General features: G+C 66.9%; 95 protein-coding genes, 7 tRNA genes and 1 riboswitch (1 of these 103 running past the window's edge). Of the genes, 48 read left to right on the top strand and 54 right to left on the bottom strand.

The window, feature by feature from the left end:
- Nucleotides 1-1,759, top strand: partial view of a S8 family serine peptidase gene (locus tag QPK27_RS15650; protein WP_290419179.1) — the 3' portion only. 308 nt of this gene lie to the left of the window's left edge; the window shows 1,759 of its 2,067 coding nt (coding positions 309-2,067); the start codon falls outside the window, past its left edge; it ends in the stop codon at nt 1,757-1,759.
- A 346-nt stretch (nt 1,760-2,105) separates the two neighbouring features.
- Here the strand turns inward: QPK27_RS15650 and QPK27_RS15645 are convergent.
- The 12 genes from QPK27_RS15645 to apbC all read right to left on the bottom strand — a co-directional run bounded on the left by QPK27_RS15645 (nt 2,106) and on the right by apbC (nt 13,926).
- A tRNA-Glu gene (locus QPK27_RS15645) sits at nt 2,106-2,181 on the bottom strand.
- A 140-nt stretch (nt 2,182-2,321) separates the two neighbouring features.
- Nucleotides 2,322-2,397, bottom strand: a tRNA-Glu gene (locus QPK27_RS15640).
- 101 nt (nt 2,398-2,498) lie between these two features.
- A tRNA-Glu gene (locus QPK27_RS15635) sits at nt 2,499-2,574 on the bottom strand.
- Nucleotides 2,575-2,675: 101 nt separating this feature from the next.
- Nucleotides 2,676-2,751, bottom strand: a tRNA-Glu gene (locus QPK27_RS15630).
- Nucleotides 2,752-2,801: 50 nt separating this feature from the next.
- A tRNA-Ala gene (locus QPK27_RS15625) sits at nt 2,802-2,877 on the bottom strand.
- A gap of 97 nt (nt 2,878-2,974) precedes the next feature.
- A tRNA-Glu gene (locus QPK27_RS15620) sits at nt 2,975-3,050 on the bottom strand.
- Between the two features lie 59 nt (nt 3,051-3,109).
- Nucleotides 3,110-3,185, bottom strand: a tRNA-Ala gene (locus QPK27_RS15615).
- Nucleotides 3,186-3,299: 114 nt separating this feature from the next.
- The gene (gene gltX, locus QPK27_RS15610) at nt 3,300-4,691 is read right to left on the bottom strand and encodes a glutamate--tRNA ligase (protein ID WP_290419178.1); all 1,392 of its coding nucleotides are present in this window, start codon (nt 4,689-4,691) and stop codon (nt 3,300-3,302) included.
- A 79-nt stretch (nt 4,692-4,770) separates the two neighbouring features.
- Nucleotides 4,771-8,520, bottom strand: coding sequence for an AMP-binding protein (locus QPK27_RS15605; protein ID WP_290419177.1), 3,750 nt, complete (start codon nt 8,518-8,520; stop codon nt 4,771-4,773).
- Nucleotides 8,513-9,874 (bottom strand): aminotransferase class I/II-fold pyridoxal phosphate-dependent enzyme, encoded by a 1,362-nt coding sequence (locus QPK27_RS15600; RefSeq protein ID WP_290419176.1) that lies wholly within the window; start codon nt 9,872-9,874, stop codon nt 8,513-8,515. The genes QPK27_RS15605 and QPK27_RS15600 overlap by 8 nt, the downstream gene beginning before the upstream one ends.
- Before the next feature lie 86 nt (nt 9,875-9,960).
- On the bottom strand, nt 9,961-12,621 hold the full coding sequence (locus tag QPK27_RS15595; RefSeq protein WP_290419175.1) for a bifunctional diguanylate cyclase/phosphodiesterase: 2,661 nt from the start codon (nt 12,619-12,621) through the stop codon (nt 9,961-9,963).
- A 216-nt stretch (nt 12,622-12,837) separates the two neighbouring features.
- Nucleotides 12,838-13,926 (bottom strand): iron-sulfur cluster carrier protein ApbC, encoded by a 1,089-nt coding sequence (apbC, locus tag QPK27_RS15590; RefSeq protein ID WP_290419174.1) that lies wholly within the window; start codon nt 13,924-13,926, stop codon nt 12,838-12,840.
- A 148-nt stretch (nt 13,927-14,074) separates the two neighbouring features.
- Here apbC and metG point away from each other — a divergent pair, with 148 nt between their 5' ends.
- The 6 genes from metG to QPK27_RS15560 all read left to right on the top strand — a co-directional run bounded on the left by metG (nt 14,075) and on the right by QPK27_RS15560 (nt 20,632).
- Nucleotides 14,075-16,231 (top strand): methionine--tRNA ligase, encoded by a 2,157-nt coding sequence (gene metG, locus QPK27_RS15585; protein WP_290419173.1) that lies wholly within the window; start codon nt 14,075-14,077, stop codon nt 16,229-16,231.
- 156 nt (nt 16,232-16,387) lie between these two features.
- Complete coding sequence (locus QPK27_RS15580; protein WP_290419172.1) at nt 16,388-17,704, top strand: hypothetical protein; 1,317 nt, start codon at nt 16,388-16,390, stop codon at nt 17,702-17,704.
- 89 nt (nt 17,705-17,793) lie between these two features.
- Complete coding sequence (locus QPK27_RS15575) at nt 17,794-18,003, top strand: DUF3460 family protein (RefSeq protein WP_290419171.1); 210 nt, start codon at nt 17,794-17,796, stop codon at nt 18,001-18,003.
- Between the two features lie 16 nt (nt 18,004-18,019).
- A complete protein-coding gene (locus QPK27_RS15570; protein ID WP_290419170.1) occupies nt 18,020-18,868 on the top strand; it encodes a ScpA family protein in 849 nt (282 codons plus the stop codon).
- A 53-nt stretch (nt 18,869-18,921) separates the two neighbouring features.
- Nucleotides 18,922-19,761, top strand: a complete 840-nt coding sequence (panC, locus tag QPK27_RS15565) for a pantoate--beta-alanine ligase (RefSeq protein WP_290419169.1) — start codon at nt 18,922-18,924, stop codon at nt 19,759-19,761.
- 103 nt (nt 19,762-19,864) lie between these two features.
- On the top strand, nt 19,865-20,632 hold the full coding sequence (locus tag QPK27_RS15560) for a PilZ domain-containing protein (RefSeq protein WP_290419168.1): 768 nt from the start codon (nt 19,865-19,867) through the stop codon (nt 20,630-20,632).
- A gap of 35 nt (nt 20,633-20,667) precedes the next feature.
- Here QPK27_RS15560 and QPK27_RS15555 read toward each other — a convergent pair whose 3' ends face one another.
- The 15 genes from QPK27_RS15555 to flhD form a co-directional block, all read right to left on the bottom strand.
- The gene (locus QPK27_RS15555; protein ID WP_290419167.1) at nt 20,668-21,876 is read right to left on the bottom strand and encodes an EAL and HDOD domain-containing protein; all 1,209 of its coding nucleotides are present in this window, start codon (nt 21,874-21,876) and stop codon (nt 20,668-20,670) included.
- 34 nt (nt 21,877-21,910) lie between these two features.
- Entirely contained in the window at nt 21,911-22,540 is a 630-nt protein-coding gene (cheZ, locus tag QPK27_RS15550; protein ID WP_290419166.1) for a protein phosphatase CheZ, read from the bottom strand.
- A 1-nt stretch (nt 22,541) separates the two neighbouring features.
- Nucleotides 22,542-22,940 (bottom strand): chemotaxis response regulator CheY, encoded by a 399-nt coding sequence (gene cheY, locus QPK27_RS15545; protein WP_183558083.1) that lies wholly within the window; start codon nt 22,938-22,940, stop codon nt 22,542-22,544.
- Nucleotides 22,941-23,070: 130 nt separating this feature from the next.
- Nucleotides 23,071-24,135, bottom strand: a complete 1,065-nt coding sequence (locus tag QPK27_RS15540) for a chemotaxis response regulator protein-glutamate methylesterase (RefSeq protein WP_290419165.1) — start codon at nt 24,133-24,135, stop codon at nt 23,071-23,073.
- 23 nt (nt 24,136-24,158) lie between these two features.
- A complete protein-coding gene (gene cheD / locus QPK27_RS15535; protein WP_290419164.1) occupies nt 24,159-24,755 on the bottom strand; it encodes a chemoreceptor glutamine deamidase CheD in 597 nt (198 codons plus the stop codon).
- A 19-nt stretch (nt 24,756-24,774) separates the two neighbouring features.
- Complete coding sequence (locus QPK27_RS15530; RefSeq protein WP_290419163.1) at nt 24,775-25,626, bottom strand: CheR family methyltransferase; 852 nt, start codon at nt 25,624-25,626, stop codon at nt 24,775-24,777.
- A 92-nt stretch (nt 25,627-25,718) separates the two neighbouring features.
- Nucleotides 25,719-26,216 (bottom strand): chemotaxis protein CheW, encoded by a 498-nt coding sequence (locus QPK27_RS15525; protein ID WP_290419162.1) that lies wholly within the window; start codon nt 26,214-26,216, stop codon nt 25,719-25,721.
- A 26-nt stretch (nt 26,217-26,242) separates the two neighbouring features.
- Nucleotides 26,243-28,417 (bottom strand): chemotaxis protein CheA, encoded by a 2,175-nt coding sequence (gene cheA, locus QPK27_RS15520; RefSeq protein WP_290419161.1) that lies wholly within the window; start codon nt 28,415-28,417, stop codon nt 26,243-26,245.
- Between the two features lie 85 nt (nt 28,418-28,502).
- Nucleotides 28,503-28,868, bottom strand: a complete 366-nt coding sequence (locus QPK27_RS15515; protein ID WP_290419160.1) for a response regulator — start codon at nt 28,866-28,868, stop codon at nt 28,503-28,505.
- Nucleotides 28,869-28,942: 74 nt separating this feature from the next.
- Nucleotides 28,943-29,491 (bottom strand): chemotaxis protein, encoded by a 549-nt coding sequence (locus QPK27_RS15510; protein WP_290419159.1) that lies wholly within the window; start codon nt 29,489-29,491, stop codon nt 28,943-28,945.
- A 42-nt stretch (nt 29,492-29,533) separates the two neighbouring features.
- Nucleotides 29,534-30,466, bottom strand: coding sequence for a flagellar motor protein MotB (motB, locus tag QPK27_RS15505; RefSeq protein ID WP_290419158.1), 933 nt, complete (start codon nt 30,464-30,466; stop codon nt 29,534-29,536).
- Between the two features lie 44 nt (nt 30,467-30,510).
- A complete protein-coding gene (gene motA, locus QPK27_RS15500) occupies nt 30,511-31,365 on the bottom strand; it encodes a flagellar motor stator protein MotA (RefSeq protein WP_290419157.1) in 855 nt (284 codons plus the stop codon).
- Nucleotides 31,366-31,511: 146 nt separating this feature from the next.
- Nucleotides 31,512-32,288, bottom strand: a complete 777-nt coding sequence (locus QPK27_RS15495; RefSeq protein WP_290419156.1) for a class I SAM-dependent methyltransferase — start codon at nt 32,286-32,288, stop codon at nt 31,512-31,514.
- 1 nt (nt 32,289) lies between these two features.
- Nucleotides 32,290-32,856, bottom strand: coding sequence for a flagellar transcriptional regulator FlhC (flhC, locus tag QPK27_RS15490; protein ID WP_290419155.1), 567 nt, complete (start codon nt 32,854-32,856; stop codon nt 32,290-32,292).
- 75 nt (nt 32,857-32,931) lie between these two features.
- On the bottom strand, nt 32,932-33,249 hold the full coding sequence (flhD, locus tag QPK27_RS15485) for a flagellar transcriptional regulator FlhD (protein ID WP_290419225.1): 318 nt from the start codon (nt 33,247-33,249) through the stop codon (nt 32,932-32,934).
- Between the two features lie 589 nt (nt 33,250-33,838).
- Here flhD and kynU point away from each other — a divergent pair.
- The 7 genes from kynU to QPK27_RS15450 all read left to right on the top strand — a co-directional run bounded on the left by kynU (nt 33,839) and on the right by QPK27_RS15450 (nt 41,051).
- Nucleotides 33,839-35,140: a kynureninase gene (gene kynU / locus QPK27_RS15480; protein ID WP_290419154.1), complete on the top strand. Its 1,302-nt coding sequence runs from the start codon at nt 33,839-33,841 to the stop codon at nt 35,138-35,140.
- Nucleotides 35,141-35,151: 11 nt separating this feature from the next.
- Nucleotides 35,152-35,994 (top strand): tryptophan 2,3-dioxygenase, encoded by an 843-nt coding sequence (gene kynA, locus QPK27_RS15475; protein WP_290419153.1) that lies wholly within the window; start codon nt 35,152-35,154, stop codon nt 35,992-35,994.
- Nucleotides 35,995-36,061: 67 nt separating this feature from the next.
- The gene (locus QPK27_RS15470; protein ID WP_290419152.1) at nt 36,062-37,231 is read left to right on the top strand and encodes an acyltransferase; all 1,170 of its coding nucleotides are present in this window, start codon (nt 36,062-36,064) and stop codon (nt 37,229-37,231) included.
- On the top strand, nt 37,228-37,773 hold the full coding sequence (locus QPK27_RS15465) for an alpha/beta hydrolase (protein ID WP_290419151.1): 546 nt from the start codon (nt 37,228-37,230) through the stop codon (nt 37,771-37,773). Before QPK27_RS15470 ends, QPK27_RS15465 begins: the two co-directional genes overlap by 4 nt.
- A gap of 4 nt (nt 37,774-37,777) precedes the next feature.
- Entirely contained in the window at nt 37,778-38,317 is a 540-nt protein-coding gene (locus QPK27_RS15460; protein WP_290419150.1) for a GNAT family N-acetyltransferase, read from the top strand.
- Nucleotides 38,314-38,712, top strand: coding sequence for a GFA family protein (locus QPK27_RS15455; protein ID WP_290419149.1), 399 nt, complete (start codon nt 38,314-38,316; stop codon nt 38,710-38,712). Before QPK27_RS15460 ends, QPK27_RS15455 begins: the two co-directional genes overlap by 4 nt.
- A 167-nt stretch (nt 38,713-38,879) precedes the next feature.
- Nucleotides 38,880-41,051: a TonB-dependent siderophore receptor gene (locus tag QPK27_RS15450; RefSeq protein WP_290419148.1), complete on the top strand. Its 2,172-nt coding sequence runs from the start codon at nt 38,880-38,882 to the stop codon at nt 41,049-41,051.
- A gap of 64 nt (nt 41,052-41,115) precedes the next feature.
- Here QPK27_RS15450 and htpG read toward each other — a convergent pair whose 3' ends face one another.
- Nucleotides 41,116-43,035: a molecular chaperone HtpG gene (gene htpG, locus QPK27_RS15445; protein WP_290419147.1), complete on the bottom strand. Its 1,920-nt coding sequence runs from the start codon at nt 43,033-43,035 to the stop codon at nt 41,116-41,118.
- Nucleotides 43,036-43,267: 232 nt separating this feature from the next.
- Here htpG and QPK27_RS15440 point away from each other — a divergent pair, with 232 nt between their 5' ends.
- From QPK27_RS15440 to QPK27_RS15425, 4 genes are all read left to right on the top strand, one after another.
- Nucleotides 43,268-43,747, top strand: a complete 480-nt coding sequence (locus tag QPK27_RS15440) for a VOC family protein (protein ID WP_290419146.1) — start codon at nt 43,268-43,270, stop codon at nt 43,745-43,747.
- A gap of 130 nt (nt 43,748-43,877) precedes the next feature.
- The gene (locus tag QPK27_RS15435; RefSeq protein ID WP_290419145.1) at nt 43,878-44,339 is read left to right on the top strand and encodes a RidA family protein; all 462 of its coding nucleotides are present in this window, start codon (nt 43,878-43,880) and stop codon (nt 44,337-44,339) included.
- A gap of 142 nt (nt 44,340-44,481) precedes the next feature.
- Nucleotides 44,482-45,675 (top strand): PLP-dependent aminotransferase family protein, encoded by a 1,194-nt coding sequence (locus QPK27_RS15430; RefSeq protein ID WP_290419144.1) that lies wholly within the window; start codon nt 44,482-44,484, stop codon nt 45,673-45,675.
- Between the two features lie 191 nt (nt 45,676-45,866).
- The gene (locus QPK27_RS15425) at nt 45,867-47,225 is read left to right on the top strand and encodes a diguanylate cyclase domain-containing protein (protein ID WP_290419143.1); all 1,359 of its coding nucleotides are present in this window, start codon (nt 45,867-45,869) and stop codon (nt 47,223-47,225) included.
- Nucleotides 47,226-47,409: 184 nt separating this feature from the next.
- On the opposite strand, the gene QPK27_RS15420 is transcribed toward QPK27_RS15425, so the two are convergent.
- Entirely contained in the window at nt 47,410-49,071 is a 1,662-nt protein-coding gene (locus QPK27_RS15420) for a glycerol-3-phosphate dehydrogenase/oxidase (RefSeq protein ID WP_290419142.1), read from the bottom strand.
- Complete coding sequence (locus QPK27_RS15415) at nt 49,068-50,687, bottom strand: FAD-binding oxidoreductase (RefSeq protein WP_290419141.1); 1,620 nt, start codon at nt 50,685-50,687, stop codon at nt 49,068-49,070. The genes QPK27_RS15420 and QPK27_RS15415 overlap by 4 nt, the downstream gene beginning before the upstream one ends.
- Nucleotides 50,688-50,775: 88 nt before the next feature.
- On the opposite strand from QPK27_RS15415, the gene QPK27_RS15410 reads away from it, so the two are divergent.
- Both QPK27_RS15410 and QPK27_RS15405 read left to right on the top strand, forming a co-directional pair.
- Nucleotides 50,776-51,819 carry an AraC family transcriptional regulator gene (locus tag QPK27_RS15410; protein ID WP_290419140.1) on the top strand — a complete coding sequence of 348 codons (1,044 nt, stop codon included), beginning with the start codon at nt 50,776-50,778 and terminating at the stop codon, nt 51,817-51,819.
- 171 nt (nt 51,820-51,990) lie between these two features.
- A complete protein-coding gene (locus QPK27_RS15405; protein WP_290419139.1) occupies nt 51,991-53,502 on the top strand; it encodes a UbiA family prenyltransferase in 1,512 nt (503 codons plus the stop codon).
- On the opposite strand, the gene QPK27_RS15400 is transcribed toward QPK27_RS15405, so the two are convergent.
- Both QPK27_RS15400 and QPK27_RS15395 read right to left on the bottom strand, forming a co-directional pair.
- Nucleotides 53,499-54,428 carry a hypothetical protein gene (locus QPK27_RS15400; RefSeq protein ID WP_290419138.1) on the bottom strand — a complete coding sequence of 310 codons (930 nt, stop codon included), beginning with the start codon at nt 54,426-54,428 and terminating at the stop codon, nt 53,499-53,501. The two genes, QPK27_RS15405 and QPK27_RS15400, sit on opposite strands and share 4 nt — an antisense overlap.
- Nucleotides 54,429-54,572: 144 nt before the next feature.
- Nucleotides 54,573-55,343, bottom strand: a complete 771-nt coding sequence (locus QPK27_RS15395) for a YoaK family protein (RefSeq protein WP_290419224.1) — start codon at nt 55,341-55,343, stop codon at nt 54,573-54,575.
- Between the two features lie 136 nt (nt 55,344-55,479).
- On the opposite strand from QPK27_RS15395, the gene dapC reads away from it, so the two are divergent.
- The 7 genes from dapC (at nt 55,480) to QPK27_RS15360 (ending at nt 63,584) form a co-directional block, all read left to right on the top strand.
- Entirely contained in the window at nt 55,480-56,694 is a 1,215-nt protein-coding gene (dapC, locus tag QPK27_RS15390) for a succinyldiaminopimelate transaminase (RefSeq protein WP_290419137.1), read from the top strand.
- Nucleotides 56,695-56,733: 39 nt separating this feature from the next.
- Nucleotides 56,734-57,558 carry a 2,3,4,5-tetrahydropyridine-2,6-dicarboxylate N-succinyltransferase gene (dapD, locus tag QPK27_RS15385; RefSeq protein ID WP_290419136.1) on the top strand — a complete coding sequence of 275 codons (825 nt, stop codon included), beginning with the start codon at nt 56,734-56,736 and terminating at the stop codon, nt 57,556-57,558.
- A 176-nt stretch (nt 57,559-57,734) separates the two neighbouring features.
- Entirely contained in the window at nt 57,735-58,880 is a 1,146-nt protein-coding gene (locus QPK27_RS15380) for a PilT/PilU family type 4a pilus ATPase (RefSeq protein ID WP_290419135.1), read from the top strand.
- Nucleotides 58,881-58,937: 57 nt separating this feature from the next.
- A complete protein-coding gene (locus tag QPK27_RS15375) occupies nt 58,938-59,297 on the top strand; it encodes an ArsC family reductase (protein ID WP_290419134.1) in 360 nt (119 codons plus the stop codon).
- Nucleotides 59,294-60,430: a succinyl-diaminopimelate desuccinylase gene (dapE, locus tag QPK27_RS15370; protein ID WP_290419133.1), complete on the top strand. Its 1,137-nt coding sequence runs from the start codon at nt 59,294-59,296 to the stop codon at nt 60,428-60,430. The genes QPK27_RS15375 and dapE overlap by 4 nt, the downstream gene beginning before the upstream one ends.
- A 34-nt stretch (nt 60,431-60,464) precedes the next feature.
- A complete protein-coding gene (gene prmB / locus QPK27_RS15365) occupies nt 60,465-61,358 on the top strand; it encodes a 50S ribosomal protein L3 N(5)-glutamine methyltransferase (RefSeq protein WP_290419132.1) in 894 nt (297 codons plus the stop codon).
- A gap of 219 nt (nt 61,359-61,577) precedes the next feature.
- Entirely contained in the window at nt 61,578-63,584 is a 2,007-nt protein-coding gene (locus QPK27_RS15360; protein ID WP_290419131.1) for an ATP-binding cassette domain-containing protein, read from the top strand.
- Between the two features lie 64 nt (nt 63,585-63,648).
- Here QPK27_RS15360 and QPK27_RS15355 read toward each other — a convergent pair whose 3' ends face one another.
- From QPK27_RS15355 to QPK27_RS15345, 3 genes are all read right to left on the bottom strand, one after another.
- Entirely contained in the window at nt 63,649-64,104 is a 456-nt protein-coding gene (locus QPK27_RS15355; protein ID WP_290419130.1) for a chemotaxis protein CheW, read from the bottom strand.
- A gap of 133 nt (nt 64,105-64,237) precedes the next feature.
- A complete protein-coding gene (locus QPK27_RS15350) occupies nt 64,238-66,169 on the bottom strand; it encodes a flagellar assembly protein A (protein WP_290419129.1) in 1,932 nt (643 codons plus the stop codon).
- 214 nt (nt 66,170-66,383) lie between these two features.
- Nucleotides 66,384-66,776 (bottom strand): hypothetical protein, encoded by a 393-nt coding sequence (locus tag QPK27_RS15345; RefSeq protein WP_290419128.1) that lies wholly within the window; start codon nt 66,774-66,776, stop codon nt 66,384-66,386.
- A gap of 201 nt (nt 66,777-66,977) precedes the next feature.
- Between QPK27_RS15345 and ompR the strand changes: the two genes are divergently transcribed.
- Complete coding sequence (ompR, locus tag QPK27_RS15340) at nt 66,978-67,742, top strand: two-component system response regulator OmpR (RefSeq protein WP_290419127.1); 765 nt, start codon at nt 66,978-66,980, stop codon at nt 67,740-67,742.
- 92 nt (nt 67,743-67,834) lie between these two features.
- Complete coding sequence (locus QPK27_RS15335; protein ID WP_308633513.1) at nt 67,835-69,124, top strand: ATP-binding protein; 1,290 nt, start codon at nt 67,835-67,837, stop codon at nt 69,122-69,124.
- A gap of 182 nt (nt 69,125-69,306) precedes the next feature.
- Here the strand turns inward: QPK27_RS15335 and QPK27_RS15330 are convergent, their stop codons facing one another.
- The 3 genes from QPK27_RS15330 to QPK27_RS15320 form a co-directional block, all read right to left on the bottom strand.
- Entirely contained in the window at nt 69,307-70,275 is a 969-nt protein-coding gene (locus tag QPK27_RS15330; RefSeq protein ID WP_290419125.1) for a threo-3-hydroxy-L-aspartate ammonia-lyase, read from the bottom strand.
- 118 nt (nt 70,276-70,393) lie between these two features.
- Nucleotides 70,394-71,074 carry a polyphenol oxidase family protein gene (locus QPK27_RS15325; protein WP_290419124.1) on the bottom strand — a complete coding sequence of 227 codons (681 nt, stop codon included), beginning with the start codon at nt 71,072-71,074 and terminating at the stop codon, nt 70,394-70,396.
- A gap of 68 nt (nt 71,075-71,142) precedes the next feature.
- A complete protein-coding gene (locus tag QPK27_RS15320; RefSeq protein WP_290419123.1) occupies nt 71,143-72,138 on the bottom strand; it encodes a 2-hydroxyacid dehydrogenase in 996 nt (331 codons plus the stop codon).
- 203 nt (nt 72,139-72,341) lie between these two features.
- Here QPK27_RS15320 and QPK27_RS15315 point away from each other — a divergent pair, with 203 nt between their 5' ends.
- Nucleotides 72,342-72,731: a DUF4124 domain-containing protein gene (locus QPK27_RS15315; protein ID WP_290419122.1), complete on the top strand. Its 390-nt coding sequence runs from the start codon at nt 72,342-72,344 to the stop codon at nt 72,729-72,731.
- 25 nt (nt 72,732-72,756) lie between these two features.
- Here the strand turns inward: QPK27_RS15315 and QPK27_RS15310 are convergent, their stop codons facing one another.
- From QPK27_RS15310 to QPK27_RS15300, 3 genes are all read right to left on the bottom strand, one after another.
- Nucleotides 72,757-75,696 (bottom strand): EAL domain-containing protein, encoded by a 2,940-nt coding sequence (locus QPK27_RS15310; RefSeq protein ID WP_290419121.1) that lies wholly within the window; start codon nt 75,694-75,696, stop codon nt 72,757-72,759.
- Between the two features lie 110 nt (nt 75,697-75,806).
- Nucleotides 75,807-76,592, bottom strand: a complete 786-nt coding sequence (locus QPK27_RS15305; RefSeq protein ID WP_290419120.1) for a hypothetical protein — start codon at nt 76,590-76,592, stop codon at nt 75,807-75,809.
- 221 nt (nt 76,593-76,813) lie between these two features.
- Nucleotides 76,814-77,680, bottom strand: a complete 867-nt coding sequence (locus tag QPK27_RS15300; protein ID WP_290419119.1) for a PhzF family phenazine biosynthesis protein — start codon at nt 77,678-77,680, stop codon at nt 76,814-76,816.
- 159 nt (nt 77,681-77,839) lie between these two features.
- Here QPK27_RS15300 and QPK27_RS15295 point away from each other — a divergent pair, with 159 nt between their 5' ends.
- Nucleotides 77,840-78,490, top strand: a complete 651-nt coding sequence (locus QPK27_RS15295; protein ID WP_290419118.1) for a GNAT family N-acetyltransferase — start codon at nt 77,840-77,842, stop codon at nt 78,488-78,490.
- Here QPK27_RS15295 and QPK27_RS15290 read toward each other — a convergent pair.
- The 4 genes from QPK27_RS15290 to QPK27_RS15275 all read right to left on the bottom strand — a co-directional run bounded on the left by QPK27_RS15290 (nt 78,487) and on the right by QPK27_RS15275 (nt 86,292).
- On the bottom strand, nt 78,487-79,638 hold the full coding sequence (locus tag QPK27_RS15290; protein WP_290419223.1) for an MFS transporter: 1,152 nt from the start codon (nt 79,636-79,638) through the stop codon (nt 78,487-78,489). The genes QPK27_RS15295 and QPK27_RS15290 overlap by 4 nt on opposite strands.
- A 298-nt stretch (nt 79,639-79,936) precedes the next feature.
- Nucleotides 79,937-81,976 (bottom strand): glycoside hydrolase family 97 protein, encoded by a 2,040-nt coding sequence (locus tag QPK27_RS15285; RefSeq protein ID WP_290419117.1) that lies wholly within the window; start codon nt 81,974-81,976, stop codon nt 79,937-79,939.
- A gap of 41 nt (nt 81,977-82,017) precedes the next feature.
- Nucleotides 82,018-83,403, bottom strand: coding sequence for an alpha-amylase family glycosyl hydrolase (locus QPK27_RS15280; protein ID WP_290419116.1), 1,386 nt, complete (start codon nt 83,401-83,403; stop codon nt 82,018-82,020).
- A gap of 6 nt (nt 83,404-83,409) precedes the next feature.
- Nucleotides 83,410-86,292 (bottom strand): TonB-dependent receptor, encoded by a 2,883-nt coding sequence (locus tag QPK27_RS15275; RefSeq protein ID WP_290419115.1) that lies wholly within the window; start codon nt 86,290-86,292, stop codon nt 83,410-83,412.
- A 148-nt stretch (nt 86,293-86,440) separates the two neighbouring features.
- On the opposite strand from QPK27_RS15275, the gene QPK27_RS15270 reads away from it, so the two are divergent.
- On the top strand, nt 86,441-87,112 hold the full coding sequence (locus tag QPK27_RS15270) for a response regulator transcription factor (protein WP_290419114.1): 672 nt from the start codon (nt 86,441-86,443) through the stop codon (nt 87,110-87,112).
- 43 nt (nt 87,113-87,155) lie between these two features.
- Nucleotides 87,156-88,490 (top strand): ATP-binding protein, encoded by a 1,335-nt coding sequence (locus QPK27_RS15265; protein WP_290419113.1) that lies wholly within the window; start codon nt 87,156-87,158, stop codon nt 88,488-88,490.
- 17 nt (nt 88,491-88,507) lie between these two features.
- Here QPK27_RS15265 and QPK27_RS15260 read toward each other — a convergent pair whose 3' ends face one another.
- The gene (locus QPK27_RS15260; RefSeq protein ID WP_290419112.1) at nt 88,508-89,407 is read right to left on the bottom strand and encodes an alpha/beta fold hydrolase; all 900 of its coding nucleotides are present in this window, start codon (nt 89,405-89,407) and stop codon (nt 88,508-88,510) included.
- A 120-nt stretch (nt 89,408-89,527) separates the two neighbouring features.
- On the opposite strand from QPK27_RS15260, the gene QPK27_RS15255 reads away from it, so the two are divergent.
- A complete protein-coding gene (locus tag QPK27_RS15255; RefSeq protein WP_290419111.1) occupies nt 89,528-89,782 on the top strand; it encodes a hypothetical protein in 255 nt (84 codons plus the stop codon).
- A gap of 25 nt (nt 89,783-89,807) precedes the next feature.
- Here the strand turns inward: QPK27_RS15255 and QPK27_RS15250 are convergent, their stop codons facing one another.
- The 3 genes from QPK27_RS15250 to QPK27_RS15240 form a co-directional block, all read right to left on the bottom strand.
- A complete protein-coding gene (locus QPK27_RS15250; protein WP_290419110.1) occupies nt 89,808-90,305 on the bottom strand; it encodes a hypothetical protein in 498 nt (165 codons plus the stop codon).
- A 121-nt stretch (nt 90,306-90,426) separates the two neighbouring features.
- A complete protein-coding gene (locus QPK27_RS15245) occupies nt 90,427-90,906 on the bottom strand; it encodes an AtaL-like protein (protein WP_290419109.1) in 480 nt (159 codons plus the stop codon).
- A gap of 29 nt (nt 90,907-90,935) precedes the next feature.
- Nucleotides 90,936-91,814 carry an SDR family oxidoreductase gene (locus QPK27_RS15240; protein WP_290419108.1) on the bottom strand — a complete coding sequence of 293 codons (879 nt, stop codon included), beginning with the start codon at nt 91,812-91,814 and terminating at the stop codon, nt 90,936-90,938.
- Nucleotides 91,815-91,917: 103 nt separating this feature from the next.
- Here QPK27_RS15240 and QPK27_RS15235 point away from each other — a divergent pair, with 103 nt between their 5' ends.
- On the top strand, nt 91,918-92,808 hold the full coding sequence (locus tag QPK27_RS15235; RefSeq protein ID WP_290419107.1) for a LysR family transcriptional regulator: 891 nt from the start codon (nt 91,918-91,920) through the stop codon (nt 92,806-92,808).
- 173 nt (nt 92,809-92,981) lie between these two features.
- Nucleotides 92,982-95,489: a TonB-dependent siderophore receptor gene (locus QPK27_RS15230; protein ID WP_290419106.1), complete on the top strand. Its 2,508-nt coding sequence runs from the start codon at nt 92,982-92,984 to the stop codon at nt 95,487-95,489.
- Between the two features lie 194 nt (nt 95,490-95,683).
- Here the strand turns inward: QPK27_RS15230 and QPK27_RS15225 are convergent, their stop codons facing one another.
- Entirely contained in the window at nt 95,684-96,580 is an 897-nt protein-coding gene (locus QPK27_RS15225; RefSeq protein ID WP_290419105.1) for a LysR family transcriptional regulator, read from the bottom strand.
- A 129-nt stretch (nt 96,581-96,709) separates the two neighbouring features.
- Here QPK27_RS15225 and QPK27_RS15220 point away from each other — a divergent pair, with 129 nt between their 5' ends.
- On the top strand, nt 96,710-97,912 hold the full coding sequence (locus QPK27_RS15220; protein WP_290419104.1) for an MFS transporter: 1,203 nt from the start codon (nt 96,710-96,712) through the stop codon (nt 97,910-97,912).
- 29 nt (nt 97,913-97,941) lie between these two features.
- Nucleotides 97,942-98,742 (top strand): 2,5-didehydrogluconate reductase DkgB, encoded by an 801-nt coding sequence (gene dkgB / locus QPK27_RS15215; RefSeq protein ID WP_290419103.1) that lies wholly within the window; start codon nt 97,942-97,944, stop codon nt 98,740-98,742.
- A 7-nt stretch (nt 98,743-98,749) separates the two neighbouring features.
- Here the strand turns inward: dkgB and QPK27_RS15210 are convergent, their stop codons facing one another.
- Nucleotides 98,750-99,463, bottom strand: coding sequence for a glutathione S-transferase (locus QPK27_RS15210; protein WP_290419102.1), 714 nt, complete (start codon nt 99,461-99,463; stop codon nt 98,750-98,752).
- A 396-nt stretch (nt 99,464-99,859) separates the two neighbouring features.
- Between QPK27_RS15210 and QPK27_RS15205 the strand changes: the two genes are divergently transcribed.
- The 7 genes from QPK27_RS15205 (at nt 99,860) to QPK27_RS15175 (ending at nt 109,282) form a co-directional block, all read left to right on the top strand.
- Entirely contained in the window at nt 99,860-100,792 is a 933-nt protein-coding gene (locus QPK27_RS15205; protein ID WP_290419101.1) for a DUF535 family protein, read from the top strand.
- 94 nt (nt 100,793-100,886) lie between these two features.
- Nucleotides 100,887-100,985: riboswitch (TPP riboswitch) on the top strand.
- A gap of 80 nt (nt 100,986-101,065) precedes the next feature.
- Entirely contained in the window at nt 101,066-103,192 is a 2,127-nt protein-coding gene (locus tag QPK27_RS15200) for a TonB-dependent siderophore receptor (RefSeq protein WP_290419100.1), read from the top strand.
- A gap of 140 nt (nt 103,193-103,332) precedes the next feature.
- The gene (locus tag QPK27_RS15195) at nt 103,333-104,022 is read left to right on the top strand and encodes a hypothetical protein (RefSeq protein ID WP_290419099.1); all 690 of its coding nucleotides are present in this window, start codon (nt 103,333-103,335) and stop codon (nt 104,020-104,022) included.
- Nucleotides 104,023-104,149: 127 nt separating this feature from the next.
- On the top strand, nt 104,150-104,356 hold the full coding sequence (locus tag QPK27_RS15190) for a ParD-like family protein (RefSeq protein ID WP_290419098.1): 207 nt from the start codon (nt 104,150-104,152) through the stop codon (nt 104,354-104,356).
- A gap of 2 nt (nt 104,357-104,358) precedes the next feature.
- A complete protein-coding gene (gene map, locus QPK27_RS15185) occupies nt 104,359-105,126 on the top strand; it encodes a type I methionyl aminopeptidase (protein ID WP_290419097.1) in 768 nt (255 codons plus the stop codon).
- A 486-nt stretch (nt 105,127-105,612) separates the two neighbouring features.
- The gene (locus QPK27_RS15180) at nt 105,613-108,612 is read left to right on the top strand and encodes a M12 family metallo-peptidase (RefSeq protein ID WP_290419096.1); all 3,000 of its coding nucleotides are present in this window, start codon (nt 105,613-105,615) and stop codon (nt 108,610-108,612) included.
- 88 nt (nt 108,613-108,700) lie between these two features.
- Nucleotides 108,701-109,282, top strand: a complete 582-nt coding sequence (locus QPK27_RS15175) for a cohesin domain-containing protein (RefSeq protein WP_290419095.1) — start codon at nt 108,701-108,703, stop codon at nt 109,280-109,282.
- 61 nt (nt 109,283-109,343) lie between these two features.
- Here QPK27_RS15175 and QPK27_RS15170 read toward each other — a convergent pair whose 3' ends face one another.
- Nucleotides 109,344-110,315: an HDOD domain-containing protein gene (locus QPK27_RS15170; RefSeq protein ID WP_290419094.1), complete on the bottom strand. Its 972-nt coding sequence runs from the start codon at nt 110,313-110,315 to the stop codon at nt 109,344-109,346.
- Between the two features lie 274 nt (nt 110,316-110,589).
- Between QPK27_RS15170 and QPK27_RS15165 the strand changes: the two genes are divergently transcribed.
- Genes QPK27_RS15165 through QPK27_RS15160 form a run of 3 tightly spaced genes read left to right on the top strand, consistent with a single transcriptional unit; the run spans nt 110,590 to nt 114,048 of the window.
- Nucleotides 110,590-112,401 carry a TonB-dependent receptor domain-containing protein gene (locus QPK27_RS15165; protein ID WP_374047074.1) on the top strand — a complete coding sequence of 604 codons (1,812 nt, stop codon included), beginning with the start codon at nt 110,590-110,592 and terminating at the stop codon, nt 112,399-112,401.
- Nucleotides 112,350-112,886 carry a TonB-dependent receptor domain-containing protein gene (locus QPK27_RS25495; RefSeq protein WP_374047076.1) on the top strand — a complete coding sequence of 179 codons (537 nt, stop codon included), beginning with the start codon at nt 112,350-112,352 and terminating at the stop codon, nt 112,884-112,886. Before QPK27_RS15165 ends, QPK27_RS25495 begins: the two co-directional genes overlap by 52 nt.
- Before the next feature lie 16 nt (nt 112,887-112,902).
- The gene (locus QPK27_RS15160) at nt 112,903-114,048 is read left to right on the top strand and encodes a hemin-degrading factor (protein WP_290419093.1); all 1,146 of its coding nucleotides are present in this window, start codon (nt 112,903-112,905) and stop codon (nt 114,046-114,048) included.
- Here the strand turns inward: QPK27_RS15160 and QPK27_RS15155 are convergent, their stop codons facing one another.
- Nucleotides 114,049-114,564, bottom strand: a complete 516-nt coding sequence (locus QPK27_RS15155; RefSeq protein WP_290419092.1) for an ATP-binding protein — start codon at nt 114,562-114,564, stop codon at nt 114,049-114,051. It abuts the gene before it with no gap.
- Nucleotides 114,561-115,160, bottom strand: a complete 600-nt coding sequence (gene pnuC / locus QPK27_RS15150) for a nicotinamide riboside transporter PnuC (protein ID WP_290419091.1) — start codon at nt 115,158-115,160, stop codon at nt 114,561-114,563. The genes QPK27_RS15155 and pnuC overlap by 4 nt, the downstream gene beginning before the upstream one ends.
- Nucleotides 115,161-115,343 lie beyond the last annotated feature (183 nt).

Genomic DNA, 115,343 nt, shown 5'->3' with positions numbered 1-115,343 from the left:
CGGTCCGTCCGCCCTCGCCCCTGCGCTGGGACTGCAATCGGTCGAACAGGCATTGCAGGCGCTGCCCGACATCGACGTGGTCGAAACCATCGCCACCCGCGCCAGTGTGGCGCCGGCCGGTTTCGGCCCGCTCGGCATGGCCGGCTTCACACCGTCCGGCGGCGGCGTGTTTGGCGACAGCGGCGACGGCGTGGTGGTGGCGCGCATGACCGACCAGAAGGCCGGCGAACTGCTGCAGCGCGGCCAGGGGCAACTGCTGGTCGAGCGCGACCAGCACCTGCGGCTGCTCGACCCGATGCTGCGCCGCCCCGACCTGGTCAGCTCGCTGACGCCCTACCAGGGGCCGCAAGCCGAGCTGCTGTTGAACGTGGTCGGCCAGGATGACCAGCCGTTGGCCGAGGTCGAGGTGTCGCTGTTCGGCGGGGTGTTGCCGAGCAGCGCCGTCACCGGCGCGGACGGCGTGGCGCGGCTGCGCGTCTACGGACCGGACGCGAATTCGGTCAGCGGCCTGTACGTCAAGCCGCGTGCCGACTACTGGAGCTTCTACCAGCGCGATCCCGACCTGAGCCTGGACCAGCCGAACGTGGTGATGCTCAAGCCGCTGGCCGAGTGGCCGGCGCTGCGCAACATGCCGCAACAGAACACGGTGGGCTGGGGGGCGCGCGCCATGCGCCTGGACCAGGTGCCGCCGCAGTTCGGCGGCCAGGGCATCAAGGTGGCCGTGATCGACTCCGGCGCCGCCACCACGCACGGCAACCTGAACCGCATCCGGGCCGGCTTCGACGTCGTCAACAAGCACGTCGACCGCGGCACCTGGAACGCCGACACGCTCGGCCACGGTTCACACTGCACCGGCGTGATCGCGGCCACCGATCCGGTCTGGGGCATCCGCGGCTTCGCGCCGCAGGCCGAGGTCCACGTCTGCAAGCTGTTCCCTGGCGGCCAGGTGAGCCAGCTGATCGATGCGCTGGAATACTGCATCGAACAGCAGATCGACGTGGTCAACCTGAGCCTGGGCGGCGGCGCACCGTCCGAGGCGCTGGAGCGCCAGATCGTGCGCGCCAAGCAGGCCGGCGTGGCCTGCATCGCCGCCGCCGGCAACTCGAGCGGACCGGTGCAATATCCGGCGTCGTCGCAGCACGTGCTGGCGGTCGCGGCGATCGGCAAGATCGGCGAATTCCCGCCCGACAGCTATCACGCCGAAACCCTGGGCAAGGACATCGACGCCCAGGGCTACTTCACCGCCCGCTTCAGCTGCTTCGGTCCGCAGGTGGACGTGTGCGCCCCGGGCGTGGCAGTGGTGTCGTCGGTGCCGCCGAATAACTTCGCAGCCTGGGACGGCACCTCGATGGCGACGCCGCACGTCACCGGTCTGGCGGCGCTGGTGCTGGCGCACCGGCCCGAGTTCCAGTCGGTGCTGCGCATGCGCTCGCCCGAACGGGTCGAGGGCCTGTTCCAGATCCTGCGCATGAGCGCGCGCCCGGTGGCGACCGCCGATCCGAACTACGTCGGCTACGGCATGCCGGACGCACTGATTGCGCTCGGCCTGTCGACCGCGCAGATGAGCATGCCGTGGCACGGCCAGGCATCAAGCTTCGGCATGCCGGCGGCGATGTTCGCCGGCATGGATAGCGGCCAGCGTGGGGGCACGGGGATCGGCATGGCAAGCGCGGGAGCTGGACCAGGCGCAATGGGACTGACCTTGCAGAGCCTGCCGTTTGGCTTTGCTTTCGGCGGCATGCCACCGCCGGGTTGGTAATGCCAGCGTTGGACCATCAGAATTGACGTGACTGCGTTGTCGTGACTGCGTTGACGTGGCTGCGTTGACGCGACCGCATCGAAGCGGCTGCAGCGACGCGACTGCATTGAAGCGATCGCGTCAAGACGACCACGTTGAAGCAGCTGCGTTGAATCGGCTGCGTTGCCTTGAATAAGCTGCCTTGAATCAGCTGCGTCAACGCGGCCGCACGAAAGGCCGCCTGTCGCACTAACAATGCAAAGCGAGCGGCGATCACGTTCACCGCGAGCCAAAACGGCATATCGCCGCCGTCAACGCAAAAAAGAAAACCGGAGCCCCACTCGCGTGGCCGGCTCCGGTCTCTGTCTGGCGTCCCCACGGGGATTCGAACCCCGGTACTCACCGTGAAAGGGTGATGTCCTAGGCCTCTAGACGATGGGGACCTAAAACTGTACTACTGCAACTACTGCTGGCACGGCCACGGCGTCATGACGACACGGCGCCCAGGCGCAAATATACCAGCACAATAGAAAAACCGGAGCACCTCTCCGCGCATGCGCGTTGGTCTACTCCGGTTTTAAGCTGGCGTCCCCACGGGGATTCGAACCCCGGTACTCACCGTGAAAGGGTGATGTCCTAGGCCTCTAGACGATGGGGACCTAAAACTGACTGACTTAAACTACCGACTACTAGACTACCTTGTACTGCCTGCCGGTGCCGCCGCTGGCGCAGCACCCTGCTCATTTCTTGCCAAAATTCTTGGCGTCCCCACGGGGATTCGAACCCCGGTACTCACCGTGAAAGGGTGATGTCCTAGGCCTCTAGACGATGGGGACCTAAATCTGACTGACTTAAACTACCGACTACTAGACTACCTTGTTCTGCCTGCCGGTGCCGCCGCTGGCGCAGCACCCTGCTCATGTCTTGCCAAAATTCTTGGCGTCCCCACGGAGATTCGAACCCCGGTACTCACCGTGAAAGGGTGATGTCCTAGGCCTCTAGACGATAGGGACCCTAGTCACTTCCAATGTACTACCGATACTGCAATGCTGCTTTTCCAACGTGGTGGAGGTAAGCGGGATCGAACCGCTGACCTCTTGCATGCCATGCAAGCGCTCTCCCAGCTGAGCTATACCCCCTACGGGAAAACAACATTTTACTACATCGTTGCTGCTTCGACTAGTGCTGCGCTTTTCACTACAACGCTGCTTCGTCCGGTCATTCTTGCCAGTTGCCTGGCGTCCCCACGGGGATTCGAACCCCGGTACTCACCGTGAAAGGGTGATGTCCTAGGCCTCTAGACGATAGGGACCGGGAACAACCGCTACTACCTTACTGCTGCACTACTTACTGCCTTACTACCTTCAGAGTTGGTGGAGGTAAGCGGGATCGAACCGCTGACCTCTTGCATGCCATGCAAGCGCTCTCCCAGCTGAGCTATACCCCCGCAGCGCTGAAGTGCGAGCATTATAGCGGACGCCCTTGCATTTCGCAAACAACGATTTTCATCGTGATCTGCAGCTTGCGAGCGTCCGCCATCCTGCTATCTACAGGGCCGGGATTACAGGCCCTTCTGCACGCGCGCCAGCACCACGTCGCGGCCAAACAGCTCCAGCACCGCATCGATGGCCGGGGTCTGCAGCTGACCGGTCAGCAGCAGGCGCAGCGGCATCGCCAGCTGCGGCATCTTGAGGCTGTGCGCGGCCAGCACTTCCTTCATCATCGCGCTCAGCGCCGTTTTGTTCCACTCGACGCCGGCGCAACGCTCGGCGAAGGTCGCCAGCGCCGCGCGCACGGCGTCGGTCAGGTGCAGCGCCAGCAGTTCTGCTTCCGGCTGCGGCTCGCGGTAGAACAGCATCGCCGCGTCGGCCAGTTCGTTGATGGTATTGACGCGCTCCTTCATCAGGCCCAGCACGGTCGCCAGCGCCGGGGCGCCGTCGAAGCGCGCGCCGTCGCGTTCCAGCTTCGGCAGCGCCAGCTGCGCCAGGCGCTCGTTGTCGCTCTGCTTGATATAGTGGTTGTTCAGCCAGCCCAGCTTTTCCGGGTTGAACTGCGCTGCTGAGGCGGTCAGGTGTTCCAGGTTGAACCACTCGGTGAACTGCTGCATCGAGAAGATCTCGTCGTCGCCGTGGCTCCAGCCCAGGCGCGCCAGGTAGTTCAGCATCGCTTCCGGCAGGTAGCCCTGTTCCGGGTATTCCATCACGCTCACCGCGCCGTGGCGCTTGGACAGCTTCTGGCCGTCGGCGCCCAGGATCATCGGCAGGTGGCCGTACTGCGGCAGCTCGGCGCCGAGCGCCTGCAGGATGTTGATCTGGCGCGGGGTGTTGTTGACGTGGTCGTCGCCGCGCAGCACGTGGGTGATCTTCATGTCCCAGTCATCGACCGCGACGCAGAAGTTATAGGTCGGGGTGCCGTCCGGACGCGCGATCACCAGGTCGTCGAGTTCCTTGTTGCCGATCGTGATCGGCCCCTTGACCACGTCGTTCCAGGTCACTTCGCCGTCGCGCGGATTCTTGAAGCGCACCACCGGCTTGACGCCTTCCGGCACTGCCGGCAAGGTCTTGCCCGGCTCCGGACGCCAGGTGCCGTCGTAACGCGGCTTCTCGCCGTTTGCGCGCATGCGCTCGCGCATCGCTTCGACTTCTTCTGGCGAGCAATAGCACAGGTAAGCGGTGCCGGCTTCCAGCATGCCCTTGACCACTTCGCGGTAGCGGTCCATGCGCTGCATCTGGTAGAACGGGCCTTCGTCGTGCTCCAGGCCCAGCCATTTCATGCCGTCCAGGATCGCCTGCACGGCTTCCGGCGTCGAGCGCTCGAGGTCGGTGTCTTCGATGCGCAGGATGAAGGTGCCGCCGAAGTGGCGGGCATAGGCCCAGGAATACAGCGCGGTGCGCGCGCCGCCAAGGTGGAGGTAGCCGGTCGGGCTGGGAGCGAATCGGGTGCGGACGGTCATAGCGGAAAGCAAAGAGGTAAAACAGGTATTTTACCCCGTTGCCATCCACGCCAGCAGCGTCCGGGCGACGATATTCGCCTCACGCGATGGGCGCGGCCGGCGCCACCGCCCCGGCACGCCCGCCGTCACGTCCGCCGTCGCGTCCGGCGTCGCGCCTGGCGTCAATATAGGCGGCCAGCAGCGTCACCGTCTGGTACTCGTACAGCAGCTCGGAGCCGATCGCCAGTCCGGTCTGCCGCTCCAGCTCCAGCGCCACCGGCACCGCCGCCAGCGAATCGAGTCCGGCTTCGGTGAACGGCTCGTCGTCGCCGAGCGTCTCGACGCCGGCGTCCTGCAGTCCGGCCAGCAGGCAGCGCCGCACCAGCGCGCGCGTGTCGGCAGCGGACGCCGACGCTACCGGTGCCGGCACTGCAGTTCCATGCTGCGCTGCCGGCTCCATCTGCGGCGCCGCAAACGGCGCCTCGCCCGCCTCCTGCGGCCAGTCCGGCTCGAGCAGCGGATCGCGCTCGCGCCCCTCCCCGGCGGCATCCTGGTCGGGCGCGCCGATCGCCTCGGCATAGGCCGCAATGCGTCCGGCCAGCAGCTCGACCGGAGCGCGCGCCCCGTCCTGTCCCAGCTGCGCCAGCAGCGCGGACCAGCGCCGCCGCACCCAGCCGGCGGCGGCGCTGTCCGGTCCGCCTTCGGGAATCGCGGCCGCCAGCAGCGTCCAGGCGCACAGTTCGCCGGCCGCATACGCCGAGCAAGCGGCGCCGTGGCTGCGCAGCGCCGCGCGCGCCTGCTGCGCCAGCGCCGGCGCATCCAGCTCGCCCGCCACGAAGTCGAGGCAGCCGCCATCAAGCGCGCCGCTGCCGAGGTGCACGTAGAGCGCCTCGGTCGGCCCTTCCAGGATGCGCATCACGCGCGCGTCGCGCAGCAGCAGCGGCGCCAGGTTCGGCTCCAGGTAGCCGCGCCCGCCCAGCAGCTGCATCAGGGCGTCGGCCGACTCCCACAGCAGTTCCGACGCCACGCACTTGCAGGCCATGCAGGCTTCCTGCGGCAGGCCGGCGCCGCGCTCGTCGTGCGCCGCCAGCGCCTGCACCAGCGCTTCCAGCGCCGCAATGGCGCAGGTCAGGGCATCGAGCCGCGCCAGCGTCACCGGATGGTCGAGCAGGCGCCCGCCCGCCACCTCGCGCCGGCTGGCGTAGCGCAGCATCAGCTGGGCGCAGCGCTTCATGGCGCCCACGCACAGCGCGCCGATCCCCAGGCGGGCGAAGGCCATGGCGTCGCGCGCCACGTCCATGCCGGCGCCCGGCACGCCCAGCACGTGCACGTCGGGCACGAACACGGCGTCGAAGCGCAGCGCGTTCTGCACCATGGCGCGCATGCCCATGGTCAGCGCCTCGGCTTCCTGGTGCACGCCGGGCGCGTCGTCCGGCACCAGCAGCGCCACCGTGCCCAGCGCCATCCCGCCTTCATCGAGCGCGCGCGCCACCACCGTGATCCAGCCGGCCCAGTTGGCGAGACCGATCAGGTGCTTGTCGCCGGACAGGCGCCAGCCGCCGGGGCAGCGCACGGCGCGCGTGCGCATCGCCAGCGGATTGGCGCCGGCGGCCGGCTCGGTCAGCGCGAACGCCGCCAGCTGGCGCCCGCCGGCCAGCTGCGGCACCACGCCGGCGCGCAGGGTCGGGGCGCCGAAGCGCAGCAGCGGGCGCAGGCCGAGGCCGTTGTGCACGCCGACCGCGGTGGCCAGGGTCAGGTCGATCGCCGCCAGCTGCTCCATCAGGCGCAGCAGGTCGGTGGTGGCCAGCGCCTTGCCGCCCAGCGCCAGCGGCGCCTGCATGCCGAGAAAGCCATGGTTGCCGAGGTCGAGCAGCACGTGCGGCGGCATGGTGCGCCGTTCGTCCATCAGGCGCGAGTCGAGCCGGCGCGGCGCCCAGCGCCGCAGCCAGTCGCGCATCTCGGCCGCGGTGCGCCGGCTTTGCTCGGCCAGCGGCAGGTCGGCGCGGCGCCGGCGCGGATGCAGCTCGCGCGCAGCGTACACGATCTCGAGTTCGCCGCGCGCGGCCAGCAGCTTGCAACGGGCGCGCTGCACCTTGCCGCTGCTGGTGCGCGGGAAGGCGCCGGGCCGCACGAAGGCCAGCAGTTCGACCGTGGTGCCGAAGCGGCTCGCCACCGCGCCGCGGATGCGCTGCGCCAGCGCGTCGAGCTGGGCAACGCCGGCCCCATCGGCGCCGCCGTCCTTGTCATGGCTGCGGGCAATGCGCACCAGGCGCCGGTCGGCCTCGGCCACGATCGCCAGCCGTTCGTGGCCGCCGCCGCGCAGATCGTCGCCACGCCCGCCCTCCGTGCTTTCTTCCAGCCCGAACACGGCGCAGCGGTTCGTCTCCAGGAAACCGGCCACTTCTTCCACCACCGCCTCGACGTCCTGCGGATAGATATTGCGGCCGTTGACGATCACGATGTCCTTCAGGCGCCCGGTCACATACAGTTCGCCATCGCGCAGGAAGCCCAGGTCGCCGGTGCGCAGCCATGGGCCGCTGCCGTCGGCCAGGCGCGCCCCGAACGCCAGCGCACGCTCCGCGCCTTCGTCGTGCCCGCCGCGGTAGCCGCGCGCCACCGCCGCCCCCGCGATCCAGATCTCTCCCACCCGCCCCGGTCCGGCCGCGCGGCGGCTGTCAGGGTCGACCGCCAGCAAGGTCACGCCGGCCGCGGCCGGGCCGCAGCTGACCAGTTCGCGCGCATCCGGGTCGTCGCCCGTCGCATCGCGCACCTGCCCCGCCTCGAGCCGGGCCTGGCTGACGGCGACGACCTTCGGCGCGCGGCCGCGCGGGCCGCCTGCCGCCAGCAGCGTGTTCTCGGCCAGGCCATAGCACGGGAACAGCGCCTCGGCGCGCAAGCCGCAGCCGGCGAAGGCCTCGGCCAGGGCGCGCAGCGTGGCGGCGCGCACCGGCTCGGCGCCGTTGTAGGCCACCTGCAGGCGCGACAGGTCCAGGCCCGCCTTGTGGGCCGCAGTGACGCGGCGCGCGCACAGGTCCCAGGCGAAATCGGGGGCGCCGGCGCAGGTCGCGCCGTACGCCGCGATCGCCTGCAGCCAGCGCTGTGGCTGGCGCAGGAAGGTCGCCGGCGCCATCAGCACCGAGCGAAAACCGAGCGCCGCCGGCGCCACGATGCTGCCGACGAGGCCCATGTCGTGGAACGGCGGCAGCCAGCTGGCCATCACGCTGTCGCCATCGAAACCGAAGGCGGCGCCGATCATGTCGACGTTGGCGGCAAGATTGGCGTGGCTGACTTCGACCCCGCGCGGCGCGCTGGTCGAGCCGGAGGTGTACTGGATGAAGGCCAGGTCGTCCGGCCAGGGCAGCGGCATGGCCGTGTGCTCGGGGGCCGGCGGCAGCGTGTCGGTGCAGGCCAGCCGCGCACGCGCGCCTTCCAGCAGCGGCGCCAGCGCGGATGCGCCATCGCGCGTGCCCAGCACCAGCACCGGATCGGCGTCCTGCAGCAGCGCGCGCAGGTGCAGCGCCCCGCCATGGCGGCGCGGCAGCGGCGCCGGCACCGCGACCAGGCCGGCGCGCAGGCAGGCGAAGAAGGCGAGCACGAACTCCAGGCCGGGAGAAAACAGCAGCAAGGCACGCTCTCCCTGCAGCGCCTGTTGGGGCAAGAGCGCCGTCAGCGCCGCGGCCAGCGCCGCGCTGCGCTCGGCCAGCTCGCCACAGCGCAGCGTCTCTTCGCGCCCGTCCTCGCGCACGAAGGTGAAGGCGATGCGCTGCGGCGTGGCGCGCGCATGGCGCAGCATGCGCGCGACCACGCAGGCGTTGGCCCCGGCCGGCGCGGGCGCGAGCGCATCAAGCACGATAGCGCTCCGCCCCCGCCAGCGCGGGCGGACGGCCGGCGCCGGCCCGTTCGCAGGCGGCGGCGACCAGGCCGGCGGCGCGCCGCAGCTGAGCCGGCGAATGGTGCGCCATCAATTGCAGGCGCAGGCGCGCGGCGCCCAGCGGCACGCCGGGGAATTCGACCGGATTGACGAACACCGCGTCGCGCGCCAGCAGCATGCCGGCGATGCGCGCCGCGCTTTCCGAGCCGGTCCACACCGGCACGATCGGCGACGGCGCGCCCGGGCAGTGCAGTTTGGCGCCGGCCAGCAGCGCGCGCAGTTCGACCGCGTTGCGCAGCAGGTCGGCGCGCAGGCCGTCGCCTTCGGCGCTGGTCGCGATGCGCAGGCTTTCCAGCGCCACCGCCGCCTGCAGCGGCGAGAGGGCATTGGAAAACATGTGCGGCCCGGCGTACATCTGCAGCTGGCGCCGCGCCGGCCGCTCGGCGCAGGCGACGAAGCCGCCATTGGTGGCAAAGGTTTTCGAAAAGCTGCCCATCACGATATCGATCCGCCCCGTCATGTTCTGGCTTGCTATCGCGCCGCCGCCACCGGGACCGAGCGCGCCCAGGTCGTGCGCCACGTCCACCAGCAGCGTCGCGCCATACTCGCGGCACAGGTGCTGCAGCAGCGGCAGATCCGGGCTGTCGGCGTCCATGCTGAACAGGCCTTCGGTGACCACCAGGATCGCGTTCGCGCTGTCCTGGGCGCGGATGCGCGCCAGCAGCTCGCGCACGTGGTCGCAATCCAGGTGGCGGTGCACCAGCACGTTGCGCGTGGCCGCCATCGCCCCCTGGCGCAGCGAGGCATGGGCCAGGGCATCGATCACGACGTGGTCGGCGCCGTGCACCAGCCCGGTAATGGCGCCGAAGGCGGCGGCCCAGCCGGTCGGGAACAGCACCACCTGGCCCAGTCCCAGCAATTCGCCCAGGCTGGCCTCGAGCTGCTGCGACAGGCGCGTATTGCCCAGCAATACCGCCGAGCCCGCACTGTGCGGGCCGGCCTCGCGCAGCGCGCGCTGGGCCGCCTCGGCCACCGCCGGGTGCGCCGCCAGCGACAGGTAATCCTGCGACGCGAAATTGATGCCGCGCCGCGCCGGGCCGTCGCCGCCGGCCACCGTCGCCAGCGGCTCGGGCGGGCCTTCCAGCACCCGCGCGTACGGCCACACGCCATGGCGCGCACGCAAGGTGCACCAGGCGTCGAGGGCGGCGCCGCGGCGCAGCAGGTCGGGGCCGCGCGGCTGGGCGAACTGGGCGACGTTGCCGTCCAGCGCGCCCGATGCCGCCAGCGCCTGCGGGTCGCGCGCGGGGTCGAAGGGAATGAGTTCGTTGTGCACGGCGTCCTCCGGGGATGTTGCATGACGTTGCGCGCGGCAGTGCGCCGCGCGGGAATGCTGCGTTGGATCGGCGGATCGGGCCCGGCTTATGCCGGCAGCGCGTCCGCTTCCCTGGCCTGACGCCCGAGCAGCGCCGCCACCTGTTCCGGCGCCAGCGGGCGGTCGAACAGGTAGCCCTGGGCGGCGTCGCAGCCCATCGCGCACAGGTCGCCCAGTTGCTCGACGGTCTCGACCGACTCTGCGATCACGGCCAGGCCGAGCCGGTGCGCCATCGCCACCACGCTGTCGGCGATCGCATACGCCTTGCCGCGCCCGGCGCTAGCGCCCAGGCGGCGCACGAACATGCCGTCCATCTTGAGCACGTCCACCGGCAGTTCGCACAGGTAGTTCAGGCTCGAGTAGCCGGTGCCGAAATCGTCGATCGAGACCTGCACGCCGGCCTGGCGCAGCAGTTCGACCACGGCGCGGTTGGCGCCCAGGTCTTCGATCAACAGGCCTTCGGTGATCTCGAGTTCGAGGCAGGCGGCCGGCATCCCGGTCTCATCCAGGATCGCCAGCACGCGCGCCGCCAGGCCCGGCTCCTTCAGCTGGCGCGCCGACAGGTTGACCGCGGTCTTGATCTCGGGCAGGCCGGCCGCGCGCCAGGCCCGGTTCTGCAGGCAGGCGCTGCGCAGCACCCATTCGCCGATCGGCACGATCATGCCGCTTTCCTCGGCCAGGGCGATGAAGCGGCCCGGCTCGACCCGGCCGTAGTGCGGATGCTGCCAGCGCAGCAGCGCCTCGACCCCGAGCACGCGGCGCCCGCGCAACTCCACCTGCGGCTGGTATTCCAGGAACAGCTGGCCCAATGCCAGCGCGTCGCGCAAGCCTTCGCGCAACGCCTGGCGCTCGCCGTAGGGAAAGCCGGTGGCCAGGACGGCGCGCCCAGCGCCCTGGCCCTGAGCCGCGAGCTGGGTCGCGAACTGGGACGAATACACGCGCACGATGTTGGCGCCCCAGCCGCGCGCGGCGCGCATCGCGACCTCGGCGCGTTCGAGCAGGGTGTCGACGTCGCAGTCCGGGGCCGGGTACAGCGCCACGCCCACCGCCAGCGTCAACGTGCATTCGCGGCCGTCGACCAGCAGCGGCGTGCCGAAGCGGTCGAGGATCTTGGCGGCCACGGTCTGGGCGTCGGCCTCCAGCGCCAGGTCTTCCAGCAGCGCTACGAATTCGTCGCCGCCCCAGCGCGCCACGGTGTCGCAGTCGCGCAGGCAGCGCCGGATCGCCATCCCGGCCTGGGTCAGGAGCGCGTCGCCCTGCGCGTGGCCGAAGGTCTCGTTGATCTCTTTAAAACGGTTGATGTTCAGCAGCAGCAGCGCCAGCGGACGCCGGTTGCGGTTGGCGCGCTCCATCGCGTGGCGCAGGCGGTCGCGCAGCAGGCGCCGGTGCAGCAGGCCGGTGAGCTGGTCGCGCTGGACGTATTCCTGGGGGGCGAGCGCGCCGGCCGCGGCGCCGGTGGCGGTGCCGGGCGCCGGCGCCAGCGGTGTCGCCGGCAACACGGCCGCGGCGGCAACGGCGGCCGCTCCGCGGCGGTCGGCGCCATGGCACAGCACCCGGTTGCGGCCGGCCGACTTGGCCAGGTACAGCGCCTCGTCGGCGCGCACGATGGTCTGCGCCACCGGCTCGCCCAACCGGTATTCGGCCACCCCGACCGATACCGTGGCGCCGATGGTAACGGCGCCCTCGCCTTCGCCGACGGTGCAGCGCAGGCCCTCGACCACGGCGCGGATGCGCTCGGCCAGGGCCATGGCGTCGGTCGACGGCGTCTCGGGCAGCAGCAGCAGGAATTCCTCGCCGCCGTAGCGCCCGAAGGCATCGCAGGCCCGCACCTGGGCCCGCGCGGCGCCCGCGAAGGCGCGCAGCACGGCGTCGCCGGCGCCGTGGCCGTAGCTGTCGTTGATGCGCTTGAAGTGGTCCAGGTCGAACAGGCACAGGCAGAATTCGCTGCCGCTGCGGTCGGCCCTTTCCTTTTCCTTGTCCACCAGGTCGAGCACGAAGCGGCGGTTGTGGGCGCCGGTCAGCTCGTCGCGGATGGCCAGCTCGTTGATGGTGGCCAGCGCCTGGCCCAGGCGCGAAAATCCTTCGTTCTTGCTCAGTTCAAACAGCGCCACGAACACCAGCACCACCACGTACAGTCCCAGGTCGCACACCAGGTGCAGCAGCGGCATGTCGGTGGGCGGCACGGCCGGCATGCCGACGCCATGCGCTTCCAGCACATAGATCAGGGCGGCGCTGGCGCAGCTCATCGCCAGCCAGAAGCCGGCGCTGATCATGCCACCCAGGAACATGGCGACCACCGGCCCGGTGATCAGCCAGCTGGCGGTGGGCGCCACGATGCCGCCCAGGTGCCAGGTCAGCCAGGTGAAATTGAAGAACAGCGCGCACAGGAACACTTCGCGCGCGGCCGCCACGCTGCCGCTGGCGCGCAGCACGGCCGGCGCGCTCAGCATCACAAGCGAGCACAGCAGTATCTCGTAGGCCGCGGTATCCAGCCCCAGCAGCCAATAGGCGAGCGCATACATGGGGCCGGCGGTGCCGGCGATCACGGCGGCATTGACCACGTTTTCGGCGCGCGCCGTCTGCGCCGCGTCGTGGCGCTGCGCGGCCGGGATGAAGCGGTGCGCCGCGCCCAGATAGCGCCCGCTCCACCGGGTGCTACCCCGTTCCGTACCGCGCACTGTCGTGCGCACTGTCGTGTTCTCGTTCATCGGATTCCCATTCGCCGCACTCGCGTCTCGGACGCGCCAACAACAAGTGTAGGTAGGGAATTTCCTAACAACCTTATTTTCAAACAGATTGTTTGCAGGAAATGGCCGCCTTTTCGGTATCCGAAAAGCACGAGGCGCGCCCGCAACAAGCGTTGCGGAGCGCGCCTCGTAGACCATTGGCAGCCGCCGGCGCGACGGCCGGCGGTTTGATTTGGATCAGTCGTTCTTGACGACGATGGTCGGGAACTTGCTGCTCATGTCCTTCGCCTTCTCGGCGATCTTGATCGCCACTTTGCGCGCGATCGCCTTGTAGACGTCGGCCACCGGACCATCCGGATCGGCCACCACGGTCGGACGGCCGGCGTCGGCCTGCTCGCGGATCGACATGGTCAATGGCAGCGCGCCCAGGAAGTCGATGCCGAAGTCGGCGCACATCTTTTCGCCGCCGCCGTGGCCGAAGATCGCTTCGGTATGGCCGCAGTTGGAGCAGGTGTGGGTGCTCATGTTCTCGACCACGCCCAGGATCGGGATCCCGACCTTCTCGAACATCTTCAGGCCCTTGCGCGCGTCCAGCAGCGCGATGTCCTGCGGGGTGGTGACGATCACGGCGCCGGTGACCGGCACTTTCTGCGACAGGGTCAGCTGGATGTCGCCGGTGCCCGGCGGCATGTCGACGATCAGGTAATCCAGGTCGCGCCAGTTGGTCTGTTCCAGCAGCTGCTGCAGCGCGCCGCTGGCCATCGGGCCGCGCCACACCATCGGCTCGTCCGGATCGATCATGAAGCCGACCGACGACACCTGGATGCCGTGGTTTTCCAGCGGTTCCATCGACTTGCCGTCGAGCGTGGCCGGACGGCCGCTGACGCCCAGCATCATCGGCTGCGACGGACCGTAGATGTCGGCGTCCAGCATGCCGACGCTGGCGCCTTCGGCGGCCAAGGCCAGCGCCAGGTTGACCGCCGTGGTCGATTTGCCAACACCGCCCTTGCCGGAAGCGACGGCGATGATGTTCTTCACGTTCGGCATGACCTTCATGCCGCGCTGCACGGTGTGCGACACGATCTTGCTGTAGGCGCGGATTGCCACGCCCTCGACGCCCGGCAGTTCCAGCACGGCGGCGGCGGCCATGCCGCGCAGGTTCTCGACCTGGCTGGCGGCCGGGTAGCCGAGTTCCAGCTCGAACGTCACCTGGGCGCCCTCGATCTTGATGTTCTTGACCGACTTGGTGGTGACGAAATCTTTCTGGGTATTCGGGTCGATGACGCCGGACAGCGCGGTCTTGACGTCGTTCTCGGTGATGCTCATGTGATTCTCCGGTTGATATTGGGGCGAAGTGTAGCGCAAAACCGTCGCGCCTTCCGGCCGAGCCGGCAAAGTCGGTCAATACCCACTGAACGTACAAGGGCATCCACTGGTAAAATGCCTTCTTTTCATAAACCGAAGCGTTTCGACCATGACCCGCAAGCTGTTCGTCACCACCGCCCTGCCCTACGCCAATGCTGCCTTCCATATCGGCCACATGATGGAATACATCCAGGCCGACATCTGGGTCCGGTTCCAGCGAATGCAACGCGAGGGCAATGTGCAGAACGGCGCGCAGCGCGAAGTGCATTTCGTGTGCGCCGACGACACCCACGGCACCCCGATCATGATCGCGGCCGAGAAGGAAGGCATCACGCCGCAGGAATTCGTGGCCAAGATCGCCGCCGGCCGCCCGCAATACCTGGACGGCTTCCATATCGCCTTCGACAACTGGTATTCGACCGATTCGCCGGAAAACGTCGAACTGTCCCAGGGCATCTATCGCAAATTGCGCGACGCCGGCCTGATCGTCACCAAGACCGTCGACCGCTTCTACGACACCGCCAAGGGCATGTTCCTGGCCGACCGCAACATCAAGGGCGAGTGCCCGGTGTGCCACGCCAAGGACCAGTACGGCGACAATTGCGAGGTATGCGGCGCAGCCTACCAGCCGACCGAACTGATCAACCCGTTCTCGGTGTTCACCGGCTCGACCCCGATCCTGAAACCTTCGGAACAGTATTTCTTCAAGCTGTCCGACCCGCGCTGCTTCGAATTCCTCAAGGAATGGCTGAACACGCCCGGCCGCCTGCAGCCGGAAATGGTCAACAAGGTCTCGGAATGGCTGGGCGAGTCCGGCGAAAAGCTGGCCGACTGGGACATCTCGCGCGACGCGCCCTATTTCGGCATCCCGATTCCGGATGCGCCAGGTAAATTCTTCTATGTGTGGCTGGATGCGCCGGTCGGCTACCTGGCCAGCCTGAAGAATTACTTCGCCAAGCACGGCGGCGACTTCGACGCCTTCCTGCAAGACCCGGGCACCGAGCAGATCCACTTCATCGGCAAGGACATCGTCTCCTTCCACCTGCTGTTCTGGCCGGCGATGCTGAACTTCTCCGGCCACCCGGTGATCGACAAGCTGAAGGTCGCGGTGCACGGCCACCTGACCGTCAACAACGAAAAGATGTCCAAGTCGCGCGGCACCGGCATTTCGCCGCTGCGCTACCTGGAACTGGGCATGAACCCGGAATGGCTGCGCTACTACCTGGCCTTCAAGCTGAACGCCAAGGTCGAAGACCTGGACTTCAATGGCGACGACTTCGTGGCGCGCGTGAATTCCGACCTGATCGGTAAATACGTCAACATCGCCAGCCGCTGCGCCGGCTTCATCGCCAAGCGCTTCGACGGCAAGCTGGCGGACACGCTGTCGCAGACCGCACGCGACACCATCTGCAAGGCCCTGATGGCCGACGGCGCCGAGCGCCAGGCCAGCATCGCCGCCAGCTTCGAGGCGCGCGAATACGGCCGCGCCCTGCGCGAGATCATGGAAATCGCCGACGTCGTCAACCAGTACGTCGACGAGCACAAGCCATGGCTGCTGGCCAAGGACGAGACCAGGACCGCCGAGCTGCACGACGTCTGCACCACGGCCCTGATCCTGTTCCGCCAGCTGACCATCCTGATGGCGCCGGTGCTGCCGCAGGTGGCCGCGCGCGTGTCGGAATTCCTCGGCGACAGCGAACTGAGCTGGGCCGACACCCATGGCGCCGCCGTCTACGATTCCATGCTCGGCCGTACCATCGGCGCCTACAGCCACCTGATGCAGCGCGTCGATGCCAAGATGGTCGAGAACCTGTTCGACAAGCCGGCCGCGCCGGCAGTTGCAGCGCCGACCGCCAAGCTTGAGACGGCACAAGTCGCACAAGCCGCACCGGTCGATGGCGACAGCGGCATCGAAGCCCTGGCCCCGGAAATCACGATCGACGACTTCACCAGGATCGACCTGCGCGTGGCGAAGATCGTCAACTGCGAACACGTGGAAGGCTCGAGCAAGCTGCTGCGCCTGACGCTGGACGTGGGCGAAGGCCGTCACCGCAATGTGTTCTCGGGCATCAAGTCGGCCTACCAGCCGGAAGACCTGATCGGCAAGCTGACCGTGCTGGTGGCCAACCTGGCGCCGCGCAAGATGAAGTTCGGCGTCTCGGAGGGCATGGTGCTGTGCGCCTCCGCTGCCGACGAAAAGACCAATCCGGGCCTGTACCTGCTGGATCCGATGCCGGGCGCGACGCCGGGCATGCGCATCCGCTGAGTCCAAACCAGGGTTGCCATCGAGCCGGCGTGCCGGCTTGATGGTCGCCCAAGCGGCCCCGGGAAGCTGATTTCCGGGCCCGGCAGGCGGTGTACAATGCCGTGTTTTCACATGACAAAACGCCCCTACAAACATTTTTGATAGGTAGCTAATAATATGACCGAATTGACCCCTCTCCGCCAACTCCCGCAAGCCAATGTGTTCCGCAAGGGCGACGTGTTCGTCCTGTTCGGCGAACTGTTCGGCCGCGGCTACGTGAATGGCCTGATCGACGAGGCGCGCAAGGCCGGCATGACGATCGTCGGCATTACCGTCGGCCGCCGCGACGACAATGGCGCCCTGCGCGCGCTGGACGCCGCCGAACTGGCCGAGGCGGAAGAGAAACTGGGCGGCCGCATCATCAACGTGCCGCTGATGGCCGGCTTCGACATGGACGCCCCGGAAGGCGAACAGAACCCGACCGAGATGCTGTCGGGTATCACCCTGAAGAACTGGCAGGAAGAAAAGCTGGACTGGGAACGCATCGAGCGCTGCCGCGAAGCCGGCGTGCGCCGCTTCACCGAGTCGGCCGCCACCGTCATGGGCGAGATCGACAAGCTGGTGCCGCAGGGCGCCAACGTGTTCTTCGCCCACACCATGGCCGGCGGCATTCCGCGCATCAAGGCCTTCCTGGCCATTGCCAACCGCATCTACAAAGGCCGCGGCGAGCGCTTCATGTCCTCGCGCGCCCTGCTCGACAGCGACCTGGGCAAGCTGATCCTGATGAACTTCGACGAAGTCTCGGCCAACACGCTCAAGTACCTGATCGACGCTTCGCAGGCGATCCGCGAGCGCGTGACCCAGGCGGGCGGCGAAGTGCGCTACACCGCCTACGGCTACCACGGCACCGAGATCCTGATCAACGGCGAATACCAGTGGCAGACCTACACCAACTACACCCAGGGCTACGCCAAGATGCGCCTGGAGTCGATCGCCGAAGCGGCCTGGAAGAATGGGGTGACCGCGACCGTGTTCAACTGCCCCGAGATCCGCACCAACTCGTCCGACATTTTCGTCGGCGTCGAGCTGTCGCTGTTCCCGCTGCTGAACGCGCTGAAGAAGGAAGGCGGCGGCGCCTGGGCCGACGAACAATGGCGCATCTGCGAAAGCCTGCTCAACGATGGCACCTCGCTGCAGTCGCTGCTCGACACCATCGAGCGCTACAACAACGATGGCACCAGCGCCGAGTTCCGCAACTTCGAAGCCTGGCCGATGGACAACACCCCGGCCCTGGCCGAGGTCATGATCGGCACTTCGGAAGACCTGACCGCCCTGCACAAGGACAAGAAGGCCCTGATCACCGATCACCTGTCGAGCCTGGTGCTGGAAGGCGCCGGCCCGCTGATGTTCCATGGCGCGTCGGAAAAGATCGCGCCGGTGCTGTGGCTGAGCCACGACATCATCGCCCGTCAGCTGAACGAACTGCACAAGTAATTGACGTGCACCGCGCGGCGGCAGGACAATCTGCCCCGCGCGCTCTTGCAGTCTCGCGTTTCCTTTCACCCTGCACCCACAGTCGAACCATGATCTTCTCGAAAAAACACTCGATGTACGAATCCGACCACACCAAGTTCATCAAGGAACTGAAGGACAAGACGCCAGGCATGGACGAGCGCCAGGTCGCCGGCCGCGCCCTGCTGTGGGACAAGGAACCGACTTCGCTGGACGAGCAGGAACGCGTCAAGCAGTCGCGCCTGCGCCAGAACGCCTACCCATACCAGACCAAGGTCTGAGCCCGGAGCGGCGCGCATGACGCCTGACCAGGCGCCGGACGGGCAGGTCGATGACCACGCCGCACCGTCCGGCGCGCCGCTCGACAACGCCGCCATCGCGCGCCTGTACGGCGAACCGCTGACGCGCCTGCCGAACGACCTGTACATTCCGCCGGACGCGCTGGAAATCTTCCTCGACGCCTTCGAAGGGCCGCTCGACCTGCTGCTGTACCTGATCCGCAAGCAGAACTTCAACATCCTCGACATCCCGATGGCGCAGGTGACCCTGCAATACCTGGAATACGTCGAGCAGATCCGCAAGAGCAACCTGGAACTGGCGGCCGAGTATCTGCTGATGGCGGCCATGCTGATCGAGATCAAATCGCGCATGCTGCTGCCCAAGCGCCAGGACGATCTGGTCGAAGACGCCGGCGACCCGCGCGCCGAACTGGTGCGCCGCCTGCTGGACTACGAGCAGATCAAGAGCGCCGCCATGGCACTGGGCAATGTGCCCCAGGAAGGACGCGACTTCGTGCGCCCGCAACTGTTCGTGGAACAGGGCCTCACGCAAAGCTGGCCCGAAGTCGATCCCTGGGACCTGCAGCGCGCCTGGCTCGACGTGCTGCGCCGCGCCAAGCTGACCCAGCATCACCGGATCGGGCGCCAGGAACTGTCGGTACGCGAACACATGTCGGCCATCCTGCGCACCCTGCAATCGCAGCGTTTCGTCGAGTTCTGCGATTTGTTCGCCGGCCAGCACGGCGTGCCGATCGTGGTAGTACACTTTGTCGCCATGCTCGAATTGGCGAAAGAGACCTTGATTGAGATCACGCAGGCAGAACCGTTCGCGCCGATCTACGTGCGCCTGGCGTACTCGCCGGCCTGACCCGGCGCCGGCGCCGCGCCGGCGCCATCATTCACCCGAATATCTTCACACTCATGAAAATCATTTCTTCCATTGACGAATTGCGCGACCAGATGCGCGGCCAGCTGCGTACCGCCTTCGTGCCGACGATGGGCAACCTGCACGAAGGCCACCTGTCCCTGATGCGCCTGGCGCGCCGCCACGGCGACCCGGTGGTGGCCTCGATCTTCGTCAACCGCCTGCAGTTCGGCCCCAACGAGGATTTCGACAAATACCCGCGCACCTTCCAGGAAGACGTGGCCAAGCTGGAAAAGGAAGGCGTCTACGTGCTGTTCGCGCCGACCGAGAAAGACCTGTACCCGGAGCCGCAGGAATACCGCGTCCGTCCGCCAAACGACCTCGGCAACACGCTGGAAGGCGAATTCCGTCCCGGCTTCTTCGAGGGCGTGTGCACGGTGGTGACCAAGCTGTTCTCGTGCGTACAGCCGCGCGTGGCCGTGTTCGGCAAGAAGGATTACCAGCAGCTGATGATCGTGCGCAATATGGCGCGCCAGTTCGCCCTGCCGACCGAGATCATCGGCGCCGAAACCTACCGCGCCGACGACGGCCTGGCGCTGTCCTCGCGCAACGGCTATCTGTCGACCGACGAACGCGCCGAAGCGCCAGCCCTGTACCGCAACCTGAACGCGGTGGCCGAAGCCGTGCGCGCCGGCGACCATGACATCGCGGGCGTGGAAGGGCGCGCCATGGCGGCGCTCGCCGAGCGGGGCTGGAAGCCGGACTACATCTCGGTGCGCAAGCGCGCCGACCTGCAAGCGCCGGGCGCGCTTGACCTCGAGCGCAACGAGCCGCTGGTGGTGCTGGCCGCGGCCAAGCTGGGCAACACGCGCCTGATCGACAACCTCGAGATTTGAGCGATAACAAAGCTGCACGATTGATTTCCGCAATGCAATAAGTTTGTATTCCGGTGTATACTGCCGCGTAACAGCAATTCACAATCACGCCCAGGACCCCGCCGTGAACGTCTCCGTTGCAGTCGCCCGCAAGGGCCCGCCCAAGCCTGCCGATTCGGTCAGCCGTATCGGCGGCAACCTCGCGCCGCACGAGATGCGCGATCCCTTCGATATCGGCGAAGCCCTGACGGCCCTGGCCGCCAGCGGCGACCCGGTGACGGTGTATTCCGGCATCCTCGACCCGATGCTGGCGCGCATCGAATCGGTCGATCCGGAGCTGCCGCATTTCGTGTTCGACTTCACCGGCAGCCAGATCCCGCCGCAGGGGCCGGCCACCTTTGTCGCCACCATCGGCGGCAGCGCCAAGCTGCAGTTCGAGCTCGACAGTGACTTCAGCGCCCTGCCCGGCCAGCCGCACCTGGTGCCGGCCGACTTCCCCGAAGCCTGCCTGGTGCTCAACCGGCGCGCCGCGCGCCGGGTCGAGACGCCGGTCGGCGGCAACTACAGCGCCACCTTCAGCCTGTCCAACAAGCAGTACGAATTGCCGCTCTACGATTTCTCGAAGGGCGGGGTCGGCTTGCGGGCAACGCCGGAGCAATGTTTCGGGCTATCGGTGGGCAAGAAACTGATCGGCGTGCGGCTGGAGCTGGGTCCGGCGCTGGTAGTGGTGGCGGATCTGGAAGTGCGGCTGCTGCGGCCGTTCCGTACTTTCCTGCTCGGCGAGCAGGTACAGATCGGCTGCAGTTTCGCCAGCATCTCGATGCAGATGCAGCAGACGCTGGAACGCTTCGTGACGACTGGACTGCCGGAGCGGCGGATGGTCAAGCGCTGAGGCGCCTCTCAGCCCCCCTCTTCGGCCGGCGGTGCTCAGGCCGCCACGCTCTGCGCCCACGCCAGCGCCGACAGGTGTGCCCGATTGACCTCCGACGCGCCGATTTCCAGCGTATCGGCCAGCGATGCCACCAGCGTCGAATTCAGCTCGCACGCCTCGGCCAGCGCCAGGTACGGTCCATAGGAACCCGCGCGCCCGGTCAAGGCCCGCACCACCTCGTCCGGCAGCTGGATCGTGTCCAGCACTTCCTGCATGCTCAAACCGAGCAGGCGGTCGAGCAGCGAAAACATCCCCGCCACGAACAGGTTCTCGGCCTCGCTCTTGTCCAGATGCTGTTGCCCCAGCAATTCAGCGAGCCGCCCACGCACCACGGCGGTTTCCATCAGCACCGGCGAATAGCCGCTCGAGCTGGCCGTGGCCAGCAGCAGCACCAGCCAGCGGTACAGCGGCGCATAGCCGAGCAAGGCGATCGCCTGGCGCAGCGACTGCACCTCGCGCCCGGCGCCGAAGCCAGCGGTGTTGATGTAGCGCAGCAGCTTGTAGGTCAGCGCCGGATCGCGCTTGAGCACGTTCTCCAGGGCCGGCACGTCTTCGTTGTTCTGCACCATCTGCATCAATTGCAGGATCACGGTCTGGGTCGGATTCATGCCCTTGACCGGCTTGCCGGGACGCGGCGTCAGGTGCAGCTTGCCGACAAAAGCGTCCAGGCCGAGCGCGGCGCAGGCGTCGAAATCGGCCCAGGTGGCTACCGGGCGGCCGACCATGCGCATCGCCGAATGCTTGGCGGCGGCATAGGTGCGCGCCTGGCTCGCCACGTCCAGCCCGCTGAAGGTGACTTCGACGTAGGAGGCATACGGCGTCAGGTTGCGCCCCAGCAGGTTCAGGTCGCAGCCGCGGATCGCCACCCCGACGCCGCCGGCGCGCACGCCCTGCACCGCGGCGCGCACGTCGAGGTCGGTCAGGTGGCGGATGTCGAGGGTCAGAACGGTGCGCTCGGGCGGCAGCGCGTGCAGGGCGTCGGTCGAGAGCATCGCCGGCACCGCGTCGAGGAACAGGATCTTGTCGCGCAGCAGCCATCCATGCTGTGCATGGTTGACGTGTTCCGCAACGAAACCGACCAGGCCTTCCATGTCCTGGTGGGAGGGGATCAGTCCGTCGTGCTGTTGCCACGACAGTTCGTAGCCGAGAACGCGCTGCTTCGGATCGAGCAGCGGTTCGCGGACAATGAAGTTGGTGCGATGCATGGGGGGCGCCGTAGGATGAAGCGCGGCGCGGCGCTCAGAAACCGAGACTGTCGAGCAGGTCGTCGACCTGGCCCTGGTCGGCCACGACTTCGCTGCCGGTCGGATTGATCTGTGGACCGTTCAGCAGGCCGTTGTCGAGCTCGCGTTTGATCTCGCTTGGCGCGAAGTCGATCAGCACCTGCACCAGCTGCTTTTCGAGGTTCTGCGCGATGCCGGTGATGCGGCCGATCACCTGGCCGGTCAGGTCCTGGAAGTCCTGGGCCATCATGATGTTCATCAGCTCGCCGCGGGTGGCAACCGCGCCGGCGCGCGATTCGCTCAGGCTGGCCACGGTGCGCTGGGCCAGTTCGCGCCATTCGGCGTCGCTGGCGCCCTTGTCGAGCAGCGCCTGCCAGCCCTTGGACAACTCGTCCGAGCGGGTCTCGATCGCGTCCTGCAGGGGGCCCGCGGCATCGGTCGCGTCCAGCACCTTCTTGGCGGCCTGTTCCGATAGGCGCGCCACGTAGTCGAGGCGGTCGCGCGCGTCAGGGATGTCGCTCGCGGCCTTTTCGATCAGCTTGTCCAGCCCCAGCCCGCGCAGGTTCTCGTGCAGCGCGCGGGTCATGTGGCCGATCCGGCTCAGGACCTCTTCATGAGAGCCCTGATCCGCGTTCTGCTCCACCATCTCAGGCTCCGGCTTTGTCGAGTTTCTCGAAGATCTTGTTCAGCTTCTCGTCCAGGGTCGCGGCCGTGAACGGCTTGACCACGTAGCCGCTGGCGCCGGCCTGGGCGGCGGCGATGATGTTTTCCTTCTTCGCTTCGGCGGTCACCATCAGCACCGGCAGCTTGGCCAGTGCCGGGTCGGCGCGGATGTGCTGCAGCATGGTCAGGCCGTCCATGTTCGGCATGTTCCAGTCCGACACCACGAAGTCGAACGACTCGCTGCGCAGCTTGGCCAGCGCCATCACGCCGTCTTCGGCTTCGTCGACGTTGGCATAACCCAGTTCTTTCAACAGATTCCGGACGATGCGGCGCATCGTCGAGAAATCGTCAACAACCAGAAAACGCATCTTTGGATCAGCCATGAATTACTCCGTTTGAATCTTGTATTTGGTTTATTGGTGAGCGCTGCATTTTACAGCCTCAAGAATAGCATTTTTGTTGCCTTACGGCGATAAAATAGCCCGCAAAGCATCGTTCAGTGTCCGATTCGCCTCAAACGCGCAACGCTCTGCCGCCCTGCGACGCCAGATGCTCGAGCACCATGCGCGGCAAGGCCTGCAACGGCCCCACCTCGTGCGCCGCGCCAATGGCGATCGCTTCGCGCGGCATGCCGAACACGACGCAGCTGGCTTCGTCCTGCGCGAAATTGTGCGCGCCGGCCTGGCGCATGTCCAGCATGCCGGCGGCGCCGTCCTTGCCCATCCCGGTCAGGATAACACCAACCGCGTTCTTGCCCGCAGCTTGCGCGGCGGAACGGAACAGCACGTCGACCGACGGCCGGTGCCGGTTCACCGGCGGCGACTGCTCGATGCGGGTCATGTAGTTGGCGCCGGAACGGCTGAGCAAGAGGTGCGAGTGGCCGGGCGCGATGTACGCATGCCCCGGCAACACCCGTTCGTTGCCTGCGGACTCGACCACGCTGATCTTGCACAGCGAATCGAGGCGCTTGGCGAACGAACTGGTAAACCCTTCCGGCATGTGCTGGGCGATCAGGATGCCCGGGCAGTCGGACGGCATCTGCATCAGGAATTCGCGGATCGCCTCGGTGCCGCCGGTAGAGGCGCCGATGATGATCAGTTTTTCGGACGAGATCAGCGGGCTGCGCAGAGCCGACAGCGGCCCGGCGCTGGCCGCCGGCGCCACGCTGCGCGGCGCGATGCGGGCGCGCGCTGCGGCGCGGATCTTGTCGGCGATCATGTCTGCGTACTCGCGCATGCCGGTCTGGATCGAGATCTTGGGTTTGGTGACGAAGTCGACCGCGCCCAGTTCGAGGGCGCGCATCGTGATTTCCGAGCCGCGCTCGGTCAGCGACGATACCATCAATACCGGCATCGGGCGCAGGCGCATCAGTTTTTCGAGGAAGTCGAGGCCGTCCATCTTGGGCATCTCGACGTCGAGGGTCAGCACGTCCGGATTGTGTTTCTTGATCAGCTCGCGCGCGACCAGCGGGTCGGGGGCGGTGGCGACCACTTCCAGGTCGGGCTGGGAGTTGACGATTTCGCTCATCACGCTGCGGATCAGCGCCGAATCGTCGACGATCAACACCTTCGTCTTCATGTGAATCCTTGTCTCTAATCTGCTCAGAACAGGTCGATCGCCCCTCCAACGGGCTGGACCTTGAGGCGCTTGGCGTAGTCGAGTTCGCGCTGCGCCAGCGTATCGTTTTGGGTTTGCATCAGTTTCTTGACCAGTACCTTGCCGGTGCGCGGGAAGAAATACACCTTGCGCGGATAGACGTCGTTCAGGTCCTGGGCCAGCACCGGAATCCGCTCGGTCTTGAGGAACTGCATCACGAAGGCGGCATTGCGCTCGCCCACATTCATCGCGGTGAAGCCGCGCAGCACCGCGCCGCCGCCGAACACCTTGGCTTCCAGGTGCTCGCGCCGGGCGCCGGCCTTCAGCAGGTCGTTGATCAACACTTCCATCGCGAACGAGCCGTAGCGCATCGAGGCCGATACCGGGCTGCTGCTGGCCTCGGCGCCGTCGGGCAGCATGAAGTGGTTCATGCCGCCCAGGCCGGTGACGCGGTCGCGGATGCAGGCCGACACGCACGAGCCGAGCACGGTCGAGATCAGCATGTCCCTGGCCGTGTAGTAGTACTCGCCCGGCAGGATCTTGGCGGCATCGACGTTGAAGACGCGGTCGTGGTACAGATTGGTCGCAAACTGGCTGTTCATGGTGGGTCAGGAGTCCAGTTCAGGCACGCGCATCGAGTTCGTACACGGTCTTGCCGCGCAGGCGCAGCGAGTCCGACACGTACAAGAAGTTTTCCGAGTGGCCGGCGAACAGCAACGCATGCGGCTTCATCAGCGGCACGAAGCGGTCCAGGATCTTGCGCTGGGTCGGCTTGTCGAAGTAAATCATCACGTTGCGGCAGAAGATGGCGTCGAACGGCCCTTCCAGCGGCCAGCCCTCGGCCAGCAGGTTCAGCTGGCGGAAGGCGACCAGGTTGCGCAGCTCGGGACGCACGCGCGCCATGCCTTCGTGCGCGCCCTTGCCCTTCAAGAAGAAGCGGCGCAGGCGCTCGGGCGCCATCTTGTCCAATCGGTCCATCGGATACACGCCGTTGGCGGCGGTGGCCAGCACATTGGTGTCGATGTCGGTGGCCACGATCTGGACCGGCGGCGTGAGCGAGTTGAAGGCTTCGCAGGCGGTCATCGCGATCGAATACGGCTCTTCGCCGGTGGAAGCGGCCGAGCACCAGATGGTCAGCGGACGTGTGTCCTTCTTGCGAATGGCGACCAGGTGCTCGAGCAAGAGCGGGAAGTGGTGCGCCTCGCGGAAGAACGAGGTCAGGTTGGTGGTCAGCGCATTGGTGAACGCTTCCCACTCCTTGTCCATGCGCCCCGCTTCCAGGTCGTCCAGGTAGCGCCCGAACGACTGGATGCCGGTCGCGCGCAGGCGCCGCGCCAGGCGGCTGTAGACCATTTCCTGCTTGCTGTCGGCCAGCGAGATGCCGGCGCGTCCGTGGATCAACGCGCGCACGCGCTCGAAATCACGGCGCGTGAAGTCGAATTCCTTGACCGTGTCAGTTTTTTGCTGCGGCACTTTGCTTGCCTTCTCTTTTGCTTGGCCCGCGCCGCGCTTGCACGGCGCGGCGCGTGGCCGGGGTGGTTGTCTGCTCCGTGCCGTGCGCGCGTTTACGCTGCCATCTTGTCGATCAGGCCCATCTCGCCCGACGACATCAGCTTGTCGATGTCGACCAGGATCAGCATGCGCTCGTCCACGGTGCCCAGGCCGATCATGTAGTCGGAGTTGAAGGCGGTGCCCATTTCCGGGGCCGGCTTGATCTGGTCGGCGGTCAGCGTAGTGACGTCCGAGACGCTGTCGACCACCATGCCCATGATGCGGCCACCGATGTTCAGGATGATCACGACGGTGAACTGATCGTACACCGGGGTGCCCAGCTTGAACTTGATGCGCATGTCCACCACCGGGATGATGATGCCGCGCAGGTTGATCACGCCCTTGATGAATTCCGGCGCATTGGCGATGCGGGTCACGGCCTCGTAGCCGCGGATTTCCTGCACCTTCAGGATGTCGATGCCATATTCTTCCGAGCCCAGGGTGAAGGCCAGGAATTCGTTGCCGGCGCCGTCGTGTGCGGTCGCGTCGGAGGTGGTTGCCAGGTTAGACATGAAGCGTCCTCTTTCAGGTTAAATTTTTATAAAACGACCGTATCGTCGGCCAGCTGGCGCGACGAGCGCACCAGCGCCGCCACGTCCAGGATCAGGGCGACACCGCCATCGCCCATGATGGTTGCGCCGGAGATCCCGGCCACCTTGCGGTAATTGGCTTCCAGGTTCTTGACCACCACCTGCTGCTGCCCCACCAGCTCGTCCACGAACAGCGCCGCCTTCTTGCCCTCGGTCTCGAGGATGACGACGATGCCGCTCGACGGGTCGCGGTGGACCGGCTCGATGTCGAACATCTGGTACAGCGGAATCAAGGGCAGGTATTCGCCGCGCACCTTGAGCACGCGCCCGCGCCCGGCGATGTCGCGCACGTCGTCCGGCGACGGCTGCAGCGACTCGACCACGAACGACAGCGGCAGGATATAGATCTCTTCGCCGCTGCGGATCGACATGCCGTCCAGGATGGCGAGGGTCAAGGGCAGCGAGATCGAGATCGTGGTGCCGAAGCCCTTGGCCGAGCGGATCTCGACCGAGCCGCCCATCTGCGTGATGTTGCGCTTGACCACGTCCATGCCGACGCCGCGGCCCGAGACGTCGGTGACCACGTCGGCGGTCGAGAAGCCCGGCGCGAAGATCAGCTGCCAGACCTCGGCGTCTGTCATATTGTCCGATGCCGCCAGGCCGTTCTGGGCCGCCTTGGCCAGGATCCGTTCGCGATTCAGGCCGCCGCCGTCGTCCGCCACCTCGATCACGATGTGGCCGCCCTGGTGGCCGGCCGACAGGAACAGGCGCCCCGCTTCCGACTTGCCGGCAGCAAGGCGCGCGGCCGGCATCTCGATGCCATGGTCGATCGAGTTGCGCACCAGGTGGGTCAGCGGATCGACGATGCGTTCGATCAGGCCTTTATCCAGTTCGGTGGCGGCGCCGTGGGTGATGAAGTCGACCTTCTTGCCCAGCTTGCCCGCCAGGTCGCGCACCATGCGCGGGAAGCGCGAGAACACGAAGTCCATCGGCATCATGCGGATCGACATCACCGCCTCCTGCAGCTCGCGCGTATTGCGTCCCAGCTGGCTGACCGAGGACAGCAGGCGCTCGTGGCCGATCGGATCGAGCTGGCTGCTGCGCTGCTCGAGCATGGCGTTGGTGATCACCAGTTCGCCGATCAGGTTGATCAGCTGGTCGACCTTTTCGACCGAGACGCGGATCGACGACGATTCGCTTTGATCCTTCTTGGCCGTCTTCTTTTCGGCGGCCAGTTCGGCCAGGTGCTCGGCAAGGTCTTGAGACTGCGCCTGTGCCTGGGCGCTGACCGACTGCTCGGGCGCACTTGGGGCCTGTTCGGCCACGATGCCGGCCGCCGCGCGGATCTGCTCGATCGGCTGGAAGAAGCCGTAGCCGCGGTCGTCGTCCGACATGTCGGCTTGCGCCGGCGCTTCGTCGTCGTCCGGGCCGAAGAAACCGTAGCCCTGCTCGTCCTCGATGCGCTTGCGCTCGGCCGCTTCCAGAGCGCGCTGTTCCGGCGTCAAGGCCGGCGCCTCGAAGATCCTGAGGTCGTCCGGATCGAGCACGAAGGAGCAGATCGACATGATGTCGTCCAGGCTTTCGTGGGTGGTGATGATCAGCGCCGTGCGCCCGCCCTCGAGCGGGGTCACCGAGACGCGGCCCATCAGGCCGAGTTCATCGACCAGGGCGTTGATGTCGCGCTGCGCCACCTGCGGCAGTTCGATCTTGTAGCGGTGCGCGCCTTCGGTCTGGTGTTGCGGCTTCGATGCAGCGGTCAGATACGACGGCGCCACCACCGGCGCCTGCGGCACCAGGCCTTCGGCCAGGTCGTGCAGCACCATGCGCACGTTGGCCACCGCTTCCTGGTCGACCGCCGCGCCGTGGCGATGGCCGTCGAGCTGCATCTTGAGGATGTCCTTGGCGGCCAGGAAGGCGTCCACGTGGTTGCTGGTCAGCGCCATCTCGCCCTTGCGGATGCGGTCCAGCAGCGACTCCAGCACGTGGGTCACGTCGCACATGTCGGTCAGGCCGAAGGTCGAGGCGCCGCCCTTGACCGAGTGCGCGGTACGGAACACGGCGTTCAGGTCTTCCGCGTCCGGCGACGCGACATCGACGCCCAGCAGCAGGCGTTCCATTTCGGCGAGCAGCTCTTCGGCTTCGTCGAAAAAGACCTGGTAGAACTGGCTGATGTCGATGCTCATAAGGTGGTCCGGTCGGTGCGGCCGCCATCCGTACCTTGAGTACGATGCGCGCGGCCTGGAACAGTCGGGCAAAGGATCATGGCGCTCAGCCGATCACTTTTTTGACCACCTCGATCAGGCGCTGGGGGTCGAACGGCTTGACCAGCCAGCCGTTGGCGCCGGCCGCGCGGCCCTTCGACTTCATTTCGTCGGACGACTCGGTGGTCAGCATCAGGATCGGGGTCTTGGCGTAGCCCGGCAGCGTGCGCAGGGTCTTGATCAGGGTGAGGCCATCCATCTTCGGCATGTTCTGGTCGGTCAGCACCAGGTCGACGCTCTGCAGCTTGGCCTTGTCCAGGCCATCCTGGCCGTCCACCGCTTCCACCACGTTGTAGCCGGCGGCCTTCAGGCTGAACGCCACCATCTGGCGCAGCGAACTTGAATCGTCGACCGCGAGAATCGTTTTTGCCATGTTTTTGCTCCCTGCTGTTTTGTGTCCGGCTCGAGCCGGAATTCGTATTCGTTATAAGGTGAAAACGGGCGAACTCAGAACAGTTCGACGTCGCCGCTTTCCAGATGCCGCTGCTCGACCGAGCGGCGCAGCACGCTGCGCAGTTCGAGCGACTGGATCGCCAGCGCCATGCTGACCTTGCCCAGCCGTTCGACGATCTCCTCGCTGTCGGTCTCGGGCGCGATGTCGGCGCCATGCTCGCTCAGCGTGCCGAGAAAGTCGCGCAGGCCGGCCACCCGGCGCAGCGTACGCTCGATCAGCTGCGCCGTCATGTCCTGGAACTGCATGCTGGTGATCGCCGTGTTCACGTGTTCGCCGATCTCGCGCGACATCCCGGACAACAGCTCCCGGTCTTCAGCGCTCGGCGTGGCGCCGGCGAGCAAGCCGTCGATCGCCGCCTGGCGCGCCGCCACCGTGCCGTGGATCGCCATGAAGCTGGCGCTGAGCTTCTCGATCGCTTCCTCCAGCAGCAGCTCGGTCTGCAGCAGGTCGGTCTCGACCTCGGTCAGGTGGCGCCGGCCGTGCACCGACACGCCCGACAGCAGGCGCTTCACGTGCGAACCGAGTATTTTTTTTCTTGTCATTCTTATCCTCTTTCCGGGGCTACTTTCGGGCTGATTCCGGATTTACTTCTTCACTGCGTCGAGCGTCGCATTGGCCGCGCCTGTCGCATCTTCCGCCGGCACGTCGAGCGTGGCGGCGTCGCGCCGCACCGCTTCTTCAGTGCGCTTGTTCATCACGATGATGCTGATGCGGCGGTTGATCGGATTGAACGGATCCTTGGCGTCCAGGTTCGCCGCCGACGCCAGGCCCACCACGCGCAGCACCTTGTCGTCCGCCAGCCCGCCCAGCATCATCTCGCGCCGCGAGGCGTTGGCGCGGTCGGACGACAGCTCCCAGTTGCTGTAGCCGGTGTCGCTGCCGTACGGCGTCGAATCGGTGTGGCCCGAGATGCCGATCTTGTTCGGCACTTCGTTGAGCACCATGCCGATGATGTGCAGGATCTCCTTGGTGTAGGGCTGCAGCTCGGCGCGCGCCATGGCGAACATCGGGCGGTTCTTCTCGTCCACGATCTGGATCCGCAAGCCTTCGCTGGTGATGTCCAGCAGCAGCTGGTTCTGGTATTTCTTGAGCATCGGATTGACCTCGATGGCCGATTCGATGCGTCCCTTCAGGGCCGACAGGCGCGCGCTTTCCTCGCGCTGCAACGCCGCCTTGGCCGCCTGCAGGTCATAGGTCTTGTTGGCCGGTGGAGAGTCGCCCTTCTTGACCTGGCCGGCGCGCCGGGTCAGGTCTTCGCCGCCGCCCTGGATCACCGACGACGAGTCGCCCGAGCCGGAACCGCCCTGCATCGCCACCTTCAGCGGCGTCTTGAAGTATTCCGAGATGCCGACCAGGTCGCCCTTGGCGGTCGAGCCCAGCAGCCACATCAGCAAAAAGAACGCCATCATCGCGGTCACGAAGTCGGCGTACGCGATCTTCCAGGCGCCGCCGTGGTGGCCGCCGGCCACCTTCTTGATGCGCTTGACGACGATGGGCCGCTGTCCTTCGTCAGCCATGGACGCCTCCCATCACGTTATCGAGGTGAACGATCATCGCGCGCTTACTTCTTCTTCTTGATGTGCTCTTCGAGCTCGGCGAAGGTCGGGCGCTCGGTCGAGTACAGCACCTTGCGGCCGAATTCCACCGCCAGCGCCGGCGCATAGCCGTTCAGGCTGGCCAGCAGGGTGACCTTCACGCACTGGAACATCTTGGTCGATTCTTCCAGCTTCTGTTCCAGCACGTTGCCCAACGGGCTGACGAACGCGTAGGCCAGCAGGATGCCGAGGAAGGTACCGACCAGCGCCTTCGCGATCAGGATGCCCAGTTCGGCCGGCGGCAGGCCCACCGATTCCATGGTGTGTACCACGCCCATCACCGCCGCCACGATGCCGAACGCCGGCAGGCCGTCGCCCAGCTTGGCGATCACGTGCGACGGAATCGCGCCTTCATGGTGGTGGGTTTCGATCTCGTTGTCCATCAGGTTTTCGATCTGCATCGCGTCCATGTTGCCGGACACCATCAGGCGCAGGTAATCGGTCATGAATTCGATGATGTGGTGGTCGGCCAGCACCAGCGGATAGTTCGAGAACAGCGGCGACGATTCCGGCGCCTCGATGTCGCCTTCGATCGACATCAGGCCTTCTTTACGCACTTTCGACAGCACGTCGAATTGCAGCGCCATCAGTTCCATATACATGTCCTTGCTGTACTTGGAACCCTTGAAGATGGAGGGAAAGGCCTTCATGGTGGCCTTGATCGACTTGCCGGTGTTGCCGACAATGAAGGCGCCGACGGCGGCGCCGCCGATCATCAGCAGCTCGATGGGCTGCCAGAGCGAAGCAAGGTGGCCGCCGGCCAGCGCGAAGCCGCCGAACACGCAACCCATGACAACAAGGTAACCGACAATGACTAACAAGGGAATGGACTCCAGAAGACCGGTTTTGGTGTCGTGTCATACGACGCAAAAACGGGAAATTCAGAAAAGTTTATGCAGGGAACTACTCTATCCGGAGTATAGCCCACGGGCAAGTAAAACCGTCCTTTTTCACTCTGGAGTGTCGCCTAAAAGTCCCACAAATACAGGCTCGGGCCATCCATGTTCAAGGTGACAATCCGGCTCGGTGGTTGACTTGCAATGACGAATTCGTAACTGAAAAGCGTCGACCCGGGCTTCATCTCGCGCGCCGCCTTGAGATACAGGCCCGTCATGACGGCCGGCGACAGGTAGGCGAACACGGCATCGTAGTCGCCGAAATCGAGATGGTCGTAGTCGCCGCGGATGAAACGGGCGCGGCTGCCGGCGGCCTTCGCGCGCAGGTAGCTGTAGAGCCACGGCAGGGGCGCCAGCTCGATGCCTTCGAAACGCGACTCGGGGCGCTTGCGCTGCAGCTCCAGCACGAAGCCGCCCAGGCCGCTGCCGACGTCGATCACGCGCAAGGGGCGATTCCTGGGCAGGCTGGCCGCCACCGCTTCCCACACGCGGCGCCCGGACGGGTAGTACGGCACCTGGGTGCGGTAGGTCGACCAGTACAGCAGCAGCAGGAACAGGAACAGCGCCAGGAACACGGCCGGCGGAATCGCCAGCGTACTTGCCGCCAGCAGCGCGAGCGGAAAGCCGAAGCCGATCGCGCGCCACCAGATCGCCAGCCGGCGCCACCAGGTCAGGCCAAGCGCAATTGCGCCCTGCACCAGCGCCACATGGAGGTAGGAGACCGCGAGCCCGGCCCGCGCGCAGAGGTAGACGACGCCGAGCGTCAGGGGAAAGGCGGCGGCCTGGATCAGCAGCGCCTGGACCGCGGGCGCGCGCAGGATGCCGGCCGGGTTCGACGCGCGCGCCAACTCAGGCGCTATCCTCGTTGGCGGCCGCCGCGGCGTCGCGCGCATCCTTGGCCTTGCGCGTCTTGCCGGCGCGCGAAGGCATGTGGCACAGGCCGCAGGCATAGTCGGCGTTGAGGTCGAGCGCGTTGACGATGAACTTGCCCTGGCATTTGCTGCACGGGGCCAGCAGCAGCATGTTGCTCTGGAAGAAACGCACCAGGGTCCAGGCGCGCGTCAATGACAGCAGCGGCTCTTCACCCGGCGCCGGCGGCATCTGTTCGAGATAAAGTTGATATGCCTTCATCACCGCCTGGATGCCGGTGGCGCCCGCGTGTTCGACCAGGAACTGGTGAATATTGATGAAGAGCGAGGAATGGATGTTCGGTTGCCAGGTCAGGAACCAGTCGGTGGAGAACGGGAGCATGCCCTTGGGTGGAGAGACACCCTTGAGTTCCTTGTACAGCTTGAGCAAGCGTTCGCGCGACAGCGAGACTTCGGTTTCGAGCAGCTGGAGTCGCGCCCCCAGGTTGATCAGTTCGATGGCAAGCTGGATTTCCTGCGCTTCGGTGACGACGCTCTTCTTGTTCATACTGCTGCTCCCGGTATACCAATCGGCCCTCCCCAGGCGAGGCCGTTACCGGATTATACGGTTTCCGTTACCGGATTATGCGATTTCTTCGACCGGCTGGCCGGCCATCAGGATCGCGGCATGCGATTGGGCCAGGCTGCGGTCCTTGGTGTGGCTGGTCAGCATCGACAGGATCGCGGTGTCGTCGAAGCGGAAACGGGCCAGCATCATGTTGCCGCCAGCCAATTTCAGGATCTGGGCGTTGCTCATGCCTTCGATCAGGTCGGCGATGTCGGCCGAGATACCGAGGCGGAAGATGGCGGCAACCTTGTCCGCGCGGATCATCTGCTGAGCCAGCATCAGGTAGCTCAGGTTGGCATCGCGAATCTCGGCCATCATGTCGTTTGCGGTCATCATCTTCTCTCTCCGTTTTGTTGGGTTCGGCGTGTTGTTTGTTGCCGATGAGATAGATTCTGACCGTGAGGAAACTTTTCCGGAATCAGACGAAGGCGGTATTTGACGTCCGCAAAAGACAGCAGAGCCCGTAGGAGTTTGTCTGACAAACTCTACGGGAACGCTGCATTTCCCCTATGAGAAGGGGGTCGAGCATGGCGTCGGGAAACGCCCCGAATTGTGTGTGCGTCGATCTACAACTGTCGCGCAATTACTACGGTAACGGCAGCGTTTTCGAGAACTTTAGGGTTGTTCGAGAATTTTTTTCATCTTTTTTCTCGCCCTTCTGACTCTTTAACGGCAGCCTCGACAGGAACTTTAGGGTCGTTCACCACTTTTTTTTGACCCATTACCGCCTATCTAAACTCGTTATCGGTCCGGGTTCAGGGAACTTTAGGGTTCTGTGAAAAAAATTTTGAAAATTTTTCTCAAGGCCGACATCGTCCGCCAGGCATGTCGTTTCAACAATGATTTTCGCTCCGACGCGTCGGAACTTGCTACACTTCGCCCCTGCCTATTGCTTCAAGCATCAACCAATTCTGGAATCCGCATGACCGACACCAACATTACCCGCGCCGCCTGCCAGGCGCGCGACGCCGCCGACCCGCTGGCGCCGCTGCGCGACCGTTTCGACCTGCCCGCCGGCGTCATCTATTTGGACGGCAACTCGCTGGGCGCCCGACCCAGGGCGGCGCTGGCGCGCGCCCAGGACGTGGTGGCGCGCGAATGGGGCACTGACCTGATCCGCAGCTGGAACGACGCCGGCTGGTTCGACATGCCGCGCCGCCTGGGCGACCGCCTGGCGCCGCTGATCGGCGCGCATGCCGGCGAAGTCGCAGTGACCGACACCACCTCGCTCAACCTGTTCAAGGCGCTGGCCGCCGCGCTGCGCATCCAGGCCAACGGCGGCGCCGGCGAGCGGCGCGGAGACGCATTTCCGAACGGCCGCCGTGCCAGCGAGCGCCGAGTCATCGTCACCGAGCGCAGCAACTTCCCGACCGATATCTATATGGCCGAGGGCCTCAGCCGCTGGCTGCAGCAGGGCTACCGCGTGCGCCTGGTGGACAGCGTCGACGAGATCCCCGCCGCGCTCGACGGCGACTGCGCGGTGCTGATGCTCACCCACGTCAACTACCGCACCGGCCACCAGCACGACATGGCCGCCCTCACCCGCCTGGCGCACGCCGCCGGCGCGCTGGCGGTGTGGGACCTGGCCCACTCGGCCGGCGCGGTGCCGCTCGACCTGCACGGCGCGAATGCCGACTTCGCGGTCGGCTGCACCTATAAATACCTGAACGGCGGTCCCGGCGCGCCGGCCTTCATCTGGGTGCCGCGGCGCCACCAGGCCGCCTTCGACCATCCGCTCTCGGGCTGGTGGGGCCACGCCGCGCCGTTCGCGATGGCCAGCGCCTTCGCGCCAAGCGAGGGCATCGGGCGCGCCCTGTGCGGCACCCAGCCGGTCGTGTCGCTGGCGCTGGTCGAATGCGGGCTGGAAGTGTTCGAAGCGACGAATATGGACGCGATCCGCGCCAAGTCGCTGGCCCTCACCGACCTGTTCATCGAACTGGTCGAAAGCCGCTGCGCCGGCCATCCCCTTGGCCTGGTGACGCCGCGCGAACACGCCCGGCGCGGCAGCCAGGTCAGCTTCACCCATCCGCACGGTTACGCCGTGATGACGGCATTGATCGCGCGCGGCGTGATCGGCGACTACCGCGAGCCGGAGATCATGCGCTTCGGCTTCACGCCGCTGTACACCAGCTTTGCCGACGTGTGGGATGCGGTGGACGTGCTGAAGGATATCCTCGATCGCGGCGCCTATGACGTCAACGCGGCGCGCAGCGCTGTCACCTGAAGAGAACGACCATGAGCGACCAGCACGACGACGGCAAACAGTGGCACGGCGCCCGGATGGATTTCAGGGAGTCGATGAGCTATGGCGACTACCTGGGCCTGGGCCGGATCCTGAGCGCCCAGCATCCGCGCTCGCCCAGCCACGACGAGATGCTGTTCATCGTCCAGCACCAGACGAGTGAACTGTGGATCAAGCTGATGCTGCACGAGCTGCAGGCGGTGCGGCGCCACATCCGCGCCGACGACCTGCCGCCGGCCTTCAAAATGCTGGCGCGGGTGGCGCGCATCATGGACCAGCTGGTGCACGCCTGGGACGTGCTGGCCACCATGACCCCGCCCGAGTACACCGCGATCCGGCCCTATCTCGGCGCGTCGTCGGGCTTCCAGTCGTTCCAGTACCGCGAGCTCGAATTCATCCTCGGCAACAAGAACCCGGCACTGCTGGCGGTGCACGAGGGCGCGCCCGAGGCGCATGCGATCCTGGCGCGCGAACTGGCCGCGCCCTCGATCTACGACGAGTCGGTGATGCTGCTGGCGCGCAGCGGCTTCGCGATCGACCCGGCGCGCATCGAGGGCGAGCGCACAGCTCCCACGCAGATGGACGACTCGGTCAAGGCGGCCTGGCTCGGCGTCTACCGCGACACCGCGCGCCACTGGGCGCTGTACGAACTGGCCGAAAAGCTGGTCGACCTGGAAACGGCGTTCCGCTTCTGGCGCTTCCGTCACGTGTCGACAGTGGAGCGCATCATCGGCTTCAAGAGCGGCACCGGCGGCACCGCCGGGGTGAGCTACCTGCGCAAGATGCTGGACGTGGTGCTGTTCCCGGAACTGTTCGCGCTGCGCACCGAATTGTAGGCGGCGCCACGGACGGGCGCGGCCATGAAAAACAGTCCCGTCACGGAACTGAAGTAGTATTGTTGGCATGTCCGCCGTCCCTGCCCCCCTCGACCGCCCGTTCTCGGTCTACCTCGACCTGGTCCGCTTCCTGGCGGCGCTGGCGGTCGTCCTGATGCACGTGCGCCAGGGCGAACTGGTGACGGGCCCAGGCGCCGACCTGCTGACCATGCTCGGGCGCGAAGCGGTGATGGCGTTCTTCGTGCTGTCCGGCTTCGTCATCGCCTATACCAGCGACACGCGCCGCCCCAGCCTGCGCGACTATGCCGTGGCGCGCTGCGCCCGCATCTATTCGGTGGCGCTGCCGGTGCTGGTGCTGGGTTTTATCTGCGCCTGGCTGCTCGGCCCGCACCTCGAACACCGCATCGGCAAGGCCTACCAGCTATATAAACCGTGGCTGTACATTCCCTTCCACTTGCAGTTCCTGGGCGACCTGTGGCAGCTGTCCGAGGTGCCGCCGCTCCTGGTGCCGTGGTGGTCGCTCAACTACGAAGTCTGGTACTACGTGCTGTTCGGCGTGGCCTGCTACCTGCGCGGCGCGCGCCGGATCCTGGCATTGGCGCTGGTGCTGGCGGTCATGGGCATCAAACTGTGGCTGCTGCTGCCGGTGTGGCTGGCCGGAGTCTGGCTGTACCGCTGGCAGGCGCGCCACACGCTGCCGCTGCCGTGGGCGCGCGCCGGCTGGGTCGCCAGCTGGCTACTGCTGGCGGCCTATGAAGCGAGCGACCTCGAGACCGTGTTGCGCGAAATCGGCCGCGCGTCCTGGCTGGGCCAGGCCTTCAGCCTGGGCAACGCCGACCGCTTCCTGGCCGACTACGCGGTCGGCCTGATCGTCTGCCTGAACTTCGCCTGCGCGCGCTTCGCCGGCCTGGACGCCGTGCTGCGCGTGGCGCGTCCGGTGCGCGCCTGCGCTTCCTATACACTGACCCTGTACCTGTCGCACGCGCTGGTGCTGGCCGCCTGGCCGGTGCTGTACGCGCACGACCCGGCCAACCCGCTCGACCTGCTGGCGCTCGGCGCCGCGGTCGGCCTGGCGGCCTGGCTGCTCGGCATGCTGACCGAGCAGCGCAAGGACGCCTGGCGCCGCCTGTTCGAGCGCATCCACGACTGGTTCTTCGGCGCGCCGCCCGCCGCGCTGGCGCCGGCCGGCGCGGCGACCTTCCCGATCAAAGAACAGCAACAAGGAGAGATTCGATGAAATGTGACGTCCTGATTTTGCCCGGCCTGTGGAATTCCGGGCCGCGCCACTGGCAATCGCTGTGGCACGAGCGCTACCCGCAATGGCAGCGCACCGCGCACCGCGACTGGACCAGCCCGCACCGCGACGAGTGGGTGTCCGAACTCGACGCCGCCATCGCCGGCTGCCGCGGCGCGCCGATCCTGGTGGCGCACAGCCTGGGCTGCATGCTGGTCGCGCACTGGGCGCGCTGCGGTTCGCCATTGAAAGTGGCCGGCGCCTTCCTGGCCGCGCCGAGCGACGTCGAAGCGTCGACCTTCCCGTTCGATCCCGGCAGCTGGGCGCCGGTGCCGATGGACGCGCTGCCCTTCCCCAGCCTGGTGGTCGGCAGCGCCAACGACCCATTTGCGACGACCCAGCGCACGCGCGCCTTTGCCGAGGCCTGGGGCAGCCGGCTGGTGGAGATCGGCGACGCCGGCCACCTGAACACCGAGTCGGGCCATGGCGAATGGCCGGACGGCTTGCGTTTGCTGGAGCAGTTCTGCGACGAAGTATCAAGCTGAGGCCATGACCGTCCTGCACAGCCAGCGCTTGCGCTACGAGCCGATGAGCGAGGATCACTTCGACGGCTTGCGCGTGCTGAACGGCGATCCCGAGGTGATGCGCCACATCTCGGGCCGGCCCGAGACGGCCGAGGAAACGCATGCCACGATCGCGCGGGTGCAGGCGCGCTGGCGCGAACACGGCCACGCCTGGTGGTGCCTGATCGAAGTCGACACTGGAGAACTGGTCGGCGCCGGCTGCATCCAGCACCTGGGCCACGACCCGGCCAACCCGCTCGAAATCGGCTGGCGCCTGCGTCCCGACCGCTGGGGCCGCGGCTACGCCATCGAAGCGGCCGAGCGCATGGCGCGATTCGCCTTCGACGAGCTGGGCGCGCCGCTGCTGCGCGCCATCTGCGCGCCGGAGAACCTGAAGTCGGCGCGCGTCATGGAGCGGCTCGGCATGCGCGCCTGCGGCCACGAGACCTGGCACGAGCGCGACGTGCTGGCGTACGAGATCGAGCGCACGACGTGGCTGGCGCGCAGCGGGAACAAGGCCGAATGAAGACCTACCACGGCAGCTGCCACTGCGGCGCGATCCGCTACCGGGCCGACATCGATCCGGCCGCCGGCACGGTCAAGTGCAACTGCAGCATCTGCACCAAGATGCGCTTCTGGGCCGCCGTCGTCGCGCCCGCCGCATTCCGCCTGCTGCAGGGCGGCGACGCGCTGCGCGAATACCGCTTCCACACGCGGCGCGACGCCCATCACTTCTGCGGCCACTGCGGCATCAACGTCTACACCAGCGGCGACGCGCCGGGTAGCGGGCCGTTCGTGGCGGTGACCATCGCCAGCCTGGACGACATGCCGGTCGACGACATGCTGGCCGCGCCGGTCCGCTACATCGACGGCCGCAACGACAACTGGCGCACACCGCCGGCCGAGATCCGCCACCTGTAATCACGGTCTCCGGCCGCACGGGCCCAGCCACCCTTTGGATAGTTGCATATTGCATAAAACGCCATTATGCATCAGAATGAGAATCACTCTCATTTGCATTCATTGCGTGCGCGTCATCCACGCGCATCGCCTGTGAACCTGTCACCTATTAAAAAAGAAAGACCAGCATGACTGTTCCGAAGCGCCTGCCGCGCGTGCTTGCCCTCGCCCTCGCCTACTCTTCCACGACCGTTCACGCCGCCGATGCGCCGGAGACGCCATCCGCATCGACCGTGCTGGTCAGCGCCGACCGCCTGGGCGGCGGCTACGGCGCGGACGGCGCCGGCATCGCGAAAGGCAGTGCGTCGCTGCGCGAGACGCCGCAATCGGTGTCGGTGGTCACGCGCCAGCGCCTGGACGACCAGAACCTGCGCACGCTGGACGAGGCGCTCGCGAACAGCACCGGGATCATCGTCGAGCAGGGCAGCAGCTACGAGCGCCGCTACTATGCGCGCGGCTTCGAGATCGAATCGGTGCAGTACGACGGCGTCGCCACCCAGCGCGGCGCCGGTTTCGCGATCAGCCCGGACCTGTCGGTGTTCGAGCGGGTCGAGGTGCTGCGCGGCCCGGCGGGCCTGTTCAGCGGCGCCGGCAATCCGGGCGGCGCGGTCAACCTGGTGCGCAAGCGCCCGCTCAAGACGCGCCGGATGGACGCGCTGGCCGCCGCCGGCCGCTGGGACAACTACCGCGCCCAGGCCGACGCCTCGCTGCCGCTGAACGAGAGCGGCAGCGTGCGCGCGCGCGTGGTCGCGGCGCACGAAGACCGCGACTTCTTCTACGACCTGGCCGAGACCAGGCGCTCGGTGCTGTATGCGATCGTGGAGGCCGACCTGGCGCCGTCGACCACGCTCGGCGCCGGCCTGCACTACGAGAACAACGACATGGCGCCGTTCTACGGCGGCCTGCCGCGCTTCTCGAACGGCGCCGACCTGGGCCTGCCGCGCGAGACCTACCTGAACGCCGCCTGGTCGAACACCGACGTCAAGTCGCGCACCGCCTTCGTCGACCTGCAGCACCGCTTCGGCAACGACTGGAAGCTGCGCGCGGCCTTCTCCAGCATGCGCGAAGACAATCACGACACCAGCGGCTCGGCCTTCGGCCCGGTCGATCCGGCCACCAACCTGGGGCCGAGCCTGTCGGCGTTCCGCCAGCACCTGGTGGGCGACCAGAAAGCGGCCGACCTCACGCTCGAAGGCGGCTTCAACGCCTTCGGCCGGCGTCACGACCTGCTGCTGGGCGCCAACTGGATGCAGCGCGACTTCGACAACACCAGCCAGCTGTACGCGGTCGACAACCCGGTCATCAACCCCACCACCTTCAACCCGCACGACTACGCGGTGCTGCCGACCCGCCCGGGCCGCGCCGGTGCGCACACCCTGACCGCGCTGGAGCAATCTGGGGTGTACGGCTCGCTGCGCCTGAGCCTGACCGACACGGTCAAGCTGATCGCCGGCGGCCGTGTCAGCGACTGGAAAAGCTCGGTGCGCAACCTGGTCACCGATGCCTGGAACACCCGCCCCTACAAGCAAAGCGGCGAGTTCACGCCGTATGGCGCGCTGCAGTGGGACGTCGCCCCCGACTGGACCACTTATCTGAGCTACGCCGAGATCTTCCGCTCGCAGGCGTCGCAGTTCACCGCCGGCGGCGAGCGCCTGGCGCCGGCCACCGGCAACAACGTCGAGGCCGGGCTGAAAGGCGCGCTGGCCGGCGGGCGCCTGAACGCGGCGCTGGCGCTGTTTCGCGTGATCGAGGAAAACCGCTCGCAGACCGATCCCTCGACGCCGACGCCGTGCCCGGCCTCGCCCACCGGCGGCGCCTGCTTCATCGCCGAAGGCAAGGTGCGCAGCCAGGGCCTGGACGCGGAACTGAGCGGCCTGCTGGCGCCAGGCTGGCAGGTCAGCGCCGGCTACACCTGGAACCAGACCCGCTACCTGCGCGACCGCACCGCCACCGGCGCGCCCAGCGCCAACGAGAACCAGCCGCTGTCGACCTTCACGCCGCGCCACCTGGCGCGCATCTGGACCAACTGGCAGCCGGCCGGCTCGCCGTGGAGCGCGGGCGCCGGCGTCAACGCGCAGAACGAGTTCTACAAGACCAGCGGCGCCCTGCGCGTGTCGCAGGCCGGCTACGCCGTCTGGTCGGGACGGGTCGGCTACCGCTTCAACCGCAACCTCGACCTGGCCGTCAACCTGAACAACGTGTTCGACAAGCGCTACTACCGCACGCTTGGCAACACCAGCGGCAGCAACTGGTATGGCGACCCGCGCAACGTGACGGCGACCCTGCACGCGGTGTTCTGAAACCTGCGGCGATAAAAAAGCCGGGACATCGCTGTCCCGGCTTGTTGTCATGCGGCGTCGAGGCTTACTTGGCGCCCGCCAGCAGCATCTCGTTCAGGCGCTTCACGAACGACGCCGGATCCGACAGGCTGCCGCCTTCGGCCAGCGCGGCCTGGTCGAACAGGATGTGGGCCCAGTCGGCAAAGCGCGCGCCGCTCGCGTCTTCGTACTTCAGGCGCGTCACCAGCGGGTGGTTCGGGTTGATCTCGAGGATCGGTTTCGATTCCGGCGCTTCCTGGCCGGCCGCCTTCAGCATGCGCAGCAGATTGCCCGACAATTCGTTTTCATCGGCCACCAGGCAGGCCGGCGAATCGGTCAGGCGGAAGGTCACGCGCACGTCCTTGGCCTTGTCGCCCAGCGCACCCTTCATGCTGTCGACCAGCTCCTTGTAGCCGGCTTCCACTTCCTGGTGTTCCTTCTTCTCGGCTTCGTCTTCCAGCGCGCCCAGGTCCAGGCCGCCCTTGGCGACCGACACCAGTTCCTTGCCGTCGAAGTCGGACAGGAACGACAGCATCCATTCGTCGACGCGGTCGGTCATCAGGATCACTTCGACGCCCTTCTTGCGGAAGATTTCCAGGTGCGGGCTGTTCCTGGCGGCGGCGTAGCTGTCGGCGGTGACGTAATAGATCTTGTCCTGGCCTTCCTTCATGCGGCCAACGTAGTCGGCGAACGACACGGTCTGGTCAGCCGAATCGCCCACGGTCGACGCGAAGCGCAGCAGCTTGGCGATGCGGTCCTTGTTGGCGGTGTCTTCGCCGATGCCTTCTTTCAGCACCTGGCCGAATTCCTTCCAGAAGGTCGCGTATTTATCCTTGTCCGCGCCCTCTTCGCTGTTCGCCATCTCTTCCAGCATGCCAAGCACGCGCTTGGTCGAGCCCTCGCGAATCACGCGCACGTCGCGTGACTCCTGCAGGATCTCGCGCGAGACGTTCAGCGGCAGGTCGGCCGAATCGATCACGCCCTTGATGAAGCGGAGATACGTCGGCATCAGCTGCTCGGCGTCGTCCATGATGAACACGCGCTTGACGTACAGCTTGATGCCGCCGCGCTTGTTGCGGTCCCACAGGTCGAACGGGGCGTGGCTCGGCACGTACAGCAGCTGGGTGTATTCGCTGCGGCCTTCGACCCGGTTGTGGGTGTAGGTCAGCGGGTCCTGGAAGTCGTGCGAAACATGCTTGTAGAACTCGTTGTACTGTTCTTCGGTAATGTCCGACTTGGAGCGTGCCCACAGCGCGCTGGCCTGGTTCACGGTTTCCAGCTCGTCCTTGAGGACGGTTTCCTTCTTCTCTTCGTCCCACTCTTCCTTCTGCATCACGATCGGCAGCGAGATGTGGTCCGAGTACTTGCGGATGATGGATTTCAGCTTCCACGACGACAGCAGCTCTTCCTCGCCTTCGCGCAGGTGCAGGATCACGTCGGTGCCGCGGCCGGTTTTCTCGATCTGCTCGACGCTGTAGTCGCCTTCGCCGGTCGACTCCCAGCGCACGCCTTCCGACGCTTGCGCTCCGGCGCGGCGGGTTTCGACCGTGATGCGGTCGGCCACGATGAAGCCGGAATAGAAGCCGACGCCGAACTGGCCGATCAGGGCCGCGTCCTGCTGCTGGTCGCCGGAGAGCTTGCTGAAGAATTCCTTGGTGCCCGACTTGGCGATGGTGCCCAGGTGAGCGATCACTTCGTCGCGGCTCATGCCGATGCCGTTGTCCGAGATGGTGACCGTCTTCGCATCCTTGTCGAAGGCAATCTTGATCTTCAGCTCATGGTCGTTGCCGTACAGGGCGTCGTTGTTGATCGCTTCGAAGCGCAGCTTGTCGGCCGCGTCGGAGGCGTTCGAGACCAGTTCGCGCAGGAAGATTTCCTTGTTCGAATACAAGGAGTGGATCATCAGTTGCAGCAGCTGTTTTACTTCAGCCTGGAAGCCAAGGGTTTCTTTTTCGGCGTGCGCCATCTTGTTCCTCGTGGAAATAAAGGGTTGAACAGACTCGGTGGGATATGGGGCGTTGCCAACACATTTCAAGAGCTATTTTGACAAGCGTCGACTGTCGCCACAGTATTTACGGGACCATCATCGCAGCGCCGCCAGGGTACGCACCGCTTTTTATGCACGGCGCATGTCGATTGCGGCCGCTCCCGTTCGTCGTAGCGCAGCAGCATCCCTTCCACCAACCAGGAGATCCACGATGAACCAGTCAGCCAGCCGAATTCCCGAAGGATTCCACAGCATTACCCCGCACCTGGTGTGCGACAACGCGGCCGAGGCGCTGGCGTTCTACGGGCGCGCCTTCGGCGCCCAGGAAGTCGGGCGCATGGACGGCCCCGGCGGCAAGATCATGCACGCCGAGCTGCGCATCGGCGACTCGATGCTCATGCTGGCCGACGCCTTTCCCGAGTACGGCAGCCGCAGCCCGCGCGCGCTGCAGGGCACGCCGGTGACGATCCACCTGTACGTGGAAGACGCCGACGCCGTGTGGCAGCGGGCGGTCGATGCCGGCGCCACCGTCGAGATGCCGCTGGAAGATGCATTCTGGGGCGACCGCTACGGCCAGGTGATCGATCCGTTCGGCCACAGGTGGTCGATCGCCACCCACCAGCGCGACATGACGCCGCAGCAGATCGAGGAGGCGATGCGCAGCGCGATGCCGGGCGGCTGCACGGGCTAGCCGGCGCTCGTGGCAGACGTGGGCGCCATGTGCACAGCGGCGCACAGCGGCAAACGATGGGCAGCGGCGAGGCGGGCGACGTACAATGGCGCCTTCATTCACGCACTTCATCCACGCAACTAGGAATCCCATGTCCGTCTACGACAAACTCAAAGAACTGAACATCACCCTGCAGGCGCCGGCAACCCCGGCCGCCGCCTACGTCATGTACGTACAGACCGGCAACCTCGTGTTCATCTCGGGCCACATCGCCAAGAAGGCGGACGGCAATCCGGACGTCGGCATCCTCGGCCGCGACAAGACCACCGCCGAAGGCCAGGCCGCCGCGCGCTCGGTCGCAATCGACCTGATCGGTACCCTGCAGGAAGCCGTGGGCGGCGACCTGAACCGCGTCAAGCGCATCGTCAAGGTGATGAGCCTGGTCGCCTCGACCCCGGACTACAACGAACAGCACCTGGTCACCAACGGCTGCTCGGAACTGATCGGCGAAGTGTTCGGCGACGCCGGCAAGCATGCGCGCTCGGCCTTCGGCGTCGCCTCGCTGCCGCGCGGCACCTGCGTCGAGATCGAAATGGTCGTGGAAGTGGCATAAAACCGGCATTAATTTGCCAGCAATTCCATTAATGTCGTGCCTGTGGGTGGCGCCGACCCGGCGCCGTTCGCCGATAAAAAACCGCTTACCCGCGTGTTTTATAATGGCCCGGCACGACCGTGCCCCTTCCTGTGAGACAAGTATGAAAATCGAAAATCCCAATCCCATCCAGTGGCAGTTCTCGGAACGCGCCGCGCAGCTGCAAAGCTCGTTCATCCGCGAGATCCTGAAGATCACCCAGCGTCCCGAGATCATCTCGTTCGCGGGCGGCCTGCCGTCGCCGGCCACCTTCCCGGTCGAGCGCATGAAGGCCGCTTACGAAAAAGTGCTGAGCGAAACCGGCAAGGTCGCGCTGCAATACGGCCCGACCGACGGCTACGCCCCGCTGCGTGAATGGATTGCGAATTCCCTGTCCACGGAAGGCTCGACCATCCTGCCGGAACAGATCCTCATGACGTCCGGTTCGCAGCAGGCGCTGGACCTGCTGGGCAAGGTCCTGATCGACGAAGGCAGCCGCGTGCTGGTCGAAACCCCGAGCTACCTGGGCGCGCTGCAGGCGTTCTCGGTGTACCGTCCGGAATTCAAGTCGGTCGACACCGACGAACACGGCCTGGTGCCGTCGTCGCTGGAAGGCGTGGCCCAGGGCGCGCGCCTGCTGTACTCGCTGCCGAACTTCCAGAACCCGACCGGCCGCACCCTGTCGCTCGAGCGCCGCCGCGAACTGGTGGAAACCTGCGCCCGCCTCGGCGTGCCGCTGATCGAGGACGATCCGTACGGCGCGCTGTCGTACAAGGGCGAGCCGATGCCGAAGATGGTGGCCATGAACCCGGACGGCGTGATCTACATGGGCTCGTTCTCCAAGGTGCTGACCCCGGGCATCCGCCTGGGTTACGTGTGCGCCCCGCTGCCGCTGGTGCGCCGCCTCGAGCTGGCCAAGCAGGCGGCCGACCTGCACACCGCCCAGATCACCCAGATGGTGGTGCACGAAGTGGTCAAGGACGGCTTCCTGGACCAGCACATCCCGACCATCCGCAAGCTGTACAGCGAGCAGTGCCAGGTGATGCTGGACGCGATCAAGGAACACTTCCCGGCCGGCGTCAGCTGGACCCAGCCCGAAGGCGGCATGTTCATCTGGGTCACCCTGCCGCCGCAGGTCGACGCCATGAAGCTGCTCGAGCAGTCGCTGGCCGCGCGCGTGGCCTTTGTGCCGGGCGCGCCGTTCTACGCCAACGATCCGGCCACCAACACCCTGCGCCTGTCGTTCGTGACGGTGCCGCCGGAACGCATCCGCGAAGGCATCGCGGTGCTGGGCAAGCTGATCGCGGGCATGCTGTAATCCTGATTCGATCTTAGTAACACCCTTTGCGGCGCGGCGAACCTCACGGTTCTTCCGCGCCGCAATCGTTTCGTGCAGTTGCGATAGTGCAACAATTGCATCAGGTAGTGGATTTTCGGCAATAACATTTGTCACGGGCGCTCCTAATGGCGTTATGATTTCCTGTCACTGATGAGGTTTGCCCGCAACCGATGATGCACCCAGCCCTGGCGCTTGCCGCGCCCTCGCGCCAATCCGCGATCCTGATCGTCGACGATGCTCCCGACAGCCTCGGGCTGTTGCAGGACATCATGCGCGAGCAGGGTTACCAGACCTTCGTCGCCACCTCGGGCAAGCGCGCGCTCGACATCGCCACCCGGGTCCAGCCCGACCTGATCCTGCTCGACGTGATCCTGCCCGACCTCGACGGCCTGGAGATCTGCCGGCGCCTCAAGCGCCAGCCCGACACCGCCCATATCCCGGTGATTTTCGTCAGCAGCTGCGGCGAGACCGACGACATCGTGGCCGGCTTCGACACCGGCGCCGCCGACTACATAGCCAAGCCGGTGCGTCTGGCCGAAGTGTGCGTGCGGGTGCGCGCCCAGCTGCGCCAGCGCAGCAGCGCCGAAAGCCAGAAGCAGCAGGCCGAGCGCCTGCAGTCGATCGTAGACGGCATGGACGAGGGCCTGATGCTGGTCGGCGGCGACGGCCGCGTGGCCTATGCCAACCCGGCCTGCGAACGCTTCCTCGACGGCCCCGCCACCGGGCTCGCCGGCCGGCCGCTGGCCGAGCTGCTGGCGGCGCCCGCGAGCCAGGACTACGCCGCCTATTTCGCCAATCCCGACGACCTGGACGCGGCCAAGCGCTGCCGCGGCACGCGCGAAGTGCTGCTGCCGCAGGGCGACGGCAGCGTGCACGCGATGGACCTGAGCCTGTCGCCGATGGCCGGCGGCGAGGCGCTGTTCGTGGCCCTGCTGCACGACATCACCCACCACAAGCAGTCCGAAACGGCGCTGCAGCGCGCCGCGCTGGTCGACCCGCTCACGCGCATCGCCAACCGGCGCCACTTCGACGCCTTCATGGACAAGGAATGGGCGCGCGCGATCAGGAGCGGCCAGCCGCTGTCGCTGATCGTGTGCGACGTCGACCACTTCAAGGGCTACAACGACAGCCTGGGCCACGCCGCCGGCGACGCCTGTTTGCAGGCGATCGCCGAAGCGCTGCAGTCGCACGCGATGCGCCCGACCGACCTGGCGGCGCGCTACGGCGGCGAGGAATTCGTGATCCTGCTGGCCGACACCGCCGAAGACGCCGCCGCGCGCCTGGGCGAAGCGGCGCGCGCGCACGTCGAGCGGCTGGCGATTCCGAACCCGCGCGCGGCAACCAGCGGCGTGGTCACGGTCAGCGTCGGAGTGGCCAGCATCGTGCCGACGCTGTTCGACGACGTGCGCTCGTTCTTCGTGGCGGCCGACCGGGCCATGTACGAGGCCAAGGCGCGCGGCAGGAACCGGGTGGTGACGGTGCAGGCGGGAACGCCGTGGGATGGGGGGCGTGGGGTGCAGCCGCACTGATTCCCCCTGCTCTAGAAGACCACGATTGCATCACGTAGTCCCGTTTCCTCTAAACCGTCACCCCCGCGAAGGCGGGGGCCCAAGTTCGTTGCGCCGCTACTCGAGCACGCGCTCATGGCGACGCGGGCAAACTTGGGTCCCCGCCTTCGCGGGGATGACGTGCTAAAGACAGCGGACTGACGCGTTACTGCCGTAGCCGAGCACCTACTGCCGCACCCGCCCCCTGGCTCGCCACCGGCACCCCATACTGCGGCCGCCACGCCTTCAGATACGCCGCCACCTCGCGCTCCCAGTGCTCGTCGCTCCACCCCAGCTCCGGCTGGCAGATGGCGCGGATGCGCGGCAGCACCTCCACCCCGCCCCCGGCCAGCTGCAGCCCGAGCCGCGTGCGGCGCAGCATCAGGTCGTCCAGCCGGTGCACCTGCTCGGCGCGCGCGGCCCAGCGCAGTTCGGCCCACAGGGTCTGGGTGCCGGGGATCACGTCCAGTTCGCCCGCCTGGGCCGCCTTGAGCAGCGGCTTGACGTGGGCGCCGTGGCGTCCGGCCAGGCGCCGCAGCACGCCCGCCGGCAGGTCGTGGCGCGCCGGCACCGCCACCCGCGCGAACACCGGCGCGCGGTCCGAGCGCAGCTGCCAGCCGGGCAGTTGCGGCGCCAGGTGGCGCAGCACGTCGAGCGCGATCGAGCGGAAGGTGGTCAGCTTGCCGCCGGCGACCGAGATCATGCCGGGCTCGGACCACAGCAGGTGCTCGCGCCGCTCGGACGACGGCGCCGCGCCGCCCTCGGCCACCGGGCGCACGCTGGCGAAGGTCGCCACCACGTCCGATTCGAGCAGCCCCTGTTGCGGGAACTGCGCCCGCAGCGCCGCCATCAGGTAATCGAATTCGGCGCGCGTGATGCGCCCTTCGCGCGCCAGCGCCTCGTCGTGGTCGACGTCGGTGGTGCCGACCAGGGTCACGCCCTCCCACGGGAACACGAACACCGGCCGGCCATCGAGCGGATGCAGCATGCTCAGGGCCTGGGTCAGCGCCAGGCGCCGGCCCGGCAGCACCAGGTGGGTGCCGCGCAGCGGGCGCAGGCGCGCGCTGCGCGCCGGGCCGTCGCGATCGAGCAGGTCGGACCAGGCGCCGGTGGCGTTGACCACCACCCGCGCCCGCACGGCGTGCTCGGCGCCGCTGCGTTCGTCGCGCAGCATGGCGCCGTGCACCTTGCCGCCGTCGCGCACCAGCGCCTGCACCGTGACGTAGTTGAGCGCCGTGGCGCCGTGCTGGCGCGCTTCGTCCAGCACGCGCAGCACCAGGCGCGCGTCGTCGGTCTTGGCGTCGGTGTAGCGGATGCCGCCCGGGATGCGGGCGCCGGCGCCGGCCCCGCCGCCGCTCTCGCTGGCCCCGCCGAGGGCCGCCATGCGCGAGGCGCCGGGACGCTCGGCGCCGCGGTCCCACCGGTGTTCGCGGCGGCCGGTCAACAGGTCGACCATGCGCAGCATCGTCATGTAGGCCGGGCGCGCGACCTCGCCGTCTCCTTCGCCGTCGCCTGGCGAAACGGGATCGCCGGCCAGCGCCGCGATGGCAAAGCCCTGCGGCTCGACCAGGCCCGGCGCGGCGCGCAGCAGCGCCTCGCGCTCGCGCACCGCGTCGCGCGCCAGGCGCAGGCCGCCTTCGGTGAGGTAGCGCAGGCCGCCGTGCACCAGCTTCGAGGAGCGGCTCGACGTGCCCCAGGCAAAGTCGCGCTGCTCGACCAATAATGCCTTCAGGCCGCGCCGCGCCGCTTCCAGCAGGATGCCGGCGCCGGTGATGCCGCCGCCGATGATGAGGATATCCCAGTCACGGCCGGGTGGAAAAGTCGTCATGATGCCAACAGCTTACCCGGATTCATGCGCAAGTCGGGGTCGAAGTGCCGCAACAGTGCGCCCATCGCCCCCACCCCCAGCTCGCCCTTCTCTGCCGCCAGCCACGGCGCCGCGTCGGCGCCGACCCCGTGCTGGTGGCTGATGGTGCCGCCGCTGGCGACCACCGCGCCCGCCACCCGCTCCTTGAGCTGGCGCCAGCGCAGCAGGTCGAGCTCGTAGTCGCCGGTGAGGCGGTAGACCAGCGTGGTGTGCACGCCGGCGCCCTGCGGATACGGGTGCGCCAGGTGGGTGCAGGCCAGCACGCGCTCGCCGAACGGCGCGAGCGCGGCGGCGGCGGCGCGTTCGATCGCGTCCACCGCGCGCGTCACGTGCGGCCAGTCGAGCGCCGTCTCGACCGTGTCCATGGCATAGCCGAGTTCCCAGGCGGCATTACGCAGGTACATGCCGCGGAAGCGGTTGCGGCGCCAGTGCTCGCCCAGCGCGGCGCCGGCGTGTACCCCGCGGTGGCGCTGGGCGCTGGCGCGCGCCGCCTGCAGCGACTGCGCCACCTGCGCCTTGCAGCCGCTGGCGCCGACCAGCAGCATGCACCGTCCCGGGCCGCAGCCGCGCCACACCAGGTAACGTTCGAGCAGCCCGGCGCCGTGCGCATGCCCGGCCAGCGCCAGCGTGGTCGCGGTTTCAGGCGGGTTCGACAGCCGCAGCAGCGACAATCCCAGGCGCGCCTGCGCCAGCACCCGCACCGCCTGCAGCGCGTGCTGCCAGTCGGGAAAGAAGATGGCGTGGAAGGCTTCGTGCTCGGGCAGGCGGCTGATGCGCATGCTGGCGTGGGTGACGATGCCGAGCCGCCCTTCCGAGCCGAGCACCATCTCGCGCAGGTCGGGGCCGGCGCTGGAAGCCGGGAACGAGGGAATGTCGAGGGTGCCGGCCGGGGTCTCGACCCGGCCGCCGGCAAACAGGCCCTCGATGCGGCCGTAGCGCAGCGACTGCTGGCCCACCGAGCGGGTGGCGATCCAGCCGCCCAGGGTCGAGTATTCGAACGAGTCCGGATAATGGCCGAGCGTGTAGCCATGCGCGCGCAGCTGGGTTTCGAGGTCGGGCCCGGTGATGCCGGCGCCGAAGCAGGCCAGCAGCGCCTCGCGGTCGAGCGAGACCAGGGCCCGCATGCGGCACATGTCGATCGCCAAGACCGGGCGCAGGGCGAAGCGGGCGCCGTCCGGCACGCCCAGGTGGCCGGCCACGCTGGTGCCGCCGCCCCAGGGAATCACCATCGCGTCCTGGCGCGCGGCAAAGGCCAGCAGTTCGCGCACCTGGCTCGACGACTCGGGAAAGGCCACGCCGTCCGGCACGTTGCCGAGCTGGCCGTGGCGCAGGCGCAGCCAGTCGGGCAGGCTCTGGCCCAGCGCGTGGCGCGCGCGCACCGTGGGGCTGGTGTCGACCAGCGGGTGCGGCGCCAGGCGCCCGGGCGGCACCTGGGTGCAGGCCCGGTCGAAGGTGGCGTCCTGCGGCGCCGTGCCGGGGCCAGGGCCAGGGCCGACACGTGCTTCCAGCAAGGCGCGCGCACTGGCCGCCAGTTCCACCTCGACCGAGTCGTCCCCCCAACCGTTCCAGCGTCGCATCCGTCCCTGTCCGTCTCTTTTGCCGTTATACTAGAAGTTGCCCTTTATGCCAGATTAAGCAGCCTCTTCCCGTCCGTATTGCGCTTTCATGCCACCTCCTTGCTCCAACACGCCAGATCCTCTTCTCGATAGCCGCCGCGTCACCGGCGCCTACCTGCAGCCGCTGCTCGACACGGCGCGCGAACAGGGCGTGTCCGCCAGCCGCCTGTGCGTGGCGGCCGGCCTGGCGCCCGACGCCCTCTCCACCCTGCCCGACAGCGTTCCGGCGCAGCGCTACATCGCCCTGCTCGGCGCCGGCGCGCGCCTGGCCCGGGATCCGCACTTCGGCCTGCACGTGGGCGAGAAGGTGCGGCCGTCGACCTACAGCGCCTACGGCATGGTGCTGCTGGCCTGCAGCAGCTTCGGCCACGCGATGCAGCTGACCCAGCGCTACGAATCGCTCGCGCACGACCTCGGCAAAAGCGAACTGGCCCTGGAGGGCGAGCGGGCGCGCTACGAGTGGGTTTCGCACTATCCGGACGCCAACCGCCACCTGGTGGAGAGCGTGTTCGCCGGCATCCGCGTGTTCGGCAGCTGGATGGCCGGGCAGCCGCTGCAGGCGCACCTGATGCGCTTCATGCATGCGGACGCCGGCGTCGACCCGGCCGAGTACCGGCGCGTGCTGGGCGTGCTGCCCGAATTCGGCGCCGCCGCCAACTGCGCCGTGGTCGACGCCGCTCTGCTGGCGATGCCGGTGCCGAACGCCGACACCAGCCTGTTCCCTGTATTGCAGGAATACGCCGAGCGCCAGCTGGAGCAGCGCGCCCGCGACAACGACGGCATCGCGGCCCGGCTGCGCGCCGCCCTGCTGCGGCGCCTGCCGCACGGCGACACCCGGCTGGCCCCGGTGGCAACCGAGCTGGGCCTGTCGGCGCGCACCCTGCAGCGCAAGCTGGCCGAAGCCGGGTCGAGCTTCCAGGCCGAGTTCGACGCCGTGCGCTTCAGCCTGGCGCGCGACTACCTGCGCCAGCGCGAACTGGGCCTGGTCGAGATCGCCTTCAAGCTGGGATTCCAGGAGCAGAGCGCGTTCACGCACGCGTTTCGCGAGTGGAGCGGGATGAATCCGGGGGCGTGGCGCGAGCGCGCCGCCTAGCGCATCGAAGCGGATGCGCCGGCGCCGTTCCGGACCCTGCGGTGGAAAAGCACGTACTTTGGATCCACCCTGCTCTGCTAGACTGCCGACCCCGCCAGCGCCACCCACCCGCCGCACGCCGGGCCGAACCGGATCGAGCGGGGCCAGACAAACCAACCAGCAGGACCGCAATTGAAGAATGCCGCCCCCGACCTGAGGCCAGACACCGTCGCCGCCGCCGACGCCGCCGCCGTGCAACGCGCGCTGGTCGTCGACCTGGACGATGCGCTGATCCGCTCCAGCCTGCTATGGGAAGCGCTGGCGCTGTTCCTGCGCACCCGCTTCCTGCAGCTGTGGCGCCTGCCGGCCTGGCTGCTGGCCGGCGGCGGCGCGTTCCGGCGCAAGCTGCTGCATTGCGCGATGCCGCCGGCCGCCGCCCTGCCCTACGACCGCCCCTTGCTCGCCTTTTTGGCGGAGCAACGCGCCCAGGGGCGCACCCTGGTCCTGATGAGCGGCGCACGGCGCGGCGTCGCCGACGGCGTGGCGGCGCACCTGGGCCTGTTCGGACAGGTCCATGCGCACGAGGGTGGCGCCCGCGGCGCGCAGGCGCGCGCGCGCCTGCTGGTCGAGCTGTACGGAGAGCGCGGGTTCGATTATGTCGGCGCCGGCAAGGCCGATCGCGCCGTCTGGCGCCACTGCGGCAGTGCGCTGTCGGTGTCGCCGCGACCGCTGGCGATCGGCGACGGCCGCGTCACCGCGCCGGTGGGCGGCGCGCGTCCGCGCCAGGGCATGGCCCTGCTCAAGGCGATGCGGCCGCGCCAATGGCTGAAGAACCTGCTGGTATTCGTGCCGATGCTGGCCGGGAACGAGCTCACGCTGGCGGCGGCGTGGCAGTCGGCGCTGGCCTTCGTGGCGTTTTCGCTGTGCGCCTCGAGCGCCTACCTGCTCAACGACACGCTCGACGCGGGCGACGACCGCGCGCACCGCAGCAAGCGCCACCGCCCGATCGCCGCCGGCACCCTGCCGATCGCCGTCGCGCTGGGCGCGGCGCCGCTACTGGTGGCCGCCGCTTTGCTGTCGAGCCTGTTGGCCGGCCCCCTGCTGGCGCTGGCGGTGTTCACCTACTTCGTGTCGACCACGTGTTATTCGCTGGTGCTCAAGCGCATCCTGATGGTGGACATCGTGGCGCTGGCGATCCTGTACAGCATGCGCATCCTGGCCGGTTGCGCCGCCACCGCGATCGAACCGTCGTTCTGGCTGCTGGCCTTCTCGTTCTTCTTCTTTCTCAGCCTGGCCCTGCTCAAGCGCCACAGCGAGCTGCACAACCTGGAATTGCTGGGCAAGGAAAAGTCCGCCGGGCGCGGCTACACCACCGCCGACAAGCAGCCAATCGGCATCATGGGCATCAACAGCGCCTTCTTGTCGGTGCTGATCTTCATCCTGTATTTCGAATCGCAGAATGCGCTGATCCGCTACCAGTCGCCGGCCTGGCTGGCCGGCATCGTGCCGCTGCTGGTGTTCTGGCTCGGACGCCTGTGGACGCTGTCCTGGCGCGGCCTGGTCAACGAAGACCCGGTGCTGTACGTCAGCCGCGACCGGGTCAGCCTGGCGGTATGCGCGCTGTGCCTGGCGCTGGCCGTGGCGGCCTCGGTTGCGCCGTGGCCCGGCAGCAGCGTCGAACCGGCGCTGTTCGGCCTGGGCTAGTCCGGCACGCCGTTTGACGGCCGCGCCGGCGCCAGCCCGGCGCAGACCGCGAACGGCACCAGGAACGGATACAGGCCCCAGACCAGGCGGCCATCGACCCGCACGCTGAGCGCCGCGTACATCTGCGGCAGGGCCATCAGGACCAGCAAGCCGACCAGCGGACGCAGCGTCGCGGGCGCCTTGCGCCAGCCGAGCAGCGCCAGCGGAATCACGATGATGGACGAGCCGATCAGCGACAGATGCGAGCGCACGTCATGTAGCGCGCGTTCGATATTGCCCCAGTTCGGCACCCAGGTATAGCTGAGCAGTCCGGGGATCAGCCACCAGCGCACCAGCAGGATCCAGCCGCCGGCGGCGGCCAGCAGGGCCAGTCCGGGCAGCAAGGCGACGCGCCGTGTCGCCAGCAGCCAGAACAGCAGCAGGATGTTTTCTTCGCGCACCGCGGTGCCGATCAGGCCGGCCAGCGCGGCCACCCACGGCTGTCCGGTCAGCACCGCCAGCACGAACACCGAGCGCGCGCACACCGATCCGGGATCGACCAGCAGGTAGGGCGCGTACCAGACCGCAGGCAGCGAGACGATCATCAAGAGTCCGGCCGCGATGGCGCGCCGCTGGCCCAGGCCGGCGCGCAGCACGGCCGCCGACATGCAGCAGGCGCCGGCCACGACCAGCAGCCAGTTCAGCATGGCGAAGTTGTTGCGCAGGTCGCCGGGAATGGCCGACGCCAGCGCCGGCACCAGGATCCGGTAAGGAAACGGCGGCACCAGTTCGGACTTCGGAATGTCGCCGCGCAGGTAGCGCGCGGTGTCGAAATAGTATTGCGAGTCCTGGACCGTTCCGCCCCAGCGCCACCACATCAGCGCCAGGGCCAGCAGGGCGAACGCCGGCACCAGGATGGTCCAGTTGAGACGGGCGCGGACGGTCAAACGGGAATCTGGTAACGCAGTGTGTGTCATGGCGGCAACGGTGTGAACAATATCGGATGATAACCTTGCCCGATAAGCAATGTCCACGGCGTATGCACACTGCATTGCCGGCGCCACCGGCACGACCCCGGCCCTGGCGCCGCGTCAGCCCTGCCGGCGCGCCCGGCTCCAGCGCGCCAGCACGGCGCAGGCATCGTCGACGATGGGCACGATCCCCAGCACGCACAGCAGCGCCGCCAGCGGCACCGTCGACAGGTAGCCCAGGTGCTTGAAGCCGAACGCGCCCAGCACGCCGCCGATGCAGAACGCCCCCAGCAGCGCCGCCATCAGCCCCAGGCGCGCGTGGTTGGCCGCCACCTTCGGCTGGCGCGCGCCATCGGCGTTCCAGTAGGCCATCTTGCCCAGCTCGATGCCGATGTCGGTCACGATGCCGGTCATGTGGGTGGTACGGATCTCGGCCTGCGAGACCTTGGTGATCACCGCGTTCTGCAAGCCCATCATGAAGCACAGCAGCATCACGGTGAGCGGAATGAAGAAGGCGTCGATCGCCGCCAGGCGCGCGCCCAGGATGCCGAACACCAGCAGCAGCACGGCCTCGAGCAACAGCGGCAGCGCGTAGCCGCTGTGCAGGCCGCGGCGGCGGATGTAGTTGACCAGGATCGCGGTGCAGGCCGCGCCCAGCACGAAGCTGAGCAGCGCCGCCAGCGCCGCCAGCACCAGTTCGGACTCGCCCAGCACCAGGTGGTCGGCGGCGCTGGAGACGATGCCGGTCATGTGCGAGGTGTATTCGCGCACCGCCAGGAAGCCGCCGGCGTTGATGGCGCCGGCCACGAAGGCCAGCGCCACGCCCAGGTGGCGGTTGGCGCCGGGCGTACGTTGATGCGCTGTCAGGCTGCGTGCATAGCTGATCGGCACGGTTGCTCTCTCCAGTGGCGTCGCGGGTTGGATTGTCATTTCCATACTACTCCACTTCACCGCCGACGCCGCCTGCGCATGGCCCGGGCATGGCGCTATAATGAAAAATTATCGAAAAGCGCACACCCTTTCAGCCGTGAATCCCCATCTCGACAAGCTCCAACCCTATCCGTTCGAAAAACTGCGCCAGCTTTTCGCGGGCGTGACGCCGAACGCCGCCTATTCCCCGATCAGCCTGGGCATCGGCGAGCCGAAGCATCCGACTCCGGCCTTCATCGAGAAAGCGCTGACCCACGCGATTGCGGGCCTGGCCAACTATCCGAGCACGATCGGCGCCGAGCCGCTGCGCGCGGCGATTGCCGGCTGGCTGGAGCGCCGCTACGGCCTGCCGCCGCTGGACCCGGCCACCATGGTATTGCCGGTGAACGGTTCGCGCGAGGCGCTGTTCGCCATCGCCCAGTGCATGGTGGACGGCTCGAAGACGGATGCGCTGGTGATGTGCCCGAACCCGTTCTACCAGATCTACGAAGGCGCGGCCTACCTGGCCGGCGCCACGCCATTTTTCGTGAACAGCGACCCGGCGCGCAACTTCGCGCCCGACTTCGGCAACGTGCCGGGGTCGGTGTGGCCGCATGTGCAGTTGCTGTACGTGTGCTCGCCCGGCAACCCGACCGGCGCCACCCTGAGCCTGGACGACTGGCGCGAGCTGTTCGAACTGTCCGACCGCTTCGGCTTCTTGATTGCGGCCGACGAATGCTATTCCGAGATCTATACCGGCTCCACCCCGCCGCTGGGCGCGCTGGAAGCGGCGCACCAGCTCGGCCGTAGCGAAGGCGAGCAGCCGTACCGCAACCTGATCGTGTTCTCCAGCCTGTCCAAGCGCTCCAACGTGCCGGGCATGCGCTCGGGCTTCGTGGCGGGCGACCCGGTCGCGATGAAGAAATTCCTGCTGTACCGCACCTACTGCGGCGGCGCCATGTCGCCGCCGGTGCAGACGGCGTCGATCGCGGCCTGGAACGACGAGCAGCACGTGCAGGACAACCGCGCGCTGTACAAGGAAAAGTTCAGCCTGATCACGCCACTGTTGAAAGGGGTGATGGACGTCGAACTGCCCGACGCCGGCTTCTACCTCTGGGCCGACGTGCGCCGCACCGGGCTGTCGGACACCGACTTCGCACGCCGCCTGTACGCCGACTATAATGTGACGGTCCTTCCGGGCAGCTACCTGGCGCGCGACGCGCACGGGCAGAACCCGGGCCAGGGCCGCATCCGCATGGCCCTCGTGGCTGGCGTCGACGAAGGACTGGAAGCGGCAAACCGCATCGTCCAGTTCTGCCAGGGTCTCAAGTAAAGACCCACCGTTTTTTATATTTCTACTAAAGACAGCATCATGACCCAACAACTCCAGAACATCATCGACACCGCCTGGGAACAGCGCGCCGAGATCAGCCCGAACAGCGCCAGTGCCGAAGTGCGCGACGCCGTCGCCCACGTCCTCGCCGGCCTCGACAACGGCAGCCTGCGCGTGGCGCAAAAAGATACCGGCGAATGGGTCGTGAACCAGTGGATCAAGAAAGCCGTGCTGCTGTCGTTCCGCCTCGAGAACAACGTGCCGGTCGCTTCCGGCGACATCCAGTTCTACGACAAGGTCCCGACCAAGTTCGCAGACTATACCCCGGAAGACTTCGCCAAGGGCGGTTTCCGCGTGGTGCCGCCGGCGGTCGCCCGTCGCGGTTCGTTCATCGGCAAGAACGTGGTCTTGATGCCGTCCTACGTCAACATCGGCGCCTACGTCGATGAAGGCACCATGGTCGACACCTGGGCCACCGTCGGCTCGTGCGCCCAGATCGGCAAGAACGTCCACCTGTCGGGCGGCGTCGGCATCGGCGGCGTGCTGGAACCGATGCAGGCCAATCCGACCATCATCGAAGACAACTGCTTCATCGGCGCCCGCTCGGAAATCGTCGAAGGCGTGATCGTGGAAGAGAACTCGGTGATCTCGATGGGCGTGTACATCGGCCAGTCGACCAAGATCTACAACCGCGAAACCGGCGAAGTGACCTACGGCCGCGTGCCGTCGGGCTCGGTCGTGGTGTCGGGTTCGCTGCCGTCCGCCGATGGCAAGTACAGCCTGTACTGCGCGGTGATCGTCAAGCGCGTCGATGCGCAGACGCGCTCGAAGACCGGCATCAACGAACTGCTGCGCGGCGTGTAATTGCGCGGCTGCTCGGACGTGGGGTGAACGCGTCGGCGGCAGAGCCGCCAACCCTATGCCTGAGCGGATACCGGTTGAACGCGTGGACGGGAAACCCGTCCACCCTACGTAGGGTTGGCGGCTTCGCCGCCGACGCGTTCAACCGGCTCCTGAACTCCCCCTACGGAGACGATACGATGGCCATGGACCGCCTGTTCCAGCTGATGAAAGAGAAGAACGCCTCCGACATGTTCTTCGCCGTGAATTCGCCGGTGCACATCAAGATCAACGGCAACCTCATCCCCATCAACCAGAATCGTCTCGAACCCGAGAACATCCTCTCGCTCCTGTCCGAAGTCGCCACGCCCGAACAGCTGGCCGAACTCGAACGGGACAATGAACTGAACATGGGCGTCTCGGTCCCGAATCTGGGGCGCTTCCGCCTGTCGGCCTTCCGCCAGCGCGGCTCGATTTCCGCCGTGTTCCGCTTCGTGCCCGGCAACATCCCACCGCTGGGCGAACTCGGCCTGCCGCCGGTGCTGTCCGAGCTGATCATGGAAAAGCGCGGCCTGCTGCTGGTGGTCGGCGCCACCGGCTCCGGCAAGTCGACCACCATCGCCTCAATGCTGGACCACCGCAACGAACTGCGCACCGGCCACATCCTGACGCTGGAAGACCCGATCGAGTACCTGTTCAAGAACAAGAAGTCGATCGTCAACCAGCGCGAGATCGGCGCCGACGCCAGCAGCCTGCAGGTCGCGTTGCGCAATTCGCTGCGCCAGGCGCCGGACTGCATCCTGATCGGCGAGATCCGCGACCGCGAAACGATGGCGGCGGCGCTGGCCTACGCCCAGTCCGGCCACCTGGTGCTGGCCACCCTGCACGCCAACAACAGCTACAACGCGCTGAACCGCATCATCAGCTTCTACCCGCTGGAAAACCGCGCCGCCCTGCTGCAGGACCTGGCCTCGAGCGTGAAGGCGATCGTGTCGCAGCGCCTGGTGAAAGCCGCGGCGGGCGGCGCGCGCCAGCCGGCGGTCGAGGTCATGCTCAACACCCGCTACATCGCCGACCTGATCGAAAAAGGCGAGATCAGCCAGATCCGCGACGCGATGGACAAGAGTCTTTCGCCCGGCTCGCAATCGTTCGAGGCCGCGCTGTTCGGGCTGGTGCAGGACGGCCTGGTGACACAGGACGAAGCGCTGGCCAATGCCGACTCGGCCACCAACCTGCTCTGGCTGCTCAACAATGGGCCGGACAGCCAGGGCCAGTCCAAGGTCAGCGAAACCAAGCCGGCCGAGCCGCAAGGCGCGTCGTTCACCGAATTTACTCTCAACAACTGAATCTACAACTGACTCCGGCTGCGTCGTCACGGCGTGCGCAGCGGACATGATTTGCCCATGACTATCACCCTGTACGGAATCCCCAACTGCGACACCGTCAAGAAAGCCCGCACCTGGCTGGCGGACAACGGCCACGACTTCACCTTCCACGACTTCAAGAAGCAGGGCCTGAGCCGCGAGCTGGTCGAAGGCTGGCTTGCGGACCTCGACTGGGAAACCCTGGTCAACCGCAAGGGCATGACCTGGCGTAACCTGCCGGACGAGCGCCAGGCATCCATCACCGACAACGACAGCGCCATCGCGCTGATGCTGGAAAACCCGTCGGTCATCAAGCGCCCGGTGCTGGTTGGCCAGGGTCCGACGTCGGTCGGCTTCTCGGCCGACCAGTACGCCATCAAGTTCGGAGCCGCACAGTGAAGCCGTCGCGCACCCTGCTGCTCACCGAAGAGCTGATCGCGCTCGACTCGATCACCCCCAACGACAAGGGCTGCCAGCAGCGCCTGATCGAACTGCTGGCGCCGCTGGGCTTCCAGTGCGAGACCATCGAATCGAACGGCGTGACCAACCTGTGGGCGCGCAAGGGAACCGAGTCGCCGGTCTTCGTCTTTGCCGGCCACACCGACGTGGTCCCTACCGGCCCGGTGCACCAATGGGAGTCCGCGCCCTTCACCCCGACCCAGCGCGACGGCAAGCTGTACGGCCGCGGCGCCTCCGACATGAAGACCTCGATCGCGGCGATGGTGATCGCCTGCGAAGAGTTCATCGGCGCCAATCCCGACCATCAGGGTTCGATCGCCTTTTTGATCACCAGCGACGAGGAAGGCCCGGCGGTCGACGGCACCGTGGTCGTGTGCGACCTGCTGGAAGAACGCGGCGAAACGCTCGACTACTGCGTGGTCGGCGAGCCGACCTCCAGCCACGTGCTGGGCGACATGATCAAGAACGGCCGCCGCGGTTCGCTCTCGGGCCACCTGGTGGTCAAGGGCATTCAGGGCCACATCGCCTACCCGCACCTGGCGCGCAACCCGATCCACCAGGCCGCGCCGGCGCTGGCCGAACTGACAGCGGAGGTCTGGGACGAAGGCAACGAATACTATGCGCCGACCAGCTTCCAGATCTCCAACATGGCATCCGGCACCGGCGCCACCAATGTGATTCCCGGCCACCTGGCGCTCGACTTCAACTTCCGCTTCTCGACCGCCAGCACGGCCGAGGGCCTGGAAGCGCGCGTGCACGCCATCCTCGACCGCCACGGCCTGGACTACGACCTGCAGTGGACCCTGTCCGGCCAGCCCTTCCTGACCGAGAAGGGCACGCTGTCGGATGCGCTGTGCGCGGCGATCGGCGAAGAGCTGGGCGTGCAGACCGAACTGTCGACCACCGGCGGGACCTCGGACGGCCGCTTCATCGCCCGCATCTGCCCCCAGGTGATAGAATTCGGGCCACCGAACGCCAGCATCCACAAGATCGATGAGCACATCGAGCTGCGCTATATCGATCCCCTGAAGAACATCTATCGCCGCACGCTGGAAAGCCTGCTGGCCGCCTGAGTAGCTGAGCCACACCAAACACGAGAACAAGGCCATGACCAACACCACTTTCAGTACGCCACGCGACCTGCTGCGCTACGCCGTCACCCGCTTCAACGGGGCCAAGCTGTTCTTCGGCCACGGCAGCGCCGAAGCCTTCGACGAAGCCGCCTACCTGATCCTGCACACCCTGAAGCTGCCGCTGGACCGCCTCGAACCCTTCCTCGACGCCAGGCTGCTGCCCGACGAAGTGCTGCAAGTGCTGAGCGTGATCGAGCGCCGCGTCACCGAGCGCGTTCCTGCCGCCTACATCACCAGGGAAGCCTGGCTGGGCGAATACCGCTTCTACGTCGACGAACGCGTGCTGGTGCCGCGCTCCTTCATCGCCGAGCTGATTCCGCAGCAGTTCAGCCCATGGCTGACGGATCCGGACGGCGTCGAGAACGTGCTCGAACTGTGCACCGGCAGCGGCTGCCTGGCGATCATGATGGCCGACACCTTCCCCAACGCCGTGGTCGATGCGGTGGACATCTCGAAGGACGCGCTGGCCGTGGCCGAGACCAACATCCGCGAATACAAGCTCGAAGGCCGGGTGAACCCGATCGAGTCGGACCTGTACGAGAACGTGCCGTTCAAGAAGTACGACCTGATCGTCACCAATCCGCCGTACGTGAATTCGGAATCGATGCGCACCCTGCCGCAGGAATACCTGGTCGAGCCGCAGATCGCGCTGGCCGGCGGCGAAGACGGCATGGACCTGGTGCGCAAGATCATCGCCGGCGCCGCCGAGCGCCTGACCCCGGACGGCATCCTGGTGGTCGAGATCGGCAACGAGCGCGAATACGCCGAAGCCGCCTTCGGCCACCTGGGCCTGACCTGGCTGACCACCAGCATCGGCGACGATGCAGTATTCCTGCTGACGGCGGAGCAGTTGCAGACGGCGCAGTAAGCGTCCGCGCACCAGCAGCCCAGTCATATCAGTCCGCTCCAAGAGCGTCATCCCCGCGCAGGCGGGGATCCAAGTTCGTTGCACAGCCACTTCGATTCACGCTGGCGGCACATCGAGCAAACTTGGATCCCCGCCTGCGCGGGGATGACGTGCATATGGCGGCAGTGAAAATATCGCACCCGAGCAGCACGTAATAACCCGAACTTAAGACGACCCACCATGATCCGTTTCCAGAACGTCAGCCTGATGCGCGGCACCAAGCCGCTGCTCGAGAACGCCGACCTCACCCTCAACCCGGGCGACAAGATCGGCCTGATCGGCGCCAACGGCGCCGGCAAATCGAGCCTGTTCGGCATGCTGCGGGGCGAGCTGCACCCGGACCAGGGCCTGATCGACTTCCCCGCCAAGTGGCGCATGGCCTACGTGGCGCAAGAGACGCCGGCGCTCGACCGTCCGGCGCTGGAATACGCGATCGACGGCGACGTCAACCTGCGCCGCCTGCAGGCCGAACTCGACGAACTGGAGTCGCAGGATGAACCCGACGGCATGCGCCTGGGCGAACTGCACGGCGCGCTGGCGGACGCCGACGCCTACACCGTGCAGTCGCGCGGCGAACAGCTGCTGCTCGGTCTGGGCTTTTCGCTGGCCCAGATGCAGCAGCCGGTGGCGAGTTTTTCGGGCGGCTGGCGCATGCGCCTGAACCTGGCGCAGGCGCTGATGTGTCCTTCCGACCTGCTGCTGCTCGATGAACCGACCAACCACCTGGACCTGGACGCCATCATCTGGCTCGAGGATTGGCTCAAGCGCTACGCCGGCACATTGATCATCATCTCGCACGACCGCGACTTCCTCGACGAGATCGTGAACGTGATCGTGCACATCGACGACCGCAAGCTGAAACGCTACAGCGGCAACTACTCCGGCTTCGAGCGCCAGCGCGCGGCGCAGATGGTGCTGGCCGCATCGGCCATCGAAAAGCAGCAGCGCCAGCGCGCCCACCTGGAGTCGTTCATCAACCGCTTCAAGGCGCAGGCCACCAAGGCGCGCCAGGCGCAGAGCCGGATTAAGGCGCTGTCGCGGATGGAAGAACTGGCGCCGCTGCGCGCCGCCGCCGAATTCTCGTTCGAGTTCCGCGAGCCGCTGGCCGCGCCCAATCCGCTGCTGGTGCTGGACGGCGTCGACGCCGGCTACGTGCTGCGCGACGAGCATGGCGACCCGGTCGGCAGCAAGACCATCGTCAATCACATCGACTTCTCGCTGCAGATCGGCCAGCGCATTGGCCTCCTGGGCGTGAACGGCGCCGGTAAATCCACGCTGATCAAGACCGTGGCCGGCGAACTGGCGCCGCTCACCGGCACCTCGACGCTGGGCAAGGGCCTGTCGATCGGCTATTTTGCCCAGCACCAGGTCGAGATGCTGCGCCACGACGAGTCGCCGCTGTGGCACATGGTCAAGATCGCGCCCACCACGCGCGAGCAGGAACTGCGCAACTTCCTGGGCAGCTTCAACTTCCCGGGCGACATGGTGACCAGCCCGATCAAGCCGTTCTCGGGCGGCGAGAAGGCGCGCCTGGCGCTGGCCCTGATCGTGTGGCAGCGGCCGAATCTGCTGCTGCTGGACGAACCGACCAACCACCTGGACCTGGAAACGCGCGAAGCGCTGACCATGGCGCTGGCCCAGTTCGAGGGCACGCTGGTGGTGGTCTCGCACGATCGCCACCTGCTGCGCGCCACCACCGACCAGTTCATCATCGTCGCCGACGGCAAGCTGCAGCCCTTCGACGGCGACCTGGACGACTACAAGGACTGGCTGTTCAAGACCAAGCTGGGCAAGGGCACCGACGTGCTGCCGGCGCCGGGCAAGGCCGCATCGACGCCTGCGCCTGCCGCCGCGCCGAAAGCCGCCGCCGCACCGGTGACGGCGCAGGTGTCACCGGCCGACCGCAAGGAACAGAAGCGCCTCGGCGCCGAAGAACGCCAGCGCCTGGCCGCCCTGCGCAAACCGCTCGAGACCCGCGTCAAGCGCCTGGAAGAACAGATGGCCAAGCTCAATGCGAAAAAGGCGGAGATCGACGCGGTGCTGCTCGATCCGGCGATCTACGAGGCCGAGAACAAGGAGCGCCTGAAGACGCTGGTGGCGGACCAGGCGTTCGCGGTGCGTGATCTGGAAACGCTGGAGATGGAGTGGCTGGAATTGCAGGAGCAGCTGGAAGGGTTGGCGGCCTGAGCTCCGCGCGCGTTTCAGCCACATCGAACGCGATTGACGGACGGCACTCTTCACCGGGCGCCGTTCAAGCCACCCTGAGCGGCCTCCTCGGCGACAGCGACATCAGGCTGTCGATATCGATCAGCACCACGCTGCGCCCTTCCACCCGCGCCACCCCGACCAGGTAATCGGCATCCGGTCCGCCCGCCAGCGGCTGCACCGCCTCGGGCCTGACGTGCACGATCCCGGTCACGCCCTCCACCACCATCCCCATCAGCCCGCTCTTGAGGCGCAGGATGATCACGTCAGACTCCGGACTGGCGCGTCCCGCGCGCTGGATGCTGGCGGCGCGCATGTCGACGATCGGCAGGATCACGCCGTGCGACAGCGCCACGCCGCCGATGATTTCGCCATCGGCGGCGAAGCGCTCGAGCGACTTGAGCAGCTTGAGCTCCTCTACCCTGGCGCAATCCAGGCCGTATTCCTGGCCATCGAGCATGAAGCTCAGGTATTCGTGCGGCGCGCTGGTCGGGGTGTGCATGGCGGATCCTTTATGTCGAGCAATCCCCATCGTATGCCCGGCCCCCAGGCACAATGTTGACAACAGTCAACTGAAAACCCGCCCACGCCCGGCTCCTGCGGGTCAATGACAGGGCAGGCACCGCCGGCCGGGTTCAGTGCACGAACACGTCCGCGATCGCCGGCACTGCGTGCGCCGGATCGGTGTTCCACGACCACGCGCCGTCCGAACCGGCATGCAGCAGCTCGGCCCCGGTGGCCTCGCGCAGGCGCGCCTTGATCTCGCGCGGCGGCAGGTCCCAGACCTTGCCGGCGTCCGGCTCGTAGCCCAGCGCCCTCACCTGCACCTCGCCCGCCAGCGCGCCGATCGCCACGCCGGCCGCGCCCAGGCGTTCGCCGCGCTGCATCTGCAAGCGTTCCAGCAGCGCCTGGCCGGCCTGCCGCTCGCTCTCGGCCGCCTTGGCCAGCTGCGACAGCCGCGCCATCTCCTTCAGCGCCGGCGCCACCGCCGCCGTCAGGCGCCGGAACTGCGGCTCCTGCTCGGGCGTGAGCACCAGCTCGCCCTTGCGCAGGCGCGGCGCCAGCGTCAGGTACTTGCGCAGGTCGGCCTGGGCGCCCAGCTGCTCGATCGCCGCCCGGTGCCGTGCCAGCAGCTCGCCGAACTGTTCGATGCGCGCGCCCACCTGGGCCAGGGCGTCATCGATGCGCGCGCAGTCCGGGCGCAGCACGTAGACCAGCATTTCGCCCTGACGCCGCGGCGCCGCGTGCCCGATCGCCACGCGCCGTCCGGCGATGGCGCCGCCTTCGGCAAACGCCACCTCGACCTCGTCGCCCATGATCTCGCAGTTGATCGCGCGTTCGACCTTGACCCGTGTACCCGAGATCACGCAGTTCTCTGCGCGCTGCATGATCACCTCGCCCCGCGCGGTCTGGATCGTGGCGCCGGAGGCCACGCCCAGCACGCGGATGTCGCCGCTGGCGTTGCGCGCGCTGCCGCCCACCAGGTTGCGGTCCAGCCGAATCGTGCCGCCGCGCGAGACCAGGTGGCCGAACACGTCGGCATGCACGGTAATGCTGTCGCCTTCGATGATGCGCTGCTCCTGCACCTCGCCGAATTCCTCGTAGTCGCCGCTCAGATGCAGGTTGCCGGTGGTTTTGGCGCTGACGCCGTCGTGGCTGACGATCTTGTCGCCGATCGAGATGCGGTGCGACTTCGGGTCCACGTTCAAAAAGCCATCCTGGCGCGCCACCAGGAATTCGCCGTCGTCCAGCTGCACCACCTCGGTGCCGTCGGCCGCGTACATGGCCAGATCGAGGTCGCGCGGCGGCTCGGGCGCGACCGGGATGCCGGACAAGTCAAAGCCCGGCACGCCGCTGGTCGGCGGCACCTTGCGCAGCAGGCGCTTGCCCTTGGCGATCTGCGGAAAGCGGTTCTGGAAGCTCATCAAATCGAGCTTGCCGTTGGCGAGCTGGCGCGGCGCGTCGCTGCGGTGCAGGTCGCCCGTGACTTCCTCGACGCGGGCATCCATGCCGTTGTCCGGCTCGAGCCGGCGCGCGACGACGATGCGCCCGGCGGCGCCTGAGACGATGGCGTTGCGGATCGCGTCCAGGTCGACGCCGAAGCGCACGCCCTTGCCCCACAGGTCGGCCACGAATTCGTCGACGTCGAGCGTGGCGGCGCGCTCGGCGCCGTCGGCGTCGGTCTCGAACACCGGCTCGAAATAGTATTCGGCCTGGCCGTCGGTAATCTTGACTGCGCGGTACAGGGCGCGCCGCTCCTGTGCGAACGGCAGGATGTCGGCTGCGAAGCGCACCACGGCGCGCCCCGCCGCGTCGCGCGGCAGCTCGGGACCGTGGCCGTACAGCGCCTTGATCAGGACCGGGTAATCGAGCTTGGCGAAATAATGATTCGAGCGCAGCACGCCATCCACCGCCGCTACCAGCGTGGTACCCAGCACTTCGGGATCGGCGTACACGCCATCGGCGCGGCGGTCGAGGCAATGCTCCGGTCCGCTCGAAACGAAACGCGCGACACTATCGGTGGTCGCGAAGGAGATAGCGGATGAGGCGACAGCGGGATCGTTCACGTTCACGCTCCAGTCAACAGAATTGGCGAATAACATGCCAACAGTAAGATGGGCGTAAACATAGCATGTTGCGGAATATAAATAAATATATTGCAACAAGATTTCTTAGATGAAATTACCTAGACACGATTACAAGCTTTCGCAGAGCCAGCAACCATGAAAAACGGCGCCCACAGGCGCCGTCGATTCCGATCAGTGAACGCTTGCCAACGCTTCAACGGCGCTGCGCGTTAGGGTAGACGTCCGCTCCGCTTTCGCGGATCTGGCGCCGCAGGTCGCGCCGCTCGTCCGGGGTCATGCGACCGCCGCGGCGCTCGCCGCCCATCGACTCGCGCTGGGCTTCGATGGCGCGGCGCTGCTCGTCGCGCATCTCTTGCGCGCGCTGTTCGAAACGCGCGTCCTGGGCTTGCGCCTGCATCTGGTAGCGTTCGCGCATCTGGGCCGCATCGTCGCGCCGGCTGCCGCGATCCTGCTGCTGGGCCAGCGCCTGCGAGCCGCCCGCCGCCAGCATGCACGCCACCACACCAAGGCGTACAAGCCGCGCGAGCCGGCCGTCGCGTGCTGCCGCGCCGGATACTGCTGGGTTGTCGTTGAGCGCTTGGTTCATGGTGTTCCTCTTCCGCGATGCCCTATAAAAAGATAAGCTGTGGTGATCACTTGACGCCAGTGTAGGTGCATACCGTGAGCGGAGTAAGACTTATTGGGTAAAGTTTGTAACACATTGTAATGGCTGGGTTCAGTCGTGCCGACGCCAACGCGAAGAGAAGTTACCATAGCGACATTCATCTGACAATTCTGGACAGTTTTTATGACTCCGACTTCGAACAACACGGGCACACCCGGCGCGCAAGGCGGCCATTCGGCCAAGATCATGGTCGTCGACGACGACGTCCGCCTGCGCGACCTGCTGCGCCGCTACCTCACCGAGCAGGGTTTCCAGGTCGTGACCGCCGAGAGCGCGCCGGCGATGAACAAGCTGTGGCTGCGCGAACGCTATGACCTGCTGGTGCTCGATCTGATGCTGCCCGGCGAAGACGGCCTGTCGATCTGCCGCCGGCTGCGCGGCGCCGGCGACCAGACCCCGATCATCATGCTCACCGCCAAAGGCGAAGACGTCGACCGCATCGTCGGCCTCGAGATGGGCGCCGACGACTACCTGCCGAAACCGTTCAACCCGCGCGAGCTGGTGGCGCGCATCGGCGCGGTGCTGCGCCGCAAGGGCCCGGACGAGATCCCGGGCGCGCCGTCCGAAACCCCGCAGACCTTCGAGTTCGGCGACTTCGTGCTCGACCTGGGCACGCGCACGCTCAAGAAGAACGGCGAAACCGTTCCTCTGACCACGGGCGAATTCTCGGTGCTGAAGGTGTTCGCGCGCCATGCGCGCCAGCCGCTGTCGCGCGAAAAATTGATGGAGCTCGCGCGTGGCCGCGAATACGAAGTGTTCGACCGCTCGCTCGACGTCCAGATCTCGCGCCTGCGCAAACTGATCGAGCCGGATCCATCCAGCCCGCTGTACATCCAGACCGTCTGGGGCCTGGGCTACGTGTTCATCCCTGAAGGCCAGCCGCGCTAGTGTCTTCCTCGTTTGCGCCCTTTGCCGCCGCGCGCCGCGCGGTGCGCTTCGCCTGGTTCAAGAGCGGCCTGTTCTGGCGCACCTTCTTCCTGATGTCGCTGCTCACGACGGTGTCGATGGGCGCGTGGATCGGCATGATCAACGTGTTCCAGCGCGGCCCGCAGGTGCAGCAGACCGCCGAGCTGGTGGTGTCGGTGGTGACCATCACCAAGGCCGCCCTGACCCACTCCGCGCCCGACCTGCGGCGCGAGCTGCTGCTCGAACTGGTGTCGAACGAAGGCATCCGCATCTTCACGCTGGAGGACAGCGACGTGGTCGACCCGCCGCCGCACAATCCCCTGATGCCCGAGATCGCGGCCATGGTGCGCGAGCGGCTCGGTCCCGATACGCGCTTTTCGAGCGGCGTGAACGGCGTGCCGGGCTTCTACATCAGCTTCAACATCGAGGACGACAAGTACTGGCTGATGCTCGAACGCGAGCGCCTGGCCGGCCTGACGCGGGTGCAGTGGCTCGGCTGGGCCACCGTGGTGGGACTGCTGTCGGTGCTGGGCGCGGCCCTGATCTCGAGCCTGGTCAACCTGCCGCTGGCGCGCCTGACCGCCGCCGCGCGCGCGATCGCCAAGGGCGAGCGCCCGGCGCCGCTGCCCGAGAAGGGATCGCAGGAGATCATCGAAGCCAATCGCAGCTTCAACCAGATGGTGGAAGACCTGGCCCAGGTCGAGAAGGACCGCGCCGTGATTTTGGCCGGCATCTCGCACGACCTGCGCACGCCGCTGGCGCGCATGGGGCTGGAAGTGGAGATGGCGAATCTGTCGAACGAGGCGCGCGAAGGCATGCAGTCGGACATCGCCCAGATGGACGCGATCATCGGCCAGTTCCTCGACTACGCCAAGCCGACCGAGGCGGCCACGTTCGTGGCGGTAAACCTGTCCGAGATGCTGTCGGACGTTGCGCGCGAGGCCGGCCGCATCCAGGGCCTGCGCGTGAAGACCGACCTGCTGCCCGACGTGCACGTGCTGGGCAACGCCACCGACCTGCGGCGCGTGGTCAACAACATCATCGAGAACGCGCGCCGCTACGGCACCACGCCGGGCAAGGACTATACCGAGATCGACATCGCGCTGCGCGTGAAGGCCACCGGACATGGGCGGCGCGCCGTGATCGAGATCGGCGACCATGGCGTCGGCGTGCCGCCGGACCAGATCGCGCAGCTGATGAAGCCCTTCACGCGGCTGGATAGCGCGCGCGGGCAGGCGAATGGGGCGGGTCTGGGCCTGGCGATCGTGGAGCGGGTGCTCACGCGCCACAATGCGGGGCTGGATGTGAGCAACCGCGCCGGGGGCGGGTTCATGCTGCAGGTAGCGTTGCCGCTAGCGGGATAACGCCGCCAGCCTTGAAACCGTCATTCCTGCCACTGGCAGGAATGACTTCCCGCGCAGGCGGGAACCTAAGTTCGATATGCAGCCACTTAAGCGGATGTTAGTGGTACGCAAATAAACTTAGGTTCCCGCCTTCGCGGGAACGACGGTTTTCGGGCTGGTAGTACTAAGCGATCGTCCACAGATCAACCCGCGATCAGGCTCGCAAACCTTCCGAGGTCGATATTCCCACCGCTGATCAACACGCCGATCTTCTTCCCCTTCAAGCCGTCCTTCATCTTGCGCGCCGCCGCGAACCCCAGGCATCCTGTCGGCTCCACCACGATCTTCATGCGCTCGGCAAAGAACCGCATGCATTCCACCAGCTCCGCGTCGGTCACCGTCAGGATGTCGTTCACGTCGCGCCGGATGATCGGGAACGTCAGCTGTCCCAGGTGCTGGGTCTGCGCCCCGTCGGCGATGGTGCGCGGGGTGTCGATGTGCACGATCTCGCCTTTGCGGAACGACTGCTGCCCGTCGTTGCCCGCCTCCGGCTCGACGCCATACAGCGCGCAATCGGGAGACAAGGCACGCGTAGCCAGCGCGGAACCGGACAGCAGCCCGCCGCCGCCCAAGCACACGAAGAACGCATCGAGCGCGCCAACTTCCTCGAACAGCTCCTTGGCCGCGGTGCCCTGCCCGGCGATGACGTCGGCATGGTCGTACGGCGGGATCAGGGTCAGCCCGTGCTTCTCGGCCAGCTCGCGCCCGATCTGCTCGCGGTCCTCGGTATAGCGGTCGTAGGTGACCACGGTGGCGCCGTAGCCGCGCGTGGCCGCGACCTTGGCCGCTGGGGCGTCCTGCGGCATGATGATCGTGGCCGGCATGTCCAGCAGGCACGCCGACAGCGCCACCGCCTGCGCGTGGTTCCCGGACGAGAACGCGACCACGCCGGCGCGGCGCTGCTCGGGGCTGAACTTCGCCAGCGCGTTGTAGCCGCCGCGGAATTTGAAAGCGCCCATGCGCTGCATGTTCTCGCACTTGAAGAACACCTCGGCGCCGAATTCGGCGTTGACCGTGCGCGAGGTCAGCACCGGGGTGCGGTGCGCGGCGCCGGCGATGCGCTCTGCCGCCTGGACGACGTCTTCGTAAGTGGGAAGCTGGGGCGTGGTCATGGGTGTGAAAGTCCTCGTGAAATGCGCCCGGCGGATCGCCCTGGGCAGTGGTCGTGAATCGGAAATACTATCCAAGCCCGCAGCGGCCGTCAAACCACAGCGCCCCGGATTCCAGGACTCAGCGCGCGATGACCGACCACTGCACGTCCACGCCCGGCGCGCGCGTCTCGCGGTCGCGCCGATAGCTGTGGTAGGCAAAGCCGCCGGCGTCGGCGTCGCCAGTGGCGCACATCGTGCAGGTGTCGCTCGACCAGACCTGGCCGAAACCGGCGCGCTCCAGCTGCCAGCGCACCACCCCGGCCAGATTCAGTCGGCCCGGGCGTGGCGCCAGCAGCGCGGGCGCGATGTCGTAGCGGGCGCGGAAGGCGTCGATCACCTTCTGCGACACTTCGTAGCAGCAGGCGCCGGCGGTGGGACCGATCGCGGCATGCCAGTCAGCGGGCGCCTCGCCGAGCCCGGCCAGGAACGCCGCGAACGCGTCGACGATGCCGTCGTGCGCCCCGCGCCAGCCGGCGTGCAGCGCCGCCACCGCCGCCCCGTCCTGGCGCGCCAGCAGCAGCGGCGCGCAGTCGGCGGTCGCGATCGTAAGCAGCACGCCGGACTGTTCGGTGAACATGCCGTCCGCCTCGCCGCAATCCTGGCCCGGATGGTCGATGATGGCGATGCGGGTGCCGTGGCGCTCGTGCTGCACGGCGCGCGTCGGCCAGGTGTCGGGAAACGACGCCGTCATGTCGTCGTCGCGGTTGCCGAAACCGTGGTCGATACCGGGGATGCGTTCCAGGATGGGACTGACGAGCATGGTATTCGAGCGGTAGTGAGGACAGGCGCCATTCTACGCCGCCAGGCGTCAGCCAGATGCCGCGGCTTTCACGCGCGCGGCACGCGGTTGACCAGTTCTTCTCCGCGCTCGAAAGCACTGATGCTCTCGATCGTGGTGCGCATGATCTGGCCAATCGCCTCCACCGTGAAGAAGGCCTGGTGGCCGGTCACGATCACGTTCGGGAACGACACCAGGCGCTGGATCACGTCGTCCAGGATTACGGTCGACGACAGGTCCTGGAAGAACAGGCTGGCTTCCTGCTCGTAGACGTCGATCGCCAGCCCGCCCAGCTGCCCGCTCTTGAGCGCCTGAATAGCCGCCTCGGTATCGACCAGGCCGCCGCGGCTGGTGTTGACCAGGATGCAGCCGCGCTTGACCCGCGCCAGCGCTTCCGCGCCGACGATGTGGTGGGTTTCCTCGAACAGCGGGCAATGCAGCGACACCACGTCGCTGCAGGCCAGCAGTTGCTCCACATCCATATATGCGCCGCCGAGCGCCTCGAAGGCCGGCGTCGGAAAGCGGTCGTGACCGACCAGCCTGCAGCCGAAGCCGGCCATGATGCGCGCGAAGATCAGGCCGATCTTGCCGGTGCCGATCACGCCGACGGTCTTGCCGTGCAGGTCGACGCCCATCAGGCCGTCGAGTTCGAAGTTGCCTTCGCGCGTGCGCACGCTGGCGCGCGCGATCTTGCGGTTCACCGCCAGCAGCAGGCCGACCGCGAATTCGGCCACCGAATGGGGCGAATAGTCGGTGACGCGCACCACCGCGATGCCGAGCCGCCCGGCGGCGCCGACGTCGATGTGGTTGTAGCCGGTGGAGCGGGTCGCCACCAGCCGCGTACCCTGCGCCGCCAGCAGCGCCAGCACCTCGGCGTCGACGCTGTCGTTGACGAATACGCACACCGCCGCGCAACCCGCGGCCAGGACCGCGGTTGCCGGGCTCAGGCGATCTTCCAGGAAACGCAATTCATGGCCGGCACCCTCGTTGGCTTGCGCCAGCATCGACTTGTCGTAGCGGCGCGCACTGAACACGGCTGTCTTCACAAGTTTCTCCTCGTCACGATCAACGCGACGATTCTATGCCACGGCGCGCCCGTCGGTCGCCCGGCAGACCGCGACTAAGCCAGTCTGGTCCGTAACGGCGACGGCATCTTGGACTACAGCCACTTGTGAACCAGCGAACAGAAGCGAAGTGATGCAAAGAAGACAATGGTTCATCCCCACAAGACCCCGACGAGGAGTCGACCATGAAGCGTCATCTCTGCAAGATTTTCCTGGTTGCCGCGGCAAGCTGCTCCGCCCCGGCGGTGCTTGCCGATTCCGTGATCGTCAAGTGCATCGACGGCGCGGGCCGCGTGACCCTGACCGACCAGCAATGCGAGGCCGGCAGCGCCACCGTGCGCATGGCCAGCATGCCGGCCAACGACGGCGTGACGCAGGTAGCACCGTATCCGCTGGTGAGCCACGAAGCCAACCTGCCGCCGGCGCGCGAACTGCAGCGCCGCGCGCCCCCGTTGCGCGGCGCGCATGCGGTGGCCAAGCCGATGGAAGGCGACGTCGCCACGCTCAAGGCCGCGCGCGCCCAGTTCCTGCTCGACGACGGCGGCCAGCGCACGGCGCTCGCCGGACTGGACTGATCCGAGGCCGCTGCGGCGCGCCTGTTCAGTGCAGCTGCGTCACGCTCGCCAGGTGCGGCGGCGGCGGATTGTCCAGTTCCTGCAGTAATTCCAGCAAGGCCGGATCGGTGATGAAGCCGGCCGCCGAGCGCGCCTCAAGCAGGCGTTGCGGCGGCTGCGAGCGCGCCACCACATAGCCCTGCACGTAGTCGACGCCGATCTCGTGCAGCGTCTGCACGGTGGCCGCGTCCTCCGCCCATTCGGCGATCGTCTTCATGCCCAGGTTGCCGGCCAGGCTGACGATCGCTTCCACGATCGCCACGTTGGCCGGATGCGCATTGATGTTGACGATGAAGTTGCCGTCGATCTTGAGCACGTCGGCCGGCAATTCCTTCAGGTACGAGAACGAGGTATAGCCGGCGCCGAAGTCGTCCAGCGCGACCTTGACGCCGAAGCTGCGCACCTGGTCGATGAAGCGGCGCGTGTTGTCCAGGTCGTGCAGCGCCACGCTCTCGGTGATTTCCAGGCACAGGCGGCTGGCCACGTGCACGTAGCGGCCCAGGATGTCGAAAGTATCCTGCACGAAGCGCTCGTCGTTGAGCGAGGCGCCGGACAGGTTCATGCACACGAAGCGCGTGTTGGCGAGCTGCTCGGCATGCTCGGCGATCCAGGCCAGCGTGGTATTGAGCACCCAGCGGTCGATCATGCTGGCGCGGCCGCTCTTCTCGGCGGCGGCGATCACGGCGCCGGCCGGGATCACGCGGCCATCGGCCTCGCGCATGCGCAGCAGCACCTCGAAATTGAGCGACTCGTGCGGCGCGCGCAGCGACATGATCGGCTGCATCTCGAGCAGCAGGTTGTCGGTGGCATGCGGGCCGGACAGGCGCTCGACCAGGTCCAGCTCGGCGGCGCGCTGGCGGAAGGCGTCGGCGCCGCGCTCGTACACCACCAGGCCATCCCCTAAGCCGGTCTTGGCTTCGCGGCAGGCGCGGTCGGCGGTCGAGATCGCATCTTTCATCGGCATGCCCGGCACCACCTCGATCACGCCGACCGAGCCGCGCACGTGGAACGCCTTGTCGCCCACCCGGTATGGCGTGTTGCCGAGGCGGTCGACGATGCCGCGGCAGATGATCGAGGCCAGCGGGATCGCCGTTTCCGGCATCACGATCACGAATTCGTCGCCGCCGACGCGGCCGATCTGCTGGCCGCCGGCCAGCATCGCGCCCATCCGTTCGCACACCTGTTTCAGCACTTCGTCGCCGGCGCCGTGGCCGAACAGGTCGTTGATCAGCTTGAAACGATCGAGGTCGACATAGGCCAGCGCCATCGGCCGCCCCTGCGCCAGGCTGGCGACGGCGACGCTGAATTCGCGCTCGATGCCGCGCCGGTTGAAGACCTTGGTCAGCGGATCGTTGTTGGCCATGAAGCGCAGTTGCTCGGTGGCCTTATGTTTTTCGGTGGTGTCCTGCAGCACGCCTTCGATGCGGGCGCGCGCCAGCGTGGCGCTCACCAAAAAGCGCTGGCTGCCGTCGCGGCTGGCCAGTTCCATCTCGGCCTCGGCCTTGCCGTGCACCTGCTCGTGCAGGTTGGTCCAGCTCGCTTCGGTGAAGAACTGGCGCCAGGCGGTGCGGCCCGGCATGAAATTACTCATGCCCAGCATCTTCTGCAGCGCCGGATTGACGCTCAGGAAGTGGCCATACATATCCAGCGTGAACAGGCCGACCGGCATCGCCTGGTAGGCGTGCTCGAGCTCTTCCTGGGCGGCCTGGCGCTTCTCGGTTTCCATGCGCATCTGCTCGGCCACGGCGAGCGCCGCCAGCAGGCTCGACGCCAGCGCGGCGGTGACGCTGTTGATCACGCCCAGCAGCTCGCGCATGCCGAGCGCGGCCGACAGGACTTCGGCCAGCGAAGCCAGGAAGGTGACCGCGAACGAGGCCGCGAACCACGAGGCAACCCGGGTGCGCGATTCGACGATGATCTTGAACAGGCCGATCGTCATCAGGGAGAAGCAGCACACCAGGATGCCCCACAGCAGCGGCAGGTACATGCCATACGGCAGCAGCATGGCCGCCACCAGCATCGGCATGCACAGCCACTGCATGACGCGCATCGGCAGCGCGTAGCGCATCTCGGCCAGGTGTTCCTTGAGCAGCGCCTGGTACAGCGTCAGGGTGGCGATGCCGTACAGGGTGATCGTCACCGCGCGGCTGCGCAGCAGCCAGTCGGACGGCACGGTCTGGCCCAGCCACTGGATGTCCCAGCCGGCCGACAGCGCGCCCACGCGCAGGTTGAGGATCAGCCAGCCGGCGAACAGCACGTACACCGGCTGGCGGTTGATCAGGGCGGTGATGATGATGAACAGGGCGAGCACGATCATGCCGCCGTCGAGCAGGCCCGACTTGCGGTGATATTGCTCGACCGACAGCGCGAACTGGTCGGCCGGCCATTGCAGCACGCCCAGGCGCGCCGGCCCGGCGAAACCGGCGCGGCACAGCAGCTGGCGCGGCAGCGGCGCCGCGTGCAGCGAGAAGCCGGCTTTTTCGGCGCGCAGCACGCCGCGTTCCACGCTGCGGGTGGCGCTACCGAGCGGCGCCAGCGTGGCACCATCCCAGCAGGCGATGTCGAGCGCGTGGCGCGACGGGAATTCGACCACCTGGGCGCCGGGACGCGGCATCGGCTCGAACAGGAACCACACCGGCGCTTCCGACAGGTGGGTGTCGTGGCCGTTGGTGAGCGGACGCGCGCGCACCTGGGCCAGCGCGGCGGCCGGGTTCAGGACCGCGGACTCGTCGACGGTGACGTGCATCGCCAGCGGCACGTCGCCGCTTGTACGGTATTCGTCGTGCCAGAACAGCAGCGCGACCAGCGACACGATGCCGATCCCGAGCGGAATCAGGTAGAACGAAAAGATGTTTAACACCAGCTCGACGGCCGAGTGCACGGCGGCCGGCACCTTGGAGCGCAGCTGGGGTTTGAGGTTGGACATAGACGGCTTCGAGGCAAACTTGCGGCTGCCGCGCACATGCTGGAGGCAGTGCGACGGCCAGTAAAGCACAAGGATACAGCTTTAGCCTGATGCCGTCATGCAATAAATGCTCAGGCTACGGCCATTTCACAACGGTTTTGAGCGGCTTGCAGCTCGGTCCTGCGCGGCACGATCAGGCTCGGCGGCGGCGCGGCCGGACCGATGTCGATGTCCGGATGGTGAGTGTTGAAGAAGAAATTCAGCATCGGGTGACGCGCCTCCAGCCAGCGCTGCTGGAAGGTAGCGATCTCGAACGCCATCACGCGGTGCGGCAGGTTGCCGACGTGGCGCAGCGGCACCATGCCCTGTTCCGGGAACACGTCGACGAACATCAGCTGCTGGTACTGGCGGTCGACCGGCGAGCGGCCGGTGGCCACCGAGTAGTCGATCGCGTTGTCTTCGCAATACATAAAGCAGGCCTTGACCAGCGCGATCTTGACCATGCGGCCGACCCGGCCTTCGTCGATGCCCAGGCGCGTGGCTTCGACCAGGCGCTTGCCCTGCAGCCAGTCGGGCAGGGTCACCGATTCTTCCACGCCCAGCGGACGGTAGAGGTTGGTGCGGATGCGGGTGCTGCCGATCGGCGTGCCGTCGAGCTTGGATTCGGCGAGCAGCACGATGGTGTCGGCGTCGTAGTCGGCGGCCTCCGGCTGCGCCAGGCTGCGGGCGAACTCGGGCACGTGGCGAGCATAGGCGGCGTGGCGCACGCGCACGGCCTTCAGCAGATCCGCTTCGGTCTCGACCCGGCGGACGGTGAACGGCAGGCGTTCGACGCTACGTCCCGCAGCGGCTTCGCGCGCAGTACGCGAGCGGGACGCTTTGGGTGGGTTGAACACGGCTGCTGGAAACAGCTCCATGGCGGTACTCCTGAATAAAGATTTGATAATGGGTTTGTCTGGGACAAATTATCAATCCGGCCATGGCGAATCGAACTGCTGAGTAAGCGTGCTTTTTGCCTTCTATTTAATGCTCATCAATACGGCTGCCGAGTAGCAAATACCAAGTGTTCCAATCGGATCCGACAGCCTGGTTATGCGGGCGCGGCGTCCCGCGTTAACCTGGCTGCAACACGCGCCTGTCACATCATGCGCGCCGAACCCGACACGCGGATGGACGCGCCGGCTTCGCTGCCGATCTCGGCCGTCAAACGGGAGCGCATGCCCATGTCCTCGCCCTGCACCACTTCGATCCGTCCGCCGTGCGGCCAGCCGATGTCGCGCAGGTAGCCGGCCAGCGCCGCGGTGCCGGCGCCGGTGGCCGGGTCCTCATAGACGCCGCCGGAGGCGAACGGGTTACGCGTATGAAACAGCTGTGCGTGCTCGGCCCAGGCCAGCACGATCGTCACCAGGCCGTAGCGCGCCATCAGCGCGCGCCCCGCTTCCAGCTCGTAGCGCATCGCCGCCAGCGCCGCGCGGCTCGACAGCGCCAGCACCAGGTGGTCGGCGCCGCCATGGGCCAGCGCCGGCGGGATGCGCGGGTCGAGATCGGCCGCTGCATAGCCGAACAGCGCCAGCGCGGCCTCGACCAGGTCGGCGGATGCGGCCGTGCTGCGGGTCGGCGGCGACTGCAGCGCCGCCAGTACACGCGCGCCATCGACCCGGCCTTCTACCGTGATCGCCGCCGCGTTCAGCTGCAGGGCATAGCGCCCGTCGCCATGCTTGCGCGCCAGCGCGGCGCCGAGGGCGATGGTGGCGTGGCCGCAGAATGGGACTTCGGATTCGGGCGAGAAGTAGCGAACGCGCCAACTTTCTCCTTCAGGCGCAGCGAAGGCGGTCTCGGAAAAGCCGACCGCATGCGCCAGGCGCCCCATCTCGGCGGCGGACGGCAGGCTGGCGCCGATCCAGACCCCGGCCGGGTTGCCGCCCTGGCCGGCGTCGTCGAAGGCGGCGATGCGCTCGATGGTGCAGAGCTGCTGGGCAAAGTCGGTGGGCTGGTTCGGGTTCATCGGGCGCCTCATATGGTCGGGATGCCAGCATGATAACGGCACCCGGACAGCGGTGCTCGACCCGCGGTGGATGAAATGCGCGGTCGATCGGCCGGCGCGCGCCGATGCCGTGTACAGTCGAAGATTGGCGCAACGACCGACCATCGATGGAGACTTGCCGTGACCGGACAATTCGAATCAGCCCAAGCCTCCCCCGAACTTCTGTGGGGCTGGCTCGCCGCGCGCTCGGTGGCACGCGGCCTGCCGTTGCCGGTGCCGGCCCATGGCGGCATGCGGGTCGATACCGGGCGGCCGGACGAAGCGAGCCGGCATGTATTCGCCGGGCCGGACCCGCGCATCGGCGAGCTGGCGGCAGCGATCCGCACGCCGCGCCACTTCATCAAGATGTGCGGTCCGGGTGAACGGCTGCTGTCGCTGGCGCCGGCGGGATGGGAGCTGCAGCCGCGCGCCTACCTCATGACCCAGGACGTTTTCCGGCAGCCGCCGCTGGCGCTGGACCCGGCATACCGCCTGGCGCTCGCGCGCCAGGGCGGCGCCATCGCCGTGTCCATCCATGCGGACGATGGCCGGATCGCTGCCAGCGGATACGCTGCCGAGCATGGCGGCGCATTCGTGTTCGACCGTATCGCCGTCGATCCGGGCCACCGGCGGCGCGGACTGGGCCGCGCACTGATGGCGGCCCTGGGCGCCGAGCAGCGTTCGCCGCAAGCGACCAGGGTGCTGGTCGCCAGCGACGACGGCCGCGCCCTCTACAGTACGCTGGGCTGGTCCGTGCGCTGCGCCTATTCGACCATCGTGATTCCCGGCTAGCGCGCCTGATCCATCTTCGGCAGCAGCGCCGCCATGATGCCCAGCAGCGGCAGGAACGAGGCGATGCGGTACACCTGGTCGATGCCGTGGATGTCGGCGATGTGGCCCATGGCCGCCGCGCCGATGCCGCTGATGCCGAACATCAGGCCGAAGAAGATCCCCGAGATCATGCCGACCTTGCCCGGCACCAGCTCCTGCGCGAAGACCACGATGGCCGAGAAGGCCGACGACATCACCAGCCCGATCAGCACCGACAACACGCCGGTCCAGAACAGGTTGGCGAACGGCAGCGCGATGGTGAACGGCGCCGCTCCCAGGATCGAGAACCAGATCACGCGCTTGCGGCCGATCTTGTCGCCGATCGGGCCGCCGGCAAAGGTCCCTGCCGCGACCGAGGCCAGGAACAGGAACAGGTACAGCTGGGCGGTGCCGACCGGCAGGTGGAACTTGTCGATCAGGTAGAAGGTGTAATAGCTCTGCAGGCTGGCCATGTAGATGTACTTGGAGAACACCAGCAGCGCCAGCACGCCCAGCGCCTGCCATACCTTGTGGCGCGGCAGCGCCGGGCCGGCGTGCGCCGCGGCCTTCTTGACCATGTTCTGCAGGTGGTTGCCGTACCAGCGGCTCACGCCGATCAGCACCGCGACGGCCACCAGCACCAGCAGCATGAACCAGGCGATCCTGCCCTGGCCGCGGCCGACCACGATCGCCGCGGCCAGCAGCGGACCGAGGGCCGAACCGAGGTTGCCGCCGACCTGGAAAAGCGACTGGGCGAAGCCGAAGCGCCCGCCCGAGGCCAGGCGCGCCACGCGCGAGGCTTCCGGGTGGAAGGTCGAGGAACCGACGCCGATCATGCCGGCCGCGATCAGGAGCGTCGCGAAGCTGTTGGCGTACGCCAGCAGGCCGACGCCCGCCAGGGTGACGCACATCCCGACCGGCAGCAGGAACGGGATCGGGCGCTTGTCGGTGTACAGGCCGATCCAGGGCTGCAGCAGCGAGGCGGTGCACTGGAAGGTCAGGGTGATCAGGCCGACCTGGGTGAAGCTGAGGGCGAATTCGTGCTTCAGCAGCGGGTAGATCGACGGCAGGACAGCCTGGACGCAGTCGTTGAGCAGGTGGACGAAGGCGACCGAGAACAGGATTTGCATCACGGTGCCGGATGCGGCGGGGGTGGAAACGGTACTTTGTGTGGACATGGTGAGGCGTGCGAATCATGCCGGGTCAAAATGGACAGTCCGACAGGATAGTCCATTTTGCCGCAACAGGTGCGGCGCAGCCCGGAGCCACCAGCCCCAAAACCGTCATTCCCGCGCAGGCGGGAATCTAAGTTCGACGAACGGCCACTGCGATCAACGCTAGTGGAGTGCGTAAAACTTGGATTCCCGCCTGCGCGGGAATGACGGTGTTGAGGGTGACGGAGCTACGCTATGACTCTGTCGGAAATGCTTACTTCACCGGCACCAGGCGGATCGCCTGCCCGCCCCCCGGCGCCAGCTTCAGCTTGAGCGTGTCGGCCGCCGTCACGTTACGCTTCTCGATCGCCAGCGAAAAACGCTTCTCGGTGCGGTAGTCGGCATCGTCGCCGTCGCGGTAGATCTCGGCCACATAGGTCTTGCCCTGGTCCAGGAACGACAGCGGCATGTCCAGCACGCGCGCATTGCCGTCGGTGACCGAGCCCACGTACCAGGCGTCCGAATGACGGTCCTTGCGCGCGATGGTCGCGTACTCGCCCACTTCGCCGTGCAGCACGCGGGTGTCTTCCCAGTCGGTCGGCACGTCCTGGATGAACTTGAACGCGCCCGGATAGCGCTCGTAATGTTCGATCAGGTCGGCCGCCATCACCACCGGCGAGTAGATCAGCACGAAGTTGGCCAGCTGCTTGGCCTGGGTCGAGTTGAACGGCTTCTTGTTCTTGCCCTCCAGGCTCAGGATGCCCGGCGTGTAGTCGAGCGGGCCGCTCAGCATGCGGGTGAACACGATATTGGCTTCGTGGTCCACGGTGTTCGGCGGCTCGCCCCAGGCGTTGTACTCGACGCCGCGCGCGCCTTCGCGCGAGATCCAGTTCGGGTAGGTGCGGCGCAGGCCCGTATCTTTCACCGGTTCGTGGGTGTTGATTGCGATCTTGTAGCGCGCCGCTTCCTCGATCACTTTCTGGTAGTGGCGCACGCCCTCTTGCGAGTCGGTATAGCCGAAGTGGATCTTGCCGTTCTTGCCCATGAACTGGGCCGCGCCGCCGTCGGTCACGTAGCCGGTCTTGATGCTGTCCACGCCGTTCCTGGCATACAGCTTGAGGGCCGCGTCGAGCTGCTTCTCGTAGTGGGCGATATTGCCGCCGGTCTCGTGGTGGCCGATGATGTGCACGCCGCGCTGCTTGCCGTAGGCGGCCAGCGCCGGCAGGTCGAAGTGTGGATTCGACTTCGTGAAGTCCATGTCGGCGCCGTTGCCGGCCCAGTCGCTGTCCCAGCCCGGATTCCAGCCCTCGACCAGCACGCCGCGGAAGCCGTTCTTCGCCGCGAAGTCGATGTAGCGCTTGGTGTATTCGGTGGTCGCGCCCAGCTTCGGACCGTTGGCCCACGACTTGGTTTCCAGGTGCATGTCCCACCACACGCCGACGTACTTGGACGGCTTGACCCACGAGACGTCGCCCAGCTTGTTCGGCTCGTTCAGGTTCAGCACCAGGTCGGACATGTACAGGCCGGCCGCATTATCCGCGATCTGCATGGTGCGCCATGGCGTGGTGAAGGCGCCGCTGCGCACCACCGGCGCGCCGTTGGCGGATGGCGTCAGGTGCGCGCGCAGGCGCTGGCCTTCGACCCGGCGCAGCCACATCGAGGCGTAGTCCACCAGCGCCGCTTCGTGGAAGGCGATGTGGGTGCCGTTGTCCATCTTGACCGTCATCGGGGTATTCGCCATGCCGACTTCGCGCAGCGGCGACTTCTGGATCGGGTATTCCAGCGCCCAGACTTCGCCGGCCTGCTGCCACCAGGCGGTGGCCGGCTTGGCCACCACGAACTCGGTCAGCTCGTCGGCGATGTGCAGCGCGCGGTTATTGGCCTGTTTCGGGAATTCGTAGCGGAAGCCGACGCCGTCGTCGAACACGCGGAACACGATCGCCAGGCGGCGGCCGTCGTTCTTCTTGACGTCGACGCGCATCTGGCGGTAGTGGTTGCGCACCTGGCGGCGCTCGCCCCACGGCTGCTCCCAGGTATCGTCATGGTCGGTGACCACGTTGCGCTCGAGCGCGAAGCCCGCGTCGAGCGGCTTGTCGCTGGCCAGCACGAAGCCCAGGCGCGACGGCGCGATCACCGGCTCGCCCTTGCGGTCGATCTTGTACGACAGGCGCCCGTCCGGCGCCACCAGCACCGACACGCTGAGCACCTTGCCCGGCGACTCGACGGTCGCCATGTTCGGGTCGGCCAGCGCGCTGCCGCTGCTGACCACCATGCCCAGCGCCACGCAGCAGCGCACCGCGAGGCCAATACTCATGAATTTCTGTGCCATGTTCGATCCCATTCCTTGACTGCTCCTTATTTCACCAGCACCCGGTAACTCCAGGGCGCCATTTCAAAACTGCTGTTGCCATCCACCGTCACCTGCGCTCCGTTTGCGAAGTCGCGATAGGCGCCATGGTGCACGGCCTTGTCGAACGTCGCCTTCGCCGGCTTGTCCGACAGATTGAGTGCGACGAACACCTTGTCCTTGCCGTTGTCGCGCACGAAGCTGATCACCTGCTTCGGCAGCTTGTTCGGCACCTGCACCATCGGCGCGCCGAACTCGCCGTTCCACAGCGCCGTGTTCGATTTCTTGAGCGCGACCAGCTTCTTGTACAGGTCGAGATAGGGCGACGCCTGCCATTCGATCGGGTCGCGCTCGAAGAACGCCAGGCGCTTGCGGTTGCCCGCCTCCTGGCCGTTGTAAATCAGGGGCATGCCTTCGCTGACGAAGCTGAACACGATCGCCGCATCCACTGCCGGCCCGAACGACTCGAACTCGGTGCCGTCCCAGGCGTTCTTGTCGTGGTTGGTGGTGTACAGCATGCGGTAGGCCTGGCGCGGATAGAACTTGCCGTTCCAGGCGTAGTACACGTGCATGCGGGTGGCGTCGGCCTTGCCCCGGGCGATATCGTGCAGCGCGTCCCACCAGGTCCAGGCGTAGCTGGCGTCAAAAGCGTCGCGGTGCAGGTCGCGGCTTTCCCATTCGGCCAGCATGAACACCGGCTTGATGGCGCGCAGCTCGCGGCTGGCGTTGTCCCAGAAGTCCTGCGGCACCAGGCCGGCGGCGTCGACCCGGAAGCCGTCGATGCCGGCGTCGCGCACCCAGTACTTCATGGCGTCCGTCATGTAGCGCCGCAGCTCGGGCTTGCCGTAATCGAGGTCGATGATGTCGTCCCAGTTGAACCACGGGGTCGGATGCGGCTTGCCGTCGGCGTCGCGCGCGTACCAGTCCGGGTGCTGGGTCATCAAGAGGTTGTCCCACGACGTATGGTTGCCGACCCAGTCGATGATCACGCGCATGCCCAGCGCATGGGCGCGCTCGACAAAGCCTTTGAAATCTTCCAACGTGCCCAGCTCCGGATTGACGGCGCGGAAGTCGCGCACCGCGTACGGGCTGCCGAGCGAACCCTTGCGCTTGACTTCACCGATCGGGTGGATCGGCATCAGCCACAGGATGCCGACGCCCAGCTCCTTCAGGCGCGGCAGCTGCGCGGTGGCGGCCCTGAACGTACCCTCTTTCGTGAACTGGCGCGTGTTGATCTGATACAGCGTGGCGTTGCGGGTCCAGTCGGCGTGCTGGAACTGCACGTACGGTTTCGGCTGGTCCTGCGGCAGCGCTGCTGCAGCTGCCGCATGGGCGAACTGCGCGCCGGACACCAGCAGCAGGGACAGCAGCGCGCGTGAAAGCTTAATCTTCATCGGTGCTCAAAACTTGTAGTTGAGGCCAGCCGAATAGGTGCGGCCGAAGGTGACGGTGTTGGTGATCACGTTCGGATCGCTCGTGTACTCGCGGAACGGCTCGTTGGTCAGGTTGTGCCCCTGCAGGAACACCGACCAGCCCTTCAGCATGCCGCCCTGGAATTCGTACGAGGCCTGGGCGTCGGCGATGGTCTCGCCCTTGATGAAGGTGAACTGCGATTCGCTGCGATAGTCCAGGATCTGGCCGATGAAGCTGGAGCGTTTATATGCCGCCAGCGAGATCTGCACGCCGTTCTTCTCGTAGTACAGGCGCAGGCTGGTCACGTTTTTTGAAAGGCCCGGCAGGCCGATCGAGCTGACCGCGCCGTTGAATACCGGCGCATTGCTCGGGTTGACGAAGCCGCTCACCGGCAGGTTGACCGAGGAATCGGTGTAGGAGTGCGCGGCCTGGATGCCGAAGCCGTCCAGCGCATTGGCCAGCATCGAGAACGGCAAATTCACCGACAGCTCGATGCCGCGCATATTGCCGCCTTTGGTGTTGGTCGGCGTGGTCAGCACGCCGACCGTCGAACCGGCGTAGGCGCCGGTGGTCGGCAGCGGCGTATTGGCGCTGACGAACGGCGCGAAGTCGAACTGGCGCGGCGCGTTGATCACGTAGTTGTCGAGCTTCTTGTAGAAGCCGGCCACGCTGACGTAGCCCTTCTTGCCGAAGTATTTTTCGTACGACAGGTCGAGCGCGGTCGCTTCATACGGTTTGAGTTCCGGGTTGCCCGAGAAGCCGGTCAAGGAAGGATCGAGCTCGGTCGCGCTCTGCAGGCCGAAGTTCATGCTGGCCTTCAGGTTGTCCAGGTTGGCGCGCGAGATCTGCTTGCCGGCGCCCAGGCGCACTACCTGGTCGTTGCCGACGTCGAAGGTCAGGTTCACGCTCGGCAGCACGCTGGTGTAGTCGGTACCGCCGGTCTTGATCGACGACGGGCAGGTGGCGGCCGAATTGCCGGAGCAGTTCTGCAGGTCGACCTGGTTGCCGGCCGCGCGCTGGCGGGTGTCGACGAACTGCACGCCGATGTTACCCGTGTACGGCACCGAGAGCACCTCGCCCGCCAGCTCGCCCATCAGGTAGGCGGTGGTGACTTTCTCGCCCACGGTCCAGTCGCGCGCCAGCACGGTGGCGTCGACCCAGCGGTTCATGTCGTAGATCGTGCCCAGGGTGCCGGTCGGGTCGAAGGCGGCCACCGGGATGCCGGTCGGGCCGGCCAGTTCGATGGCGCTGCCGGGAATCGTCGCGCTGGCGTAGCCGTCGCCGTTGCGGATCGACAGGCGGCCCTCTTCGCCCAGGCGCGACTTGTCGCGCTTCGTGTAGTTGACGCCGACGCGCACGCCGGCCAGCGGGCCGAGTTCCAGGTCGCGCGCCGCTTCCAGGCGGATCGCCTGCACCTTGTCGTCGATGGTCGGCAAACTCAGGTAACCGGCCTGCGGCGACAGCGGACCGCCGCCCCAGCCGGCGACGTCGGTCAGCAGGGCGACGTTGCGGTCCGCATAGTTCAGGCTCGGCACGTAGCGCACGGCGTTGAAGTTGCTGCCGTTGAAGCCCGAATAGGTGATCGATCCGAGCTGGCTTTCCGGCGTGTTGCCCGGCTGGCCGGCGATGGTTTCGTAGTTGCTGAGGCGCTTGGTGCCCTTCGAGTACGACAGGTCGTTGGTGATGCGCCAGTCGCCGACCTTCAGTTCGTTGTTCACGCCGACCGACAGCAGCCGGTCCTTGCTCGAGAACATATGGTTGCGCACGTCGCCCTTGTAGTTGCTGAAGGTGCCGGCGGTCACCAAGCCGTTCTCGATCGTGGCGTCGGTGAGCACCGCGTTCGGATCGTAGATGCCGGTGCCGCCGACGATGGCACCTTCGATGCCGGTCTTCTTGGTCGCTTCCTCGCCGCGCGAATAAAACAGGTCGGCGGTGGAGCGGAACTTGTCGTTGGGGCGGAACTGCAGCGTCACCGAGGCGCCATCGCGTTCGCTCTTGCGGCGCGAGGTCTCGGCCATGAAGCCGTTGATGGCCTGGACCGTCTGGCCGTTGTACTCGATCGGCGAGGTGGCCGCGCCCCAGCTGTCGAATTTCAGTTCGCCGCCGTTGTCCTGCTTGAATGAAGTGAGGCCGACCGACAGGCCGAGCTTGCGGCCGAAGTACTGGTCGACATAGGTCAGCGTCTTGCGGTGGCCCGAGCCGAGGTCGGATCCCGAACCGTAGCCAATGCGCTCCTTGCGCGCATTGGCGGCCAACATGCGTTTGCCGAAGTCGAGCGGGCGCAGGGTGCGCAGGTCGATGGTCGAGGCCAGGCCCTGGCCGACCAGGCTGGCGTCCGGCGTTTTATACACCAGCACACTGCCGGTGAGTTCGGACGGGAACAGGTCGAATTCGGGGCTGCGCGCATCGCTGGTGGAGGCCTGTTCGCGCCCGTTCAGGAGCGAGCCGTTGAAGGTCGGCGACATGCCGCGCACCGACACTTCGGTGGCCTTGCCATTGACCTTGCTGCGCTGGGTGGTAACGCCCGACAGGCGCGAGATCGACTGCGCCACGGTGGTGTCGGGCAGCTTGCCGATGTCTTCGGCTGATACCGCCTCGACGATCGAGGTGGCGTTGCGCTTGATCGAGATCGCCGCCTCGATGCCGCGCCGGATGCCGGACACGTTCACGGTCGCCACCGGTGCCTGCTGATCCTGGACGATGCTGGTCACGGCGGGCTTGTTGCCCTGTTCCATGTCCTTTTCTTCAGTGGCGGTATGCGCCTGCTGCGCGTGGGCGCTGGACAGGCCGACGATCAGCAGCGCGCAGGCGCCGGCGAGTGGATGCAATAGGAAAGGCTGGCGGCGCGTGCGGTCACGGCGGGTCGTCATGGTGGTCTCCTGATTTTATAATTGTCCAGCTCATCGTCTGGTGCGTGCGATAGTCCGCTATCGCCCGCGCGTGGTCAACGCGACAACTAAAGCGAATCTGAAGATAGCGCGTCGCGCCCGCGCCACAACGCGCTAGTAAAATGGGTGCATGAAGATATTGATGATCGAGGACGACCTCGCGATCGGCCAGGCTTTGCTGTCCGTGTTCCAGGACGAAGGCCACACCGCGGTCTGGCTGCGCCTGGCCGCCGACGTGCTGGCGCGCGTGCGCCAGGAACCATTCGACGCCGTGGTGCTGGACCTGAACCTGCCCGACGGCGACGGCAACGAGCTGCTGCGCGCCCTGCGTCTTGACGGCGTGCGGTTGCCGGTATTGATCATCAGCGCGCGCGACAGTCTGCAAGACCGTCTGAAAGGTTTCGACCTGGGCGCCGACGACTACCTGATCAAGCCGTTCGAGATCCCCGAACTGCTGGTGCGCCTGCGCGCCATGGTGCGCCGCAGCCACGGCGCGATCGAGGAAAACCTGTGGCAGGCGGGCGACGTGGTGCTCGACGAGAACCGCATGCTGGTCACGCGCGCCGGCCAGGCGGTGACGCTGTCGAAGACCGAATTCGCGCTGCTGCTCACGCTCATGAAGCAGGCCAACCGGGTGCTGACGCGGGTCGAGCTGGAGCGGCGCGCCCTGCCCTGCGCGGATGGACATAGTGGCCAGAGCCAGACCCTGGACGTTCACATCTTCAACCTGCGCAAGAAGATCGGCGAAGGCGTGATCCGTACCGTGCGCGGGGTCGGCTACATGGTGCAGCGCAATGCTTAGAACAGGTAGGGCACTCAGGCAGCCGTCGCTGTTCCGGCGCCTGATGTTCAGTTTCAGCGGCGTGCTGCTGGCGTTCGCGCTGGCGGGCATCGTGTGGGCCTTCTACGAAGCCAAGGCCACCCAGCGCATGCGCACCAACAGCGAGAACAAGGCGCATGCGCTCAACATGCTGGCCCACCTGAGCGACCTGGCCGACCGGCCGCAGCGCATGGTGCCGGTGCTGCAAACCATCGAAAACAACCGCCGGCAGATGTTCCGCGAACTCGATTACCACTCGCACGTGCGGGTGCGGGTCTGGCACGACGGACGGCTGGTCTACAACTCAATGCCGGAGCTGCCCGACATGCTGCCCGAGCGCGCCACGTCCGACGCCTACGCCTGGGTGCGCGCGGTCGCGCGCGACGACGCCAAGGGCCTGGTGGTCGAGCGCCAGCACGAAGTCGACGACGAATGGATGCTGACCGTGTGGGGCGTGAGCTTCCTGCTGTCGTCCACCATCTCCAGCCTGCCGCTGCTGCTGATCCCGGCCTGGCTGATCGTCGGCATCGGCCTGCGTCCGCTGCGCTCGATCGCCGGCGCCATCGCGCAGCGCTCGGACGCCGATCTAACGCCGCTGCCCGATTCGACCTACCGCGAGCTGTCTCCCCTGGTCGACGCGATCAACGGCCTGATGCAGCGCCTGAGCCGGCGCATCGAGCACGAACACGAATTCCTGACCGACGCCGCGCACGAACTCAAGACGCCGCTGGCGGCGATCCAGATCAACGCCCACGTGCTGCTGACCCGCTGCGGGGGCGAAGCCGCCGAGCGCTGCGCCGAACCGGCGGCCGGCCTGCGCGCCGGCGTGGCGCGCGCCACCCATACCGTGCATCAGCTGCTGGCGCTGGAGCGCACGCGCGCCGAGCCGCAGGTCGACCAGGATTGTCCGCCGACCGGCGTCGCCGAATTCGTGCGCGACCGGGTGGCGGCGGCGGCGCACCTGGCGGTGCAGCGCAATATCGAGATCGAGTTCCACGCCGACGGCGACGGGGTGCTGCCGCTGCACCTGGAAAGCATGGCGGCGGCGGTCGATAACCTGATCAGCAATGCGATCAAGTATTCGCCGCAGGATGGAACGATTACCGTGCGCCTGACATCGGTCCCTGGCGGGCAGCGGCTGTCGGTGTGCGACCAGGGGCCGGGGATTGCGCCGGAGCTGCGCGCGAAGGTGTTCGAGCGGTTTTATCGCGTGCCGGGGCAGGAGCAGCTGGGTAGCGGTTTGGGCCTGGCGATTGCGGAGCGTGGCGCGGCGAGGAATGGCGGCACGATTGCCTTGTCCAATGGCGAGGGCGGACGCGGGCTGATGGCGACGATCGAGTTTGCGGGTGCGGCGGCGTAATCCGTTAAAGCCTCCCGCTAGCTCGCCATGAAAAACGGCAGCACGTGCTGCAGCAGCGTATCCGGAGCCTCCTCGGCGATGTAGTGCCCGCACGGCAGCCCCTGCCCTGTTACGTCGTCAGCCACGCGTCGCCACTCGGCCAGCGGATCGAAGCAGCGCCCGATCACTCCCTGCTCTCCCCACAGCACCAATAACGGCATCGACAGCTTGCGCCCCGCCTCGCGGTCAGCCCGGTCATGCTCCAGGTCGACCGTCGCCGCCGCCCGATAATCCTCGCACAGCCCGTGCGCCGCCCCCGGCAAGGCCAGGCAGCGCTGATATTCGGCCAGCGCGCGCGGATCGAACGGCGCCAGCCCGGCGCTGCGCTTGCCCATCACGTCGCGCACGTAGGCCGCCGGGTCGGCCTCGATCAGCCGCTCCGGCATGGGCGCCGGCTGGATCAGGAAGAACCAGTGCCAGTAGGCGCGCGCGAACGCTTCCGAAGTCTGCTCGTACATCGCCAGCGTCGGCGCGATATCGAGCAGCGCCAGGCGTTCGACCGCCTGCGGATGGTCGAGCGCCAGCCGGTGCGCGACACGCGCGCCGCGGTCATGCGCCAGCACGCGAAAGGTCTCGAAGCCGAACGAGCGCATCACCGCCAGCACGTCGGCCGCCATGGTGCGCTTGCTGTAGTTGGCATGGTCGGCGTCGCCTGTGGGCTTGGACGAATCGCCATAACCGCGCAGATCGCACGCCACCACCGTGAAGCGTTCGGCCAGCCGCGGCGCGACCCGGTGCCAGATGGCCAGGGTCTGCGGATGGCCGTGCAGCAGCAGCAGCGGCGGGCCCGATCCGCCGACGAGGGCATGGATGCCGATCCCGGCGTCTACGTCGACGCGCACCGACCGAAAACCGGGAAATAAGGACAGCGTCACCATACTCAGCCTTGAGAAAAATCAAACAATGCGAAGAAATCGCAGTGTACACAAGAATAGTTTCTTGCCTTTAGGTTAGGCATTTAACTGCAGCCGGTGGCCGCCATGCCTAGACTGTTGGTTATGAGCCGCCGCCTGGATACCCACACCGCCGAACTGATCGGGATCGCGATCCTGACCCGAGATGCATTCGGCCTCGACCGCGCGCGCCGCTACGCCAGCCTGGCCGGCCTGCCGCCGGACCTGGCTGACAGCGTGCTCTCGCGCCCGTTCGCATCGCTGCGCCGCGTCGACGCCACGCCGGTGCGGGTCGATCGCCGCCGGCACAGCGACAAGCATGTCTCGCATTTGCAGCGGCGCAAGGCCGACTTCAGCTAGCACGCTGTCGCCATCCGGCTGACCGTCATTTTCTTGACCACTGCGCCGTGAACAGGTATTGCTGCGCACATGGCGTGCCTGCGCACAGCGCCGGCTTGTAGCGCTCGCGCAGCAGCACCGCCGTCATATAGTCGGACGTGTTCTTGCCCGGCGTGCTGTACACGTGTGCGGCGGTCGCCTTGCCTGCTGCATCGACGTCGACCACGATGCGCAGCTCGCCGTATTCGCGCAGGTAGTCGCTTGCCTTCATCAGCTGGGTCCAGACACCCTTGATGCCCTCCAGCGGATACGGCGGCTCGTCGCCCTCGCCCATGGCCTCGTAGGGTGCCTTGAGCCTGGCCTGCTGCTCGGCACTCAGTTCGCCATACGGCTTGTCGAATGGGATGTTCGACCGGGCGCCGGAATCCTGCATCCGCGTGCTGCCGAGCGGCCAGTCGGACTTGAGCTGGTATTTGTACTGCGCCTGGCCGGCCACTGTCGGCAGTGCGCAGCACAGGAAGAAGGTCGCGACGAGGAAACGCATGCCTGCTCCGGTCAATGAAAATGCGACTCTAGCATTCGCATGTGGCCGAATGTGCACGCAAAATCACGGGCGCCGCGTGCATGCAGTACGCATGTCCGCGACGCCTGCCCCCCCCCGCTGTTCACGGCGTCAGCCGCCCTTGTGCCAGCAGTTCACGCGTGCGCCTGAGGGTAGACAGCAGCGCGGCGCGGTAGCCCTGGTCGCTGTCCATCATCGCCTGCTCGGCCTGTTCTTCGGGGCCGCCCGGCTGCTTGCCGCGCAGGCCCAGGTAGCAGTAGAAGCGCAGCTGCAGCGCCCCGCTCTCGTCCTCGAACAGCTCGTTGACGATCACGCCTTCGCGCGGGCCGGACGCCTGGAAGAACGATACCTTGTGCTCATGCTCGAAGCCGATGATCTCGCGCAGGTCCTGGCCGCCGATGGTAGCTTCGCGCACGATATGGTCCTCGCCCTCGTGCACCACGTCGCAGCGGGTGCACAGCTTGGGCGGCAGGAACAGCCGCGCATCGCGCGCCTTGAGCACCAGGCCGGTCCAGGCCTGGGCGCGGGTCAGCGGCACTTCGCCTTCCGGATTGACCGGGACGGTGGCAGTCGAATAAATCATGATGACGCTCCTTGTGATGAGTCGATGATTCAGGCCGAGGCGGCGACGCCGGCGGCGAACTCGCGATACGAGTGCAGCGGGCGTCCCAGCATCCTGGTCAGACGTTCGACGTCGCCCGCCTCGGGCCGCATGCCGTCGCTCAGGAAGCGCTCGGCCATCAGGCGCATGTCGTATGCCATCCAGCCCGGCATGAAGTTGCGCAGGTTGCGCTCGAAGCCTTCGACGTCGCCGCCGCCGTAGGCCACCGGGCGCTGCAACGCCTCGGACCAGATCGCGGCGAGGTCAGGACCGCTCAGCGTGTCCGGGCCGACCAGGTTGATGCGCTCGAGCGGCAGCGGCGCAGCCGATTGCTCGCGCCGGATCAATTCGATGGCCGCGATCTCGGCGATGTCGCGCGTATCGACCATGGCCAGTCCCTTCGACCCGACCGGCATCGGATACACCCCGTGGCCGAGCACCACGTCCTTCACGGTCAGGTCGTTGCCGATGAAGTAGGCCGGACGCAGGATGGTGGCGTTGAAGCCCATGCGCTCGATCATGCGTTCGACCCCGAACTTGCCGGCGAAGTGCGGCACGTTCACGTACAGGTCGGCATGGATCACCGACAGGTAGACGATGCGTTCGATGCCGGCCTCGCGCGCCAGGTTCAGCGCCGCCAGCGCCTGGGTGAATTCATCGGGCGTGACGGCGTTGAGCAGGAACAGCGTCGACACGCCCTTGAGGGCGCTGCGCAGCGAATCGACGTCGAGCAGGTCGCCCTTGGCCAGTTCGACGCCGGCCGGCAAGCCCGCTTGCCGGGCCTTGGCGGGATCGCGCACCAGGGCGCGCACATCGGCGCCGCGCTGCACGAGTTGCTGGACGACCTGGCTGCCGACAGTGCCGGTGGCGCCGGTAACGAGGATGGTCATGGTGTTCTCCTTGAGGTGTGGTTGACGGTGAGTTCATGGTAGCCATCCCACCGGTGATCCGATAGACTGCAAATTTGGACACTACGTCTCACAGGTGGAACACATGGATTTGCTTGCCCTCGTCGATTTCAATCTGGTCGCCCGCCATGGCGGCTTCGGACGCGCCGCGCGCGCCAGCGGCCGCCCCAAGGCGACCCTGTCGCGCCGGGTGGCCGACCTGGAAGCGGGCCTCGACCTGCGCCTGTTCGAGCGCGGCGCGCGCACCCTCAAGCTGACCGAGGAAGGCCGCGCCCTGCACCAGCGCAGCGCCGCCCTGCTGGCCGAACTGGACGAGGCCACGGCGATGATCGCTTCGGGGGCCGACCGCCCGCGCGGACGCCTGCGCATCAGCGCGCCGCTGCTGTTCTCTCAGGTCGCGATGGGCAAGCTGGCGGCCGGCTTCGCGCTGCGCTACCCCGAGGTGCGGCTCGAAGTCACCACCGAAGACCGGGCCGTCGACATGGTCGAGGAAGGCTACGACCTGGTGATCCGGGTGAATCCCGATCCGGACGAGAGCCTGGTCGGGCGCATCTTCCTGCGCGACCGGCTGCTGGTGGTGGCCGGCCCGACGCTGGCGCGACCGGATGACGGCAGCGCCGTGCCGGCCGTGGTGCGCGCCGGGCGCGAGCAACCCGCGCAGTGGAAAGTGAAAGGGACGGATGCGGCGCGCATCGCGGTCGATCCGGTGCTGCGCCTGTCGTCCTTGATCATGGTGCGCGACGCCGTGCGCATGGGCGTTGGCGCCGCCGTGCTGCCCGCCTCGCTGGTCAGCCACGATCTGGCCGCCGGAACGCTGGTGCACTGGGCCGATCTCGACATGCCGGATACCGCCCTGTGGGCGCTGTACCCGTCGCGCCGCCTGTTGAACGCGCGCGTATCGGCGTTTCTCGACTATTTGAAACAAGCCTTCCCGCATGGCACGCCGGACGAACTGGCCGCGCACATCGCACCCTGATGCCGCCCGCATGCCAGCGCACCTTACGTGGCCCTGACATTGTGTCAAGTGTTGTAAAGATGCCCTCCGTAGTTACCACGAATTGACACCCAGACAAGTGCTGAGCAGTATGGCCTGGAGGCCAGCGCCTCCCCTTCCCAAGAACGTCGCCGTACATAAAAGGAATCAGCACCATGCAGAGAGCCAGGACGGAAAGAACAGCAGTAGCCCTGGCGATCGCCGCGCTTTGCGCGGGGGTCGCCCAGGCACAGGAAACGACGCAAGCCGCAGCACAATCCACGCCGGCCGCCGCTGACGGCGCCACCGTGGTGGTCACCGGCACCCGGGTGGCCAATCGCACCGCGCTCGACACCACCGCGCCGGTCGACATCATCTCGGCCGAGACCCTCAGGAATGCCGGCAGCACCGAGATGAACCAGGCGCTGGCCGTGGCCCTGCCCTCGCTGAACTTCCCGCGTCCTTCGCTGACCGACGGCACCGACACCATCCGCCCCGCCACCCTGCGCGGCATGGCGCCCGACCAGACGCTGGTGCTGGTCAACTCCAAGCGCCGCCACGCCTCGTCGCTCGTCAACGTCAACGGCTCGATCGGCCGCGGCTCGGCCGCGGTCGACCTCAACACGATCCCGACCGCGATCGTCAAATCGGTCGAGGTGCTGCGCGACGGCGCCGCCGCCCAATACGGCTCGGACGCCATCTCCGGCGTGGTCAACCTGCGCCTGCGCACCGACCGCGACGGCGGCGAAGCGAGCGTGGTCTACGGCGCGCGCAAATCCGAGTACGACCTGTGGAACGACGTGACGCCGGCGGGCGGCACCTGGAGCGGCCCGGATTCGCGCAAGCGCACCGACGGCCAGACCGCCACCGTCAGCCTGTGGAAAGGCCTGGCCTGGGGCGAGAGCGGCTTCGTGACGCTGGCCGCCGAATACCGGGACCAGCACCGCACCGAGCGTGGCGGCTACGACGTGCGCCAGCAGTATCCGCGCGTGAACGGCGCGTTCGACCCGCGCGAAAACACCATCGACCGCTTCAATGCCTGGTATGGCGAGCCGGAGATGGAGCAGGCCACCTTCTTCGCCAACGCCGGCAACAACCTGGGCGGCGGCGTCAAGGTGTATGGCTGGGCGAGCTACCAGGACCGCGACGCCCGTTCGGCCGGCTACTTCCGCCCGGCGCAGGATGCGCGCAACATCATCTCGATCTATCCGGACGGCTTCCTGCCGATCATCGCGCCGACCGTGAAAGACTTCTCGATGACCGGCGGCGTGACCTGGCAGATCGGCGACTGGGACATGGACGCCTCGCTCGGCTACGGCAAGAACAAGATGGAATACACCATCGAGAACACGCTGAATCGCTCGCTCGGGCCGAGCAGCAAGACCGAGTTCTACGCCGGCGGCTACTCGTACGACCAGACCGTGTTCAACCTGACCGGCGTGAAGTCGATCCCGATGGCGGCGCTGTCGTCGCCATTGAACCTGGCGATGGGCGTGGAAGCGCGGCGCGAAGGCTACGAGCTGTTCGCCGGCGAGGAGCAGTCGTACAGCTTCGGCGGCGTGCTGCTGCCGAACGGGACGCCGGCGGCGCCGGGCGCCCAGGTCTTCCCGGGCTTCCGGCCTGCGAATGAAGTCGATGCGCACCGCAACGCGGTCGGCGCCTTCATCGACCTGGAAGCGAACCTGACGCCCGAGCTGCTGGCGTCGGCCGCGGTGCGCGCCGAGCGCTACTCGGACTTCGGCAACAGCCTGGCCGGCAAGCTCGCGCTGCGCTACGACTTCTCGCGCGCCTTCGCGCTGCGCGGCGCGATCCAGAACGGCTTCCGCGCGCCGTCGCCGCAGCAGCAGAACTTCACCTCGACCTCGACCAACTTCATCAACGGCGTGCCGTACGAGATCACCACCTTCAAGCCGGAAGACCCGGTGGCCGTGGCCCTGGGCGCCAAGCCGCTCGACGCCGAGGAATCGGTGAACGCCTCGATCGGCGCGGTGATGCGCTTCGGCGACGTCAGCGTCACGGTGGACGCCTACCGGATCGACATCGACGACCGCATCATCCTGTCCGAGAACCTCACCCAGGCCAACGTGCGCGATTTCATCGCGCGCCAGGGCTTCATCGGCGTGGGCGGCGGGCGCTTCTTCATCAATGGCGTGGACACCACCACCAAGGGCGTGGACGTGGTGATCAACTGGCCGCTCAACACGGCGGGCAGCGGACGCTTCGACTTCACGCTGGCCGGCAACGTGACCGACACCGAAGTGACCCGGGTGCCGGTGACCGAGCAGCTCTCGAGCCTGAGCCCATCGCCGGTGCTGTTCGACCGCCTGAACGTGCTGTCGCTGGAGAAGGGCCAGCCGAAGAACAAGGTCAGCGCCAGCGTCAACTGGAAGCTGGGCCAGTGGGGCGCGACGCTGCGCGCCACCCGCTATGGCGAAGTGCTGTCGCCGGGGACCACGGCGGCGTTCGACTTCGAGCTGGGCGCCAAGACCGTGGTGGACCTGGAAGGACGCTTTGCGGTGACGCCGAAACTGGCGCTGGCGCTGGGGGCCGACAACGTGTTCGACCAGTATCCGGAGACGCTGCCGCCGGCGCTGAATACCACGGGGAATACGCCGTTCTCGAACTACGCGCCGTTCGGGCGCTCGGGGCGGTATATCTATGCGCGGGCGAACTATTCGTTCTGACGTGGCGTAGGGTGCGGGCTCGCGGGTGAGCCGCGGGCCTGCGTGCTAACTTGGGTTCCCGCCTTCGCGGGAACGACGGTCTTTAGGTAAGTGGTCCGATTCGGGCAGCCAGTTCTGCCACCCTCTAAAACAACGTCGTCCCCGCGAAGGCGGGGACCCAAGTTCGCACCGCAGCCACCAGCGCATCGCTTCTCCTACGCCTCCAACCCCTCCCCCAACCTCTTCGCCAGAAACTCCACCAGCGCCGCCACCCTCGGCGCCAGCGCGCCCTGCCTGTAAAACACCGCCCACACCGGCTGCGACCATGGCAACGCGAATTCCTCCAGCACCGGCACCAGCGTCCCCGCCGCCACGTCCGCGCGGGTCATGAAATGCGACAGCGACGCGATCCCCGCCCCGGCCAGCGCCAGGTGCCGGATCGTCTCTCCGCTCGACGCATGCAATGCCGGCGCCACGCTCCACCCTTCCACACCGTCGTGCGCCAGCGGCCAGGTATTGAGTGACGCCGGCGCCGTGAAGCCGAGCGTGCGATGCTGCGACAGATCGGCCGGCGTCCGTGGCGTCCCATGTTTGGATATATAAGCCGGCGCCGCCAGCACCCGCAGTCGGCTGCTGCCCAAACGCCGCGCATTGAGCGTCGAATCGGGCAAGGCGCCGATGCGGATCGCCAGGTCGGCCCGCTCCTCGATCAGGTCGACGTAGGTCTCGCCGCTGACCAGTTCCAGCTGCACCAAGGGATACGCTTCCATGAACTCCGGCAGCAAAGGCGCCAGCAGATGGCCGAGTGCCGGCGTGGCGGCATTCACCCGCACCAGGCCCGAAGGCTGCGAACGGCGCGCCGCCGCCTCGGCGTCGAGGTGCGACAGGTCGGCCAGCAATACGCGCGCCCGGCCCAGCAGCCAGGCGCCTTCTTCGGTCAGCTGCAGGCGCCGCGTGGTGCGGTGCATCAGCGTCATCTGCAGGCGCTCCTCGAGCCGCGAAATGGTGCGCGAGACGCCCGACGGCGTCTGTCCCAGGCGCTCGGCCGCCGCCGAAAACGAACCGGCATCCATGACGGCGGAAAATACAATCAAGGCATCGACGTCAATCATTGATGACTCCAGCTCAAAAGTAAATTGTACAGCCGGCTATTTTTCCTTGCCCGCCGCACAGGCACACTGCCTGCCTGACCCAAGCCGCCTGAAGCGGCTTGGCCTCATCCGGCTCAACAAGGAGAACACATGCCACTCGCACTCTGGGCGCTCACACTGAGCGCCTTCGCCATCGGGACCACCGAATTCGTGATCGTCGGCCTGATCCCCACCATCGCCGCCAGCCTGCAGGTGTCGGTGCCTTCGGCCGGCCTGCTGGTCAGCCTGTACGCGCTGGGCGTCGCCATCGGCGCGCCGGTGCTCACCGCGCTCACCGGCCGCGTGCCGCGCAAGCGCCTGCTGCTTGGCCTGATGGCACTGTTCACGCTCGGGAACCTGGTCGCCTGGATCGCGCCCAACTACGCCAGCCTGATGGCCGCGCGCGTGCTCACCGGCCTGGCCCACGGCGTGTTCTTCTCGATCGGCTCCACCATCGCCACCGGCCTGGTGCCGAAAGAGAAAGCCGCCAGCGCCATCGCCCTGATGTTCAGCGGCCTGACCGTGGCCCTGGTCACCGGCGTGCCGCTCGGGACCTTCATCGGCCAGCACTTCGGCTGGCAGGCGACCTTCCTGGCGGTAGCGCTGCTGGGCGTGATCGCCATCGCCGGCAGCGCGCTGCTGGTGCCGAAGGATATCGCGGGCAGCAAGCCGTCAAACCTGACGACGCAACTCGCGGTGCTGAAGAAGCCACGCCTGCTGCTGGTGTACGCCATGACCACGCTCGGCTACGGCGGCTCGTTCATCGCTTTTACTTACCTGGCGCCGATCCTGCAGGAAGTGGCCGGTTTCGCGGCATCGTCGGTAAGCCTGGTGATGCTGGTCTACGGCGTCTCGGTCGCGGCCGGGAACATCTGGGGCGGCAAGCTGGCCGACCGCCATGGTCCGGTGCGCGCGCTGCAGATCGTGTTCGCGCTACTGGCGCTGGTGCTGCTGGTGCTGAGCTTTACCGCGCCGAGCAAACCGCTGGTGCTGCTGACGGTGCTGGCCTGGGGCGCGGTCGCCTTCGGCAACGTGCCGGGCCTGCAGGTGTACGTGGTGCAGCGCGCCGAGCGCGATGCGCCGCAGGCGGTGGACGTGGCATCTAGCCTGAACATCGCCGCCTTCAACGTCGGCATCGCGCTGGGCGCCTGGGGTGGCGGCCTGATCGTCGCCCACCTGGGCCTGATGGCCACGCCCTGGATCGGCGGCTTGATCGTCGGCGGCGCCCTGCTGCTGACCACCCTCGCCGGCTGGCTCGACCGGCGCGACGGCGTGCCGGCCAAGGCCACTGGCGGCGCGCTCGCCGCTCACTGAATCATTCACGTTTCAACAAGGAGAACATCATGCACATGCCCCAACTCGGCCTCGGCACCTTCCGCCTGCAGGGCCAGGCCGCCATCGACTCGGTACGCACCGGCCTCGAACTGGGCTACCGCCACATCGACACCGCCCAGATCTACGGCAACGAAGCCGAGGTCGGACAAGCGCTGCGCGATGCCAGGGTGGCGCGCCGCGAGGTCTTCGTCACCACCAAGATCTGGACCGAACACCTGGCCGCCGAACGCCTGGCGCCGAGCCTGAAGGACAGCCTGCACAAGCTCGGCGTCGAGCAGGTCGACCTGACCCTGATCCACTGGCCCTCGCCTGCCAATGCGGTGCCGGTGGCCGAAGCGATGGCGGCGTTGCTGGCGGCGCGCGACGCCGGCCTGACGGGCGCGATCGGCATCTCGAACTTTCCTCCGGCGCTGATGCGAGAAGCGATCGCCGCGGTCGGCGCGGCCAACATCGCCACCAACCAGGTCGAGCTGCATCCCTATCTGCAGAACCGCGCGCTGGCCGACGCCGCGCGCGCCGCGGGCATCCACGTCACCGCCTACATGCCGCTCGCCTACGGCAAGGTGATCGACGACCAGGCGATCCGCGCCATCGCGCGGCAGCACGACGCCACGCCGGCGCAGGTGACGCTGGCCTGGCTGCTGGCCAAGGGCTACGCCGTGATCCCGTCATCGACCCGGCGCGAGCACCTGGCCGGCAACCTGGCCGCCGCGCGCCTGGCGCTGGACGCGGGCGAGCTGGCCGCGCTCGATGCGCTGGATCGCGGCGAGCGCCTGGTCAACCCGGACTTCGCACCGGCCTGGGATTGAGAACGCCTTACTGGTCGAGCTCCGGATAGTGGCGGAAGATCCCGTTCTGGTTGAACGGGATGCGCCGCTCGGACGCCAGGTAGGCCGCGATGTTGGGCCGCGCCGCCACCCGGTCGCGCAGCTGGCCCAGCACCGGATACTCGGTCTCGATCTGCTTCATGGTGTTCGGGTAGGCGTAGCGCAGGCCCTCGATCACCTGGAACAGCGACAGGTCGGCATAGGTCAGGCGTTCGCCGGTCAGGTAGGGGCGCGGCTCGGGATTGCTCAACAGGCGCGCGAAGTAGCCGAGGAATTTCGGGATGCGCGTCTCGACGAAATCGGCGGCGCGGCGCAGCGCTTCCGGCTTCTGGTCTTCGTAGTACAGCGAACTGGCGATCGGATGGTGGCTGTCGTGCACCTCGGTCACCAGGTCGGCGATCGTCAGCTGCAGCTGATGCACCCACAGCCGGCCCGGATCGGTGCGCGGCGCCAGGCCGTGCTGCTCGCCCAGGTAGAGCAGGATGTTGGCCACCTGGCCGATGGTCAGCTCGCCCGCCTTCAGGAACGGCGGCGCGAACGACGGATACTCCTCGACCTCGAGCGCCGCCATCAAGAGGTCGGTGCCGCCCTCGCGCCGCGCCACGTCCACGTAGTCGGCGCCCGCTTCCTCCAGCGCCAGCCGGACGAATTCGCCGCGGCCCTGGATCTCGGCCCAATAGAATAGTTTGTACGGCTCCGCCATGGCATTTCCCCGTTTGAATGGATGGAAGAGGATAGTAGTCCTTCCTGCTGACGAGGGATGCACGGGAAGATGCGCAGTGACTTCCCAGGTATGGCCCATCAAGCAAAAAGGTCGGAGGACCACGTAAATATGGTAATCTTGTCGTGTCTGTTCAATAACTACCAATAGTAACGACACGCAAAAGCAAGCCCGGCCTTTCCCCGTTGCACAAGTACGTCGCACCCGGCCAATCAGCCGAGCACAGGCTGACGTTTGGGCTCATAATTGCAATGAGGAACTATTTATTGCTTGCAGAGCAGATCGCGCCGCCCTCATGACTGCGCGATTCACGATGAAACCCGGCGCCGGCCCTGATCCGGCCGAGCGCCGCCCACTGTACGCCGAATGGAGCGTTCGATGATTTTCGCTCGACTGACCCAACGCTGGCAGGCGCTGCGCTACTGGCGCGAGCACCAGTCCCTGACGCGCCTCGAACTGGTGCGCCGCCTGGCCGATGCGCCCGGCGGCGTGCTGGCCTCGCCCCTGCACCAGCTGGGCCAGCGCGACTACCTGATGCGCGGCATGGATGCGCGCGACCGCCTGCGTTGCGTGCTGGCGCACTATCGCTTCGAGGACGCCACCTTCAACGCCGCCTACCACGACGCCGTGTACGGCGGCCCCGGCATCGCCTTGTGGCGCCATGAAAGCCAGGACGGCGACTTCGCCCTGACGTTGGGCGCGAACGCGCAGGACGCGAACGATGGCGAAGGCGACCTGTCCATCGCGCTCACCGTCGACGGCGTGCTGCTGCACCGCCTGTCCTGGACCTGGGTCGAAGGCGCGCTGTTCGGGATCGACCTGCCGGCCACGCCGACGCTGCCGCTGGTCACCCGCAACCAGGGCCGCTGGAACGAATCGGGCGCCGCCTTCGAAGCCTTCGAAAACGTATTCCCCAACAATTCGCCGAGCTTCTTCTGCTTTGCCGCGCTGCAGGGCATGGCCCAGCTGCTCGGCATCGACCGCGTGCTGGCCGTGCGCGCCACAGCCCACCTGGCCTACGCGCCGCACCAGGACGAGGCCCAGGCGCGCGCTTTCGAGAATTCCTACGACGGTTTCTGGCGCATCCTGGGCGGCGCCGAACTGGATGCGCGCAGCTACCTGATCCCGCTGCCGTTCTACCTCAAGCCGCTGCAGGACATGCCTTCCAAGCACCGCAAGCGCGCGGCCCAGCGCCGCGAATACTGGCGCGCGATCGGCGAGGCCACCCGCGCCACGCTGCTGCGCATCCATGCGCCGGTCGAGCGGGCCTGGGTGCGGCGCGCCGGCGAGCCGTCGACCGAGCAGGTGTAGCCGGCCTTTGCACACCGGCTGGCGTGGCATGTCGCGCGCCGGCCACCCATCCTTGACAGAATCACCACACGGGCGCGCGCCCGTGCTACACTCGCGCCTTCGCTAGGGGTCCTGGAACAGCCGTTCCGGGTGAGAAATACCCTTCGTACCTGATCTGGATAATGCCAGCGAAGGAAAGCGCAAAGCAGCATCTCATCTCGTTTGCCCTTCCCCCACGTTGGCTCCGGCTTTTAACAAAGCTGCGCGCCACTGGCGCGCGAATACGAGCAAACCATGAAACACACCTTGAAGCCTACCCTCCTCGCCTGCGCGATCCTGCAAGCGTTCTCGATCTCGCCGGCGTTCGGCCAAGATGGCATCCAGTCGGTCGTCGTCAGCGGCAGCAAATGGCTGGCCACCGACCGCGCCAGCATCGGCGGCTTTTCCGACACGCCGCTGCTGGAGACGCCGGCCTCGATCAGCGCCCTGACGCTGAACCAGATGCAGGACCTGTCGATCCGCAGCGCCAGCGAAGCGGCGCGCTTCGACGCCTCGGTCGGCGACGCCTACAACGCGGTCGGCTACGCCGAACAGTTCTCGATCCGCGGCTTCGCGCTGGACAACGCCACCAGCTTTCGCAAGGACATGATTGCGATCTCGGGCGACACCCAGATCCCGCTCGAGAACAAGGAACGCTTCGAGATCCTGCGCGGCCTGGCCGGCCTGCAGGCCGGTGTCGCCGCGCCGGGCGGCATGATCAACTTCGTCACCAAGCGCCCGACCAGCGCGCCACTGCGCTCGGCCACGGTCGAGTTGCGCGAGCGCGGCACCGTCTACGGCGCGGTCGACCTGGGCGGCCGTTTCGACGACCGCCGCTTCGGCTACCGCATCAACGCCGCCGCCGAAGACCTGAAGTCCTACGTGCGCGGCGCCGACGGCGAACGCCAGTTCGTCTCGGCCGCCTTCGACTGGCAGATCACGCCAAGCGCCCTGCTGCAGCTGGACATCGACCACCAGCACAAGTCGCAGATCACCGCGCCGGGCTACCAGCTGATCCGCAACGAAGCGCTGCCGACGGGCGTCTCGCCCAAGACCCTGCTCAACGAGCAGCCGTGGACCAAACCGGTGGACACCGACAGCAGCAACCTCGGTTTGCGCTTCGAGTACCGCCTCAACGCCGACTGGACCGCGACCGTCAACGCCAACAAGCACTGGTTCAAGCGCGACGACTACACCGCCTTCCCTTACGGCTGCAGCAACGAGGGCGACGGCTTCTATCCGGGCTACTGCTCGAACGGCGACTACGACGTGTACGACTACCAGAGCGTCGGCGAGCGCAAGACCCCGTGGGGCGCGCAGGCGTTGCTGCAGGGCCGCTTCGCCACGGGCAGCGTGCGTCATGCGCTGAGCGCCGGCCTGGCTTACGCCGAACGGCACGACGCCTACGGCGAGGACGTGTACGAATACGTCGGCTCCAGCAACATCTACCAGAATGCGATCGTGCCGCCGATCGGCGCCGAATCCAGCACCGGCCCAGTGATGGAACGGCGCAGCATCGAAGAGCGCTCGGCTTTCGTGCAGGACGTGCTGACGCTGAACGAGCAGTTCACGGTTCATGCGGGCGTGCGCTACGTAAAGATCAAGCGCAACGAACTCGAAGAGATCGACCAGCCATGGGTGCGCGAGCGCGATTCGTATGCGCTGCCTAACGTGGCGCTGGTGTACGCGCCGGCGCGCGACTGGCGCGTGTACGGCTCGATCAGCCACGGCCTGCAATACGGCGGCATCGCGCCGATGGAAACCACCAACGAAAACCAGGCCTTGTCACCGGGCCGCTCGAAGCAGGCCGAGATCGGCTTCAAGCGCAACGTGAACGAACGTCTGGCATTGGCCGGTTCGCTGTTCGAGATCCGCCAGGGACTCGAATACACGAACGCCGCCAACACCTTCGTGCGCGCGGGCGAGCAGAAGCACCGCGGCCTGGAACTGTCGGCCCAGGGCCAGGCGCTGCGCAACCTGGACTACAGCGTGTCGCTGATGGCGCTCGACACCGACCAGCGCGACACCGGCGATGCGACCACCGAAGGCAAGCGCGTGACCAATGTGCCGAAGTACCGCTCGGCGGTGTGGCTGGGTTATGCGGTGCCGCAGGTCGAGGGCTTGAAGCTCGACGCGGTGTGGCAGTATTCGAGCGACAAGGCTTTCGATCCGGCCAACCGGGTCAAGGTGCCGGGCTATCACGTGGCCGGCTTCGGGGCGTCGTATGCGCTGCGCGTCGGCGGCGTGAACACGGTGCTGCGCGCGCGGGTGGACAATGCGTTCGACAAGTTCTACTGGCGCGACGTGACGCAGTCGCTGGGTGGCTATCTGCTGCCGGGCGCGCCGCGTACGTTCAGGCTGTCGGCGCAGGTCGATTTCTGACCTGAACCCGGCGCCACATTCCTGCTTGCCTCCGGGAGCAAGCAGGAATGCCCCATGTAACTGATAGGTCAAATCCTGCGGTGACTCTGCTAAGCTGTTTGGGCGCTGTCCATCCAGCGCCCGTCACTTCTGGAGAAGCCATGTTCAAGAAGCTGCTTGCTGCCCTTGGTGCGACACCGCCGTCCGAACCCCAGGCCGAATCGACAGGACTGCATCACCCGTATCCAGAAGCGCATGTGAATTTTTTCTATAACCTGCTTTTCTGCGATCAGCCCGAGCTGTTCAGGAAGCCCGGCGCGGAAAACAATGCCTATCCATGGACCGCGCTGCTGGCAGACGCGCCCGACGAATTGGAACTCCTGGCGTTGGCAAAAGACGAGGCCATCGAAGGAAGGATTCGGGCGCTAGCTTACAACCGCCTGCGCGCAATGGGCGCCGAGGTGCCGCCAAAAGTGCTGCTTGGCGTGATCGTCGAAGTACCGCTGGACAACGGCCTGGACGTGCTGGCGGCATTCAGCGATGGCGGTGTGCGCTACCTGAATCAATCCGGAAAGATCGCCGTCGTCGAAGCCGACGACACGCCGCTGCCAGGCCTCGCAAAAGAACTGGTCGCCGCCTCGCGGCCGATCGTCGAAAAGATCGGACCGTGGGAAGAGCAAAGGCTGCCGCCACCCAAAGCAGGCAACGTTCGCATCACCTTCCTCGTATCGGATGGCCTGTATTTCGGCGAAGGACCGTACGCCGTGCTGCAGGCGGATGACATGGCTGGTCCGGTCCTGGCGAAAGCGGCGCAGCTGCTGCAGGAAGTCGTAGATACCCTGGTCGATTAAGGTACCGCTGCCGGTGTCGATCGAGGCCGGCGCTATCCATCACGCATGACAGCCGGTCTCCGGCTTGCATCACCACATCCTTTCAATATATGATCCATATACGATTCATATATCCAGGAGTATCCCCATGGGCATCGTCAACATCGACGACGAACTGCACGACCAGATGCGCAAGGCCAGCGTGGTCTCGTGCCGCTCGATCAACGCGCAAGCCGCGTTCTGGATCAGGATCGGCATGCTGTGCGAAATGAACCCGACCGTCAGCTTCAACGAGATCGTCGCGCGCGAGATGCGCGCGGCCGGGGTGACGCCGCAAAAGATCAAGGCGGCCTAGACATGGTCAAACGACCCGAAGAAATCACATTGATGGCGCAGGCGGGCAAGCTGCTCGCCGACGTCTTCGCCTTTCTCGACCGGCTGGAGCTGGCCGGCATGTCGACCATGCAGGTCAACGACCTGGCCGACGGCTTCATCGTCGACACGCTCAAGGCGCGCCCGGCCAGCAAGGGCCAGTACGGCTACGCCTACGCGTTGAATTCGTCGCGCAACCACGTGGTCTGCCACGGCGTGCCGTCCGAGGCCGAAATCCTGAAGAACGGCGACATCGTCAACTTCGACATCACGCTCGAGAAGCACGGCTACATCGCCGACTCCAGCAAGACCTATCTGGTGGGCCAGGTCGCGCCGCCGGCCAAACGCCTGGTGCAGGCGACCTACGAGGCGATGTGGCAAGGGATCAAGGCGGTGCGGCCCGGCGCCCGGCTGGGCGACATCGGCCACGCGATCGAGCGCCACGCGCGCAAGCATGGCTATTCGGTGGTGCGCGAATACTGCGGCCACGGCATCGGCCGCGAAATGCACGAAGAGCCGCAGGTGCTGCACTGGGGCCAGCCGCACACCGGCATGCTGCTGCGCGAAGGCATGGTGTTCACCATCGAGCCGATGCTCAACCAGGGCCGGCGCGCAGTGCACACCGAAGACGATGGCTGGACCGTCGTCACGCGCGACGGCCAGCTGTCGGCGCAGTTCGAGCACACGGTCGCCGTGACCCGCCACGGCGTGCGCGTGCTGACCCTGCGGCCGGACGAGAAGATCCCGCATTAACCAGCCGGCTTTCGCCGCGTGCTGTCACGCGGCGCGGCGTTCTCCCTCCTGACACCGTCATTTCCGCTCATGCGGAAACGGCGATCCCATCCCGCCACACCGTCGATCGGCGCGCGAAACCGCATCCGCCGAGGCCATCGATCAAGCATCGAGAATGAGGCTCGTCTCATGCGTTGCGCATGCCGACGCCAACTCTATTCCTTGCCTATTCAACATAATTGCAACAAGCAAATATTAACTTGCCTTCAATATAAATAAAGCAATACTATTGATGCGCATCTGTTGCACTGTTTACATCGTCGGGCTCCGCACTTGCACCCGATGCTCCTCCCGCCATACGCACCACCTGCACCACCTGCACCACCTGCACCACCCGCACCACGTACCACCGCAGTACGTCGTACCGCACCACAAAAAGAAACTGAACCACGGAAAGCACCACCCCACCACTTCGACCGCAAGTCATCAGTCGCGAAAGGTCTACGCATGAGAACGAAGCCTTCGAGCTCGCCGCACCACGGCGGGCTGCACCAGTTGCATCACGCCCTCCGCAACACCCGCACCATCGCCCTGTGCATCGCACTGGCCCTGGCCGGCGCCGCGCCCGTCGCGCACGCCTACCAGGCCGGCGCCGATGTCCCCACCACGCAGCGCGCCGCGCCCTTCTGGCAGGACGTCACGGTCGCGCCGTCGGCCACCGCACGCGGCAAGACGCCGGCATTGAAACTGCGCCGCCTGCGCACCGCCACGCTCGACCTGGCCGGCATCATGTCGGCCGCCGCCAACGCGCCGCTGGCGCGCGGCGAGCGCACGCTCTCCGGCGGCCAGGTGATCTCGCTGCCGCACCCGAGCGGCGGCTACCAGCGCTTCGCGCTGCACGAGGCGCCGATCATGGAACCGGGGCTGGCGGCCAAGCATCCGGGCATCAAGACCTACAAGGGCGTCGGCATCGACGATCCGAAGGCGACCCTGCGCATGGACATCACCCCGCTCGGCTTGCACGCTTCGGTGCGTTCGGCCAACGGCGGCTGGTACGTCGACCCTTATTACGAACGCGACACCAGCGTCTACGCCGCCTATGAACGGGCCGATCTCGAGAACCGGCACGGGCCGCTGATCGAAGGACCGATCGACGAAGCCAGCCTGAGCCCGTCGCGCTCGTTCTACAAGGAAGGCGAGCCGGTCGAAGTGCGCGGCGCCGGCTTCACCCCGGGCGCCGCGGTCGAACTCACCGTGCGCGCCGACGGCGACCAGTCCGTCCTGCACAGCGTGAATGCCACCGCCGACAAGAACGGCGTGGTCAACATCACGCTGCCGGCCGGCCTGGTGCGCAGCGGCGCCTTCGACGTCAGCGCCAGTGACGGCCGCCGCACCGGCAGCGCGCCGATCACGGTGCTCGACGCCGAGTCCTCGGTCAACGCCGCGGTCGGCACCACGCTGCGCACCTACCGCCTGGCGCTGGTCACCGACCCGTCCTACGCCAACTACTTCGGCGCCGCCAACGTCACCGCGGCCAAGGTCACCCTGATCAACCGCGTGACCCAGATCTACGAAGACGAGACCTCGATCAGCCTGGTGCTGATCGACGCCACCGATGCGCTCAACCTGAACACGCAGGCCGAGATGACCGGCGCCGACGGTCCGTGCGGCGGCGCGGCTTGCTACACCACCGCGCAGGCATCGACCTGCAGCAGCAGCCTGCTGCAGCGCAACCGAATCGTCACCGGCCTGCTGGCCGGCGCCGGCAACTTCGACGTCGGCCACATTGCCCTCGGCCTGGACGGCGGCGGCATCGCCAGCCTGGGCGTGGTTGGCGGCAACGCCAAGGCGCAGGGTTGCACCGGCCTGCCGACACCGGTGGGCGACTTCTTCGCGGTCGACTACGTGGCGCACGAGCTGGGCCACCAGTTCGCGGGCAACCACACCTTCAACGGCACGGTCGGCAGCTGCAGCGGCGGCAACCGCAGCCCGGCCAATTCGGTCGAACCGGGCAGCGGCTCGTCGATCATGGCCTATGCCGGCATTTGCGGCAGCGACAACCTGCAGTCGCACAGCGATCCGTATTGGTCGCAGCGCAGCTTCGACGAGATCGTCGCCTATACCTCGGGCGCCGAGACCCTGATCAACGAAGTGCAGGTGGCGGCCCTGAGCGGCTTCGCCACCAACGGCCAGGGGTTCCGCCTGCGTTACAACGGCGCGCTGTCGGCGCCGATCGTGCGCGGCGAGAACTACAGCACCGCCGGCGTGCGCAGCGCGATCGAAAGCATCGCCGGCTGGCCGGCCGGCGCGATCGCCTCGGTCACGGCGCTGACCGACACCGGCTTCACCGTCACCTTCGGCGGCACGCTCGGCTTCACCAACGTCGCCAACCTGGAGCTGGTCGAGTGCAGCGGCGGCTGCAACGGCTACGTCGGCGAGATCGCGGTCGGCGGCGCCACCAACCGTCGCGGCAGCGTCTCGAGCACCGGCAATGCGGCGCCGGTGGTGAGCGCGCCGACGAGCTACACCATCCCGGTGCGCACCCCGTTCGCCCTCACCGGCAGCGCCAGCGACGCCGACGACGAAGCCCTCACCTACATGTGGGAGCAGAACGACCGTGGCGCGGCCAGCGGCACCTCGTTGATCAGCAACGTGAAAACCAACGGGCCGCTGTTCCGCCAGTTCAGCACCCGCGCCATCGTCAGCAACAGCGACACGCTGCAGTACGATTCGCCGGGCCAGAACCACGTGACCGGCAACCCGACCCGCGTGTTCCCGGACATGGCGCAGATCCTGGCCAACAACACCAACGCGGCCACCGGCGCCTGCCCGACCGTCAGCGGCACGCCGACGGCGGCCCAGGTCGAGTGCTTCTCGGAGTTCCTGCCGACCGCCGCCTACGTCGGTTTCACGGGCGTGAACGCATCACCTGCCTCGCTCAACTTCAAGCTGACCGCGCGTGACGGCCGGGGCGGCGTCAACAGCGCCAGCACCACCCTGGTGCTGGCGCCTGGCGCCGGTCCGTTCCTGGTCACCGCGCCGAACACCGCGGTGACGCTGTCCAGCGGCGTGGCGCAGACCGTGACCTGGAGCGTGGCCAACACCAACGCGGCCCCGGTCTCGACCGCCAACGTGAAGATCACGCTGTCGGCCGACGGCGGCGCCACCTGGCCATACGTGCTGGCCGAGAGCGTGCCGAACAACGGCAGCGCGAGCGTCACCCTGCCAGCCATCGCCACCACCCAGGCGCGCATCAAGATCGAAGCGGTCGGCAACGTGTTCTTCGACGTGTCGGATACCGACTTCACCCTGCGCCTGGCCGGTGACGTCAACGCCGATGGCGCCGTGAACTGCGCCGACATCGCCCTGGTGCGCGCGGCGTTCGGCAAGCGCACCGGCCAGGCCGGGTTCGACCCACGCGCCGACGTCACCGGCGACGGCGTGGTCGATATCCGCGACCTGAACTACGTATCGCAGCGCGCCACCCCGGGTGTCTCGTGCTCGTAACCGCGAGCATGCAATAGCGGCATGCCGCCGGGTGCGCGACACCCGGCGGCTTTTGAGAAAACATTCGCCTTCGGGCAAAGGACCACACATGAAACTCTGGAAAAACCTCGTCGCCGCAGTCTTGCTTGGCGCCTGCGCGCAAGCCTGGGCCGATCCGATCCTGTCGTTCGACACCGGCAGCAGCCCGGTCGTACTGGGCAGCACCCAGGACTACGCCGTCAATATCGCCGACGTCAGCGACCTGTATTCGTACCAGTTCTCGATCAACTACGATGCGCGCTACCTGCGCGCCGTCGGCGTCACCGAAGGCGGCTTCCTGGCCACCGGCGGCGACACGCTCGGCGGCACCGGCTTCATCGACAACGGCGCCGGCACCATCTCGTTCATCTACAACACGCTGTACGGCGGCGGGCCGGGTGTGTCGGGCAGCGGCCTGCTGGCCAGCATCCGCTTCGAAGCGATCGGCGTCGGCAATGCCGTGCTGTCGTTCACCGACGTGGCGCTGCTGGGCAGCAGCGGCGACGAATTCGCGTTCGATGCCGCGTCGGCCCAGGTTGCCGTTATAAGCGGGGTGGCGGAAGTGCCGGAACCGGCGAGCATGCTCCTGATCGGCGCCGGGCTGGCCGGCGTGGCGGCGCTGCGCCGCCGTGGCGTGGCTGCGCGCGTGTAAGCCAACGATCGGAAACAAGAAGAAGTGAGGCCGCCCGCTGCGCCGGCAGCGCGGCGGCCCTTTATTTGGCCAGGTCGGCCAGCTTGCCCAGGCAGCGGCGCTGGAAGCCGTTCAGCCCATCGACCACCAGCGAGTCGTCCTCGTCGATGATCTCGGCGTCGAGCAGCAGGCGCAGCTTGGCGATGCGGTCGCCCTGGGCCAGCGCCTGCGCCAGGTGCGACGCCTGCGGCTCGCCCACGTGCGCGATGGCGTCGGCCACCTCGATCGGGAAGTCCCAGTGGCGCGCGATCACCGCCGAGATCTGGCGGCTGGCCGCGAACAACTCGACCCCGAAGGCGCCCGAACCCGGCACCTTGCCGCCGTCGCCGTGGCGCTCGGCGACGCGCAGCGCCACCTGCAGGCCCAGGTTCTGCATCAGGCCCGCCAGGAACGATTCGAACACGCCGGCCGACAGGCCCGGCGCCATCACGCTGGCGGCAAACGCGCAGCGCTCGGAATGCCCCCAGATCACCGGCGCCAGCTGGCGCGCCACGCCTTGCCCCTGGGTGCGCACCAGCGGCCGGAACGCGATGCGCGCCAGCAGCATGCGCAGGCCGTTCAGCCCCAGCATCGTGACCGCGCCTTCGAGCGTTTCGATCGGCGTCACCGGGCGGTAATAGGCGCTGTTGGCTTCGCGGATCACTTCGGCCACCAGCACCAGGTCCTGCCCCACCTGGCGCGAGAGCGCGCCGGTCGAGATGTTTTCATCGGACAGCGCGGTGAGCAGCTGCGACACCAGCTCGGGAATGCGCGGCACCAGTTCCGATGCGCTCCCCGGGTCGAGGGCCAGCGCATGCACCTCCGCGATGATCTGCTCTTCGGTCTCGCGCCGTGCGTTGTAGCCGGCGGACGCGGTCAGCCAGCGGTAGAAGGCGCCATCGAGATCTGCGGCCAGCTCTTCCTGATCGTGCTTCGAGAGCGCTGCGCCAACCACGGCGGCACTCCCGGTCTCCTTCTCGGTGCCGCCCAACAAGCGGCCAATCCAATTTTTCATAGCGCCCCGCCGTGCTTCAGCAAATTTTTCAATTGTAATGCCATACAGAAACAAAAAGTCGGTGCAGAAAAAGATTTATTGTCCTTTGCCAAGTTCTTGCCGATTTAAAGCGTCCTAATGATCTGCCTCAAAATCTTCATCAACCCATTGCGAACGAGAATCATTATCATTTAGTATACTTCGCAAATGAGAATCATTCTCATTGATATGCGGGCCGTGAGCGGGCGAACAATGGCGCCCAACGGCGTATGACAACCTCTTTCGACTGGACACCATGGCAGCCTCCCCTCCCGGCCTGCGCCTTTTACCCAAGCTCATCGCTTGCGCTTTCGTCTCCACCTTCGCGTTCAACGTCACCGCACATGCCGCGCCGGCCGCCAGCCCGGCCGTCGGCGCCGACGTCGAACCGTCGGCCGACGCCTCCGGCACCATCGTCATCACCGGCCAACGCCTCGACAAGAGCGGCAGCGTGACCGTGCTCGACGAAGCGGCGCTGGCGCGCCAGGGCGTAACCGACATGCAGAACATGGCGCGCTACGCGCCGCTGGTCAGCGTGCCGGGCGCCGCCAGCGGCAGCGGCAACGTGTGGGACGGCGCCGGCAACACCGGCTTCAATATCCGCGGCGTCGAAGGCAACCGGGTCGGCCTGGAACTGGACGGCATCGAGCTGCCCGAGGCCGCGCCCAAACCCGACGCCTCGACCCTGAACAGCTTCGGCGTCGGGCGCGACTACTTCGATCCCGAAACCTTCCGCTCGGTGACCATCGTCTCGGGCACCGCCCCGGCCGGCGCCGGCGCCCAGGGCCTGGGCGGCAACGTCTCGTTCGTGACCAAGGCGCCGGAAGACTATGTCAGCGCCGAGAAGCCGCTGTACGCCGACTACAAGTTCGGCTACGACGGTTCCAAGGAGATGCGCATGCACGCGCTCACCGGCGCCGCGCAATCGGGCATGCTGCAGGCGCTGGCCGTGCTGGTGCACCGCGACGGACGCCAGATGGAGTCCAAAGGCAGCGCCCCGCTCAACCCTGACGACTGGGATTCGGACGCGCTGCTGGCCAAGCTGGCCTGGGCGCCGTGGGCCGGGCACCGCTTCACGGCGACGATCGACGCCTTCCGCAGCCGTCATGATCGCGAATACCGCAACAAGCAAGGCAGCTCCTATCCGGACGGCTCGACCATGGAATCGCGCATCCGGCGCGACCGCGCCAGCATCGACCACCACTACACGGGCGGCGCAACGTGGTTCGACAGCCTGGAAAGCCGTCTCTACGTGCAGGACAGCGCTACCGAAGACAGTACCCTGGCGCGCTACATCACCGGCAACCAGCCGACGCTGCGCGACATCTACACCGCCTTCGACAACCGCAGCGTGGGCTTCGCCAGCAATGCCACCAGGCGCCTCGGCGCCCACGCGCTGGCCTATGGCGTCAGCGTCGAGCAGGTCTACACCAGCCGCCCCTGGCGTGAAGACCGCCTGATCGTCGCCACCGGCGCACACCAGGTCACCAGCAAGAACCGCATGGCCGACATGGAGTCGCTGAAGTTCGCCGCCTTCATGCGCGCCGAACTGGCGCTGGCCGACTGGTTCAGCGCCACGCCCGGAGTGCGCTACAACTGGCGCCGGCTGGAGCCGAACAGCCTGGAAAACTATGCGATCGGCATCCCCAACGCCAGCCGCGAACTGCGCAAGGAAATCGACAGCTACGCCACGCCCAGCCTGACCCTGAGCGCGCGCGTGGCGCCCCAGCTGGAAACCTACCTGCAGTACAGCCGCGGCGCGCGCCTGCCCACGGCGGCCGAGCGCACCGGCACCTACGATTCGCTCAGCTACACGGCGGTCGGCAATGCCTACGCCGTGATCGGCAACCCGAACCTCGACAGGGAAACCAGCAACGCCTATGAACTCGGCCTGAAAGGCGAGCTGGCGCGCGGCCTGCGCCTGCACGCGGCCGTATTCGAGACGCGCTACAAGAACCTGATCGACTACGCGATGCAGCCGAACGACCCGGTCAACTACCCGACCACACCTTCGGCCTGTACCGCCCCGAGAACATCGGCAATGCGCGCAGCTGGGGCGGCGAACTGACACTGGACGCCGACCTGGGCCAGTGGTCCGATTCCCTCAGCGGCGCCAGACTCACACTGGCCAGCGGCGTCCAGCGCAGCAAGGCGCGCAACGACAAGACCGGCATGGAGAGTGCGCTGGCATCAACCCTGCCCAGGAAATCGAGCCTGATCGCGGCCTGGGACGACCCGGCGCAGCGCGGCGGCGCGGCCTTCGCCGTGGTCTACGTCGGCGCCAAGGGGGCCGCGCCCGACCCGATCCAGGGCGTCGCGACGCCGCGCTTCGCGGTGCCGTCCAGCACCGTGATGGACCTGACCGGCTACTGGAACATCGGCCGCCACGCCGCCCTCACCGCCGGCATCTACAACCTGGCCAACCGCAAATACTGGGACTACGCCTCGGTGCGCGGCCTGCCGGCAGCCACCAATGCCGTCGCCATCAACGACATCGAGCGCCTGGCGCGCCCAGGGCGCTACGCCGCCGTCACCTTCAAACTGATGTACTGAACGAGGAGAGAGACTCATGAACACCACCCGCCACCTGCTGGCCGCAGCACTCGTCCTGGCATTGGGCCAGGCCCACGCCGCCCAGCCGCTGCTGGACCAATGGAACGCCCTGCGCGCCCAGCAGCCCAAGCTGCAGACGCGCGACGCCGCGCGCCAACTCAACGTGTCCGAGGCCGAGCTGCTCGCCACCGGCATCGGAACCACCGTGGTGCGCCTGCGCGACAGCGAGCATGCGCCGCGCGAGATCATGCGCCGCGCGCTCTACCTGGGCAAGGTGATGGCATTGAGCCGCAACGAGAACGGCGTGATCGAGACCACCGGCGTGGCAAGCAGGATCAAGCGCGAGGATGAGACGGCGCTCGACAGCGCGGATGACGCGGAACGCCAGGCGCGCATGCTGAACATCGCCGGCGGCTACCTGGGCGGCCCGATCGACCTGCGCTTCCAGTTCGTGCAATGGAAGTACGCCTTCGCCGTGACCCAGCCGGGCCGCGACGGGCTTGTGAACCGCAGCCTGCAGTTCTTCGACGCCAGCGGCAACGCGGTGCACAAGCTGTACGTGAGGAGCGAGGCCGGCGTGCCGGTGTTCGACAAGATCGTGGCCGACTTCAGGCATGCGCGCCAGGACGCCAGGCTGGGCGTGACGGCCGCGGTGCCGAAGACAGCGGAGAAGCCCGACAGCGAGATCGACGTCGCCGAGTTCCGCAATGCCTGGACCGACATGACCGACGTCCACCAGTTCAACCGCATCGTCTCGGAGTTCAAGCTCACGCGCGAACAGGCGATGCGCCTGGCGCCGAGCGGCATGGCGACGCGCGTGACGCCGCTGGCGGTGCGCAACCTGCTGGAAGGCGCGGCAAAACAGGGCGTGGCGATCATGGCCTTCGTCGGCAACGGCGCCGTGACCCAGATCTACAGCGGCAAGATCGACAAGGTGATGGCGCTTGATGGCTGGTTCAACGTGCTCGATCCGAACTTCAATCTGCACCTGCGCGACAGCGCCTTCAAGAGCGGCTACGTGGTGCGCCGCGCCGGCATCACCTCGGTCGAATTCTACGACGACCGCGGCGACCTGGTGGTGACGTTCTTCGGCGTACGCACGCCAGGCAAGCCACAACCGCAGGCGTGGATCGACCTGGCGAACGGCTTGCCCAAGGCTTGACTACGCCGGTCCGAGCAGCGCTTCGACCTGCCGCATGCGATGCGGCAGGCCGCCTTCCAGCAGCACATAGGCGATGCCGCGCGCGGCCAGGGTGTCGAGCAGCATCTGGTGCACGCGCTGGCGCACTTCTTCCGATTCGCGCTGCAGGCCGTCCGGCTCCCACGGCGTGTCGGGCGCGGTGACCAGGGTCAGCGCGTAGTCGTGGCGCGCGTCGAGCGCGGCCAGCTGGGCATCCACCCTGCCCCAGTACACGCGGCTGTACAGCGCCGTCATCAGGGGCGTGGTGTCGCAGAACAAAAAGCGGTTGGCTTGCAGGGCCGCCGCGTCCTCGCGCGCGCGCTGGGTGCGGGCGATGCCGAACTGGTCTTCCTCGTACGGCACGCGGGCGTGCGTATCGACGAATTCGCGCAGGTATTCCGGCACCCAGATCGTGCCGTAATGGCGCGCCAGCGCTTCCGACAAGGTCGACTTGCCCGACGATTCGGCGCCCAGGATCGCGATGCGTTGCACGGTCATGCGTGCTCCGTTTTACGCGCGACGGCCGACCAGGTGCGCAGGCCGGCGATCGCCAGCAGCACAAAGACGCCGTACAACACCGCGGTCAGCGTCAGGCCCTTGTACACGTACAGGCCCACGTACAGGATATCGACCGCGATCCACACGTGCCAGTTCTCGACTTTCTTCTTCGCCAGCAGCAGCTGGCCGACCAGGCTGCCGGCGGTCAGGAAACCGTCCGCGTGCGGGACGTCGGTGTCGGTGAAGTTGTCGAGGAAGGTGGACAGGATCACGAAGCCGACCAGCCAGGCGGCCAGCGACCATCCCCGACCAGAAGGCTTCAGCCACGTCGCCACCAATGGACCGTTATCGGTGCCGTGCAGCCACTGGTACCAGCCCCAGACCGAGGCCGCGATGAACACGAACTGCAGGCCCATGTCGCCGTACAGGCGCGCGTCGAAGAACACCGCCGCGTAGGTTGCCGACGAGACGATCGAGAACAGCCAGGCCCAGTGTTTCTGGCGGATGTTCAGGACGACGGTGATGGCGGCCAGGATGAAGGAGATCAGTTCGAGCGGGGTCGTCGTGAGGCCGGCGATGGTGAGCGTGTCGTTCATGCGGTCGATTCGGTAGGTTCGGTCGGGTATAAATGGCGGCGGCGCGTGCAAATCCCACTGCCCCAAAAACCGTCATCCCCGCGAAGGCGGGGATCCAAGTCCGTTCCGCAGCCACTACGTTCGGCGCTTGTGGGAGTGCGTGCAACTTGGATCCCCGCCTGCGCGGGGATGACGGTTTTTAGG

This window comes from Massilia sp. YIM B02443 (assembly GCF_030411955.1).
In the GTDB taxonomy this organism is placed as follows: domain Bacteria; phylum Pseudomonadota; class Gammaproteobacteria; order Burkholderiales; family Burkholderiaceae_D; genus Telluria.
The sequence above is the reverse complement of the archived record's forward strand: the minus strand, read 5'-3'. Positions and strand labels throughout refer to the sequence as shown.

Bases quoted from the DNA above. Each gene is read 5' to 3' on its own strand.
- gltX (WP_290419178.1), bottom strand. From the start codon at position 4,691: ATGACCGTCCGCACCCGATTCGCTCCCAGCCCGACCGGCTACCTCCAC.
- QPK27_RS15595 (WP_290419175.1), bottom strand. From the start codon at position 12,621: ATGAACGAGAACACGACAGTGCGCACGACAGTGCGCGGTACGGAACGG.
- apbC (WP_290419174.1), bottom strand. From the start codon at position 13,926: ATGAGCATCACCGAGAACGACGTCAAGACCGCGCTGTCCGGCGTCATC.
- metG (WP_290419173.1), top strand. From the start codon at position 14,075: ATGACCCGCAAGCTGTTCGTCACCACCGCCCTGCCCTACGCCAATGCT.
- QPK27_RS15580 (WP_290419172.1), top strand. From the start codon at position 16,388: ATGACCGAATTGACCCCTCTCCGCCAACTCCCGCAAGCCAATGTGTTC.
- QPK27_RS15575 (WP_290419171.1), top strand. From the start codon at position 17,794: ATGATCTTCTCGAAAAAACACTCGATGTACGAATCCGACCACACCAAG.
- QPK27_RS15570 (WP_290419170.1), top strand. From the start codon at position 18,020: ATGACGCCTGACCAGGCGCCGGACGGGCAGGTCGATGACCACGCCGCA.
- panC (WP_290419169.1), top strand. From the start codon at position 18,922: ATGAAAATCATTTCTTCCATTGACGAATTGCGCGACCAGATGCGCGGC.
- QPK27_RS15555 (WP_290419167.1), bottom strand. From the start codon at position 21,876: ATGCATCGCACCAACTTCATTGTCCGCGAACCGCTGCTCGATCCGAAG.
- cheZ (WP_290419166.1), bottom strand. From the start codon at position 22,540: ATGGTGGAGCAGAACGCGGATCAGGGCTCTCATGAAGAGGTCCTGAGC.
- cheY (WP_183558083.1), bottom strand. From the start codon at position 22,940: ATGGCTGATCCAAAGATGCGTTTTCTGGTTGTTGACGATTTCTCGACG.
- QPK27_RS15540 (WP_290419165.1), bottom strand. From the start codon at position 24,135: ATGAAGACGAAGGTGTTGATCGTCGACGATTCGGCGCTGATCCGCAGC.
- cheD (WP_290419164.1), bottom strand. From the start codon at position 24,755: ATGAACAGCCAGTTTGCGACCAATCTGTACCACGACCGCGTCTTCAAC.
- QPK27_RS15525 (WP_290419162.1), bottom strand. From the start codon at position 26,216: ATGTCTAACCTGGCAACCACCTCCGACGCGACCGCACACGACGGCGCC.
- cheA (WP_290419161.1), bottom strand. From the start codon at position 28,417: ATGAGCATCGACATCAGCCAGTTCTACCAGGTCTTTTTCGACGAAGCC.
- QPK27_RS15515 (WP_290419160.1), bottom strand. From the start codon at position 28,868: ATGGCAAAAACGATTCTCGCGGTCGACGATTCAAGTTCGCTGCGCCAG.
- QPK27_RS15510 (WP_290419159.1), bottom strand. From the start codon at position 29,491: ATGACAAGAAAAAAAATACTCGGTTCGCACGTGAAGCGCCTGCTGTCG.
- motB (WP_290419158.1), bottom strand. From the start codon at position 30,466: ATGGCTGACGAAGGACAGCGGCCCATCGTCGTCAAGCGCATCAAGAAG.
- flhC (WP_290419155.1), bottom strand. From the start codon at position 32,856: ATGAACAAGAAGAGCGTCGTCACCGAAGCGCAGGAAATCCAGCTTGCC.
- flhD (WP_290419225.1), bottom strand. From the start codon at position 33,249: ATGACCGCAAACGACATGATGGCCGAGATTCGCGATGCCAACCTGAGC.
- kynU (WP_290419154.1), top strand. From the start codon at position 33,839: ATGACCGACACCAACATTACCCGCGCCGCCTGCCAGGCGCGCGACGCC.
- kynA (WP_290419153.1), top strand. From the start codon at position 35,152: ATGAGCGACCAGCACGACGACGGCAAACAGTGGCACGGCGCCCGGATG.
- QPK27_RS15470 (WP_290419152.1), top strand. From the start codon at position 36,062: ATGTCCGCCGTCCCTGCCCCCCTCGACCGCCCGTTCTCGGTCTACCTC.
- QPK27_RS15465 (WP_290419151.1), top strand. From the start codon at position 37,228: ATGAAATGTGACGTCCTGATTTTGCCCGGCCTGTGGAATTCCGGGCCG.
- QPK27_RS15460 (WP_290419150.1), top strand. From the start codon at position 37,778: ATGACCGTCCTGCACAGCCAGCGCTTGCGCTACGAGCCGATGAGCGAG.
- QPK27_RS15455 (WP_290419149.1), top strand. From the start codon at position 38,314: ATGAAGACCTACCACGGCAGCTGCCACTGCGGCGCGATCCGCTACCGG.
- QPK27_RS15450 (WP_290419148.1), top strand. From the start codon at position 38,880: ATGACTGTTCCGAAGCGCCTGCCGCGCGTGCTTGCCCTCGCCCTCGCC.
- htpG (WP_290419147.1), bottom strand. From the start codon at position 43,035: ATGGCGCACGCCGAAAAAGAAACCCTTGGCTTCCAGGCTGAAGTAAAA.
- QPK27_RS15440 (WP_290419146.1), top strand. From the start codon at position 43,268: ATGAACCAGTCAGCCAGCCGAATTCCCGAAGGATTCCACAGCATTACC.
- QPK27_RS15435 (WP_290419145.1), top strand. From the start codon at position 43,878: ATGTCCGTCTACGACAAACTCAAAGAACTGAACATCACCCTGCAGGCG.
- QPK27_RS15430 (WP_290419144.1), top strand. From the start codon at position 44,482: ATGAAAATCGAAAATCCCAATCCCATCCAGTGGCAGTTCTCGGAACGC.
- QPK27_RS15425 (WP_290419143.1), top strand. From the start codon at position 45,867: ATGATGCACCCAGCCCTGGCGCTTGCCGCGCCCTCGCGCCAATCCGCG.
- QPK27_RS15420 (WP_290419142.1), bottom strand. From the start codon at position 49,071: ATGACGACTTTTCCACCCGGCCGTGACTGGGATATCCTCATCATCGGC.
- QPK27_RS15415 (WP_290419141.1), bottom strand. From the start codon at position 50,687: ATGCGACGCTGGAACGGTTGGGGGGACGACTCGGTCGAGGTGGAACTG.
- QPK27_RS15410 (WP_290419140.1), top strand. From the start codon at position 50,776: ATGCCACCTCCTTGCTCCAACACGCCAGATCCTCTTCTCGATAGCCGC.
- dapD (WP_290419136.1), top strand. From the start codon at position 56,734: ATGACCCAACAACTCCAGAACATCATCGACACCGCCTGGGAACAGCGC.
- QPK27_RS15380 (WP_290419135.1), top strand. From the start codon at position 57,735: ATGGCCATGGACCGCCTGTTCCAGCTGATGAAAGAGAAGAACGCCTCC.
- QPK27_RS15375 (WP_290419134.1), top strand. From the start codon at position 58,938: ATGACTATCACCCTGTACGGAATCCCCAACTGCGACACCGTCAAGAAA.
- prmB (WP_290419132.1), top strand. From the start codon at position 60,465: ATGACCAACACCACTTTCAGTACGCCACGCGACCTGCTGCGCTACGCC.
- QPK27_RS15360 (WP_290419131.1), top strand. From the start codon at position 61,578: ATGATCCGTTTCCAGAACGTCAGCCTGATGCGCGGCACCAAGCCGCTG.
- QPK27_RS15355 (WP_290419130.1), bottom strand. From the start codon at position 64,104: ATGCACACCCCGACCAGCGCGCCGCACGAATACCTGAGCTTCATGCTC.
- QPK27_RS15345 (WP_290419128.1), bottom strand. From the start codon at position 66,776: ATGAACCAAGCGCTCAACGACAACCCAGCAGTATCCGGCGCGGCAGCA.
- ompR (WP_290419127.1), top strand. From the start codon at position 66,978: ATGACTCCGACTTCGAACAACACGGGCACACCCGGCGCGCAAGGCGGC.
- QPK27_RS15335 (WP_308633513.1), top strand. From the start codon at position 67,835: ATGTCGCTGCTCACGACGGTGTCGATGGGCGCGTGGATCGGCATGATC.
- QPK27_RS15330 (WP_290419125.1), bottom strand. From the start codon at position 70,275: ATGACCACGCCCCAGCTTCCCACTTACGAAGACGTCGTCCAGGCGGCA.
- QPK27_RS15325 (WP_290419124.1), bottom strand. From the start codon at position 71,074: ATGCTCGTCAGTCCCATCCTGGAACGCATCCCCGGTATCGACCACGGT.
- QPK27_RS15315 (WP_290419122.1), top strand. From the start codon at position 72,342: ATGAAGCGTCATCTCTGCAAGATTTTCCTGGTTGCCGCGGCAAGCTGC.
- QPK27_RS15310 (WP_290419121.1), bottom strand. From the start codon at position 75,696: ATGTCCAACCTCAAACCCCAGCTGCGCTCCAAGGTGCCGGCCGCCGTG.
- QPK27_RS15305 (WP_290419120.1), bottom strand. From the start codon at position 76,592: ATGGAGCTGTTTCCAGCAGCCGTGTTCAACCCACCCAAAGCGTCCCGC.
- QPK27_RS15300 (WP_290419119.1), bottom strand. From the start codon at position 77,680: ATGAACCCGAACCAGCCCACCGACTTTGCCCAGCAGCTCTGCACCATC.
- QPK27_RS15290 (WP_290419223.1), bottom strand. From the start codon at position 79,638: ATGCAAATCCTGTTCTCGGTCGCCTTCGTCCACCTGCTCAACGACTGC.
- QPK27_RS15285 (WP_290419117.1), bottom strand. From the start codon at position 81,976: ATGAGTATTGGCCTCGCGGTGCGCTGCTGCGTGGCGCTGGGCATGGTG.
- QPK27_RS15280 (WP_290419116.1), bottom strand. From the start codon at position 83,403: ATGAAGATTAAGCTTTCACGCGCGCTGCTGTCCCTGCTGCTGGTGTCC.
- QPK27_RS15275 (WP_290419115.1), bottom strand. From the start codon at position 86,292: ATGACGACCCGCCGTGACCGCACGCGCCGCCAGCCTTTCCTATTGCAT.
- QPK27_RS15270 (WP_290419114.1), top strand. From the start codon at position 86,441: ATGAAGATATTGATGATCGAGGACGACCTCGCGATCGGCCAGGCTTTG.
- QPK27_RS15265 (WP_290419113.1), top strand. From the start codon at position 87,156: ATGTTCAGTTTCAGCGGCGTGCTGCTGGCGTTCGCGCTGGCGGGCATC.
- QPK27_RS15260 (WP_290419112.1), bottom strand. From the start codon at position 89,407: ATGGTGACGCTGTCCTTATTTCCCGGTTTTCGGTCGGTGCGCGTCGAC.
- QPK27_RS15255 (WP_290419111.1), top strand. From the start codon at position 89,528: ATGAGCCGCCGCCTGGATACCCACACCGCCGAACTGATCGGGATCGCG.
- QPK27_RS15250 (WP_290419110.1), bottom strand. From the start codon at position 90,305: ATGCGTTTCCTCGTCGCGACCTTCTTCCTGTGCTGCGCACTGCCGACA.
- QPK27_RS15245 (WP_290419109.1), bottom strand. From the start codon at position 90,906: ATGATTTATTCGACTGCCACCGTCCCGGTCAATCCGGAAGGCGAAGTG.
- QPK27_RS15240 (WP_290419108.1), bottom strand. From the start codon at position 91,814: ATGACCATCCTCGTTACCGGCGCCACCGGCACTGTCGGCAGCCAGGTC.
- QPK27_RS15235 (WP_290419107.1), top strand. From the start codon at position 91,918: ATGGATTTGCTTGCCCTCGTCGATTTCAATCTGGTCGCCCGCCATGGC.
- QPK27_RS15230 (WP_290419106.1), top strand. From the start codon at position 92,982: ATGCAGAGAGCCAGGACGGAAAGAACAGCAGTAGCCCTGGCGATCGCC.
- QPK27_RS15225 (WP_290419105.1), bottom strand. From the start codon at position 96,580: ATGATTGACGTCGATGCCTTGATTGTATTTTCCGCCGTCATGGATGCC.
- QPK27_RS15220 (WP_290419104.1), top strand. From the start codon at position 96,710: ATGCCACTCGCACTCTGGGCGCTCACACTGAGCGCCTTCGCCATCGGG.
- dkgB (WP_290419103.1), top strand. From the start codon at position 97,942: ATGCACATGCCCCAACTCGGCCTCGGCACCTTCCGCCTGCAGGGCCAG.
- QPK27_RS15210 (WP_290419102.1), bottom strand. From the start codon at position 99,463: ATGGCGGAGCCGTACAAACTATTCTATTGGGCCGAGATCCAGGGCCGC.
- QPK27_RS15205 (WP_290419101.1), top strand. From the start codon at position 99,860: ATGATTTTCGCTCGACTGACCCAACGCTGGCAGGCGCTGCGCTACTGG.
- QPK27_RS15200 (WP_290419100.1), top strand. From the start codon at position 101,066: ATGAAACACACCTTGAAGCCTACCCTCCTCGCCTGCGCGATCCTGCAA.
- QPK27_RS15195 (WP_290419099.1), top strand. From the start codon at position 103,333: ATGTTCAAGAAGCTGCTTGCTGCCCTTGGTGCGACACCGCCGTCCGAA.
- QPK27_RS15190 (WP_290419098.1), top strand. From the start codon at position 104,150: ATGGGCATCGTCAACATCGACGACGAACTGCACGACCAGATGCGCAAG.
- map (WP_290419097.1), top strand. From the start codon at position 104,359: ATGGTCAAACGACCCGAAGAAATCACATTGATGGCGCAGGCGGGCAAG.
- QPK27_RS15180 (WP_290419096.1), top strand. From the start codon at position 105,613: ATGAGAACGAAGCCTTCGAGCTCGCCGCACCACGGCGGGCTGCACCAG.
- QPK27_RS15175 (WP_290419095.1), top strand. From the start codon at position 108,701: ATGAAACTCTGGAAAAACCTCGTCGCCGCAGTCTTGCTTGGCGCCTGC.
- QPK27_RS15170 (WP_290419094.1), bottom strand. From the start codon at position 110,315: ATGAAAAATTGGATTGGCCGCTTGTTGGGCGGCACCGAGAAGGAGACC.
- QPK27_RS15165 (WP_374047074.1), top strand. From the start codon at position 110,590: ATGGCAGCCTCCCCTCCCGGCCTGCGCCTTTTACCCAAGCTCATCGCT.
- QPK27_RS15160 (WP_290419093.1), top strand. From the start codon at position 112,903: ATGAACACCACCCGCCACCTGCTGGCCGCAGCACTCGTCCTGGCATTG.
- QPK27_RS15155 (WP_290419092.1), bottom strand. From the start codon at position 114,564: ATGACCGTGCAACGCATCGCGATCCTGGGCGCCGAATCGTCGGGCAAG.
- pnuC (WP_290419091.1), bottom strand. From the start codon at position 115,160: ATGAACGACACGCTCACCATCGCCGGCCTCACGACGACCCCGCTCGAA.